The organism is Phormidesmis priestleyi BC1401, from assembly GCF_001650195.1.
Lineage (GTDB): Bacteria > Cyanobacteriota > Cyanobacteriia > Leptolyngbyales > Leptolyngbyaceae > Phormidesmis_A > Phormidesmis_A priestleyi_B.
Window position 1 is genome coordinate 1 of record NZ_LXYR01000017.1, and the last position, 101,476, is coordinate 101,476.

General features: G+C 49.5%; 88 protein-coding genes, 1 tRNA gene and 1 pseudogene. 50 read left to right on the forward strand and 40 right to left on the reverse strand.

Annotated elements, in window-relative coordinates; translation table 11 throughout:
* The 9 genes and pseudogenes from A8707_RS11185 to A8707_RS11225 all read right to left on the reverse strand — a co-directional run.
* Positions 1-136 (reverse strand): annotated as a pseudogene (locus A8707_RS11185) (IS6 family transposase); the annotation flags it as partial.
* A gap of 155 nt (positions 137-291) precedes the next feature.
* On the reverse strand, positions 292-609 hold the full coding sequence (gene rpsJ / locus A8707_RS11190; protein ID WP_068816982.1) for a 30S ribosomal protein S10: 318 nt from the start codon (positions 607-609) through the stop codon (positions 292-294).
* Between the two features lie 115 nt (positions 610-724).
* The gene (tuf, locus tag A8707_RS11195) at positions 725-1,954 is read right to left on the reverse strand and encodes an elongation factor Tu (RefSeq protein ID WP_068816983.1); all 1,230 of its coding nucleotides are present in this window, start codon (positions 1,952-1,954) and stop codon (positions 725-727) included.
* A 22-nt stretch (positions 1,955-1,976) separates the two neighbouring features.
* The gene (fusA, locus tag A8707_RS11200; RefSeq protein ID WP_068816985.1) at positions 1,977-4,067 is read right to left on the reverse strand and encodes an elongation factor G; all 2,091 of its coding nucleotides are present in this window, start codon (positions 4,065-4,067) and stop codon (positions 1,977-1,979) included.
* A gap of 72 nt (positions 4,068-4,139) precedes the next feature.
* Positions 4,140-4,610 carry a 30S ribosomal protein S7 gene (rpsG, locus tag A8707_RS11205; RefSeq protein WP_068816987.1) on the reverse strand — a complete coding sequence of 157 codons (471 nt, stop codon included), beginning with the start codon at positions 4,608-4,610 and terminating at the stop codon, positions 4,140-4,142.
* A gap of 229 nt (positions 4,611-4,839) precedes the next feature.
* Positions 4,840-5,220 carry a 30S ribosomal protein S12 gene (gene rpsL, locus A8707_RS11210; protein ID WP_068816989.1) on the reverse strand — a complete coding sequence of 127 codons (381 nt, stop codon included), beginning with the start codon at positions 5,218-5,220 and terminating at the stop codon, positions 4,840-4,842.
* Positions 5,221-5,364: 144 nt separating this feature from the next.
* Positions 5,365-5,697 (reverse strand): HesB/IscA family protein, encoded by a 333-nt coding sequence (locus tag A8707_RS11215; protein WP_068816991.1) that lies wholly within the window; start codon positions 5,695-5,697, stop codon positions 5,365-5,367.
* A 135-nt stretch (positions 5,698-5,832) separates the two neighbouring features.
* Positions 5,833-6,378, reverse strand: coding sequence for a cupin domain-containing protein (locus A8707_RS11220; protein WP_462686389.1), 546 nt, complete (start codon positions 6,376-6,378; stop codon positions 5,833-5,835).
* Between the two features lie 102 nt (positions 6,379-6,480).
* Positions 6,481-8,316 (reverse strand): phosphodiester glycosidase family protein, encoded by a 1,836-nt coding sequence (locus A8707_RS11225; protein WP_074382498.1) that lies wholly within the window; start codon positions 8,314-8,316, stop codon positions 6,481-6,483.
* A gap of 561 nt (positions 8,317-8,877) precedes the next feature.
* Here A8707_RS11225 and A8707_RS11230 point away from each other — a divergent pair.
* A complete protein-coding gene (locus tag A8707_RS11230) occupies positions 8,878-13,635 on the forward strand; it encodes a glutamate synthase-related protein (protein WP_331711706.1) in 4,758 nt (1,585 codons plus the stop codon).
* A gap of 164 nt (positions 13,636-13,799) precedes the next feature.
* On the opposite strand, the gene A8707_RS11235 is transcribed toward A8707_RS11230, so the two are convergent.
* The gene (locus A8707_RS11235; RefSeq protein WP_068816992.1) at positions 13,800-15,503 is read right to left on the reverse strand and encodes an ABC transporter ATP-binding protein/permease; all 1,704 of its coding nucleotides are present in this window, start codon (positions 15,501-15,503) and stop codon (positions 13,800-13,802) included.
* Between the two features lie 12 nt (positions 15,504-15,515).
* On the reverse strand, positions 15,516-17,444 hold the full coding sequence (locus A8707_RS11240; protein WP_068816993.1) for an APC family permease: 1,929 nt from the start codon (positions 17,442-17,444) through the stop codon (positions 15,516-15,518).
* A gap of 266 nt (positions 17,445-17,710) precedes the next feature.
* Between A8707_RS11240 and A8707_RS11245 the strand changes: the two genes are divergently transcribed.
* The 3 genes from A8707_RS11245 (at position 17,711) to cysW (ending at position 20,708) form a co-directional block, all read left to right on the forward strand.
* Positions 17,711-18,853, forward strand: coding sequence for a sulfate ABC transporter substrate-binding protein (locus A8707_RS11245; protein WP_068816995.1), 1,143 nt, complete (start codon positions 17,711-17,713; stop codon positions 18,851-18,853).
* A gap of 123 nt (positions 18,854-18,976) precedes the next feature.
* Positions 18,977-19,840: a sulfate ABC transporter permease subunit CysT gene (gene cysT / locus A8707_RS11250; RefSeq protein ID WP_068816996.1), complete on the forward strand. Its 864-nt coding sequence runs from the start codon at positions 18,977-18,979 to the stop codon at positions 19,838-19,840.
* Entirely contained in the window at positions 19,833-20,708 is an 876-nt protein-coding gene (cysW, locus tag A8707_RS11255) for a sulfate ABC transporter permease subunit CysW (protein ID WP_082906327.1), read from the forward strand. The genes cysT and cysW overlap by 8 nt, the downstream gene beginning before the upstream one ends.
* A gap of 84 nt (positions 20,709-20,792) precedes the next feature.
* Here the strand turns inward: cysW and A8707_RS11260 are convergent, their stop codons facing one another.
* Positions 20,793-22,043 (reverse strand): vWA domain-containing protein, encoded by a 1,251-nt coding sequence (locus tag A8707_RS11260; RefSeq protein ID WP_068816998.1) that lies wholly within the window; start codon positions 22,041-22,043, stop codon positions 20,793-20,795.
* A gap of 203 nt (positions 22,044-22,246) precedes the next feature.
* On the opposite strand from A8707_RS11260, the gene A8707_RS11265 reads away from it, so the two are divergent.
* From A8707_RS11265 to A8707_RS11285, 5 genes are all read left to right on the forward strand, one after another.
* On the forward strand, positions 22,247-22,966 hold the full coding sequence (locus tag A8707_RS11265) for an ATP-dependent Clp protease proteolytic subunit (RefSeq protein WP_331711707.1): 720 nt from the start codon (positions 22,247-22,249) through the stop codon (positions 22,964-22,966).
* Between the two features lie 9 nt (positions 22,967-22,975).
* Positions 22,976-23,605, forward strand: a complete 630-nt coding sequence (locus A8707_RS11270) for an ATP-dependent Clp protease proteolytic subunit (protein ID WP_068817001.1) — start codon at positions 22,976-22,978, stop codon at positions 23,603-23,605.
* 24 nt (positions 23,606-23,629) lie between these two features.
* A complete protein-coding gene (locus A8707_RS11275) occupies positions 23,630-24,226 on the forward strand; it encodes an ATP-dependent Clp protease proteolytic subunit (protein ID WP_068817003.1) in 597 nt (198 codons plus the stop codon).
* Positions 24,227-24,363: 137 nt separating this feature from the next.
* The gene (locus A8707_RS11280) at positions 24,364-25,035 is read left to right on the forward strand and encodes a J domain-containing protein (protein ID WP_068817005.1); all 672 of its coding nucleotides are present in this window, start codon (positions 24,364-24,366) and stop codon (positions 25,033-25,035) included.
* 252 nt (positions 25,036-25,287) lie between these two features.
* A complete protein-coding gene (locus tag A8707_RS11285) occupies positions 25,288-25,815 on the forward strand; it encodes an ATP-binding protein (protein WP_082906328.1) in 528 nt (175 codons plus the stop codon).
* A gap of 56 nt (positions 25,816-25,871) precedes the next feature.
* Here the strand turns inward: A8707_RS11285 and thrB are convergent, their stop codons facing one another.
* Both thrB and A8707_RS11295 read right to left on the reverse strand, forming a co-directional pair.
* The gene (gene thrB / locus A8707_RS11290; protein ID WP_068817008.1) at positions 25,872-26,798 is read right to left on the reverse strand and encodes a homoserine kinase; all 927 of its coding nucleotides are present in this window, start codon (positions 26,796-26,798) and stop codon (positions 25,872-25,874) included.
* A 199-nt stretch (positions 26,799-26,997) separates the two neighbouring features.
* Positions 26,998-27,402: a hypothetical protein gene (locus A8707_RS11295; RefSeq protein WP_068817010.1), complete on the reverse strand. Its 405-nt coding sequence runs from the start codon at positions 27,400-27,402 to the stop codon at positions 26,998-27,000.
* A gap of 113 nt (positions 27,403-27,515) precedes the next feature.
* Here A8707_RS11295 and A8707_RS11300 point away from each other — a divergent pair, with 113 nt between their 5' ends.
* The 8 genes from A8707_RS11300 (at position 27,516) to A8707_RS11335 (ending at position 38,845) form a co-directional block, all read left to right on the forward strand.
* Positions 27,516-28,721: an aminotransferase class V-fold PLP-dependent enzyme gene (locus A8707_RS11300; protein ID WP_068817012.1), complete on the forward strand. Its 1,206-nt coding sequence runs from the start codon at positions 27,516-27,518 to the stop codon at positions 28,719-28,721.
* A 188-nt stretch (positions 28,722-28,909) separates the two neighbouring features.
* A complete protein-coding gene (locus A8707_RS11305; protein ID WP_068817014.1) occupies positions 28,910-29,095 on the forward strand; it encodes a hypothetical protein in 186 nt (61 codons plus the stop codon).
* A 172-nt stretch (positions 29,096-29,267) separates the two neighbouring features.
* Positions 29,268-30,278 (forward strand): tryptophan--tRNA ligase, encoded by a 1,011-nt coding sequence (gene trpS / locus A8707_RS11310; RefSeq protein WP_068817015.1) that lies wholly within the window; start codon positions 29,268-29,270, stop codon positions 30,276-30,278.
* Positions 30,279-30,413: 135 nt separating this feature from the next.
* On the forward strand, positions 30,414-31,370 hold the full coding sequence (locus A8707_RS11315; protein WP_331711708.1) for a methylenetetrahydrofolate reductase: 957 nt from the start codon (positions 30,414-30,416) through the stop codon (positions 31,368-31,370).
* 72 nt (positions 31,371-31,442) lie between these two features.
* Positions 31,443-32,744, forward strand: coding sequence for an ATP-binding protein (locus A8707_RS11320; protein ID WP_068817016.1), 1,302 nt, complete (start codon positions 31,443-31,445; stop codon positions 32,742-32,744).
* Positions 32,745-32,771: 27 nt separating this feature from the next.
* Positions 32,772-34,700, forward strand: coding sequence for an ATP-binding protein (locus A8707_RS11325; protein WP_068817018.1), 1,929 nt, complete (start codon positions 32,772-32,774; stop codon positions 34,698-34,700).
* A gap of 105 nt (positions 34,701-34,805) precedes the next feature.
* On the forward strand, positions 34,806-38,003 hold the full coding sequence (locus A8707_RS11330; protein WP_068817020.1) for a DEAD/DEAH box helicase: 3,198 nt from the start codon (positions 34,806-34,808) through the stop codon (positions 38,001-38,003).
* 5 nt (positions 38,004-38,008) lie between these two features.
* Positions 38,009-38,845 carry an SWIM zinc finger family protein gene (locus A8707_RS11335; RefSeq protein ID WP_068817022.1) on the forward strand — a complete coding sequence of 279 codons (837 nt, stop codon included), beginning with the start codon at positions 38,009-38,011 and terminating at the stop codon, positions 38,843-38,845.
* On the opposite strand, the gene A8707_RS11340 is transcribed toward A8707_RS11335, so the two are convergent.
* The 3 genes from A8707_RS11340 to A8707_RS11350 all read right to left on the reverse strand — a co-directional run bounded on the left by A8707_RS11340 (position 38,817) and on the right by A8707_RS11350 (position 41,421).
* Positions 38,817-39,326 (reverse strand): protein tyrosine phosphatase family protein, encoded by a 510-nt coding sequence (locus tag A8707_RS11340; RefSeq protein ID WP_197484732.1) that lies wholly within the window; start codon positions 39,324-39,326, stop codon positions 38,817-38,819. The genes A8707_RS11335 and A8707_RS11340 overlap by 29 nt on opposite strands.
* Before the next feature lie 6 nt (positions 39,327-39,332).
* The gene (locus A8707_RS11345; protein ID WP_068817024.1) at positions 39,333-40,061 is read right to left on the reverse strand and encodes a PspA/IM30 family protein; all 729 of its coding nucleotides are present in this window, start codon (positions 40,059-40,061) and stop codon (positions 39,333-39,335) included.
* Between the two features lie 73 nt (positions 40,062-40,134).
* The gene (locus tag A8707_RS11350; protein WP_068817026.1) at positions 40,135-41,421 is read right to left on the reverse strand and encodes a hypothetical protein; all 1,287 of its coding nucleotides are present in this window, start codon (positions 41,419-41,421) and stop codon (positions 40,135-40,137) included.
* A 249-nt stretch (positions 41,422-41,670) separates the two neighbouring features.
* Between A8707_RS11350 and A8707_RS11355 the strand changes: the two genes are divergently transcribed.
* The gene (locus A8707_RS11355) at positions 41,671-42,225 is read left to right on the forward strand and encodes a DciA family protein (protein WP_068817028.1); all 555 of its coding nucleotides are present in this window, start codon (positions 41,671-41,673) and stop codon (positions 42,223-42,225) included.
* A 716-nt stretch (positions 42,226-42,941) separates the two neighbouring features.
* Positions 42,942-43,181 (forward strand): hypothetical protein, encoded by a 240-nt coding sequence (locus tag A8707_RS26830; protein ID WP_231948022.1) that lies wholly within the window; start codon positions 42,942-42,944, stop codon positions 43,179-43,181.
* A gap of 71 nt (positions 43,182-43,252) precedes the next feature.
* Here A8707_RS26830 and menB read toward each other — a convergent pair whose 3' ends face one another.
* From menB to A8707_RS11380, 5 genes are read right to left on the reverse strand one after another with little or no spacing between them, the layout of a single operon-like run.
* Entirely contained in the window at positions 43,253-44,086 is an 834-nt protein-coding gene (gene menB / locus A8707_RS11360) for a 1,4-dihydroxy-2-naphthoyl-CoA synthase (protein ID WP_068817030.1), read from the reverse strand.
* Between the two features lie 12 nt (positions 44,087-44,098).
* On the reverse strand, positions 44,099-45,829 hold the full coding sequence (menD, locus tag A8707_RS11365) for a 2-succinyl-5-enolpyruvyl-6-hydroxy-3-cyclohexene-1-carboxylic-acid synthase (RefSeq protein WP_068817032.1): 1,731 nt from the start codon (positions 45,827-45,829) through the stop codon (positions 44,099-44,101).
* A 9-nt stretch (positions 45,830-45,838) separates the two neighbouring features.
* Positions 45,839-46,621, reverse strand: a complete 783-nt coding sequence (locus A8707_RS11370) for a Uma2 family endonuclease (protein WP_068817034.1) — start codon at positions 46,619-46,621, stop codon at positions 45,839-45,841.
* Positions 46,622-46,661: 40 nt separating this feature from the next.
* Positions 46,662-48,077, reverse strand: coding sequence for an isochorismate synthase (locus A8707_RS11375; protein WP_068817036.1), 1,416 nt, complete (start codon positions 48,075-48,077; stop codon positions 46,662-46,664).
* 22 nt (positions 48,078-48,099) lie between these two features.
* Positions 48,100-49,485: a cytochrome P450 gene (locus A8707_RS11380; RefSeq protein WP_068817037.1), complete on the reverse strand. Its 1,386-nt coding sequence runs from the start codon at positions 49,483-49,485 to the stop codon at positions 48,100-48,102.
* 176 nt (positions 49,486-49,661) lie between these two features.
* Here A8707_RS11380 and menA point away from each other — a divergent pair, with 176 nt between their 5' ends.
* Genes menA through A8707_RS11395 form a run of 3 tightly spaced genes read left to right on the forward strand, consistent with a single transcriptional unit; the run spans position 49,662 to position 52,869 of the window.
* Positions 49,662-50,570: a 2-carboxy-1,4-naphthoquinone phytyltransferase gene (gene menA, locus A8707_RS11385; protein ID WP_068817039.1), complete on the forward strand. Its 909-nt coding sequence runs from the start codon at positions 49,662-49,664 to the stop codon at positions 50,568-50,570.
* 2 nt (positions 50,571-50,572) lie between these two features.
* Entirely contained in the window at positions 50,573-51,481 is a 909-nt protein-coding gene (locus A8707_RS11390) for an o-succinylbenzoate synthase (RefSeq protein ID WP_068817040.1), read from the forward strand.
* A gap of 20 nt (positions 51,482-51,501) precedes the next feature.
* Entirely contained in the window at positions 51,502-52,869 is a 1,368-nt protein-coding gene (locus tag A8707_RS11395) for a 2-succinylbenzoate--CoA ligase (protein ID WP_068817042.1), read from the forward strand.
* Here A8707_RS11395 and A8707_RS11400 read toward each other — a convergent pair.
* Positions 52,823-53,233 carry an alr0857 family protein gene (locus A8707_RS11400; protein ID WP_068817045.1) on the reverse strand — a complete coding sequence of 137 codons (411 nt, stop codon included), beginning with the start codon at positions 53,231-53,233 and terminating at the stop codon, positions 52,823-52,825. The genes A8707_RS11395 and A8707_RS11400 overlap by 47 nt on opposite strands.
* Positions 53,234-53,633: 400 nt before the next feature.
* On the opposite strand from A8707_RS11400, the gene A8707_RS11405 reads away from it, so the two are divergent.
* From A8707_RS11405 to A8707_RS11420, 4 genes are all read left to right on the forward strand, one after another.
* Positions 53,634-53,966: a ribbon-helix-helix domain-containing protein gene (locus tag A8707_RS11405; protein WP_068817048.1), complete on the forward strand. Its 333-nt coding sequence runs from the start codon at positions 53,634-53,636 to the stop codon at positions 53,964-53,966.
* An 87-nt stretch (positions 53,967-54,053) separates the two neighbouring features.
* Positions 54,054-54,135 (forward strand) — tRNA-Leu (locus A8707_RS11410).
* 161 nt (positions 54,136-54,296) lie between these two features.
* Entirely contained in the window at positions 54,297-55,172 is an 876-nt protein-coding gene (locus A8707_RS11415; RefSeq protein WP_068817049.1) for a M48 family metalloprotease, read from the forward strand.
* Positions 55,173-55,259: 87 nt separating this feature from the next.
* Positions 55,260-55,841: a rhomboid family intramembrane serine protease gene (locus A8707_RS11420; RefSeq protein ID WP_068817050.1), complete on the forward strand. Its 582-nt coding sequence runs from the start codon at positions 55,260-55,262 to the stop codon at positions 55,839-55,841.
* A 154-nt stretch (positions 55,842-55,995) separates the two neighbouring features.
* Here the strand turns inward: A8707_RS11420 and trpE are convergent, their stop codons facing one another.
* Together trpE and psaD are read right to left on the reverse strand one after the other, a co-directional pair.
* Entirely contained in the window at positions 55,996-57,531 is a 1,536-nt protein-coding gene (trpE, locus tag A8707_RS11425; protein ID WP_068817052.1) for an anthranilate synthase component I, read from the reverse strand.
* Between the two features lie 129 nt (positions 57,532-57,660).
* Complete coding sequence (gene psaD / locus A8707_RS11430; protein WP_068817053.1) at positions 57,661-58,086, reverse strand: photosystem I reaction center subunit II PsaD; 426 nt, start codon at positions 58,084-58,086, stop codon at positions 57,661-57,663.
* Between the two features lie 106 nt (positions 58,087-58,192).
* Between psaD and sipA the strand changes: the two genes are divergently transcribed.
* Entirely contained in the window at positions 58,193-58,405 is a 213-nt protein-coding gene (sipA, locus tag A8707_RS11435) for a regulatory protein SipA (protein ID WP_068817054.1), read from the forward strand.
* Here the strand turns inward: sipA and A8707_RS11440 are convergent.
* Positions 58,402-59,787 (reverse strand): sensor histidine kinase, encoded by a 1,386-nt coding sequence (locus A8707_RS11440; protein WP_231948023.1) that lies wholly within the window; start codon positions 59,785-59,787, stop codon positions 58,402-58,404. The two genes, sipA and A8707_RS11440, sit on opposite strands and share 4 nt — an antisense overlap.
* Before the next feature lie 145 nt (positions 59,788-59,932).
* Between A8707_RS11440 and A8707_RS11445 the strand changes: the two genes are divergently transcribed.
* The 6 genes from A8707_RS11445 to A8707_RS11470 all read left to right on the forward strand — a co-directional run bounded on the left by A8707_RS11445 (position 59,933) and on the right by A8707_RS11470 (position 66,208).
* Entirely contained in the window at positions 59,933-61,558 is a 1,626-nt protein-coding gene (locus A8707_RS11445) for a cyclic peptide export ABC transporter (protein ID WP_068817057.1), read from the forward strand.
* 97 nt (positions 61,559-61,655) lie between these two features.
* Positions 61,656-62,078 (forward strand): Spy/CpxP family protein refolding chaperone, encoded by a 423-nt coding sequence (locus tag A8707_RS11450; RefSeq protein ID WP_156518494.1) that lies wholly within the window; start codon positions 61,656-61,658, stop codon positions 62,076-62,078.
* Between the two features lie 595 nt (positions 62,079-62,673).
* Complete coding sequence (gene bchL, locus A8707_RS11455; protein ID WP_068817061.1) at positions 62,674-63,534, forward strand: ferredoxin:protochlorophyllide reductase (ATP-dependent) iron-sulfur ATP-binding protein; 861 nt, start codon at positions 62,674-62,676, stop codon at positions 63,532-63,534.
* 88 nt (positions 63,535-63,622) lie between these two features.
* On the forward strand, positions 63,623-64,012 hold the full coding sequence (locus tag A8707_RS11460; protein ID WP_068817063.1) for a DUF5331 domain-containing protein: 390 nt from the start codon (positions 63,623-63,625) through the stop codon (positions 64,010-64,012).
* A 58-nt stretch (positions 64,013-64,070) separates the two neighbouring features.
* Entirely contained in the window at positions 64,071-65,471 is a 1,401-nt protein-coding gene (locus tag A8707_RS11465) for a ferredoxin:protochlorophyllide reductase (ATP-dependent) subunit N (protein ID WP_068817065.1), read from the forward strand.
* A gap of 104 nt (positions 65,472-65,575) precedes the next feature.
* Positions 65,576-66,208: a Vat family streptogramin A O-acetyltransferase gene (locus tag A8707_RS11470; RefSeq protein ID WP_074382500.1), complete on the forward strand. Its 633-nt coding sequence runs from the start codon at positions 65,576-65,578 to the stop codon at positions 66,206-66,208.
* A 152-nt stretch (positions 66,209-66,360) separates the two neighbouring features.
* Here A8707_RS11470 and A8707_RS11475 read toward each other — a convergent pair whose 3' ends face one another.
* Together A8707_RS11475 and A8707_RS11480 are read right to left on the reverse strand one after the other, a co-directional pair.
* Positions 66,361-67,752: a nucleotidyltransferase gene (locus A8707_RS11475; RefSeq protein ID WP_068817069.1), complete on the reverse strand. Its 1,392-nt coding sequence runs from the start codon at positions 67,750-67,752 to the stop codon at positions 66,361-66,363.
* 19 nt (positions 67,753-67,771) lie between these two features.
* A complete protein-coding gene (locus A8707_RS11480; protein WP_068817071.1) occupies positions 67,772-68,101 on the reverse strand; it encodes a type II toxin-antitoxin system PemK/MazF family toxin in 330 nt (109 codons plus the stop codon).
* Positions 68,102-68,947: 846 nt separating this feature from the next.
* Between A8707_RS11480 and A8707_RS11490 the strand changes: the two genes are divergently transcribed.
* From A8707_RS11490 to A8707_RS11505, 4 genes are all read left to right on the forward strand, one after another.
* Positions 68,948-69,319, forward strand: a complete 372-nt coding sequence (locus A8707_RS11490) for a hypothetical protein (RefSeq protein ID WP_156518496.1) — start codon at positions 68,948-68,950, stop codon at positions 69,317-69,319.
* A gap of 210 nt (positions 69,320-69,529) precedes the next feature.
* Positions 69,530-70,078, forward strand: coding sequence for a hypothetical protein (locus A8707_RS11495; RefSeq protein WP_068817077.1), 549 nt, complete (start codon positions 69,530-69,532; stop codon positions 70,076-70,078).
* Positions 70,079-70,157: 79 nt separating this feature from the next.
* A complete protein-coding gene (locus A8707_RS11500) occupies positions 70,158-70,844 on the forward strand; it encodes an N-acetylmannosamine-6-phosphate 2-epimerase (protein WP_068817079.1) in 687 nt (228 codons plus the stop codon).
* 252 nt (positions 70,845-71,096) lie between these two features.
* On the forward strand, positions 71,097-72,929 hold the full coding sequence (locus tag A8707_RS11505; RefSeq protein ID WP_068817080.1) for an ABC transporter ATP-binding protein: 1,833 nt from the start codon (positions 71,097-71,099) through the stop codon (positions 72,927-72,929).
* 7 nt (positions 72,930-72,936) lie between these two features.
* Here the strand turns inward: A8707_RS11505 and A8707_RS11510 are convergent, their stop codons facing one another.
* Positions 72,937-73,422, reverse strand: coding sequence for a gluconokinase (locus A8707_RS11510; RefSeq protein ID WP_197484733.1), 486 nt, complete (start codon positions 73,420-73,422; stop codon positions 72,937-72,939).
* 282 nt (positions 73,423-73,704) lie between these two features.
* On the opposite strand from A8707_RS11510, the gene era reads away from it, so the two are divergent.
* Positions 73,705-74,661 carry a GTPase Era gene (era, locus tag A8707_RS11515; RefSeq protein ID WP_068817082.1) on the forward strand — a complete coding sequence of 319 codons (957 nt, stop codon included), beginning with the start codon at positions 73,705-73,707 and terminating at the stop codon, positions 74,659-74,661.
* 2 nt (positions 74,662-74,663) lie between these two features.
* On the opposite strand, the gene A8707_RS11520 is transcribed toward era, so the two are convergent.
* Together A8707_RS11520 and aroB are read right to left on the reverse strand one after the other, a co-directional pair.
* The gene (locus A8707_RS11520; RefSeq protein WP_231948028.1) at positions 74,664-75,308 is read right to left on the reverse strand and encodes a Uma2 family endonuclease; all 645 of its coding nucleotides are present in this window, start codon (positions 75,306-75,308) and stop codon (positions 74,664-74,666) included.
* 351 nt (positions 75,309-75,659) lie between these two features.
* Complete coding sequence (gene aroB, locus A8707_RS11525; protein WP_068817084.1) at positions 75,660-76,760, reverse strand: 3-dehydroquinate synthase; 1,101 nt, start codon at positions 76,758-76,760, stop codon at positions 75,660-75,662.
* A 133-nt stretch (positions 76,761-76,893) separates the two neighbouring features.
* Here aroB and petL point away from each other — a divergent pair, with 133 nt between their 5' ends.
* Complete coding sequence (gene petL, locus A8707_RS11530; protein ID WP_068817086.1) at positions 76,894-76,989, forward strand: cytochrome b6-f complex subunit PetL; 96 nt, start codon at positions 76,894-76,896, stop codon at positions 76,987-76,989.
* A gap of 249 nt (positions 76,990-77,238) precedes the next feature.
* Here petL and A8707_RS11535 read toward each other — a convergent pair whose 3' ends face one another.
* From A8707_RS11535 to nusB, 3 genes are all read right to left on the reverse strand, one after another.
* Positions 77,239-78,660, reverse strand: coding sequence for a PP2C family protein-serine/threonine phosphatase (locus tag A8707_RS11535; RefSeq protein WP_068817088.1), 1,422 nt, complete (start codon positions 78,658-78,660; stop codon positions 77,239-77,241).
* 589 nt (positions 78,661-79,249) lie between these two features.
* The gene (gene ftsY, locus A8707_RS11540) at positions 79,250-80,848 is read right to left on the reverse strand and encodes a signal recognition particle-docking protein FtsY (RefSeq protein ID WP_068817090.1); all 1,599 of its coding nucleotides are present in this window, start codon (positions 80,846-80,848) and stop codon (positions 79,250-79,252) included.
* Positions 80,849-80,899: 51 nt separating this feature from the next.
* Positions 80,900-81,529 (reverse strand): transcription antitermination factor NusB, encoded by a 630-nt coding sequence (gene nusB / locus A8707_RS11545; protein ID WP_068817092.1) that lies wholly within the window; start codon positions 81,527-81,529, stop codon positions 80,900-80,902.
* A 378-nt stretch (positions 81,530-81,907) separates the two neighbouring features.
* Between nusB and A8707_RS11550 the strand changes: the two genes are divergently transcribed.
* From A8707_RS11550 to A8707_RS11560, 3 genes are all read left to right on the forward strand, one after another.
* Entirely contained in the window at positions 81,908-82,375 is a 468-nt protein-coding gene (locus A8707_RS11550; protein ID WP_068817093.1) for a hypothetical protein, read from the forward strand.
* 236 nt (positions 82,376-82,611) lie between these two features.
* Complete coding sequence (locus A8707_RS11555) at positions 82,612-83,214, forward strand: thylakoid membrane photosystem I accumulation factor (protein WP_068817096.1); 603 nt, start codon at positions 82,612-82,614, stop codon at positions 83,212-83,214.
* Positions 83,215-83,217: 3 nt separating this feature from the next.
* Positions 83,218-83,607, forward strand: a complete 390-nt coding sequence (locus A8707_RS11560; RefSeq protein ID WP_068817098.1) for a RidA family protein — start codon at positions 83,218-83,220, stop codon at positions 83,605-83,607.
* 351 nt (positions 83,608-83,958) lie between these two features.
* On the opposite strand, the gene A8707_RS11565 is transcribed toward A8707_RS11560, so the two are convergent.
* From A8707_RS11565 to A8707_RS28050, 3 genes are all read right to left on the reverse strand, one after another.
* Complete coding sequence (locus A8707_RS11565; RefSeq protein WP_231948024.1) at positions 83,959-84,195, reverse strand: hypothetical protein; 237 nt, start codon at positions 84,193-84,195, stop codon at positions 83,959-83,961.
* A gap of 7 nt (positions 84,196-84,202) precedes the next feature.
* The gene (locus A8707_RS11570; RefSeq protein ID WP_068817101.1) at positions 84,203-84,475 is read right to left on the reverse strand and encodes a BrnT family toxin; all 273 of its coding nucleotides are present in this window, start codon (positions 84,473-84,475) and stop codon (positions 84,203-84,205) included.
* 363 nt (positions 84,476-84,838) lie between these two features.
* A complete protein-coding gene (locus tag A8707_RS28050; protein ID WP_231948025.1) occupies positions 84,839-85,003 on the reverse strand; it encodes a hypothetical protein in 165 nt (54 codons plus the stop codon).
* Between the two features lie 383 nt (positions 85,004-85,386).
* On the opposite strand from A8707_RS28050, the gene A8707_RS29045 reads away from it, so the two are divergent.
* Complete coding sequence (locus A8707_RS29045) at positions 85,387-85,587, forward strand: hypothetical protein (RefSeq protein WP_068817103.1); 201 nt, start codon at positions 85,387-85,389, stop codon at positions 85,585-85,587.
* Between the two features lie 11 nt (positions 85,588-85,598).
* Here A8707_RS29045 and ilvA read toward each other — a convergent pair whose 3' ends face one another.
* Positions 85,599-87,110, reverse strand: a complete 1,512-nt coding sequence (gene ilvA / locus A8707_RS11580) for a threonine ammonia-lyase, biosynthetic (protein WP_068817105.1) — start codon at positions 87,108-87,110, stop codon at positions 85,599-85,601.
* A 158-nt stretch (positions 87,111-87,268) separates the two neighbouring features.
* On the opposite strand from ilvA, the gene A8707_RS11585 reads away from it, so the two are divergent.
* The 3 genes from A8707_RS11585 (at position 87,269) to A8707_RS11595 (ending at position 92,416) form a co-directional block, all read left to right on the forward strand.
* Positions 87,269-88,957, forward strand: a complete 1,689-nt coding sequence (locus A8707_RS11585; protein WP_068817107.1) for an alpha/beta hydrolase — start codon at positions 87,269-87,271, stop codon at positions 88,955-88,957.
* Between the two features lie 9 nt (positions 88,958-88,966).
* Positions 88,967-89,866: a tRNA pseudouridine(55) synthase TruB gene (gene truB, locus A8707_RS11590; RefSeq protein ID WP_068817108.1), complete on the forward strand. Its 900-nt coding sequence runs from the start codon at positions 88,967-88,969 to the stop codon at positions 89,864-89,866.
* Between the two features lie 144 nt (positions 89,867-90,010).
* Complete coding sequence (locus tag A8707_RS11595; RefSeq protein ID WP_068817110.1) at positions 90,011-92,416, forward strand: FG-GAP-like repeat-containing protein; 2,406 nt, start codon at positions 90,011-90,013, stop codon at positions 92,414-92,416.
* Positions 92,417-92,769: 353 nt separating this feature from the next.
* Here A8707_RS11595 and A8707_RS11600 read toward each other — a convergent pair whose 3' ends face one another.
* Entirely contained in the window at positions 92,770-93,084 is a 315-nt protein-coding gene (locus A8707_RS11600; protein WP_068817112.1) for a transposase, read from the reverse strand.
* A 522-nt stretch (positions 93,085-93,606) separates the two neighbouring features.
* Here A8707_RS11600 and A8707_RS11605 point away from each other — a divergent pair.
* From A8707_RS11605 to A8707_RS11610, 3 genes are read left to right on the forward strand one after another with little or no spacing between them, the layout of a single operon-like run.
* Positions 93,607-96,117: a glycogen/starch/alpha-glucan phosphorylase gene (locus A8707_RS11605; RefSeq protein ID WP_082906329.1), complete on the forward strand. Its 2,511-nt coding sequence runs from the start codon at positions 93,607-93,609 to the stop codon at positions 96,115-96,117.
* Between the two features lie 19 nt (positions 96,118-96,136).
* The gene (locus A8707_RS28060) at positions 96,137-96,355 is read left to right on the forward strand and encodes a hypothetical protein (protein WP_156518500.1); all 219 of its coding nucleotides are present in this window, start codon (positions 96,137-96,139) and stop codon (positions 96,353-96,355) included.
* A 36-nt stretch (positions 96,356-96,391) separates the two neighbouring features.
* Positions 96,392-98,371: an FAD-dependent oxidoreductase gene (locus A8707_RS11610; protein ID WP_068817115.1), complete on the forward strand. Its 1,980-nt coding sequence runs from the start codon at positions 96,392-96,394 to the stop codon at positions 98,369-98,371.
* Between the two features lie 328 nt (positions 98,372-98,699).
* Here the strand turns inward: A8707_RS11610 and A8707_RS11615 are convergent, their stop codons facing one another.
* Positions 98,700-99,947 (reverse strand): DEAD/DEAH box helicase, encoded by a 1,248-nt coding sequence (locus A8707_RS11615; protein WP_082906330.1) that lies wholly within the window; start codon positions 99,945-99,947, stop codon positions 98,700-98,702.
* Positions 99,948-100,433: 486 nt separating this feature from the next.
* On the opposite strand from A8707_RS11615, the gene A8707_RS11620 reads away from it, so the two are divergent.
* A complete protein-coding gene (locus tag A8707_RS11620) occupies positions 100,434-101,414 on the forward strand; it encodes a DEAD/DEAH box helicase (protein WP_068817117.1) in 981 nt (326 codons plus the stop codon).
* Positions 101,415-101,476: the final 62 nt, after the last annotated feature.

Here is a 101,476-nt window from a genome sequence, read left to right on the forward strand (position 1 = left end):
CCACCTCAATTCCTCGCTCTGCCATCATTTCTTCCAAATCCCGGTAGCTCAGAGGATAGCGGCAATACCACCGCACATTCAACACGATGATTTCGGGCAAGAAGTGCCGCCATTTGAACAGAGAGTCAGTCGTCATTTAGAGCAAGGCTAGAAAAAATTAAGCTTCCCTACCTTACTATTTTTGCGACACAACCGGAGATGGTTCAAATAAAGTTCATCAACGCAAAATGCAGGGAAACAACTAAATGATCCCTGCATTGAATCCACGCGGATTTGTAGCGTGAAGGGCGCTTACAGCTTCACTTCAATATCAACGCCTGCTGGTAAGTCGAGCTTCATCAAAGCATCAATCGTTTTAGACGAAGGCTGATAGATGTCGATGATGCGGTGATGAGTGCGGGTCTCAAAGTGCTCACGAGAGTCTTTGTCTACGTGAGGTGAGCGCAACAAACAATAGATGCGACGACGAGTTGGGAGAGGAATTGGACCAACTGCTGTAGCGTTCGTGCGATTGGCGGTTTCTACAATCTTCTCGCAAGAGGTGTCTAGAAGACGGCGGTCAAATGCTTTCAGACGAATCCGAATTTTTTGCTGCTGAATCGTTGCCATGGGTAACTCTTTAAGTTGTCTAGGTTCTAAATTAAACGCTTAAGTCAATAAACAGGAGCTATCAGCAGCTTCGCTAGATTGCTGACCGCCGATAGCTTACTACAGTTCGTTGGAACTATTTGAGGATCTTGGCGACGACTCCTGCACCTACCGTTCGACCACCTTCACGGATTGCGAAACGCATTCCCTGCTCAATGGCGATCGGGTTGATCAGCTCAACAGTCATTTTGATGCGATCGCCCGGCATAACCATCTCAGCCTCACTACCATCGTCAGAAGTGAAGTTGCTGATGGTGCCCGTCACGTCGGTTGTCCGCACGTAGAACTGAGGGCGGTAGCCAGGGAAGAAAGGCGTGTGACGACCGCCTTCTTCTTTCTTGAGAATGTACACTTCAGACTCAAACTGAGTGTGAGGCGTAATCGAACCCGGTTTAGCAATGACCATGCCGCGCTCGATGTCTTCTTTCTTGAGACCGCGAAGCAGGATACCAGCGTTGTCTCCCGCTAGCCCTTGATCAAGACTCTTTTTGAACATCTCAATCCCGGTTACGGTCGTCTTTTGGGTGTTTCTGATACCCACAAGCTCGACTTCATCCTGCACCTTGACCGTGCCGCGTTCAATTCGCCCAGTCGCGACCGTACCGCGACCCGTGATCGAGAAGACATCTTCCACTGCCATTAGAAAAGGCTTGTCTACTTCCCGCTCAGGAGTGGGGATGTAAGCGTCAACATGATCCATGAGCTGGTAGATCGCATCGACCCACTCATTTTCACCTCGTTTCGCCTTGGGGTTTGCAGTCATGAATTCCAACGCTTGCAGGGCAGAACCTGCCACGATCGGAACGTCATCACCCGGAAAATCGTAGGAACTGAGAAGCTCACGCACCTCTAGCTCAACGAGTTCTAGAAGTTCTTCATCATCTACCATGTCTTTCTTATTTAAGAAGACCACCAGATGAGGAACGCCCACCTGTTTCGCTAACAAGATGTGCTCGCGAGTTTGGGGCATCGGACCGTCAGCAGCAGACACGACGAGAATACCACCGTCCATCTGAGCGGCACCCGTGATCATATTTTTCACATAGTCAGCGTGACCCGGACAGTCTACGTGAGCGTAGTGACGTTCGGCTGTCTCATATTCAACGTGAGCGGTATTGATCGTAATCCCTCTCGCCTTCTCTTCAGGAGCAGCGTCGATCTCGTCATACTTCTTCCCGGTTGCTTGACCCAATGCCGATAGAGTCATCGTGATTGCAGCCGTCAATGTAGTTTTACCATGGTCAACGTGACCAACAGTGCCGATGTTAACGTGGGGCTTCGTCCGTTCAAACTTTGCGCGTGCCATGTGTTATTGTTCCTCTTTCTGATTATGCGTTCCCTTTGTTCTTAGCAATGATGGTTTCAGCCACGTTACGAGGCACTTCTTCATAATGGCTAAACTCCATTGTAAACGTACCTCGTCCCTGAGTCATAGATCGAATATCGGTGGCATAACCGAACATCTCAGCCAATGGGACTTTGGTTGAAACCTTCGCAATTCCTCGTTCAGCGCCTTGGGATTCAATATGACCTCTGCGAGAGATCAAGTTTCCCATCACGGGACCGAGAAAATCTTCGGGTACTTCAACTTCAACCTTCATGACTGGCTCTAGAAGGACGGGCGAAGCTTTCATGACCCCATCTTTTATCGCCATTGAGCCTGCGATTTTAAATGCCATCTCGTTGGAGTCAACCTCGTGGTAAGACCCATCGATCAGGGTTGCTCTCACATCAATCAGTGGGTAGCCAGCTAAAATGCCAGACTCGCAGGCTTCCTTCATCCCTTGTTCAGCAGGACCGACGTATTCCTTCGGAACAGTACCGCCCACAATCTTGGAGACAAATTCAAATCCAGTCCCTGGCTCACCGGGTTCTACTGTGATCACAACATGACCGTACTGACCTTTACCACCACTTTGACGGACGAACCTTCCTTCAGCCTTGACAGCTTTACGGATGGTCTCACGGTAAGCAACTTGGGGCGCACCCACATTTGCCTCAACCTTGAATTCACGCATCATGCGATCGACCAGGATTTCCAGGTGAAGCTCACCCATCCCGGCAATGATAGTCTGATTCGTCTCTTGGTCGATGTTGACTCGAAAGGTTGGATCTTCCTCCGATAGAGCTTTCAGCGCTTTAGAGAGTTTTTCCATATCCTGCTTAGTCTTAGGCTCAACTGCAACAGAAATCACGGGTTCTGGAATAAACAACGTCTCCAGAATCACAGGTGCATTCTCGTCACAGAGAGTGTCTCCAGTCAATGTATCAGACAAACCAGGAACCGCGCCCAAGTCACCCGCTCGTAGTTCATCCACGTCGATCCGATCGTCCGCTTTCAGGATGATTAAGCGAGAAACCCGCTCTTTCTTACCTTTAGAAGAGTTTAGGACATAGCTCCCTTTCTTAAGCACACCAGAGTAGACGCGAACGAAGGTTAAACGACCGACAAACTTGTCTGACATCACTTTGAATGCTAACGCAGACATCGGCAAGCTATCATCTGCTCTTCGCTCAACCGTGGTGCCATCAGCAAGCAGCCCTTGCACAGGGGGAACGTCAAGCGGAGAGGGAAGATAATCAATTACTGCATCCAACATTAGCTGAACGCCTTTGTTTTTAAAGGCAGACCCGCAGAGCATTGGCACAAAGAACTCTCCATTGACCCCTTCGATCGTGCCTCTGCGAATTGCCTTTCTGACTTCTTCCTCAGTGAGTTCTTCACCCGCGAAATACTTCTCCATGAGTGCATCGCTGGTTTCTGCCACCGATTCGATTAGCTTGGTGCGATACTCGTTTGCCAAATCTTTCACATCGTCGGGGATGTCAGTCTCCTCAATGTCAGTTCCTGCATCGTTGTTGTAAATGTAGGCGCGCATCTTCACAAGATCTACAATTCCTCTGAGCTTGTCCTCAGAGCCGATTGGGATCTGAATCGGAACTGCGTTTGCGCGGAGCCGGTCGCGAACCTGCTCATAGACCTTATAGAAGTTCGCTCCCGTCCGATCCATCTTATTGACAAAGACAATTCGAGGGACATTATAGCGATTTGCCTGCTTCCAGACGGTTTCAGACTGAGGCTGAACTCCCCCCACTGAGCAGAATACCGCGATCACACCGTCCAACACCCGCATGGAACGTTCGACTTCGATCGTGAAGTCTACGTGCCCAGGCGTGTCGATAATGTTGATTTTGTGATCCTTCCAACTGGTACTGATGGCGGCAGCCGTGATAGTGATGCCACGCTCACGCTCCTGCTCCATCCAGTCAGTCGTTGCAGTTCCTTCGTGAACCTCACCGATTTTGTGAACGACACCCGAATAAAACAGAATCCGCTCAGTTGTCGTGGTTTTGCCCGCGTCAATATGGGCTGCAATTCCGACGTTGCGTACTCGTTCGAGCGGGGTTGTACGAACCACAGCTACCTCCTTAGTCTCTGTCGCATAGATGGGTTGAGAAGCGCAATCGCTCCTATTAAGATTTTATGCTTTTTAATAGCGGTAGTGTGCGAAGGCTTTGTTGGCTTCTGCCATCCGGTGGGTTTCCTCACGCTTGCGAATCGCGCTTCCGGTTTCGTTAGCTGCATCCATTAGCTCATTAGCGAGTCTAGCAGACATGGTTCGACCAGGACGCTGACGTGAAAATTGAATCAGCCAACGTAGAGCAAGAGCAATTCCACGATCGGGACGCACTTCCATCGGCACTTGATAGGTAGCACCACCAACCCGACGCGCTTTGACTTCCACTAAAGGCGTTGCATTCCGAACGGCTCGCTCAAAAACTTCAAGGGGTTCGGTCCCTGTCCGTTCTTTGATAGTTTCAAAGGCATCATAAATAATGCGAGAAGCCAAGGATTTTTTGCCACTTCTCATGATTCTTCGCATCATCATGCTGACGAGTCGAGAGTTATGAACGGGGTCGGGCGGAACCAGACGCTTTTTGACGACAACGCGACGAGACATAGTGAGCCTTCTAGAGAGAAATTAGGGATTTACTTTGGTTGTAACCTTTTCAGGGTAACAGAACATGGGTAAAAGTCAGAGCGCGCGAACAACTCCGAGAAAGTGTAGAAAGAACTCTCTGCAAAGCTATTCTCTGGACAATGACTACCAACCGATTAGAGCTAGATGAAGCCGGAAATTAGACAGGAGACTGTAAATCTCAAGCAAAAGCTTAACCATTCATAAAGTCTTATGAAGCTTTCTTAGGACGCTTTGCACCGTACTTAGAGCGTCCCTGCTTGCGGTCTTTCACACCAGCGGTGTCAAGAGTTCCGCGAATAATGTGGTAACGAACACCGGGGAGGTCTTTCACCCGACCGCCACGAATCATCACAACAGAGTGCTCTTGAAGGTTGTGACCAATACCAGGAATGTAAGCCGTAACTTCAAAACCAGATGTTAGCCGAACCCGCGCAACTTTGCGCAAGGCAGAGTTGGGCTTTTTAGGAGTCGTCGTGTAGACTCTCGTGCAGACACCACGACGCTGCGGGCAACTCTTGAGAGCCGGGGATTTGGTCTTCTTTTGCGCTTTACTGCGCTCGTCACGAATGAGTTGCTGGATTGTGGGCATTTTATAGCGTGTGCAGTCTTTTGACTGTTCCAACTTTCAACAGTTATCGAGTATACCAATCTGGCAGTGCCTCTGTCAAACAATTTTTATAATTGCAAGTAGACAAAGAACAGAGGTGTTTGAATCCCTAGGAAATAACCCCATCTATGCCCCTGAGATCGAGAACGAATTCCCGCAGTCGCAGCTTTTGACAGCGTTGGGATTATGAAAGCGAAAGCTTCCTCCCATTAGATCCTCTGAATAGTCTAGCGTCAAACCTTGAAGATGAGACAGACTATTTGCATCGATCGCAACTTGAACGCCGTTGCAGTCACAAATTTGGTCGTCTGGCTGTAATCGTTCGTCAAATTTTGTCAGGTAAGATAGCCCAGAGCAGCCCACAGGTTGAATGCCCAAACGGAAAAAGACCTGTGAGTTTTGTTGTCTTAATTTGAGGCGAAGAATTTCTTCAACCGCCGAGTGACTTAGATGAATCATACGGTCGAGCGTTTAGCACAATTGATGCCGATTGTATCGTGCAACGCCTCGATCAAACACTATTAAGAATTGTGAGACAGCCCGAAAAGCGACTGCCTCACTTAACAACGACGTTAAATTTATGAATTCGCTAAGTTAATTGCTAGAACCCGCACGAGAGTAGTCATCTTGGAAGCGGATGATGTCATCTTCACCCAGATACTCACCGTTTTGGACTTCGATGAGTATGAGAGGAATCACACCAGGGTTTTCTAAGCGATGAGCCGTACATTGAGGAACGTAAGTTGATTGATTGCTGCTGAGTACGAGGTCTTCCTCGCCACAGGTGACTTTAGCCGTTCCTGAAACCACGATCCAATGCTCACTGCGATGGTGGTGCATTTGTAGGCTGAGACGGTGCCCTGGTCTCACCTCAATGCGCTTGATTTTATACCCCTGCCCTTCTTCAAGAGTAGTGAATGAACCCCAAGGGCGAAGTTCGGTCGCTGCGGCTCCTTTGAGCGGAGATGTCGATAGGGTCAATGTTGGAGTTTGCATCATTTCTTGTTGAGCCACCGTTTCCTCTTCTTTATCACACTGAGTTAAGTAATGGTCAGACTGCACGATCGCGGGATTTAGAAGTTCCCACTTCGCACGATTATCTAAAATCTGCAACTTGGAACAACCGATCAAGACTAACAAAGAGTTTTCAACGACACCACTCAGAATGGGGTAACTCAGAAGAATTTCACTAACTCTTCATCGGAGCAATCTGAAGCGTGAGGCAGACTTAAGTTTGCGTTGCTATGGATTTGGCTGGAGAAAAACACCGATGCCATTGTAGACACGGGCAGAACTGCGAGAGGGACGATCGAGAATTTGTCCCCCTAAATAGAGAGTTGTTGAGCTTCCACCGTCTAGGTTTAGAGCGTTAACTGCGCCTAACCGACTCATGATTTGCGCCATTTCTGCCAAGGTTGCCCCCTTCCCGCCGATGCGATTGTGAGCAGTCACCATTAGGATTGTGCCATCGGCGGTTTGCCCGATCGCGCTACGAGCCGCTAGTTCTTGAATAAAAGCAGCACTAAATTGTTCGGCTTTCGCATCTAGAACAATTTGACCGTTTTGAATCAAAAGCGGTCCCGCGCCGACGATATTGGGGTAGAGATTGAGATCAGACGGAGATGTAGTGCTTTCAAGCTGAAGCGATGTGCCGATCGAGAGAGACGTAGCGATCGCAGAGTTGGAACGGATAACCAGCAAATATCCATTAGAAGGAATTGAGAAGAGACTTCCAGGGGCTGCCCCGAACCGTCGCTCTGTCACCAAATTGTTCTGCACAGTGAGTAGAACTTCGTTTTGCGACAGCGTGGCATAAGCTGATCCCCAAGCAGAGGTATAGCGAGCTACACCTGGTTGAGCATAGCCACTATTTAACGCCGTTAGAAGAAGTTGCTGTCCGGTGGATGTCACGATCGTTTCTTGCAGCGTTAAGCGATCGACCCTAACTTCTCCCTGGTCGTTCCAGGCGAACACGCCTCGGTTAAGAATTGGACTAGATAACCACTCGCCATTACGACGAATCGCCCCTAAAGGTAGCTGATTTTTGCGATTGAAGAATCCGCCGTTGATAGCAGCGCTTGCCTGAGACTGTCGAGCCGTTTGAATCAAAGGTGCGATGCTAGGAACGGTGGCTGGGTTAGGAAGAATCGGTCGCAGCCGTAGCCCAGGCTGACGAGGATTTGCCTCCAACCAAACGACCGGAAATTGAGCCGTCCCGGATGTTAGGTAACGTTGTCGCCAGCGTAGCCCTGGTGCCCAGAGAATGTCACGATCGACCAAATAATCGGGTCGAATATCAAGAACAATCCGATTGGGGTTAGACAAGGTTGAAATTCGAGGACGTAAAGCGATCGGGATGCCGATGCGGAGGATGGTTCGATCTGCGATCGTCTCGATTCTAAGGGACTTGATTTGCTTCCCTGGCTTGGCTTTAAAGCTCTGCACCAAGGCTGGATCAGTTCGGGCATCCAGGGTAATGATCAGTTCTTGGCTTTGAGGATCGACCTGATAGGGAGCGGGACGATCGAGGTCAATGATCAGCCGTTCTCCATTCAACTGCTGCCCCTGTCGAATTCCTAGAACTTTTGCAGATGGGGTAGAAATTTGCAGCGTGTTGCCTTGAGACTGAATTTGCCACCCTAGCTGTTGAGCGAGATTTGTGATGTCAAGATAGCGAACAGGAGCCGCTAACCGAGTGGAAAGGGGAAGCGTTGCGGAGGCAAACCAGTCGATCGGTTGGTTCGTCACAGTTGAGGTGTTGAGCAATTGCGCTCCAAATAGCTGCACGAGAGCGGCATCACTCACCCCAATGCGAATCATTCCGGCAGTCTGCCACTGGCTCCAAGGTAGGGTAAAAACGCGACCGTTGAGAGTGATTTGACTGGTCTGCTGACTAGGTGGAGCCTGGGCAACGGGAGTTAGAGGGGCTTCAGTTTTAGGAGGAGTGGCGATCGCTTGAACGCTGATCAGTCCCACGATCGAGGTGACTGAGATTGGAGTGAGAATTTTTATGAAACGATGCCAGCTTGAACGGGAATCTGACGATCGAGACGAGCTAAGAGTTTGAGATTTGACCACAAATTTTTAATGACTTCAAGCAAGTGTCTAAAGGCGATGACTGAGCAAGAGCGAAATTTGTTCGCAGCGTATTTTACTGGTGGTTCTAGAACTTTTGACGTTGGCGATCGAGGTCTATCAAGAAACACTGACTTTACGATTGAGGCGGCTCTGAAAATGCCCCTACTTTGAATAAATCTGAGTAGGATAGATCTATGCAACGCTGGATGCTATGAAGTGTTCCTAGTACTGGTCGCAGACTTGGAGAGATAAAAATCAGCAGTATGAGCAGTTGATAGAGATTGTCAGAGAAGCAAACTTTTTATACTATGCCTTACTCAACGCTTTTTAGAGCAGCACTTAGCCAGGGTTGAGTCTTCACATAGCAGAGCGATCGCCCTGTCCAGATTGCAGGCTTTAAGCGGTAATTTACACAGAAGCTGCGACATCAGCAGAACAGCCGAGTTCTGCTAAGCTTTTGTCTAAATTAAACGACCAGCAGACTTGACTAACAAAAATCTTTACTCGATTGTGTGATCTATGTCGGTTGTGTTTATAGTTTCTTCATAAAGTTTCTAACAGATGACCGATCGGCAGCCGATGCCAAAAGCGGGCAGACATGACCCGATCGCACTACAGTCCGTTTTTCCTAGACCCATTCTCATGTTGGCAATGAATGAAATGAGCGATTCCATGATCAAAGCAAGCGTACGTTTAGACAGTCAGCTCCCTCAAGAGACCGATGCTGGGTATCCAGGGCAACCTTGGCTTGTGGAGGAGCGAGATGCTTGTGGAGTGGGCTTCATTGCCGATCAGCAAGGAAGGGAGAGCCATGATTTGATCGTGAAAGCGCTGTCTGCACTGACCTGCTTAGAGCATCGGGGTGGCTGTAGCGCTGACCAAGACTCTGGAGACGGAGCAGGCTTGATGACGGCGATCCCGTGGGAGATTCTTGGCGAGTGGGCAGATTCTAGTGGGCTTCAATCCCTGCAAACTGCACAGACTGGCGTGGGCATGGTCTTTTTGCCTCAGAATTCTGCTGCTGCCGCTACAGCGCGAAAGATTTCAGAACAGGTTTTAGCGGAAGAAGGGCTGACCGTTTTGGGGTGGCGAGTGGTTCCCGTAAAGCCGAATTTGTTAGGAATTCAGGCGCGAGAGAACCAGCCACAAATCGAGCAGATTTTGGTGCAGTCAGAGCAGCTTCAGGGCGAAGATTTAGAGCGGCGGCTCTATCTGGCTCGCAAACGGATCTTGAGAGCGCTGTCTGAGAATAGCGATCGAGCGCTGGCAGAGTTTTATGTATGTTCATTCTCAAATCGCACGATCGTCTATAAAGGCATGGTGCGATCGGCGGTTCTAGGCGAATTCTATGAAGATCTCAAAAATTCTACCTATAAGAGCACGTTCGCGGTTTATCACCGTCGCTTTAGCACTAACACTTTGCCAAAATGGCCGCTTGCACAGCCAATGCGATTATTGGGGCACAACGGCGAAATCAATACGCTACTCGGCAACGTCAACTGGATGAGAGCGCGAGAAGCAGACATCACTCACGCGAATTGGGGCGATCGCATTTCAGAGCTAACGCCCAGTGTGAATTCGGACAACAGCGACTCGGCAAACTTAGATAACGTCATGGAGCTGTTGGTGCGCTCTGGACGCAGCCCGATGGAAGCGCTAATGATTATGGTGCCAGAGGCGTATAAAAATCAGCCTGATCTGACAGACCACCCAGAAATCGTTGATTTTTACGAGTATTACAGTGGCATTCAAGAGCCTTGGGATGGTCCGGCTTTGCTGGTGTTTAGTGATGGCAAGCGAGTTGGGGCGACGCTCGATCGCAATGGTCTGCGTCCCGCTCGCTATACCATCACGCGCGATGGCTATCTGATCGTGGCATCTGAAGCGGGAGTGGTGGATGTTCCTGAATCTGAGATTCTCGAAAAAGGTCGTCTCGGTCCCGGACAGATGATTGCCTTTGATCTGGAGACTCATGAAGTCTTGAAAAACTGGGAGATAAAGCAGCGCGTCGCCTCGGCTCACCCTTATGGCGAGTGGCTGCGGCAAAATCGTCGTGACCTGCAAACCCAGCCTGCGGCTGAAGCGCCTGTGATGGACGCTCAAGCACTGTTAGGCTATCAGACTGCGTTTGGCTACACTTCTGAAGACGTGGAGATGATCATTCAGGAGATGGCGGCACAGGGCAAAGAGCCGACCTTTTGTATGGGAGATGATATTCCATTAGCGGTGCTGTCAGAAAAGCCTCACCTGCTCTACGACTATTTCAAGCAGCGATTTGCTCAGGTGACGAATCCGGCGATCGACCCCCTGCGGGAAAAGCTGGTAATGTCGCTTACTATGCAGCTTGGAGAGCGAGGAAACCTGCTAGAAGCCAAGCCTGAATATGCAAGAATGCTGAAGCTAGAATCCCCGATTCTAGACGAGGGAGACTTAGACCAGGTGCGGAACTCTGGGTTTGAGGCGGCAGATCTCTCGACGCTATTTGAGATCGCGGCGGGACCTGAAGGACTCAGACGGGCAGTCACTGATCTGTGTCAAAAGGCCATAGAGGCAGTTCGGGCTGGGAAGAAGATTTTGATTTTGAGCGATCGTCTCGATGCGACGGGCAAATTCAGCAATCTCAGCACCGATCACAGCTACATCCCGCCTCTGCTTGCTGTGGGAGCTGTTCATCATCATCTGATCCGTCAGGGATTGCGGATGAAGGCTTCGATCGTCGTCGATACTGCCCAAGCGTGGAGCACTCATCATTTCGCCTGCTTGATTGGCTATGGCGCGAGTGCGGTGTGTCCTTATCTAGCGTTGGAAACCGTTCGTCAGTGGTGGGGCGATTCTAGAACCAAGAGCCTGATGGAGCGGGGCAAGATCAAAGCGGCAAGCTTGGCTGCGGTTCAGGCAAATTTCCGTAGAGCAGTCGAAGATGGGTTGTTGAAGATTCTCTCAAAGATGGGGATTTCGCTATTAGCCAGCTATCAAGGCGCGCAGATTTTTGAAGCGATCGGAATCGGGGCTGACTTGCTCAATCTCGGTTTTTATGGAACGGCTTCTCGGTTAGGCGGCTTGACGGTGACTGAACTCGCACAAGAAGTTCTATCGTTCCACTGCCGCGCTTTTCCTGAACTCGTGGGCAAAAAACTGGAAAACTATGGGTTTGTGCAATACCGTCCGGGTGGCGAGTACCACATGAATAGCCCCGAAATGGCGAAGCACCTGCACAAAGCTGTCGCAACCAAAAGTTTTGACCACTACGAGCTTTATCAAAAACATCTGCAAGGTCGCCCTCTAACTGCACTGCGAGATTTACTCGATTTTAAGAGCGATCGTCCCTCAATTCCGCTTGAGGAGGTTGAAGCGGTCACCGAGATCGTCAAACGATTCTGCACAGGTGGAATGTCGCTCGGTGCGCTCTCACGAGAGGCGCATGAAGTCTTGGCGATCGCTATGAATCGCATCGGTGGTAAATCCAACTCCGGTGAAGGTGGCGAAGATCCCGTCCGATTCAACGTCCTTAAAGATGTCGATGACAAAGGACTTTCTCCTCTGCTGCCTCACTTAAAAGGCTTGCGAAATGGCGATACCGTCAGTTCTGCGATCAAACAAGTTGCCTCTGGTCGATTTGGAGTGACCCCAGAATATTTGATGAGCGCCAAGCAGATTGAAATCAAGATTGCTCAAGGTGCCAAGCCGGGTGAAGGTGGACAGTTACCGGGTCCGAAAGTCAGCCCTTATATTGCGATGCTGCGGCGATCGAAGCCCGGAGTGACGCTGATTTCGCCACCGCCCCATCACGACATTTACTCGATTGAAGATCTGTCACAGCTCATTTTTGATCTGCATCAAATTAACCCAGTGGCGCAAGTCTCGGTGAAATTGGTGGCAGAAGTGGGTATTGGCACGATCGCTGCCGGAGTCGCCAAAGCCAATGCTGACATCATTCAAATCTCCGGTCACGATGGTGGCACGGGGGCATCTCCTCTGAGTTCGATCAAACATGCGGGTAGCCCGTGGGAGTTGGGCTTGACCGAGGTGCATCGTGTGCTGATGGAAAACCAACTGCGCGATCGAGTTCTGCTGCGGGTTGATGGAGGCATCAAGACGGGCTGGGACATCATCATGGCGGCACTGATGGGCGGCGAAGAATATGGATTTGGCTCGATTGCGATGATTGCCGAAGGCTGCATCATGGCGCGAATCTGCCATACCAACAATTGTCCGGTCGGCGTAACAAGCCAAAAAGAAGAACTACGGAAACGCTTTCCGGGCACGCCTGAGCATGTGGTTAACTTCTTCTACTTTATCGCCGAAGAAGTGCGATCGCTCTTAGCTCGTTTGGGATACCACACGCTCAACGAGATTATCGGTCGCTCAGATTTGCTGAAGGTGCGCGAATCGGTACACATCACCAAAACCAAGAGCCTGAATCTGAATTGTTTGACTCAGCTTCCTGACACTCGCCAAAATCGTGACTGGCTAAAGCATGAATCAGTTCACAGCAACGGCGTTGTGCTAGATGATGAACTGCTGAGTGATGCTGACATTCAAGCGGCGATTCAAAATCAGACTCACGCAACCAAAACAATGAAGGTGGTGAACACCGATCGAACGGTGGGTGCTCGACTGTCGGGAGCGATCGCCAAGCGCTATGGCAATACGGGTTTTGGCGGTCACATTACCCTAAACTTCAACGGCAGTGCGGGACAGAGCTTTGGAGCGTTTAACCTTCCGGGGATGACGCTCAATCTAGAAGGTGAGGCGAACGACTATGTAGGTAAAGGGATGCACGGCGGCGACATTGCCATCAAGCCGACTGCGGAGATTACTTACGATCCCGCTGAAAATGTGATTATTGGTAACACCTGTCTCTATGGGGCAACGGGCGGCAACTTGTTCGCTAACGGTCAAGCAGGAGAACGATTTGCCGTTCGCAATTCTCAAGCGCAAGCCGTGGTTGAAGGAGTCGGCGATCACTGCTGCGAATACATGACAGGCGGCACGATCGTCGTTCTCGGTCGATCGGGTCGCAATGTGGGGGCAGGCATGACGGGCGGTTTGGCATACTTCTTAGATGAAGATGGCACCTTTCAGTCGAAGGTCAACCCAGAAATTGTGAAAGTCCAGCGAGTGATCACACCTGCGGGTGAGCAACAGTTAAAAGAGCTGATCGAGGCGCATCGCGATCGTACCAGCAGCCCAAAAGCAACGGTGATTTTAGAAAACTGGTCAGACTATCTACCCAAGTTTTGGCAAGTGGTGCCGCCGTCTGAGAAAGACACGCCGGAAGCCAACCCAGAAGTTAGTAAGGTGTCTGTTTCGGTATAGCTGTAGAGACGTTTGGGTGGAACGTCTCGCCGATTGATTTTGCCATGACTCGTGATCTCTCGCTTACGTTGATTTATGGAGGCGACAGATTACGCGTTTGCCCGATGGCGTGGAGGCGTTCCACCGATACGTCTCTACGGGATTTTGCAATGATTGATGGGTCGCTAACTTTTGGAAACTGACTCCTTTAATTGCCAAGATTTGTCTGGAGACAGGTTCAGTACCCGCGCGTGATAGTTGGCTAAGGACGATTGATGTCCCACACTCAAAAACGTGGTGTCGAGCGTCTGCAACTGCTGATACAGCCGTTCTTCATTATCAGCATCGAGGGCGCTAGTGGCTTCGTCCAAAATGGCGTAGCTCGGTTTGTTGAGAAAAAGCCGCGCAAAGGTGAGTCGCTGTTGTTCGCCCAAGGACAAAAGATCTGCCCAATCGTGCTGAGTGTCAAACCCGCCAAATCGTTTCGCCAGATCTGCCAAGTTCACCCATTCCAGAATGGTTTCTAGCTGATGGTCTTCCACCTCGATCGACCGATTAGGATACACCATTTGTTCGCGCAGCGTCCCCGCCACCATATAAGGGCGCTGAGGCAAAAAGAGAATCTGATCTGATGCCGGACGCACGATTGTCCCCTCGCCAGCAGTCCACAATCCCGCGATCGCTCTCAGCAGCGAACTTTTCCCGCAGCCACTCGCTCCCATGACTAGAAGCCCTTGCCCGATTGGGACTTCTACCGATAAATCCTGGATCAAGATGCGCTGATGGTTGGGCGTTTCCAACGTCAGATGCTCGATCGCCAAGCGGTCAGCTTCTACCGTTTGGATGGTTGAGTCAACCGAGTCGGATTCTGGCGTGACTTCGGTTCGCTCTAAAAATTCAGCAAACGTGGAGAGTCGATCGATTCCGGCTCCAAAGGTGGTCAATGCTTGAAAGCGGGCAACCACAACATTGAGTGAGAAAAACACCCGCACAAAGGCTCCCTGAGCTTCGGTCACTTTGCCGATCTCCATTTCTCCTGCAAAAATGGCAGGAGCCACAACGAGCGCAGGCAAAATAAACGGAATGAATTCGTAGGCATTTGTCAAAACGTTTAAGTTCAATTCCCAGACGAGCAGCCGTTTAACGTTCTCAAAGACTTCTAAAAATCGGTATTTGACCTGATTTGATTCTTGGTCTTCGCCCCGATAGAACGCGATCGCTTCTGCGTTTTCTCGGATTCGCACCAGACTAAATCGAAAGTCGGCTTCTTTTTTAAGCTGTTCAAAGTTGAGCCGCACCAGCGGTTTACCAAACACCAGCGTGGTGACTAGAGTACCGACGAGCGCGTAGAGCACCAAAAAAATCACGAGCGGTTTAGAAATGCCCCACAGCACTCCGCTAAACGCAATCACCGAGAGAATCGACTCTACCAACACCAGCAAAAACGTCAGCGACTCTTGCGTAAAGCTGCGAACATCTTCTGCAATTCGCTGGTCGGGGTTGTCAATGTCGAGATCAGACGCATTGAGGTAATAATAGGCGCGATGGTCAAAATATTGGTCAACAAAGCGAGTCGTTAGCCAGCGTCGCCACTGCAAACTGAGACGATCGCGCAAATATCGATAGCCCGCTAGCAGAGGCGCATAAATCACTAATACTGCGACGAAAATAATCACCGTTTGCCAAAATCGCGGCTCATCTTTTGCAGAAAGCGCTGAAATCAACACGCCTCGCTTATTGTTGAGCACCACACTCAACCCCGTGTAGGCAAGCAAAAACAGCACCACTCCCAGCAGTAGCCCTCTCGCTTGCCACTTTTCTTCACTGACCCAATACGATTTGGCGATCGTCCAAAATTGCCGAAGTACGTTCAAATTCAATCGATCCATAAAGCAATCCTGTTAACCGCCTACATGAATTGTAGGGCGACGATCGGGGTTCTTTTCAGCCAGCCGCAAGACTTCGCGCGTCACTAATGGGATGTCACCCTCGCCAAACAGAATGAACCGCAGCAAATATTGAATCGGATTACCCTCCGCCCAGCCAAAATAGATGTGCGGCAATTGACCTGTCTGATCTCGAAGGTCTAGCAAAATTGCCGCGATCGCGTTCGGAACTGCCGCACTCTTGGTTCGTAAAATTCGATAGCCATCAACCTCAACCCCACAAACTCGCAGGGTGCCACCAAAGTCAGACGCGTCAGACACCTGCACTTCTAAAAACAAAATTGGGTCTGTCGGTGGAATGTGGTTATCTTCACGCACCTCCTTCTCTTTTAGAAAATATTCTCGTTCGTCGCCTGTATTTAATCGATTGGCAATCAGTCGAATAGTATGACAACTCTCTTCGTCAATAAAGCGCCGCGCTGTGTCATCTAACTCGATTTGGTCAACCCGCAACTCGGTCGATCGCCAGACTCTCGAAACCAGCGACGTAAGCACGATCGCGCTGATGAAAAACGCGGCAATCCGAATCCCTTCAGGTCGCTCGATAATATTCACAACCGTTGTGTAGATAAAGACGAGCGTAATCGCGCCAAACATCACGACTCCGCGCCGCGATCGCCGATGTCGCGCCGACAATGTGACCGCAAACGACGCGGAACTGATCAACACTAAAACGCCCGTTGCATACGCGCCTCCTTGAGCCTCAACATTGGCACGAAACAGAATCGTAATCACAAACGCAATGGCGGTGTAAACCAATACCAACGGTCGCGTTGCCCGTGCCCAATTAGGAGCCATGCCATAGCGCGGCAAATAGCGCGGCACAATGTTGAGCAATCCAGCCATCGCCGATGCCCCCGCAAACCACAAAATCGCGATCGTGCTCAGGTCATAAACGGTGCCAAACCCATCCCCCAAATAGAGATGAGCAAGATAAGCAAGCGCCCGTCCACTCGCTTTTCCCCCCGTTTGAAACTCTGCTGTCGGAATTAGCAACGTGGTGACGAGGCTGGTAGTGAGCAGGAAAAAGCTCATGATGAGGGCAGCGATCGTCAGCAGTTTGTGCGTATTTTGAATGCGTCCTCTAGGGCGTTCTTCGGTGTCGCTTGGGTGCCCTTTGACGAGCGGCATCACCACCACTCCTGTCTCAAAGCCGGACAAGCCCAGCGCCAGCCTCGGAAACAGCAGCATCGACACCCCAACCATTGCGAGAGGATTTTGATGTTCAGTAAAGAGAGCCGTCTGCCAACTAGTCAGCACCGAAGGCTGTTGCGAAATTTGATAAAACCCTACACCCACAACGACGAAATTTAGTAGTAGATAAATGCTGACTAGCACAACAGCCAGCCCGATCGCTTCTCGAAATCCTCTCAGAAAGACGGCTCCCAGCAAAGCCACCAGCAGCAGGGTCATCGCGATCTCTTGACCGTCGAGGAAAGCAGGTGTGAGCGGGTTTTCGACAATGTGAGCGGTGGCATCGGCTGCCGATAGCGTCATCGTGATAATAAAGTCAGTTGCCACAAACCCCAGCAGACAAAGGACAAATAGTTTGCCTTGCCACCACGGCAGGAGATGTTCAAGCATTGCGATCGAGCCTTCCCCGTGCGGACTTTTCTCGGCGACTCGGCGATAGATCGGCAATGCGCCAAACAGCGTCAGCAACACCAAGATTAACGTGGCGATCGGAGACAGTGATCCAGCGGCGAGGGCGGCGATCCCCGGTTGATAGCCCAGAGTTGAGAAATAATCGACTCCAGTCAAACACATCACCTGCCACCAGGAATGCTGGGTGTGTCGTCCTCCTTTTTCAGCGCGATCGTCTTTTAATAACCAATGAGCGATGCGTCTGCGATGCTGTTTAGTCGAATGAATGGGTCTAGCCATCAACGCGGCTCCTGTAGGATTGCTATTACTGGTTTAGAAGACAATTGTGTAATCAAATCTTTTAGTTAATAAACAAATAAATTTATTAAGGGCGATCGCGCAACTTCTCTAGGAGGATTGTTACGAATGGATGCTTGGCAAACCCCACATTCCCTATCGAAGATTAGTAATTTCTTCTTGCCTTTTGAACAGTCACTCGCTACGATCTATTAGACAGCAAGTACGATATTCCTACCAACTAACGGTAGATTGCGGGAGAGAGAGTTATGAGGCTACGGCAGCACGCTATCAGTTGGTGGAATCTGAATCAGCAACGTTTGAATCGCCCCTATTCTAAGTCAGTGCAGGGGTTTGTGTCGCTCTTTATTGTAGGCGTGACGTTGAGCGTCGCGATCGCCGCCTGCTCAAACGGTGCTGGAAATAACTCGACGACAGCCACTCCTGGCGGAAGTCCGGTTGCTCAAAACCAAAAAGATATCGAATTGACGCTTGTTGGCTACGCGATTCCCAAGGCTGCCCATGATGCCATTATTCCTAAATTTGTCGAGCAGTGGAAAAAAGATCACGGCGGTCAGACTGTTACCTTTCAGCAAAGCTATGGTGGGTCGGGCACTCAAACCCGCGCCATCATCGACGGCTTAGAGGCGGATGTCGCTCACTTGGCGCTAGCAGGGGACACCAACAAATTGGTCAAAGCTGGGCTGGTGAATGCTGACTGGGATACTAAAGTTCCGAACAACGGCATCGTCGCTAAGACGGTTGCGGCGATCACCACGCGTGAGGGCAATCCTAAAAACATCAAGAGTTTTAACGATCTCGCCAGAGATGATGTCAAGTGGGTGACAGCAAATCCCAAAACCTCTGGGGTAGCTCGATGGAACTTTTTGGCGTTGTGGAATGCGTCGCTCAAATCGGGCGCAAATGAAGCAAAAGCCACAGAGTTTGCCACGAAAGCCTTTAAGAATGTAGCAGTGCTGACCAAAGACGCTCGTGAAGCGACCGATGCCTTTTCTAAGCAAGGTCAAGGCGATGCGTTGATTAACTACGAGAACGAGATTATTTTGGCGAAGAGTAGGGGTGAAAAACTCGAGTACACGGTTCCCGATGTGAATATCTCGATCGACACCCCGGTCTCGATCGTCGATAAGAATGTAGATAAGCATGGCACACGAGAAGTCGCTGAGGCGTTTGTGAAGTTCTTATTTACCCCAGAAGCACAGCAAGAGTTTGTCAAGCTAGGATATCGCCCCATTAATGCTGCTGCCGCGCAGAAAGAAAACACAGATAAATTCCCGGCAGTGAAGACCTTGGCAACCATTAAAGACTACGGTGGCTGGAACGACTTCCAGAAGAAGTTTTTTGATGATGGCGGAGTGTTTGACACGATCGAGTCCTCCGTCAACAAATAGTGCTCCACTTTTTACCTAGCGTGTGAGTCCGATCGCCGATTCTACCGCTCTATGATTCTAGGGATGTTACAAAAAGCGCCCCTAGAATTCTATTAACATAGACTGCTCACTCTAACTATTACGATGGTCTCTTCTCCCCAAGTTGATGAATTTCAGAAGCCACCCGCCCGGAAATCGCTTCTGACTAGACTGGCTCAAATTCCCTGGACGTGGCGAATCACGATCGGCTACCTGAGCGTCATGCTATTTTTGCCGCTTGCCGCGATGTTTCTCAAAGCAAGCACCGAAAGCCCTGCTAATTTTTGGCGCATTGCCACGAGTCCGATCGCTCTGTCAGCGTATGATGTGACGTTTACGACTGCCCTTGCGGCGGCTTTGTTTAACGGTGTATTTGGCACGCTGATCGCCTGGGTTCTGGTGCGCTATGACTTTCCATTAAAGCGGCTGTTTGATGCCTCGGTCGATTTGCCGTTTGCCCTGCCAACGTCGGTCGCTGGATTAACGCTGGCGACTATCTACAGCAATAATGGCTGGATCGGCTCGTTAGTGGCACCGTTTGGAATTAAAATTGCCTTCACTCGGCTGGGGGTTTTTGTCGCGATGACGTTTATCTCGCTGCCGTTTGTGGTGCGAACGGTGCAGCCTGTCTTGATCGAGATGGACAAAGATATTGAGGAAGCTGCTTGGTCTCTGGGTGCCTCAGAATTTCAAACGTTTCGGCGCGTTGTGTTGCCGCCACTGTTTCCATCAATTCTCACAGGTGTTGCGTTGGGGTTCTCTCGTGCAGTCGGAGAGTATGGCTCGACGGTGATTATTGCGTCTAATACACCGTTTAAGGATCTGATCGCGCCTGTGTTAATTTTTCAGCGATTGGAGCAATATGACTATTCAGGAGCCACCGTGATCGGAGTGGTGTTGCTGCTGATCTCACTGGTGATGCTGCTAGGAATTAATCTTTTACAAGCTTGGGGCAAACGATATGGCTGATCTGGGTCCATCTTTCAATGCGTCTGTCCCCAAAACGGGGGCGACTGCTTCCACCAAGCCGCGAAGTTGGGTGCCTGCGATTTTGATTGCGATCGCCGTCCTCTACCTCTCACTCGTCCTCTACATCCCGGCTGCCAATGTGTTTGTACAGGCATTTAGCAAAGGCGTGGGTCCGTTCTTTAAGACACTGACGCGACCTGACTTTCTGTTTGCAGCCCGTCTGACGCTGCTGATGGCAGTGATTGCGGTGCCGTTGAATGTTGTGTTTGGGCTGTGTGCAGCATGGGCGATCGCGCGTCGTCGGTTTCCGGGTCGAGCGTTTGTTTTAAGCATTATTGATTTACCGTTCTCGATTTCGCCTGTCGTCGCTGGCTTGATGATTGTTCTGCTCTATGGGCGGCGCGGCTGGTTTGGCGGCATTCTCGAAGCGGGCAACATCAATATTGTGTTTGCGATTCCGGGCATGGTTTTGGCGACGGTGTTTGTGAGTATGCCGTTTGTTGCCCGTGAGGTGATTCCCGTCTTAGAAGAGGTCGGAGCTGACCAAGAAGAGGCAGCAAAGACATTGGGGGCGAATGAGTGGCAGACGTTTTGGCGCGTCACCCTACCGAGCATTCGCTGGGGTCTGCTGTATGGTGTGATTCTCACCAACGCTAGAGCAATGGGCGAGTTTGGTGCGGTTTCAGTGGTGTCTGGCAACATTGCGGGAAAGACTCAAAGCCTACCGCTATTTGTTGAAGAAACGTATAAGCAGTATGAGACAGAGGCGGCTTATTCGGCGGCAGTATTGTTGGCGTTTTTGGCGGTTGTGACTCTGGTATTGAAGGAAATTTTAGAGCGCAAAACTCGGATTAAAGATTCCAAATAAAAGGGGTTGACTGACAGATTCACCCAATGCTATGGAGACGTTCTGGTAGAACGTCTCACCAATACCGCCATAACCCAGGATGTGTCAAGGCTCGTTTGATTGCAGCGTTGTCTTAGAAACGATGCGAGTTTTCTTACGATCGCTCTCGGATAATTCTTGCCCTGCCTGAATTTGCGTTGCACTATTCTGCAACACGGTTGCCGCTCCTTGATCGCCCATTTGCAGGGCAGTCTTCGCCGCCGTTTGCAGCATCGTCGCCGCCCCTGAGCGATCGCCCTGCTGCAATTTCGCCTCAGCAATTTGCGTCTGTCGATATTTCGCGAGTGCCAAAATTTGGTTTTGCACATCAGGATTTGGCGCAGGCTGAAACGCGCTTAACGCAGACACCTCGATCGGAAACAGTTCAGACAGCAGCCCTTCTTGTCCTAATGCCGGATCGTCATAGCGAATTTGCACCGACGCGATCGTTTGCTTGCCTGCGGGCAATTGACCGACATACAGATTCGCCAACACAACGCGAGACGAATCGACCATCAGATCGCCCAAGCGCACCGTCACCTGATTGCCATCCTGATCGACCGGAAGTTCGATCGTATCGGGTGCGACTTGCGCGATCGGCTTTAATTCTGCCAATCGTGCCCCCGGAGTTAGCGACAAAATCAAGTGAGCATTGGTCAAACTGACTGACTGGATGCGATCGAACAAACGACTAAACTCGCTCGTCGCCTGATCGGGTTGCTCAATAAAAGACAGCGTTCCGCCCCCCGCGTCTGCGATTTTCTCTAAAACGTTCTGATTCCAGGCATCGCCAAACCCGAATGTGTTGAGCGTCAAGTTATAGCCTGTTGCCAATTGAGCCAATTTTAGGCAGCGATCGTTGTCGCCGTGCTCATTCTCACCGTCTGTTAATAAGAACGCTTGCGAAACAGCGTCCTGTTTGCCCTTCGCGAGTTCCTCAATTCCCACCCGTAACCCTTCATCGATCGACGTGCCGCCCGATGCTTCTAGCTGCTGAAGCGGAATTCTTAAATTGCTGAGATCGTCAATCACTTGGTTGGGCACCAACACCTTTGCTTTGTGGTTGAAGGTGACGATCGAGATGCGATCGCCCGGAGACAGCCGCTCTATAATTCGCTGGGCAGCTTGTTTCACGGTGTTCATGGCTCGACCTTCCATTGAGCCACTCTGATCTAAAATCAAACACAAATTTAGCGGCACACTGCGCCCCACACCATCGGGGATCGCCGCGATCGCAATAGACACTTGACGCTGGCTGTTGAGTTGCGCTACGTCAACACCAGCATCACTCAACGCACACTGCAATCCGACTCGCATACCGGGAAGCTCCTACTATCTATTAAGCGGGGAAACAAAACCACGACACTCCACAGCAAACCACAGATCTTTGACATTCGGCGGTTAACTACAGTTCAATCCAGCATTTTCCGCAGCCTCGCTATAAAATTTTTCGGCCGAGTCTCCTGTGATCCCGTCTCCCTCCTTTCTTCTCCTTCATGAGCGGCTAATCCCGCGCTACTATGGATAAAGCGCCACCGTTGAGGCAACATTACGCAATGGAATCACCCATCAAAGCTGTTCAGTCTACCAATTATGGCGATGCCTACTATCGCACGCCTCCTCCTGACTTAGCCTCACTGCTGCTGAAAGAGCGCATCGTTTACCTGGGCGGTCCTCTGCACTCGATCGACGAATATCGCCGAAACCCTGGTCAAGACGTAACTCGGCTGATCATTGCCCAGTTGCTCTACCTCCAGTTTGACGACCCAGAAAAACCCATCTTCTTTTATATCAATTCCACAGGCACCTCCTGGGATGGCGAAACGATCGGGTTTGAAACCGAAGCCTTTGCCGTTTGCGACACGTTGAGCTACATCAAGCCTCCCGTTCACACGATTTGCATCGGTCAGGCAATTGGCGCAGCCGCCATGATTCTATCTGCGGGTGCGAAGGGTTCTCGCGCTAGTTTGCCTCATGCCACGATCGTGCTCAATCAGCCGCGTTCGGGCGCACGGGGTCAGGCAACCGATATTCAGATTCGGGCAAAAGAAGTCTTAGACAACCGCGCCGCTATTTTGGATATCCTCTCGAAGAACACGGGGCAGCCGACCGAGAAGATTGTCAAAGACACCGATCGGACGTTCTATCTGACTCCTCAAGAAGCCAAAGAATATGGACTGATTGACATCGTTCTAGAAAGCACCAAACAACTTCCTGTCCCCGTCCCTGCTTTGACTTGATTAGGATTTATGCAAGTTCCCTATCGCATTCCGGGCAGTCAGCAAGTGCAGTGGGTCGATCTCTATACCCGCATGAGCTTCGAGCGAATTGTCTTTCTCGATGAAGAAATCAACGACAACTTCGCTAACTTCATCGTCGCCCTACTGCTCTCCCTCAATTCTGAAGACTCGACGAAGCCGATCTTCTTATACATCAACTCTCCCGGTGAGCAATCGGCGCAGCGGACTGGGGGAATGGTTGCCAGCATGGCAATCTACGACACAATGCAGTACATCAAATCTCCTGTTCACACCATCTGTCTAGGACAGGCAGGCGGCACTGCTGCGATGCTGCTCTCGTCGGGTGCCAAGGGTTCTCGATTGAGCTTGCCGAGTGCAGAAATCGTGCTGGCTCCGCAATACAACCGAACGAGCGGACAGGCAAGCGATATCGAAATCGATGCTAAGAAAGTCGTCTCCGATCGCGCTATGTTTGTAGAAATTTTGGCAAATAACACGGGGCAAACGCCTGAGAAAATTCTCAAAGATCTCGATCGTCGCTTATATTTCACCCCAACGACCGCTCAGGAATATGGCTTCATCGATCGGGTGCTTGACCCCAAAAATCTGCCAGCCCCTGTTCAATCACGCTTGACTTAAACCCTTTATCCCCCTACTTGTCTTATGCCAATTGGTACTCCCAAAGTTCCTTACCGTCTTCCGGGTAGCTCCTATGAGCAGTGGATTGATATCTATCAACGCCTCAGCCTAGAGCGGATTATTTTTCTGAGTCAAGAAGTTGATGACAACATTGCCAACGCGATCGTTGCCTCAATGTTGTATCTCGACTCTGAAGATCCTGGTAAGCCGATTTCACTCTACATCAACTCGCCGGGTGGCTCCGTCACTGCTGGGATGGCGATTTATGATACGATGCAGCACATCAAATCTGATGTTGTGACGATCTGTGTCGGTCTTGCAGCATCAATGGGTGCGTTTCTCTTAGCCGCCGGGACGAAGGGAAAACGGTTTGCGCTACCTCACGCGCGAATTATGATTCACCAGCCTTTAGGTGGCACTGGGCGCAGCCAAGCGAGTGATATTGCGATCGAGGCAAAAGAGATTCTCCGCATCCGCACTCAGCTAAATCAAATCCTGTCCGATCGCAGTGGACAACCGCTCACCAAGATCGAGAAAGATACTGATCGTGACTACTTCTTGTCTGCTCAAGAGTCGAAAGAGTATGGTCTAATCGACAAAGTGATTGAGTTGGTCAATTAGTGAGTACGCAATGCTCAGATCTTAGAATCCAGAGATGTGACTGCGGTTAGTGTCTGGTCGGCATCCCAATTCTAGGTAAGTTACTCCTTGTTTTAAGTGGCAGAATTTTAAAGCAGTTCTGCCTTTTTCATCCTTAAATGAACACTGCAGACTGCTATCGATTGTTGGGACTGAGAACGGGCGCGTCGTATGAGGAAGTCAAAGCCTCCTACCGTCGTTTGGCGCGTCAACTTCACCCAGATGTCAACCCCGGCAATCAGCAAGCAAAAGAACAATTTATTCGGGTTTCAGAGGCATATCGGTTTTTGCTCAGTGTTGTGAGTCCTTTAGGAATCAGCGATGCGGTAGCTCAGCCTGCACAGAGTCAGCCGCCAGACGTTGCAAAGCCAAAAGTCACCATTACTCGCAAAGAGAATTCTTCCGAGAAGCCGAAGGTTACGGTGATTCGCAAAGAATCCTCCAAAGCAAGCCCAATCAAATCTGACCCCAACCTTTCTTTTGTCGATCAACAGCTCAAGCAAGCCTCTTACGAGCAGCTACAGCAACTACTGCGAGAAAAACGGTTCCCAAGAGCGATCGCCCTAATCGAAGGGTTGGCGCAGCGGTTCCTCAGTGATCCTGAGATTCGTCAATGGCAAGCGATCGTCTATCAAAGCTGGGGGCGGCAACTGATTCACGAAAAGCAGTTTGAGAAAGCACGGCTCTATCTCAAAAAAGCGCTTCGCACTGATCCCCACAATCGATCGCTGTGGAGTGAAGTAGAGCGAGACTTTCACCGTTTGGAGCAGATGATTTATCAACGAAAATAACGTTGAAGGGTAATCACGCATAAGTGAATTCACTGCGCTAGAGGACTTGTTTCTTGAAGAGGGTGTTTTTCTATTGGTGTTTTGGTATAGTTTAACTAATAGATAAATAGTTACTCAGTAGAAACTGATGAAGTTTAACCTTCGTTAGCTTCCTGAGAACGTAAATTAATTTTCCGCTGCACCCGAAGCTTTAAACCATCTGCTTTAGTCCGTAGAGTTCTAGATTTAAACGACCATATAGCCAAATCCTGAATGGCATACAGGTATGTGCTTTTAGAACGCACAGTCCGCCAAAAGTATGCTTATCCACTTGAAAGCTACGGGGTTTTCCGAGTGATTGCTGTCTCACCTCGTTCTACCAGGCATAACTGGAACACAGTTAGCTTTGCATCGACTCTTTACTTGATTCCGATCCTCGATTTGCTTTTAGCAAAAGTTCCTAGCCGATGGAAGGCTGAGATCAGGTTGGGTCTGCAAGAGGCTTTAGTCAATGCCGCCAAACACGGCAACAACTTAGACCCCTGCAAAAAAGTCTTGGTTCACTTTTCGACGGCATCGGATCACTACTGGTGGGTGATTACTGACCAGGGTTCTGGGTTTGAGCCTTGTTGCCACGATGAATCGGTCGATCGTCATCTTCCTTGTGACCAGCATGAATGTGGACGTGGGCTTTACATTCTTCATCAGGTGTTTGACGAAGTTGAGTGGAATAGCCAGGGCACAGAACTGAGGCTCTGCAAACAAGTCAGGACACCAGCGAGATTACCTCTGGTACTTTAGTACCAATCCCTAGTTTTTGTCAATCTCAAAACTGGGAAGGTCCTATTTTACAACTTTCAAGAAGACTGCTCTACGATCGCTCCCTGTAGGTCAATCTGCAATAATTTGACCTGCACCTCGACTCCTTGACCCGTCCAGGCGATGTGCATTGATGCTTTGACCGCTTCCGCACTAGCTGGACTTGCCAACGCTAGAAGAGTTGGACCTGCTCCGCTAATCACTATTCCGTGAGCGCCTGCTGTGAGTGCAGCCGATCGGACTTCTTCATATCCTCGGATTAAAGACTGACGGTAGGGTTGATGAATCCGATCTTGTAGGGCAGCTTTAAGCCAGTTGGCGCGTCCCGTCTCTAATCCACGGAGCAATAAGCCTAAGTGAGAGGCATTAAAAATCGAGTCAGCGCGACTGTATCCGGCTGGCAAAACTCGCCGTGCTTCTGCGGTGGAAAGCTCGAAATTGGGGATCGCTACGATCGGAATAATCGAGTGATCCCAGGGAATATCACAAATCTCCCAGTCGCGATCAATGCCCGATGCAGCAAGGCAACAGCCGCCGACCAGAGCCGGAACCACGTTGTCGGGATGCCCTTCGATCGCGATCGCCAACTGCATAATGTCTTCTTGACTGAGCGGCGATCCCGCTAGCGCATTGGCACCGACCAAGCCCCCGACGATCGCCGTTGCCGAGCTTCCCAATCCTCGCGCCAAGGGCACATTCATTGTGATCTCAATTTGCACCGATGGCGGAGTCTTGTCTAAATGCTCATAGAGCTTGATAAAGGATTGATAGACTAGATTGCTGGCATCAGTGGAAACTCGATCGGCTTCGGCTCCTGTAGCAACAATCTGCACAGATTCTTGACCAGACACCGAAAATCGAAACTGGTTATAAAGCGTAAGTGCGGCACCCAAGCAATCAAAACCAGACCCGATATTCGCAGTCGTCGCCGGGACTTTAACCCTAACTATAGAAGTGAAAGACATTTGCAACCTGAGAGAGTGAATCTGTTTAAAATCGTGAACTAAACAACCTGTGAAACTTGCGATCGTTTTCTGCCCAAGGAGAAGGGAGCTAATAATTCTTGTTCCCTCTCCTTGGGGAGAGGGCTAGGGTGAGGGCGAGAAGTGGCACCTTAATAAATCTACGATCCTTAGAGAAAATGCTCGATCGAGTTTAGTTCGTTTAAGGGGTTGGATTTTTCCGGCGTTCTTCAATATCTTCTAACGTGCGGATGATCAGCCGTTTTGCCTGAAGCTGCCAGCCCAGCTTTTGAACATTGAACGCGATCGCGCCTCCGACGATCGTGGCGATAAAATCGAGAGGTTGGAAGGACGAAATACCAAACAATAAGCCTAACCCAGCGATGCCCCAAAAAGGGAGTGCTACTGTCTGACGCTGCGTTTCAACCAATTTGCGAATGGGATCGGTGGGCATCTCGGCTAGTAGGGTTTCTTTAACTTCCTGCTGCTCTCTGGCGTTGACCGATAAGCCGATCTTTTGCCGCAGTTTTTCGATTTTGCGGGCATCGGTGCTGTATTGAGTTAGCTCATCTTCTGCCATTAAAACCAGCCGTTCACTTTGTCCCATCCGTTTGACCTCAATTCCAGTGATCTCTATTGTTCATCAAAATCTGACCGATTTAAAATCTTATGATCCCCCTTGATTGCGATCAGTAGAATTGAAACTTTAAACCGCAGCTTATGACAGCCACTCAACCATCGATACACCCGGATCATCCACAGACAAATTGGGCGCAATATTGGTCACTTGATCCGACGATCAAGTTTCTCAACCACGGCTCGTTTGGGGCGTGCCCGCTGCCTGTGATGAAGTTGCAGCAAGAACTTCGTCAGCGCATTGAGCGGCAACCTCTGCAATTTTTTGGGCGAGATCTAGAGGAGTTGCTCGATCGAGCGAGAACCGAGCTAGCAGCATTTGTGGGTGCAGATGCGGAGGATCTTGCGTTCGTGCCCAATGCGACAACGGGAATCAACACCGTTTTGCGGTCTCTAAAATTTGATCCTGGAGACGAACTGCTGACGACCAATCAGGAATATAACGCTTGTCGAAATGCGTTGAATTTTGTGGCAGAACGATCGGGCGCGAAAATTGTCGTTGCAGAAGTTCCTTATCCGATCGAGTCCTCTGAGCAAGCGATCGAGCCAATTTTGCAAGCCGTCTCCTCAAAGACTCGACTGGCACTGCTCGATCACATTACAAGTCAAACCGGATTGGTGTTTCCGATCGCGAAGATTATTCACGCGCTGACTCAGCAGAACATCGACACCTTGATTGATGGTGCCCACGCGCCCGGAATGGTGGCGATCGACTTGGCAACGATCGGGGCGACTTACTACACGGGCAACTGTCATAAGTGGCTCTGTGCCCCAAAAGGAGCGGCATTCTTGTATGTGAGACGAGACAAACAGCCTGAGATTCGCCCGTTAACCATCAGTCACGGAGCCAACTCGCCGCGCCGCGATCGCTCTCGATTTCGACTAGAGTTTGACTGGACAGGAACTGACGATCCCACGGCATATTTGTGCGTCCCGGAAGCGATTCGATTTATGGGATCGCGGTTGTCGGGAGGCTGGGCTGAGTTGATGAGTCACAATCACGAGAACGCGATCGCTGCCAGAAATATTCTTTGCGAAATTCTGAAGGTTGCGCCACCTTGCCCCGATGAGATGATCGGCTCTCTGGCAACGGTGCCTCTATCAGACGGTTCTTGTGTTGAGTTGCAGGATGCGCTGCTAGAGAAATTTGGGATTGAAGTCCCGATCGTGCCTTACCCTGCTGCGCCTAAGCGATTAGTCCGCCTCTCTGCCCAGATTTACAACACATTAGATCAATACGAGAAGTTGGGACGGGCGATCGTAGAACTTTCCACCAAAAGATTGAATTAGTCAAAACACCTTCGCAGCAGTCTCCTCAAGATTACAGATCTTTCTTGTGTAGGCGTAATAAAAAAATTCGCAATCTCTATCAAGAGAGTGTTGCTAAGGTTGGGCATCTTAGGTTTTGCAGCCCCTCCGCGAGTGAAATTTTCCTCTGTTTGGGTGTTTGCTTATTCCTGCTACCTGGACACCTCCTCATGCTTTCAAATCTGCTCAAATTCGATTTTCCGCTGTGGCAATATCTCAATCAACCTGTAGGTGAGCTGACTTACCCACTGGTTCTCAACCCGCGTCGCTTCAGTTTTCTCTATCGAATAGAGCTTTTAGAGCGGTGTCTAGAAAAGAGCTTAGAGTCAAAAGAGCGGCGTGATGAACGCTTATAGAAATCACGAGTTCCCTTTTGCTAAAACAAAGCCGACGATCGCTCCGCCACAACAGGAGCGATCGTCTTTTCGTATCCTGAATGCTTTGAGAATCGAGTTCAGAGGGTTAGATTGCAGGTGATAATGGGTAGGCTGAAACCTTTTTCTCGATCGAGACGACCCAAAATCACCTATGACCAGGCAGCGAGTTCTTTCGGGCATTCAAACGACGGGCTATCTTCACCTCGGCAATTATCTAGGAGCCATTCGCAATTGGGTCGAAGGGCAGAGTCACTATGACAATTACTTCTTTCTGGCAGATCTTCATGCGATTACGGTGCCTCATGACCCAAAAACCCTCGCAGCAGATACTTACACGATCGCAGCGCTCTATCTTGCCTGTGGGCTAGACCTGCAACATTCAACTATCTTCGTGCAGTCCCAGGTTCCTGCACACACTGAGTTTGCCTGGTTGTTAAGCTGCATCACACCGCTCAACTGGCTAGAAGACATGATCCAGTTTAAAGAGAAAGCGGTGAAGCAGGGGCAAGAGGTTGGGACCGGATTGCTCACTTACCCGGTGTTGATGGCATCTGATATTTTGCTTTATGAACCCGATAAAGTGCCCGTCGGCGAAGACCAGAAACAGCATTTAGAACTGACTCGCGATTTGGTCGATCGCTTCAACTACAAGTTTGGTACGCCTGAAAAGCCTGTTCTCAAACGTCCCGATCCACTCATTCGGGCAGAGGGAGCGCGGGTAATGAGCCTCACCGATGGCACTCGAAAAATGTCTAAATCAGATCCGTCTGAACTGAGTCGAATCAATTTACTAGACCCGCCAGACGTGATTCAAAACAAGATTAAGCGCTGCAAAACTGATCCGATTCGAGGGCTTGTGTTTGGCGATCCCGATCGTCCAGAGTGCAATAATTTGCTCACGCTCTACATGATTTTGTCGAATCAGACCAAAGAAGCAGTCGCCGCAGAATGTCAGGACATGGGCTGGGGACAGTTTAAACCACTGTTGACTGAAGCGATGATCAGTGCATTGCAGCCAATCCAGGAGAAATATCAAGCCATCATGGATGACCGCAGCTATTTAGAGTCGGTGCTGCGAGACGGGCGTGAAAAAGCCTCGGCGATCGCCAACAAAACCCTCGCTAAAGCAAAGAAAGCAATGGGATATGCTTTGCCTCTTTAGAACGGTAAAAATTCAGACCATTTGCTGATGATAAATCTTAGATTAGTCGAGATACATGAGTGTGTGGCACTGAATTTTAAGCTCCTGTAAACTGCGGGGATCAGCTTCAGATTTCGAGTCACCCACTGATACTTTATGCCTAAAGCTTTACCTCGATCGCCCATGTCCTACCCTTCGCGTCCGCTTCCATCCTTCCGTCTTGCTGCTCAGTCTGGCGAATTTTTAGTTACGGCTGAAGTGACTCCTCCCAAAGGGGGCAACCCGGCTCATATGCTAGAGATGGCGCAACTTCTGAAGGGGCGAGTCCATGCGGTGAATATCACAGATGGCAGTCGGGCAGTGATGCGAATGTGTTCGCTCGTGTCGTCAGCGCTGCTAATGCAGCAAGGAATCGAGCCAATTTGTCAGGTGGCGTGTCGCGATCGCAACAGCATCAGCCTCCAAGCCGATCTGCTCGGTGCCCATGCGCTCGGAATCCGCAACATTTTGGCGCTCACAGGCGACCCCGTAAAAGCAGGCGATCACATTGATGCAAAAGCCGTCTTTGAACTTGAGTCGGTGCGGTTGCTACAACTGATCGCCAAACTCAATCTGGGCACTGATTGGAACGACCAGCCTTTGACCGATGGAGAAACGACCCTATTTATGGGAGCGGCGGTTGACCCTCAATGCGGCAGTTGGTCAGGATTACAGCGTCGATTTGAGCGCAAGGTCGAGGCGGGTGCTCAGTTTTTTCAGAGTCAGTTGATCTCAGACTTCGATCGCTTAGAAAAATTCATGGATCAGCTTGGCTCTCCCGCTGCAAAGCCTATTCTGGCAGGGATTTTTCTACTCAAATCTGCAAAAAATGCCCGATTCATCAATCGCTGTGTGCCTGGAGTCCACATTCCCGATTCCACCATCGATCGCTTAGAACGCGCTGCTGATCCCCTTCAAGAAGGAGTGACGATTGCAGCAGAACAGGTGCAACTCGCTCGTCAACTCTGCCAAGGCGTACACCTGATGGCAGTCAAACGAGAAGATCTGATTCCACAAATTCTCGACCTAGCCGGGATTGCACCCTTAAGTAAGGTGATTCCCGTAACCGTGTGAGTGGCTGATTTTTAGGGTTCGGGCTACGATCGTAAAATATAAATCGTTGCCCTATTCTGAAAAGAACTGCCGATGACCGAAGCCCCCATCACTCACAATCCGTTTATTGTCGGTAGACCTGTTCCACCAGACCATTTTGCGGGGCGCACCTCCGCGATCGAGACCGCGTTTGACCAGATTCTCAGCCGCAGCAATCTTGCTATCTGGGGTGGTCCGGGCATTGGCAGATCGTCTTTTTTAGAGCTACTTGCCTCTCCAAAAGCGTGGCAACTGAGAGGACATGACCCTTCCAGCGCGGTGATCGTCTTGCTGAGTTGCCTGAGCATCACGCCGTTTAGCGCCGTTAAATTCTGGCGCGAAATCATGCTGCTCACCAAAGATGCGTTAGACAAGGAGCCAGACCTTCAGGCAGAAGTTAGTCAATTTTTAGATCAGGGCAACACCACGAAAGATGGACTGCGATCGCTGCTGCGATATTTAGGAAAACAAGACAAGTTTCTCGTGTTGCTGGTCGATGATTATGATGCGGCTCTGCGTCCTCAAGAGGGCTATAGCGACAACGATATTGCCGTCTTCTTGAGCGACTGCCGAAATATTGCATCTCATTCTAAAGAGCGGCAGTTTCTCTCGATGGTCGTGACTTCACTGCGACGACTCAACGAACTCGGACCCAAATTAAAACCCGATGGCTCCCCGTGGTATAATCATTATCTATTTCAGCCGCTCAAGCCGTTTACCGAGACCGAAGTGGCGACGCTGCTGGGCAGTATGCCGATGACTCCTGCCCTGCGAGATGGCATTCGAGAAATTGCGGGCGGAAATCCGGCTCTGCTGCAAAATGCAGGTCATCTGCTCTACCGCGAACTGCGAACGGGTCATGTTCCTAACGCTGAGGCATTTGCTCAAGACTTTCAGCAAGCTACAATTCACTATTTTGAAGACATTTGGAATCTGGCAACCCAAGTTGAGCAAATCCTGATGATGATGCTTGCCCTCTGTGAGTTAAGAGGTCACCTTCTCAAGAAACGCTATGATTTAGGAGACATCGATCTAGTCTTTAGCCAGAAAGAGCGCGAGCTAAACGACCTAGAAGAACGAGGCGTAGTCATATCTCGTGTGCAAGACGGTAAAAAACTGTATCGATTTGCGTCATCCATGATGGAGTGGTGGGTTGTCAAAGAGATTGAAAACAGCACCGAGGAGACGCTTCAAGAACGGCAGAAAGGATTCCTTAATCTAATGAGTCACAAACAAGCAGAGAATGTTACAAAAGCAATTCGCTGGTTGTGGCAGCATAAAGAAGAGGTGCCTCCCGTCCTAGAGTGGTTGGGGAAAGTGTCGGCAGCATTGCCGAAGGGATTGATTCAGGGTTAATCTAACCAAATAGCTGACTATACATTTATGAATTTTCCGATCGCTCGGAGAAATCCTTACATCATTGGTCGCCCGATCACAGAGGCGAATCTATTTTTTGGTCGTGAGAGCCTGTTTCAATTTGTGGCAGACAATCTCCACAAGGGTTCTCAAGTGATTTTGCTGCACGGTCAACGCCGCATTGGCAAGTCGTCAGTTCTGGCGCAGATTCCTAATTTCGTTGACCTAGAGAACTTCACCTTTGTTCCGCTATCTTTAGAAGGAGATAGCCAAAAACCGCTGGGCGAAGTCTTACACGAATTGGCGCGAGATTCCTTAGAACACTTTGGCTTGATTGGCTCGATCGTGCTTCCCTCGATTTCAGAGTTAGAACACGACCCGAAAATCTTTGTCGATCGCTTTCTTTTACAGTTGCGCCACGCGCTCAAGACTCAAAATCTCGTGCTGTTACTTGATGAATTTGACGCGTTTTACAGCCTCAAAGTTGCCGCCGGACACCTCTTTCAATACCTCCAGTCAGAGGTTTATCACCATCCCGATCTCTACATTATTCCAGTCGTCGGGCGACAGCTCAACGACTTACCCGAACTGGTAAGCCTGTTTCGCGAGGCACCTAATCAAGAAGTTGGGCTGCTCGATCGTCGCAGTGCAGAACGGCTGATCACGATGCCTGCCGAGGGTTTGCTGGACTATAGCCAAGACGCGATCAACGCGATTTTAGAACTCTCAGCAGGGCATCCCTACTTTACGCAAGTGGTGTGTTTTGCCGTGTTTTCTCACGCCAGAGAAGAGGATCGCTGGCAGGTGACTCGCGCCGATGTTGAGAGCATTGTCGAAAAAGCGATCGAACTCGGTGAAGGCGGGTTAGCCTGGTTTTGGGACGGATTGCCGATTCCAGAGCGAGTCGTGTTCTCAGCCGCCGCAGAAGTTCCTGAAGCAAAACTCATCTCTGATCAGCTTGCCGATGCCGACCTTCTAAACTTCACTCAAGAAGAACCGTTAGCCTCGCTGCGCGATCGCGGAGTCATTCTCACGCCACCTCTCCACGAGGCAGTCTTCAACCTGGTTGACTGGAAGTTTTTGCAATCGGTGGGGTCAAAATCGCGACCGACCGGAACCACTATTCCTCCTAGAGTTTCGACCTTTAGAGTAACGATCGAGCTAGTGAGACGGTGGCTAGTCAGACGACACGCCCTACAGCACGAAGTTTGGGAATTAGAGCGGCTCACCCCCGAAGTCGATCGGCTGTATCAAGAGATTAGAAGAGCGCGTCCGTTTGGCGTGACCCTCAGCATTATCAGTCGGCTCACTCCGATTTTAGCGGCAAACCCCAACCACTTTGGGGCACTGTTTGAGATGGCAGAGTGCTTGATGGAGATTCGTAACTTTAGTCATGCGGTGAAATATTACGATCGTGCCTATCGGGTTGACCCAGTGAGAGCAAAAGACGGCTTTCTTCAGGCACTGTGGGACTATGGCGACGAACTGCGAGAAGAAGGACATTTAAAGGAAGCTAGAGGGACGCTGGAGCAAGCCCTGGAAATCGTGCCTGATAGTCCAGAAATTCATGAGGTGTTAGAGGAGATTCGCAAAGAAGAAAAATATAGCGACTATCTCCTCCCCCCACCGAGCTTTGTCGTCAGCTCTCGTGAGTTTTTAGCAGAAGAAGTGCCGGAAATTGCTTCGACGAGTGACTTAACTGCTCTAGAAGAAAAGTTTAGCGACGTATGGGAACTGGTCGAAGATAAAGCTCCGTCTGACGTGAAGGATCGTGCTCTAGAGCGATTGGATGAACTCAAAGAAATTTTCACAACTCAAGAACTCAATCTCACCACGATGGCTTACGTGCAGCAATGGTTTATGAAGCACGTTCCTGCACCCCTCAATGAAGCCGTGAGTCACTTTTTAGAAGAAATCATCTCTAAAGTGATCAAGGAAAAAACAAACTCTAAATAATCAATTTGCTCATCAACAGACGATCGGCTCTTTTTATCTTCTTAGAATGGGTTGCATTCACCTGCAAACCGCTATAGATTCAAATCAAGCTTGTGAGAATTAGTGATGAGAATTCTTCACGGAACTTGGATTCCTCAAACTGAGGATGGGTTTATTCAAAACGGCGCATTCTATGTGTGGGTTGAGACAACTGAGATTCATTCGTCAAATCGTGCTGAGATGGTTCATCCTCGTCATCTCGCTGGAGAAGAATTGGTCGCGTTTTTGACGGAAGAATTGGGGATAAAATCGCAGTCTCCGCAGCCGTTAAAAACAAACATTTCACCCAAATATTTTTTGTTGCCCAGTTCTGATAATCAGCCGCTACCGTCGATCGAGCTAGCGCGATATTTAGAAACCGATTTGCCAGAAACGTTTACTTTTCAATATTGGCAAGTTGAGTGTTATCAAACAACGGCGTGGGTGAAAACGGGCGATCGTCCTGAGCGAGTCAATAACGCGATTAAGTTTCTCAATGATCTGCATTTCTTGGCATTGCATCACTTGACAGACGTGCAGTTGGGAGCGGATTTACTGTTTTGGTATTACTACACCCGATCGCTGAAGCAGGTGATTTTGAAAGATCACTATATTCCGGCGTTGCGGTTGCGATCGCTGCCTCCAGAAGAGAAGGCTCCTGCGAAAGGAAACCGCAAATCGGCGGCTTATCAGCAGGCTGTGCCCAAAATTGAAATTCATCCCGCCTGGGAAATCGTTTCTGAGCAATATGAAACTGACCTTCAGCGCTTTGTTGAGTCGATGCCGTCTGCCTGTGTTGCTGGGTTTGCAGCTCCACAAAAAACGCCAGAGTTTTACGACAAAGAGCGGTTGCTGCGGCATTTCTCAGAGTGTTTGTTGACTGAAATTGTGGTCTGCACACCATCGACAACTGCGTTCGACCTCAAAATCACAGATTCTTTAGTCGATAGCTGTCTGCATCGCTGGCGCAAAAAGCGGTCTGACGATTTAGAGGTCTATCAACAGTGGCAGACGTGGCGCGATCGGATTCGTCGCACTCAATCCGCAACTGAGTTCTATCTGTGCTTTCAGCTTCAAGCGCCCGAAAAACCCGAAGAAGCGTGGCAATTAGAATTTCAGATTGCTGCAAAAAACGATCCGTCTTCACGGCTACCGCTGTTGGAGTATTGGCAAACTCGTCCGAAACAAAAGGAAGAATTGCAGAAACAGTTTGGCGAAAATTTTGAACAAAACTTGCTGTTAAATTTAGGCTACGCGGCGCGGATTTATCCCAATCTTTGGGCGGGTTTAGAGACCGATCAGCCGACGGAAATTTTCTTAACATTAAGCGATGCGTTTGACTTTCTCAAAGAGTCAGCCTGGGTGTTAGAAGAGGCAGGCTATAAAGTCGTCGTTCCTGCCTGGTGGACTCCGAAAGGTCGGAAACGTGCCAAAGTTCGACTGACAGCGCAGAGCGGACGCAAACCCTCTGGCAAAAATAAGCGCTATTTTTCATTCGATACTCTCGTTGAATATCAGTATGAGTTAGCGATCGGAGATCAGCCCGTCAGCGAACAGGAATGGCAACAGTTAGTCAACGCTAAAACTCCGCTCGTAAAATTCCGGGGGCAATGGATCGAGCTTGACCAAAACAAAATGCAGCAAATGCTAGAGTTTTGGAAAAATCATCAGCAAGAACATCCAGAAATGTCACTGCTGGATTTCATGAAAATGAGAGCCAACGCTGATGAAAGTATGGAGGTTGACGTTGATCACGATCGACAGCTCTCCGAGATGATGGCAAAGCTGAATGATAAAAGTCAGCTAGAACCTGTATCTGATTTAACCGGATTTCAAGGAACGCTGCGAGAATACCAAAAGCGAGGCGTTTCGTGGCTGCGCTATTTAGAAGAGTTGGGGCTGAGTGGCTGTCTGGCAGATGATATGGGAATGGGAAAATCAGTACAAGTGATCGCTCGATTGGTACAGGAACGAGAACACGCTGATAATCAGACCGTCTTACCGACATTATTGATTGCGCCCACGTCGGTCGTCGGCAACTGGCAAAAAGAAATCGAAAAATTTGCACCGCAGTTACGATCGCTGATTCATCACGGCAGTCAACGCCTCCAAGATACTAAAGAATTCAAATCGATTGTTCAAAATTATGATGTGGTGATCACGTCGTTTACGCTAGTGCGTAAAGATGAAAAGATGCTGTCGAGTGTCGATTGGCAACGCCTAGTCGTCGATGAAGCACAGAATATCAAGAACCCAAAAGCGGCACAGACGAAAGCGATCGCTAAACTCCCAGCACATTATCGTCTCGCGCTCACCGGAACGCCCGTTGAAAACCGATTATTAGATCTCTGGTCAATCTTCAACTTCCTCAACCCTGGCTATTTAGGAAAGGAAGCGCAGTTTCGTAAATCGTTTGAGATTCCGATTCAAAAAAACAGCGATCGAACTCAATCTGCAACCCTTAAAAAGTTGGTCGAGCCCTTTATTCTGCGACGAGTCAAAACCGATCCAGCAATCATTTCAGACTTGCCTGATAAAGTTGAACAGAAACTCTACTGCAATCTGACCAAAGAACAAGCCTCACTCTATGAAGCGATTGTCAAAGATGTCGACCAACAAATCCAAAACACTGAAGGAATTCAGCGCAAAGGATTGATTTTGGCAACGCTGCTGAAACTCAAACAGATTTGCAACCATCCGAGACAATTTCTGCAAGACGATAGCGATTTCACACCGCAGCGATCACACAAGCTCGATCGCTTAACTGAAATGATTAAAGAAGCCATTGATGAAGGAGAAAGTTTGCTGGTGTTTACGCAATTTACAGACATTGGAGACGCACTAGAAAAATATTGTCGACACACGCTTCACACTAACACTTACTATCTGCACGGCGGAACGAATCGCAACAAACGCGAACGGATGATTGCTGAATTTCAAGATCCTGAAACGGAGCCGTCAATCTTTATTTTATCGCTCAAAGCAGGCGGAGTCGGCATCACGCTCACCAAAGCCAATCACGTTTTTCACTTCGATCGCTGGTGGAACCCCGCAGTCGAAGACCAAGCTACCGATCGAGCATTTCGGATTGGGCAAAAAAAGAATGTTTTCGTCCACAAGTTCGTCGCGATCGGGACTCTGGAAGAACGCATCGATCAAATGATTGAAGATAAGAAAAAACTGGCTGGCTCGATCGTCGGATCTGATGAGTCGTGGCTGACCGAGTTAGATAACGACGCATTTAAACAACTGATCGCGCTGAATCGAAGTGCCGTAATGGAGTAACTGCAATGGCTCAGTTTAGTCGAACCTGGTGGGGAAGACGATTTATTGCCGCGCTGGAAGAATTCACCGATCCGGGGCGATTAAGTCGAGGTCGATCGTATGCCAATGGCGGCAGAATCAAAAGTTTTGAGATCAAAGAAGGCGTTGCAACCGCGCAGGTTCGCGGTTCGGTAAATCCTTATTTTGGCGTTTATAAAGAACCGCTCTACACTACAGTGATCGAGATTAAGTCAATCAGTGCAGCAAATTGGTCAGCCGCGATCGCGTATGTGGCATCTAAAGCAGGATTCATCTCTAAACTTCTGCTCAACGAGATGCCCGACAATATTGAAGATGCCTTTTCAACGCTAGGACTGCACCTATTGCCGCACCAACGATCAGACTTCAAAACCCGTTGTTCGTGTCCCGACTCTAGCAACCCCTGTAAACACATTGCAGGAGTCTATTATTTGCTGGCGGCGAAGCTCGATCGTGACCCGTTTTTGCTGTTTGAACTGCGAGGACTTTCAAGAACTGATCTGCACGCCGAATTAGCTAAATCCCCGTTAGGAATGGCGCTTTCTCAAGAGTTGGCGGCTGAACAATCAACGCCTACTCCGGTGGAATCGTACTACACCAAGCTGGATACGATCGCCGCATCTGATGTGAGCCTTAAAGACTTTTGGCAGGGAAGTAAGCGATTGCCTGCGGCGATCCAGCCTGAAACCCAGAATAGCGTCTCTGCCATCGTGATCAAAAAACAGGGCGACTTTCCGGCTTTTTGGCACAAAGACAGTTCGTTCATCGCCACAATGGAAGAGCTATATCAGCGAGTCAAAACCAAAAATCGCGAGATCCTATAGCGTTTGGGTCATCAAATTGAAAGATCGGACTATAGTCGTAAATCGCTCGTTGAATAAATTCTTGCCACGTCTCATTTGGAATCCAAATTTTATGTAAATCTGATTTTGCTTGCTGATCATCCCAGCGATCGTACAAGCGATGATAGAGATACATGAAAACAGAAACCCTCATATTCTTAGCGCAGTGAATAAAAATAGGTATTTCAGTGTTTTCCATCACGATTGGAAAAAATTGGTCGAGGTGTCCAAACGTCGGCTTTGTCCAAGCCACGGGAATATGGGTGTACTGAAGTCCTAGCGATTCCACAATTTCCCTCTCGTGAGGAATCGCATTCGTCGAGTTAGGAGGCGCTAGATTCACAATGACTTGATAGCCCGCTTCTTTGATCGCTGCGAACTGTTCCTCAGTTGGCTGTCCTGCGGTGGCGACGTAATCCGACAACTTCAGAAAGTTGTAAATCGCTTCGATTCCTTCAGCCATAACCAATCAATTGCCGCGAATCTGCGATCGCAACTTCTCCAATTCAGGATCGACTTCTGGCAGTTGAGCAGGACTACCCGCCGTAAGCTGATTTTTCATTGAGGCTAACTCTGCGTCAATGTCATCGGCTTCGCCTAGCGACTCAAATCGTTTCTCTAAATCATCAGTGCCTAGTTCGGCGATCGCTTCTGACTGTGCCTCTAGCTGCAACACTTTTTCTTCCATCCGCTCAAACGCACTCATCGCGCTACCCGTGCCCACATTGCTCAACATTTCATTAAGCTGCTGAGACGCTTTCGCAGACCGAGCGCGAGCAATATAGAGGTCTTTTTTGGTCTTCGCTTCTGAGATTTTGCTCTCCAGCTTCATCATGTTTTGCTTAAGCTGAGTGACGATCGTTCGCTGCTGAGTTAACTGCGCGTCCATCGCGTCTGCCGTCTCTTGATAAGATTTGCGACGGGTCAATGCCTCTCTCGCCAACGGTTCGTCGCCTTTTTGCAGCGCCAATTGAGCGCGACGATACCATTCTTCCGACATTGACTTTGCCTGAGAACACTGCCGCTCTGTGCGTTTTTGCGTCGCGATCGCTTGAGCCACCGCCTGCCGAAGATGAATCAGGTCCTCCTGCATGTCCAGCACAGCCTGCTCCAGAATCTTTTCTGGGTCTTCTGCCTGACCTACCAGGTGGTTAATGTTTGCACGAATCGCTCGCCAAATTCGGTCAAAAAGTCCCATCGCTGATCTCCGGTAATGCGGCTTTCGCTAATTACCCTCAATAGTACCGTACCTTTTCGGCTGCGATTTCCTACTATTTACTGACTTCTGCGGGAATTCCCTGATTTTGTAGCTCCTGAACTTTTGCCTTTGCCTCTGCCTCGCTGCGATAGCTCCCCGATCGCACAAAGCCCCCTTCTGGCGTGTTCACAAACTCAGCGCCCGGATTGCTCTGCTGAATTTTGTCATAAGTTCGATCGCTGTCATAAGGTGTGTCAACATGCCAAGTGCGAGGCTGGGGCGCAGCCGTCGGGGCAGGGGCACGCTCGATCGGTGCCAGAGGTCGAGCGATCGGAACCGTTGGAAGAGATAAAGGGGCAGGGGCACGACGAATCGTCGGCGCTGGCAGGTTGTTCGATCGAGAATAGCTAGGAGTCACTGGAGCCAGGTTTGGTCTGGCGATCGGAGCAGGCTGCACGGGAGCGTTTCTCGAACTGGGATCTACAGGACTTGAGGGCACAGCGGGACTAGCCTGACTCGCGTTAGGTGAAGCACTCGGTGATGGCGAAGCCGATACCTTGGGTGAAGGCTTGCTGTTTTGGGGCAACCCACTGGTGGGGCGAGTCTTCAACGTGTTTAGATTGCCTAACCCCAAATCCACAAATTCTTGAGCGTCGAGCGGGGGCGAGTTAGAAATGTCTCCCTGGGCACCTGGGGCAGACGTTGGAACTGGGCTAGGGATCACTTCTCGACGGGCAAAGATTTGTCCCAACCCGCTCAGACTTGAGGGGTTCATAATCACATAGCCAAACATTGCGCTCGACAGCAGCAGCATCAACATCGACCCGACCCCAAGCGGAGTCAGCAGACTTTCTAAAAAGCCGCGCTCGACTTGGACATGAGCCTCTTCTCTCGCCAAACTTCGCAGCAGTTCTTCAGACGACTCTAAATAGTCATCAGGGGGTGTTGAAGAATCTGCCAGTCTGAGATCGCGCTCAACATCAGGCAATGAGTAAATTAAAGATCCATCTGTCTTTAAATCAGCATGGGGCGGAATCACTGCCAAATCCGAAGACAAATCTGGCTCGATCACAGGCGCATCGCCCCGTAGCGGAATCGACTCCGCCGAGAGAACGGGCGGCACTGACATTGGATTTGCTCGGTCTGTGGCAGAAGCGGTGCTGGCGATCACCATCAAATCAAGGTTAGGAGCCTGCTTTCTCTTTAGCCCATCAACGGGAGGAACGGAATGCCCTGCTTTTTGCCGTCGATAGCGTGCCAACTCTTCATCGAGCCGAGTGTCAAGGCAGCCTAACGCTCGTTGCAGCTTGGGGTGAAGGGGGATGTGAGTGGAAGGCTCGATCGACGGGCTGTGACGCATTTTTTGACTCCTACCGTTTGAAATCGATGATTAGACTGCTTGCCAAAATCCTGAAATTTCTCACAGGCGCTAATCTAGAGAGACGACTTTGAGAATCCGCGCTCTCAGTGTAATTCACACGGCTCAAAGTGAATCACAAACCTCGATCGAGTTTGGCAGTTTTCTCCCCATTTCGCCAAAATTGAGCGGAATCGTCTCAGCCGACCTGAAGAATTTAGTATCGTCCACTCCTTTGACCTGCTGTCTCTTATGTCTTTTCAACGCTTACAGGGAGTTCTAAGCTCTCTAGAAAATCAATATCGACCTCCTGAAGAAACGCAGCTTCAGCAGGTTTTAAGGCACTGGTCTGACGTGGTTGGGGTGGCGATAGCAGCGCAAACTCGCCCTGTAACGGTGCAGCGTGAGGTGTTAAAGGTGGCTACGGCAAATGCAGGATGGGCACAAAATCTAGTGTTTGAGCGACGACGCATTCTAGAAACGCTCAATGCTTTGTTGACAGCCCCATTGTCTGACATCCAGTTTTCAACGACGCAGTGGCATAGCCCAGACAATCGTCGGGCGCTAGACGACGCAGAGCGATCGCAACTCTGGACAAACCATCCCAGCCGCGTCGAAGAGTTCCCAATCCCAAAGGCAAATCCACAAGACACGGCTGATTCTGAAGCGGCGTTCCACTATTGGACGATCGTGATGCAGTCACGCAGTCAACATTTGCCACTCTGCCCTCAGTGTGAGTGCCCAACTCCACTAGGAGAGATTCAGCGTTGGTCATTTTGTGCAGTGTGTGCCGCAAAACAGTGGTAGGAGAAATATTTGTGAATCTTAACCTTGGGAGGAGATTTAGAACAAATCTTAGTGTTTTTCAAATCCTAGCAATTAACTCCCTACTTTTAAGGTTTTGTAAACCGCCTAGATAGTGAATAATATCCTGCCTTGCGATCCAAGATTTTTTAATCTCGAAGCTTACACGGATGTTTGAGAATACTGGGTTCCTTAATATGTCTTAAGCAAGAAGATTGTCCTTGAAGATTAGATTTATTCTCTAGTCTATGAGCCAACTATTTAATCAATCAGGCGTGGGCATCTTTTGATGTTTAGCTTGATCCCTGACCATTTTTAATTGAAATCAAGTCGGTTTCGCTGTGAATTTTGCATAGGACAGGTAACTTTACATAGTTCCTAGCTCGAATCTAAAGACAATATAAATATCTTTCTCACCCTGAAAGTTCTGGAACATTGACCCCATCAAGAATTCGACTTTTTTAAGTCTCTGATCCCCAAAATTTTGAGATTCATAATAGGAACACAGACCTATCTCTTAGCCCTAAATTTGAATTATGACCATAAAGCCGTTGAGATAAATTAAATTTTGCAGCTAGTCTTACCCAAATCTCAGATTTTAGCAATAGCTTTCTTTTCTAAAAGATCGTGACAAATTCTTAACAACACAACTTATTAAAAGCCTAATTATGAAACCTTCTAATTCCTCAGCTTCTGTTTGTCGGCATTGCAGATATTATGTGCCAGAAGGACGACGTGGCGGAGCCTGTGGTCAGCTTAATGATGTCCTTGTTCAGGGGCACTGGAAGGCATGTTCTCTGATGTCGCCCGTGTTTACACCCAACTGGCAGCTTGAACGAATCATGACTCTACAGAGTGAACCGACAGAAAAGCTGTCGGTTTCGATCGCCAAGCATGACGAGCTGCGGCGTGAACCTCAAAGAGAGGGTGCAGTCACGACGCTAGAAAAGACAGCTTAGTCTAGCTTTATGGCTTCTCATAAAACGCACCTTGACTCAGAGGTGCGTTCTTTGTGTGGAGAGAACGATCGCTAAGGCAACCAGGGATATTTGCGAAAATCAGGGCTGCGTTTTTCTAAAAATGCTTGTTTGCCTTCAGATCCTTCCTCAGTCATGTAGTAGAGCAGGGTAGCGTTTCCGGCGAGTTCTTGTAGCCCTGCTTGACCATCGCAGTCGGCGTTGAAAGCAGCTTTGAGGCAGCGAATCGCGATCGGGCTTTTCTCTAAAATTTCGCCTGCCCACTGAACGCCCTCGGCTTCAAGTTGCTCGATCGGCACCACACAATTCACTAAACCCATTTCTAGCGCCTGGTCTGCGGTGTATTGGCGGCAGAGATACCAAATTTCCCGCGCTTTTTTCTGTCCGACAATTCGCGCCATGTAGCTCGCGCCAAATCCACCGTCAAAACTGCCGACTTTGGGTCCGGTTTGCCCAAAAATGGCGTTGTCGGCGGCGATCGTCAAATCACACAGCATATGAAGAACGTGCCCACCACCGATCGCGTATCCGGCAACCAAGGCGATTATGACTTTGGGCATCGATCGGATCAAACGCTGCAAATCGAGAACGTTTAATCGTGGCGTTCCTGCTTCGTCCACATAGCCACCGTGACCCCGCACACTTTGATCGCCCCCCGCACAAAACGCATATTTGCCATCGGTGTGAGGTCCGGCTCCGGTAAGAAAAATTACCCCAATTCGGCTGTCTTCACGAGCGTTGCTAAAGGCATCGTAGAGTTCGACTACGGTTTTGGGACGGAAGGCATTGCGCTTGTGGGGACGGTTGATGGTGATTTTAGCAATGCCGTCCGTTTTGTGATAGAGGATGTCTTCGTAGGGTTTGACGAGATGCCATTCGACGGTCATAAAAACTGGGGATTAAGGACTAATTGATCGGGCAAAGCTGCCTAACTGATTGTGCCGCCATTGAGCATCGGCAGCGCGATCGGTCTGCAATTCTAATACGCGGATGCCCTGATCTGGGAGAGGATTGAGACGATCGACAAGCTGATTCCAAGTGCAAATCTGCTCATACTCTACGCTGTAGGTTTGGCAGAGATGAGCGAAATTGATGTTTTGCGGCGTAGCGAAGAATTCTTCAAACGGGGGATTGAATTGAGCGATCGGCAGCATTCCAAAAATTCCGCCGCCGTTGTTGTTGATCAGCACGATCGTCAGATGTCCGATAAAGTGGTTGCGAAGGAGGAATCCGTTGGTGTCGTGCAGGAGGGCGAGATCTCCTGTCAACATGACACTGCTTTGATGATGGGCGACTCCTAGCGCAGTTGAAAGGGTGCCATCAATGCCGTTTGTGCCGCGATTGAAAAAAGGCTGGACGGCAGAATCTCCGGGCTTCCAGAAAAACTCGACATCTCGCACAGGCATGCTGTTGGAAATAAAGAGCGGCGTTCTGGTGGACAAACACTGGGACAGCAACCAGGCAGCTTTGCCTTCAAAAAGAGTCTCTTCGATCGTCATCGTTTGGTCGATCGCGTGTCTGATTTTTGAGTCGGCGGTTTGCCAAAGTTCTAAATAAGGGCTGGGCGATCGGGCTTCAGCAGACAGATTTTCTGCAAACGATTCGACAGATGTTTGGAGATGGGTCGTCCTGCCGTGAAGCGGATCGAGGTTGCGATCGCTCGGATCGATCACCCATTGTCTCGGTTGAACTTGAGTTAACCACTGCCGCAATTCTCGACTCGTAGGCATTTCTCCGACCCGAATCACGAAATCGGGAGCCAGCTTTTCTACCAGAGTACGGTTTCTTAAAATCAGATCATAGGTCGAAATTAAACAGGGATTGAGACTCGCGTAGTTGCGGAGGGGCGACAATCCTTCTGCTAAAACGGGCATTTGTAGCGATGTTGAGAGATGGGCGATCGCTCGACAATATCGCTCTGGTGATTTGGGTTGGGCACATCCTGCGACGATGATGCCGCGTGAGAACGGAGGTAGCGGAGGACATGAAGACTGAGCAAGCGAAGGAACGATCGGATGAACGTGACCGAAGAAGGTTTCTACATCGAAGTCCGCTTCGAGAGACTGAGACTCGGACTGGGGAATTGGGACAAGCGGATCGCGAAACGGGATGTTGAGATGAACGACTCCGGGACTTAAGCCTAGCGATCGCTGCCAAAATCGGATCAGCGTCTGACGTAAATATGCCAGCATGGGCAGATCGATCGAGGGCAATGCCAACTCTGCGTAAGCTTTGGGATAAGAGCCAAAAAGTTTTTGTTGATCGATCGTTTGTCCGGCGTTGCAGTCTCGCAGTTCGGGAGGACGATCGGCGGTCAGCACCAGTAAAGGAACGCGGCTTTCACTCGCTTCGATAATAGCGGGATAGAAATTTGCGCCAGCCGTGCCAGACGTGCAGATTAACGCCACAGGGTTGTGAGTGCGTCGCGCCAGACCGAGGGCAAAAAACGCTGCCGATCGCTCATCTAAAACCGGAATCGCCTCAATCTTGGGATGTTGAGCAAAGGCGATCGCCAACGGTGCCGATCGAGAGCCAGGACAAATCACAGCCGTGGTCAAGCCGAGACGCTGAAGGGTTTCTGTCAGGACAGATGCCCAGACAGTATTGGTGTTGCGGAAGTCGATCGACATTCGGGAAAATTAAGCTTCTGGATCAATTCCTTGCGCCCGGAGTTGGGCAACAAGACGTTCTGTGCGCTGACGCTCTTGCTCAAGTTGGGATTCAGCTTGCTCAAGCTGATGCTCAGACTGCTCAAGCTGTCGCTGAGTCTGGGCGGCGGTTTCGTGTCCGGTCAAAAGCAAGGTTCCCTGATCGTCCCACCAGCGCAGCCAGGGAAGTTCGAGATTTTGATATTGACCTTGCCAGATGCCTAGCTCGACTCCTAATTGAGAAATGGGGTAGTGTCCGCGATCGTTGGTCGGCACCGGGAGATATTGGTTTTCGACCAGGTGAAAGACTTCGACGCTGGCTTTGCTGACTTCGTAAATGCCATAAAAGGCGGGACGAATCACCTGTTCATACACCCAAAATTTGCCCGTCCAGGGAGTCTTGTCTCGCTCTTGCGATCCGTCACCTGAGACAAACTCTAGTACGATCAGCGGCACGATAAATTCTTGCCACAGCACATAAGAACGGCGAAACTCCCCATTAAGGGTGGGCGGCACATTGGCAACATAAAACCAATCTGGGGCTTCTGCGCCTCGTTCGGGAGGATCAGTCATCCGCCAATAAATGCCGCTATCTTGACCGATGCAATATTGCCCGTCTGAGTGGCGCTGTTGAAGAATTGGCTCGATCGAGTCAGTCAACACAACACTTTGCGGGTGTTCTAGAAAGTTTTTCACAAAAGTGCCGTCTGATTCGGGAAGCTGCGTGTGGTCAGGCAGTTTTGTGTAGGTCGGTAAATCTGCAAAAGAGGTCATAGCACAGCACTCGCGTCTCTCTATTAGTGTAGCCGCTTGGCTAGACCAGTGCGGCTAAAAGCGCCTGTAGCTTGAGTTGAACTTCGGTCAATTCTTTATCGGGATTGGAACCTGCGACGATTCCCGCCCCGGCAAAGAGTCGAGCGTGACAGCCATCGAGCACCGCAGACCGAATGCCGACCGCAAATTCGCCGTTGCCCTGGTGATCGACCCACCCGATCGGAGCCGCATACAGCGATCGCTCAAACTGCTCATAGTGACGAATCTGCTCACAGGCAAGATCTCTAGGCGCACCTGCCACTGCTGGAGTCGGGTGCAGTTTGGCAACTACATCCAGCAAGTGAACGTGAGGGGGAACGGTGGCGCGAATCGGAGTGTGTAAGTGTTGAATATTGGGAAGTTGCAGCAGACGAGCCGCCGATCGCTGTGTCTCTAACCCCAACTCTGCTAAATGGCGAGTGATGAAATCAATTACGACTTGATGTTCGTGGGTTTCTTTTTGACTCGACAGCAGGCGATCGGCGAGTTGAGCATCGTCGATCGGGGTTTTGCCGCGAGGGGCTGACCCTGCTAGCGCATCCGTTTCTAGCTGATGATGATGAATGCTTACTAATCGTTCGGGACTTGCCCCGATAAAAGTCTGTCCGTGACAATTGTTAGTTGAAAAAATATAGCAGTTTGAATAGAGATTGCGTAAATGATTGAGGGATAAAACTAAGTTAAACGGAATGGGCGAAGTCACGTCCAACGCGTGAGCTAAAACGATTTTATGAAAGTGATTATTTTGAATCGATTCTAAAGCAGATGAGACGGATTTCTTAAAGTGATTGGTATGAGAAACATCTTGTTTTTTGAGAAAACTTGGAGGATCGATCGCGAAATCAATGACGTTATACTTCACGGCTCGAATCGCCTGGAACCCTTGCCATATTTGACGAGATGCCTGTTCTGGGTCGAGGGTCTGATCGAGAATGACATTCGCCACGATCGTGCCACGATTCGCCTGACGAGACACCTGCCAACGCGGGAGAAAAACCGACGCAGATGGAAAAGATAGGTTCTCGTGAAGGGGCTGATCAAAGAATGAGAAACTACAGAAAAAATGTGCCCCAGAAAACGGGTTTTCTGAGTCTCCAAATTGAATCACATTCGTTGAAGCATTGCGGATAAATTCTTTTGCTTCAACAAATCGATTTTTGCCCCCAGTTTTAAGCTCGATCGCCGTATCGATCGCCAACATTGCTTCTTGCTGACCGCTTTTCTCAAAATAAAAGTGACCCTGATTAGGGTTAACCAATGTCTGAAGGACTGCCAATAGATCGACGGGTTCTATGTCTAACGAAATGCTGACAATTTGAGGAGATTTACAGCGATTCGCTCTTTTGCAAGTCGATAGGAATTGAGCGATCGCGGTTTGATTTTGAGCACGATCGAGCCGATAAGGGGTAATAGTCATGCGGATATCAATAAAACCATCTCTACGCTGATTCTAATGGCTGAAGGCTTGGAGTCTCGATCGAGCGTTGCCCTGTCACTTCTAACCGAAAATCGTCGGGCGGAACAAACGTGATGCCGCGCCGCACCGGACGCACCGGATGATCGTAGTTAGTTTGAAACGCATAGCTCGATAAAACGGTCGCCAACACGAGCTTCATTTCAAACAGCGAGAGCGCCATGCCGACACAGCTTCGACTGCCGCCGCCAAACGGCAAAAACTCAGATGGCGAGAACTTTTGAGCGATAAAGCGCTCTGGGTTAAACCGCTCTGGCTCTGCGTAAGTGTCGGCTCGATGGTGCGCCAAATAAATGCAGGGCACCAAAATCGCCCCCGGCTCAAATTCATAGCCCTCAATCTGAACGGTTTGTTTGACTCTTCGCGGCTGAGAGATCAGGGCGATCGGATACACGCGCAGGGCTTCTTTGCAAACGGCGGTCAGATAAGGCAACTGAGACAGCGCCGTCGGATCGGGGTTTTCGCCTAAAGTTTGAATCTCGGTGAGCAAGCGATCGAGACAGTCGGGATGGCGATGAATCCAGTAAAATGCCCAGGCTAACCCCGACGCAGTGGTTTCGTGTCCGAGCAGCAATAAGGTCATCAACTGATCGCGCAGTTCGACATCGCTCATCGATTCGCCCTGATCATCGGTGGCGGTCATCAACACTGAAAGGATATCAGTTCGACCCGCTAGAGATTGAGAACGGCGATCGTGAATTTCGTTATAAATCAGCGCGTCAATCTCCTGCTGTTGAGCCAAAAAGCCGCCCCACGGACTCCAGCGCCCCAAGTTTTGCTGAAGCATTGGAAAGAAGAACTGCGTTGAGTAAAGCGGTGACGTAATGGCTTCGAGTAGATGACTCAGCAACTGTTTGAGGCGTTCATACCGCGCTCCGGGCACCATGCCAAACACAACCTGCAAAATTACCTGAAGCGAGATTTCTGACATCTCTTCGCGAATGGTCAGCGATCGCCCGATTTGCCAGTCTGACATCTGTTGTCGAGTCAGGTCACAGATAACGCGCCCCTGACCATAAAGCTGTTCTCGATGCAGCGCAGGCATGAGCAACTGTCGCTGTCGCTGATGGCGGTGTCCTTCTTGCATGATCACCGACTGATCGCCCACTAACGGACGAAAAATGTGAGTCACTTTACCAAACTCAAACGAGTCTGCCAGCGTCGTAAAGATCGCCTGAATCGAGTCAGGATTGCTGAAGAAGACGACAGGTGGAGAATTAACCCCCAACACCCGCAGCGTAAACGTGTCCCCATATTGTTGGGCACAGCGATCGAGGAAGTTAATCGGTTGAGCCACGATCGCAAGGGTTTGCAGCAGCGACGGCAACCGAGATCCAGCAGGCAGTTTCATCAAGGCATTTCTATCGAGCGTCTGTGATCTAGTCTAGAAGCAAAGGATAAGGGATGAGTCCTCCTTGCTTCCGTAGATGTAACGTTTCTATAACACCTCTCCAATGCCTCAACCCAAATGGGAGACTAAGAAATACAGCATGATTCAGTCTTCTGGCAGCTAGAGGAGTTTTGTGGATGACGACCAGGACGATCGAGCGGGCGAGTAAAAAACTCTGGTTTGCCGCCATTAAGCCACCGATGTATAGCGTAGCAATCATGCCGATTTGGGTCGGTTCAGCCGTTGCATTTGCTGAAACCAGTCGGTTTGATACATCAATTTTCTTCACGTTTTTGGTCTCTGCCATTTTGATTTTGGCTTGGGAGAATTTCAGTAATGACGTGTTTGACTCAGAAACTGGGGTCGATGTCAATAAGAAGAATTCTCTCGTGAATATGACGGGCAATAAGTCCCTGATTTTTTGGATCAGTAATCTTTGTCTCGCGGCAGGACTGTTGGGCATCAGCACGATCGCCGCAAGGCAGCAAGATTTCACCGTGATTGGGCTAATTCTGCTGTGCTGTGGCATCGGCTATATCTATCAAGGTCCGCCGTTTCGCCTCAGCTATAAAGGGCTTGGAGAAATCCTCTGCTTTTTTGCGTTTGGTCCATTGGCGTTTGCGGCGACCTATTACAGTCAGACAAAAGCCTGGTCGAATACAAGTTTGGCAGCGTCGATCGTGGTCGGCATTGCCACTAGCCTGATTTTGTTTTGCTCTCACTTCAATCAGGTGAAAGATGATGCCGCGATCGGCAAAAAATCTCCAGTTGTGCGGTTAGGAACGAAGAGATCGGCACAGCTTTTGCCATGGGTCTGCGGCAGTCTCTATGTGCTGACCACTCTTTTTGTGATGCTGCACATTTTCCCGGTTTGGACGTTGATGATCTTCCTGAGTGTGCCCGTCGCCCGAAAGCTTTGCAAATTCATCGGGTCGCAGCATGATCAACCTCACAAACTCACCTTCTGCCGCCTGATTGCGGTCGAACTCCATTTCTGGAGCGGATTGCTTTTAGGGTTAGGGTTCATGTTGGCGCAACTGGTTTAGCAATGCGATTTGAGTATCGTCCTTATCGTCGATCGTTTCGACAGCCGTTGCAGACCAGTCATGGAATCTGGACGGTGCGAGAAGGAATCATTTTGCGTCTCATTGATGATGCTGGATGCGTTGGCTTTGGTGAGATTTCGCCGCTGGCTTGGTTTGGTTCAGAAACGTTTGAGGACGCGATCGAGTTCTGTCAGCAGTTGCCTAATGAGATCGACGGTGAGACGATCGCCACCATTCCGACTCATTTATCAGCGTGTCAATTTGGGTTTGAATCTGCACAAGAAATGTTAGCGACAGAATTCACTCAATCATCTGCATTGACTCACAGCGCTCTTTTGCCAACTGGACACGCTGCCCTGAATGGCTGGAAAGACCTTTGGGAGCAAGGATATCGCACCTTTAAATGGAAGATTGGCGTTGCTGACATTGAGGATGAAATTCAAATCTTCAATCACCTCGTCCAAATACTCCCGGCTGAAGCGTTTTTGAGATTAGATGCCAATGCTGGACTGACGGTCTCACAGGCTGAAAGATGGCTGCAACGCTGCGATTCAATTAGCAACCCGATCCTGGAATTTTTAGAGCAACCGCTTGCAGTCAGCCAATTTGAGCAGATGCAAACACTGAGCCAAATCTACTCAACGCCATTGGCGATCGACGAATCAGTTGCCACTTTAAATCAGTTGCGCGAATGCTATCAACAAGGCTGGCGAGGAATTTTCGTGATCAAACCTGCGATCGTGGGATCTCCGTCGCAATTACGCAAGTTTTGCCAAGAAACCGCGATCGATGCCGTCTTTTCATCGGTGTTTGAAACCGCGATCGGGCAGCAAGCCGGACTGCGATTAGCCGCAGAATTGTCGCTCAAACATCGCGCGGTTGGATATGGCACCTCTCACTGGTTTGATTAAATGGAGGAGGGCGATCGACGATGGCACCTTTGATTCAGCATCGACGACAAGAAAATTGGTTGATCGGTTACAGCAGTCAAGACCTCACCGACTTAGCAGAGCAGCGATATCAGGCACTCAAACGCTATGCAACGCCTCCGACTATTTTGTTAGCCGAACGGAACCCGATCGAGTTTCTTGCGGGATTCATCGCGGCGTGTTCGGCAAACTGCTCGATTTTTTTAGGCAACCCCGATTGGGTCGATGCTGAATGGCAGCAAGTGTTTAAGTTAGTTACGCCAGATTTAATTTGGGGAGACGTTCCAGAGAAAGTTTTACCAGAATCACCTGTCATCCTTCACGCTTCGCCTCTGATTATGATTCCGACTGGCGGCACGTCGGGTCAGATTCGATTTGTGATGCACACCTGGGAGACGTTAACCGCATCTGTGCAAGGGTTTCGACAATATTTTGGAGTCGATCGCGTCCATTCTTTTTGCGTGTTGCCTCTCTATCATGTGAGTGGCTTGATGCAATTTATGCGATCGTTTCTCTCAGACGGGCAATTAGCAATTCTCCCTTGGAAAGCGCTAGAAGCTGGAGAAACACAGTCCATCAATCCCCGCAACTTCTTTCTCTCCCTCGTTCCTACCCAACTTCAGAAACTGTTACCTCAACGTCAAACTGTTTCCTGGCTGTCCCAATTTGAAACGATTTTTTTGGGCGGTGCGCCTGCCTGGTCAGATTTGCTGGATGAAGCCCGATCGTGTCGACTTCCGATCGCGCCTACTTACGGCATGACCGAAACTGCTTCCCAGATTGTCACCCTCAAACCAAAGGATTTTCTAGCCGCAAAAGTCGGCTCTGGTCAAGTCTTGCCCCACGCTCAAATCACCATTACAAGCGAGATAGGCGAACCGTTAGCGATCGGCAAAACCGGAAAAATCACGATTCAATCCGACTCATTGATGTTGGGCTACTATCCCAATTTTTTGCAGCAACCCATTTATCAACCTGATGATTTGGGATTTTTTGACTCGCAGGGCTTTTTGCAAATCGTCGGACGCGACAGCAACAAGATTATTACCGGAGGCGAAAACGTCTTTCCGGCAGAAGTTGAGGCGGCAATTATGGCAACCAAACTCGTCAAAGATGTCTGCGTGTTGGGCATCTGCGATCGTACTTGGGGGCAAGCCATCACTGCCGTCTATGTCCCTCAAAATCCAGACGTTTCTGACCAAACATTAATCGCATCCCTTGAGAAAACTCTCAGCAAAGTCAAGCGTCCCAAATATTGGATCTCACTCGAAAACCTGCCTCGAAATTCTCAAGGGAAAATCAATCAGCCACAGCTCAGGCAAATTATCGCAGCGAAGACTGACACGCCGATGATTCTTGCCAAAGCTTGAACACAATAAATTCCGCCCGTTCGCACAGCGTTCCGGGAAGCGCGTCGCCCAGTTCGGCTAAAAAGATGCCCTCCTCACTGCTCGTAGTTTGCGCGATCCAGGTTCCTCGCAGGCTGACCTCGATCGAGTCTGCATCACATTGACAAAGCGCGATCGTGTCGTTGAGCGATCGCTGCACCACTGCATCCAGCAGGTTCCAAGCCTGCAAATTTGCAGACAGCAAGAAAGTTGCAGTGCCCGGTTCGACAATCAGCCGTTGCCCGACTCGCATTGCCAACACAACCCGCAGCATCACCAGCTCTTCGAGAGAGTGGTTGACCCGCTCGATCGTGATTCCCGTTTCGGTATAGGTAAACTTCAGCATTCCTGGTTGCTCCTCTGTTCCAGGGTTTACAGCGTTTCAAGGGTTTACAAAATGAATCGACAACTAAAAACCTCCGCTTCTAATCAGTGTGAAGCGGAGGCTAGAAAACTACTTGAGCGTTTTCTGACTAGACCGGGACAGGAACGCGCCTGACCCTCCCGCTTCGGAGTGATGGGTGCTGACTACTTGGGATAATCTCTGAGAACGTGCCCACAAACAGCAAAACTACGACTCTGCCCGCCCCGCAGGAGTGGTCGCCGACACGGTACCCCAGCCAGAACGATGTAAATAAGAGCCGTAGAGATTTCATTGCAGAAGATTTAGAGGACTTAACTTGCGGTCTACAGCCAACATACTACACTTGTAATATAAAAGTGTCCAGCTACTTTGGAGGAAGACCATGCACACCTTAACTCGCACCACCACCACCGACATGGAAGTCACCAGCATTCGTCTGGAACGAGAGTTAAAGGAACAGTTAAAATCGCTTTCGGGCAATCAGGGCTATCAGGCATTGATTCGAGATATTCTTTGGAACTATGTTCAGCAAAAATCGGGTGACTATACGCCGACCATCGCTGCGTCTGATTTTCGAGCCACGATCGCTGCAACCGCTCAACAAGAAGAACATTGCGCCCTGACGGGAACGGTGATTCGATCGGGCGACGCAATGATGCTAGGGTTCACCGCCGAAGGAAATCTAATTCCGCTCAGTCTAGGCAGTCTGTCATGAGATGAGCGTTTTGAGTTTTGAATCAATACATCAAATTCAAAACTCAAAACAACTCAAAGCTTTGCTATGATGGTGAAGCAGAAAAACGCGGATGTGGCGGAATTGGTAGACGCGCCAGATTTAGGTTCTGGTTTCGCAAGAAGTGAAGGTTCAAGTCCTTTCATCCGCATAAAGTTAGTCCAAAGGCATTTTGTAAGCTGCCCTTACTCAAGATCGCAAGCTTAATTACAATCAGCCTCTCGCTTGGGGTTAATTTCACTCGTCCGATAGATTTCAAACTGTCACAAATCTGAGAATTTGAGGAGGTAGTAAAAGCCTTCAGAAAAAGCCATGCTGGGGATCAACGAAATTAAAACGGTCGCACTGCTAGGGTTGCTGAGTGGTGTGCTGGTGTTGGGCGGATATTATTTAATCGGCAACGAACAGGGTCTTTATTTGGGGTTGGCGTTTGCTGCCATGACGAGCATCGGCTCCTGGTATTACTCTGATAAAGCCGCCCTCGCCGCCTATGCAGCCCAACCGATCGAGCGAGATGAAGCTCCTGAACTATTCGACATGGTAGCTAAGTTAAGCCAATGCGCAGGTATCCCCATGCCAAAGCTGTTTTTTGTGCCTACCAAGTCGCCCAATGCCTTTGCGACCGGACGCGACCCCGACCATGCGGCGGTTGCGGTTACTCAGGGGATTGTAGACTTGCTGACTCCTGAAGAGTTAGAAGGGGTTTTAGCTCACGAACTGACCCACGTTAAAAATCGCGATACGCTGACTCAGGCGGTTGTAGGCACGATCGCAGGTGCCATTACATTTCTCGGACGAATACTAACGTTTGGAGCGTTGTATGGTCCGGTTTATCGCGACGATCGGCGCGGCACAAATCCGTTTGGTCTACTCTTTCTGATCGTTCTTGCTCCCCTGTCCGCCGCCATCATTCAATTAGCCATTTCTCGAACTCGTGAGTTTTCAGCCGATCAGGGTTCGGCGCAAATCACGCACAATCCGCAGGCGTTAGCGAGTGCGTTGCGAAAATTAGAAGAAGTCGGTCATCAGATTCCAATGAATGGTAATCCGGCAATGTCACCTTTGCTGATCGTTAATCCATTACCTGCCGGAGGGTTGCAGTCTCTGTTTCGCACTCATCCATCCACCGAAGAACGAATTCGTCGTCTGTTAGAAATGGCACAGCAGCAATCTCCGGTAGCTGCTTAAATCATCTGCTCGAATTGGGCAATTTGAATGAATCGAAAAGACTATGCTAGAAAGGAATGAATCTCCCTATTTTGGAGTCGTTTCCTCATGCGCCGCACCGATCCAAACGATCCAAGCTCTATTGCTCGTGAAATTAAAACTCATGTGGTCGTATTGGGTGGAATTGTAGGGCTGCTCTGGCTGATTGAAATTGTTGATGTCTTCCTGGGCGGCAGACTCAATTTTTATGGCATCATTCCTCGCACCAGCATTGGGCTACGGGGGATTTTGTTTGCACCTTTTTTGCACGCCAACTTTGCCCACTTGATTAGCAACACCATCCCGTTTGTGACGCTGGGGTGGTTTGTGATGCTGCGCGAAACGAGTGACTTTTTTCTAGTTTCGACGATCGTCGCCCTCGCGAGTGGCATCGGAGTCTGGATATTTGGCGCTCCGGGGGTGCACCTGGGCGCAAGTGGCGTGATTTTTGGCTACTTTGGCTTTCTGCTGTCACGCGCTTATTTTGAACGCAGTGCTTTAGCGGTTGCCCTATCTCTAGCCGTTGCTCTCCTGTATGGTGGACTGATTTGGGGAGTGTTGCCCTCCCACGTCGGCATCTCCTGGGAGGGGCATCTCTTTGGTTTTGTGGGAGGCATCTTAGCCGCAAAGTGGCTGTCAAAGAGACGCTAAGGAACGTGGATTAAATAAACTGTAGAACTTGCCCTCATCCCCAACCCTTCTCCTTGGGGAGAAGGGAGCTAGAATCCTTGTTCCCTCTCCTTGGGGAGAGGGCTAGGGTGAGGGCGAGAAGTGGCACCTTAATAAATCCACGTTTCTGAGAGGATTACTCGGTTAAACACCGGATGGCTTCTAGTAAGCCTCTCGCTTTATTGAGGGTTTCCTCATACTCCTTTTCGGGTTCAGAATCGGCAACCAATCCGGCTCCGGCTTGAACGCTGACGGTGTGTTTGCCGTTGCCTTGTGATCGTACTACCATCGTGCGAATGGCGATCGCGGTATTCAACTGCCCCTCAAAGTCATAGTAGCCATACGCCCCAGAGTAGACTCCTCGACGACACGATTCTAAGTCATGAATAATTTGCATCGCCCGAATCTTGGGTGCCCCGCTCACCGTTCCAGCCGGAAAGGAGGCTTTTAGCAAGTCCCAAGCGGTTTTGGTGGGGGCAAGTTCGCCGATGACGTTGCTGACGATGTGCATCACATGAGAGTAGCGCTCAATCACCATCAGTTCGTCTACTTTGACGGTGCCGTTGACGCAGACTCGCCCCAGGTCATTGCGTCCGAGATCTACGAGCATGACGTGTTCGGCGACTTCTTTCGGGTCTTGCAGCAGGTCGTGCGCCAAAGCGTCATCTTCTTGAAGCGTTTTGCCCCGACGACGCGTTCCAGCGATCGGGCGCACCGTCGCAATTTTGGGCGCACCTGGCTCCAGCCGTTCTGCCTTGACCATCACCTCTGGGCTAGAGCCGATAATCTGCCAGTCGCCAAAGTTAAAATATGCCATGTAGGGCGACGGATTGATTAGTCGCAGCGATCGATACAACCCAAACGGGTCGCCGCCATACTCTGCCGAGAGGCGTTGAGAAATGACGACTTGAAAAATATCCCCCGCTTTGATGTGGGCTTTTGCCGTTTCAACGTTGGTGCAAAACTCTTCTTTAGTCGTGTTGCTAGTGAGCGACGTGATCTGATCGCGATTCCCCGATTCTGGAGAGTTCCAGGATAACAGGGTGGCTTGCTCAGACAGGGGAGATTGAAGCTTATGGACGAGTTGAGTAACGCGATCGCAGGCTTGCTGATATGCCTCTAGTGGATCGACGTTTGGATCTCGCAGATCGGCGTAAGCAACTGCCCAAATTTTGCGTTTCACCTGGTCAAAGATCAATACCTGATCGACCTGCATCCACAAACCGTCAGGGAGATCCGCCTGAGTTGCCGGATAAATTGGGACGCGCGGCTCAATCCAGTTAATCAATTCATAGCCCCAAAAGCCAAACAGTCCGCCAATTCCTGGCGGTAGCTGAGGCAGCTTGACAGGCTGAAAGGGCGTAATACATTGGGATAATGTCTCAAACGGGTCGCCTTCAAACACTTTCTGAGAGCCGTCTCGATGCGTTTGAGTCGTTTTGTTGCCTCTCGCCTCTAAAATCCAAAGCGGGTCACAGCCCAAAAAGCTATAGCGAGCAAGCGTCTCTCCCCCTTCAACCGACTCTAACAAAAAGCTATAGGGTTGCCCTGCACACACCCGATACCAGGCAGAGACAGGCGTGTCTAAATCGGCAACCCATTCCTGATAGACCGGGATGAAGTTACCCTGCTGAACGAGTTGTGAAAATTGAGAAAAGTCTGGGAAAATCATGTTCTCAATTGTACAAGGAGAGAGAAGGTCAGGAAATCCAAAAATTCAGGAGCCAAACATCAGGCACGAATGACTGAAATTTGACTCCTGAACGATCGTAAAAATTAGACAGAAATCGTAACCCTCAGACTAAGGATCAAAGGCTTTGCGACTGCTGAACTTAATTTTAGCGGCATCTGGGTTAGAGCCAATATTGCGCGGAACGCTATTGACCGCTACCCGACCAGGATTGACCTTTTCGGGGAACACACCATCAGCCGGGTGAAGATATTGAATCTCGCCGTTAGGAAAGACTCGGTAGATCTTGTAGTTGGTGATTTTGAACTTGGCACGAAGCTGTTGACCGCCTAACGCGATCGCCTGTTCCTTGCGAGCAAGATACAGGAGGTTATCGCCTTCGCGCATCTTGGCAGCGCCGCCAGTGGGCATTTCAAACACCTGTTCTTTTGGACTAGTCCAGGTGATTGCGTACTTCTCTTCTACTAAGGCTTTGGTCAACAGTCCACCTGTACTGCCACCAAACAAAGGAGCCTGTCCAGTAAGAGTGTCTGACATAAGTGTCTCGCTCTAAACGTTTTAGGCATCCTATCACCGAGGGTTTACCTCACGAACCGAACTGTTACAGTTGTTCGCAATTGACGACTGCGATTAAGATTGACAGATGCCTAAAGAATTTGCGATCGGTTCCAAAGTCCGCGTGGTTGCACTGCCGCCCTATGTGAAAACGGCTGACCCGATGCCGATGTTGCGCCCTCCCGACGTGATTCACATTGGCGAAGAAGGAATTGTGCTCGATCGTCGTCCCGGTGGCTATTGGGGCGTGCGGTTTGCTAAAGGCTCATTCCTGCTCGATGACGAATATTTAGAGAGTTAAGCAACAGGCAGCAAAATCTCAAACTCTGTGCTGGTTGGCTCCTGGGTACCCGTGCCACAAGCATGAATGCGAGAAAACACCCTGAACTTTCCGCCGTGTCTGGCAGTGATGATGCGATAGCTAGTCGTGAGGCTGGTTTCTTTGGCAAAAGGCTGATCATTCGCAAACGCCTCAATTAGTTGGTGTTGAGTCTCTGATGTGATGCCACCATTGTCAGAGATGCGAATCGAAACCCAACGAGTGTCACTCTCGCGTAATGTACACAGATCCGTTGTAACCGTAATGCGAGGACGAATCTTAGAGGAACGATCGCGCGTTGACTCCGAGCTAAGACGATCGCCGACTGCCTGATTGAGCAACCCATCGATCGAGCGGCTGAGAAGGTTCATAAACACCTGACTCAGTTGCCCAACAAAGCAGGGAACAGGCGGCAGTTGACCGTAGTGTTTAACAATCTCAATCTCGCTGCTCATGCGGCTCTTGAGCAGCAGCAGCACGCCGTTGAGACACTCATTCAAATCGGCGGGTTTGGGATACACTTCGTCGATGTGACAGAAGTTTTGGAGACCGTTGACCAGCTTAGATAAGCGTTCTGCACCCGTTTTGATGCTGTCTAGGGTTTTTGGGAGATCGTCGCGCAGATAGTCAAGCTCGATCGCGTTCTGAATGTGGGCGATTTCAGGAGTCGGCTGCGGTAGAGCTTTTTGGTAAGCAGCCACCAGTGCTAATAGATTTTGACTATAGTCAGACACATGACTGAGGTTGCCCCAGATAAAACTGACTGGATCTAAAATCTCGTGAGCGACTCCATCGACCAAACGCCCCAAGCTTGCCATTTTCTCACTTTGCAGCATTTGCAACTGAAGCCGCTCATATCTCACCTGCGTCTCAATGCCGCGAATCTGCCAGTAAGCGATGTTGAGCGTGTGAACGTCGAGCAGGTGATAACCTGACGAATGTTGAACCACGATCGGGTCTGCCAAACATTCGGGCGATCGTTGCAATGCCTGCTGTGCCGCGCTCAAAATGGATGTGGTGTTTGCCAACATCAGCCAAGATTTGGGCGCATAGCTTGACAAAACCTGCAGCGGCAGACTTAGAAATAACTCCACGCCGTGAGGACGCAGCAAATACTCCAGCAATTGCTGCCGCGAAATCATGCCGACAAACCGCTCTTGCTCGACGAATATCACTCCCGGCAGCAGAGGATGTTGCTCAAACACCCGCGCCATTTCAATTCCTAAGCAGCTCAAATCTGCCTGAAACTGATAGAGAGGCAGCTCTTGCAGGGTAGATTCAAGGGTTAACGCTTGAGTGCTTCCTTCTAAGAGAATGGGCGGCATCAGGCTCAAGTGAGCGTCATTGACGGGTTTGGAAAACACAAAGGCACTTGTCTAGATTGCAATTGTCAGACTTTAGATTGCCCAAATTTGCCCGTGTTTGCTCATAATACAGAGAGGTTTCGGGCTTTAGGTCTCAAAGCTATCCCTGACTCCTGTTTCCTGTTCCCTGTTCCCTGTCCCTCGAATGAAATTACTTTCTTTTCTACTCCAGTCTTCGCGCGGCATGGTGGCGATCGCGATTCTCACAGGGTTTATTAGTGGGGGCAGCAGTGCGGCTCTGATTGCGCTGGCGAGTCGAGCCATTGGAGGGGGTGCGGTAAGCGCGATCGCAGGCATCTTTATCACGCTAGCGGTGGTCTCGTTGGTGACGAGTGTGATCTCGCAGGTGGCGCTGGTGCAGTTGTCGCAGAATGCAGTTTTTAATTTGCGATTGGGGCTAAGTCGGCAAATTCTCTCTTCAGAGTTGAGCCATTTAGAACAGTTGGGTAGCGCTCGCACTCTAGCGACGCTGACTGAGGATGTGAATGCGGTTGCCAGTGCAGTCGCCCTTTTTCCTTATTTGTGTATTGATTTGGCGACGATCGTCGGGTCGTTTGCCTATATCTGCTGGCTCTCGTGGCAAGGATTTGCAATGGTGATGGGACTGTTTGCGTTAGCCGTAATCACCACGCAGTTGCTGCTCAAACGGGGTTATCAATTTCTAAGGCTGGCTCGTGACGATCAAGACCAGTTGTTTAAGCACTTTCGCACCATCACCGACGGCATTAAAGAACTCAAGCTGCACTACGATCGTCGCCAAGCCTTCTTATCCGATGACCTGGAAGCCGCTTCTGCCCGGTATCGTCGCCACAATGTCAGTGCGTTGATTTTGTTTTCGATGGCGAGTAGCTGGGGTCGGCTGATCTTTTTCTTTGCGATCGGGTTTGTGCTGTTTGCGTTGCCTCAAGTGTTGGCTGTCCCGTTGCAGACGCTTTCGGGTTACGTCCTGATTTTCACTTATGCAACGTTGCCCTTAGAGAAACTCGTCGCAAAGTTGCCTGTGCTGAGTCAAGCGAGTGTCTCTCTCGAAAAAATTGACCTATTGGGGTTGTCGCTTCGCAGTCGATCGGAGTCTAGCAGCGTTCCGGCGGCGATCGATCCTCACTGGCAGCGCTTAGAGTTTCGAGACGTTGCCCATCACTATTACAGACCGGGAGAAGAGAGTAATTTTGTTTTAGGTCCGATTAATCTTGCCTTTCGTCCAGGCGAATTGGTGTTTATTGTCGGAGGGAATGGCAGTGGCAAGTCTACGCTGTCGAAGCTGATGACGGGACTTTACATTCCTGATGCGGGTGAAATTTGGTTAGACGGACAGATGATTACATCAGAAAATCGAGAATGGTATCGGCAACACTTTTCTGCGATTTACGCCGATTTCTATTTGTTCGATCGGCTTCTCGGCATCAACAATCCAGATTTGGATTCTCAGGCTCAGGCGTATCTCAAACAACTGCACCTCGATCATAAAGTCACCATTACCAACGGCAGACTTTCGACTACAGAACTTTCTCAAGGACAGCGCAAACGGTTAAGTCTTCTCACCGCCTATTTAGAAGACCGTCCCATTTATTTATTTGACGAATGGGCATCTGATCAAGATCCCGCGTTTCGAGAGCTTTTTTACACTGAGTTTTTGCCGAAACTAAAACACCAGGGAAAAACCATTTTTGTGATTAGTCACGACGATCATTATTTTCACGTTGCCGATCGGATGATCAAACTCGACTATGGTGCGATCGAATATGACAAGTCAGCCCTCGATCGGCAGTAAACTTTGTCAGATTGAATTGAACCTTCTCGATCGAGCCGCTGTCTAATCTTCAAAGCTACTCAGTTGGCTTGTTGACACTCTAGGAATCTCAATCTCCATGAAAAAACTTTCTCTATTACTACCCGGCGCGATCGCGCTATTGCTCTCGGCGGCTCCTGTTTTGGTGGCTCATGCTCAGTCGACACCGACTGCACCGACGAGTCAGAGAATGCAGAAGCAGAATCGACTCAATTTGACCGACGCTCAAAAAGCGAGCCTCAAGACCATTCGCGACAGCACTCGCCAGCAAGTTGAAGGCGTTCTCACCTCTGAGCAGCGAGCAAAACTTCAAGCCGATCGCGGTCAAGGCATGAAGCGGGGTCAAAACTGGAAGTCTCTCAATTTGACCGACGACCAAAAAGCCAGAATCAAGGCGATCAGACAAGCGTCTCGTGCTCAAATGGATGGCGTGTTGACTCCAGAGCAGCGCAGCCAAATGCAGCAATACAAGAGCCAGCGCCGCGCTAAACCCGCTCAATAGCAGACAAACTCTATAAACTCTTTAGGCACCTCGAAAGGTGCCTTTTTTGTTGGGAGAAGTGTCTCACTCGAAAAGTTTCACCATTCTTAATAAAGAAGTTGGTTGGCTCGATCGCTGCTCCTTCTCTCCAACCTAACCACCCAGCAAATCGAGGGTCAATCGCTATCAATCTCTAGAATCCACTGCTTTTAAACAGATTCGATCGAGAATTCAAGCCGATCGAACCCCTTGGTTCAGGAGATTGAACACTAAATACGAGGACTCGCACAGAATTGAAGTTCTATCTTGGTTTGTCTATTGTTCTTATTTTTATAAAAACTGGACTATAAAAGCTTCTAAACACCTTCAATTTCAGTTGATAGCGATTCTGGCTACCTCAACCTGCTTTAGCTACTTATCTCAATTTTTCTCATCGTTTTACTACCCAACTCATTTAAAACACCTCTTCCAATCGTCTGCAACATGGTCAATAATGCAGTCAGAGACGAGAGACATAGGGCTGGCTTCGATCGGAAGTCATAGAAACCAAGGCTGATCGCCTGTTTTAAGCTCCCAACGCTCACCCCTTTTGAGAAAAGATTAGGAGAAACAATTAGTGAAACTTGCAGTTTACGGAAAAGGTGGAATCGGTAAATCGACCACCAGTTGCAACATCTCCGTTGCCCTGGCGCGGCGCGGTAAAAAGGTTCTGCAAATCGGCTGTGACCCCAAGCACGACAGCACATTTACCCTCACGGGCTTCCTGATTCCGACGATTATCGACACGCTGCAAGAAAAAGACTATCACTACGAAGATGTCTGGCCCGAAGACGTGATCTACAAGGGCTATGGTGGTGTTGACTGCGTAGAAGCAGGCGGACCTCCGGCTGGGGCAGGCTGCGGCGGCTATGTCGTGGGCGAAACCGTCAAGCTGCTCAAAGAACTGAATGCCTTCGACGAATATGACGTGATTCTATTCGACGTGTTGGGCGACGTAGTGTGCGGTGGGTTTGCTGCCCCGCTCAACTATGCTGACTATTGCCTAATCGTCACAGACAACGGCTTTGATGCCCTGTTTGCCGCCAATCGGATTGCTGCCTCCGTGCGTGAAAAAGCCCGGACTCACCCGCTCCGTTTAGCAGGTCTGATCGGCAACCGCACCTCTAAGCGCGACTTGATCGATAAATATATCGATACCGTGCCGATGCCTGTGTTAGAAGTGCTGCCTCTGATTGAAGACATCCGCGTCTCTCGTGTCAAAGGCAAAACCCTGTTTGAGATGGCAGAAACAGATCCGTCATTGAACTACGTCTGCGATTACTATCTCAACATTGCAGACCAGATTTTAGCGAATCCCGAAGGAGTTGTGCCCAACGACTCGCCCGATCGTGAGTTGTTCTCGCTGTTGTCTGATTTCTATCTCAACCCGACACCTCCCAAAGCTGAGGGCGAAAAAGTCGATCTGATGATGGTCTAAAGAGAGTTGTGAGTTTCGAGGGTTGAGTGCTGAGTTGTTAGAAGATAGTTTAGAACTCAAAATTCAGCCCTTAACACTCAGGTAACTTGTGAATATTGAGAACCTCCGTCAATCGCTTAAAGACAAGTGGCTAGACTATTATCGAGACAACCGCCCCTGGCTAGCTCGTCTAGCGGTCTGGGTCAACTGCAACGGGCAGAGACGACCCTCTTCGAGCTTTATTTTGGCAACCCTTTCTGTCTTAGAGCCAGAATTGACTGTCATTCTGCCTTTAGTCGTCGATCTCAACAGCAGCCCCGATCGCATCGTAATCGCGTTGGGTCTAAACTTTAACCCCGATCGTGCCCTCGACTCACTTAACAAAATCGATGAAGAGGTCAAACTGCTCCCCGCCGGGTCTAAACCAGTGATTCCTGGCTCTGCCAGCCGCGTCTATGCCAAACGAGACGAAGACTGTGGAGGGTCAGGTCGCAAATAGTCTTGGTCTCACGTTCGATTTCTTCTAATCCTTGATCCCTGAGAGGACTATTCATCCCATGACTCTTGCCGATACTCAACCTCAAGCGCTAAATTTTGAGTGCGAAACGGGCAACTATCATACGTTTTGCCCGATTAGCTGCGTCGCGTGGCTCTACCAAAAAATTGAAGATAGTTTCTTTCTGGTCATTGGCACCAAAACCTGTGGCTATTTTCTGCAAAACGCAATGGGTGTGATGATCTTCGCCGAACCCCGCTATGCAATGGCGGAACTCGAAGAAGGCGATATCTCTGCTCAACTCAACGACTATGAAGAACTGAAGCGGCTGTGTACGCAGATTAAGCGCGATCGCAACCCCAGCGTCATTGTCTGGATTGGCACCTGCACGACCGAGATCATCAAAATGGACTTGGAAGGGCTGGCACCTAAACTAGAAGCCGAATTGGGGATTCCGATCGTCACGGCTCGCGCCAACGGGTTAGACTACGCATTCACTCAGGGCGAAGACACCGTTTTAGCTGCAATGGTGCAGCGTTGCCCCGATAAACCCGTGGGCGAAGTCGAGAAAGAAGAGCGCAACTCAATCTCCAAACTGCTGAACTTTGGACGCAAAAAAGAAGAAGTTGCGGTTACAGAATCCGAATATGCCAAGCACACGCCGCTCGTGCTATTTGGATCTCTGCCCGATCCCGTGGTGACTCAACTAACGCTAGAACTCAAAAAGCAGGGCATCAAAGTGTCGGGTTGGTTGCCTTCAAAGCGCTATACCGAACTGCCTGTGATTGAAGAAGGCTATTTTGTATCGGGCATCAACCCGTTCTTATCGCGAACGGCAACAACGTTAATGCGTCGTCGTAAAACTAAATTGATTGGGGCACCGTTCCCGATCGGACCCGATGGCACCCGCGCTTGGATTGAGAAACTCTGCTCTGCGCTCGGCGTTGAGCCAAAAGGACTCGCCGAACGGGAAGCACAAATTTGGGAAAGCGTCGAAGACTATGTGAAACTGCTGCGCGGCAAGTCAGTCTTCTTTATGGGCGACAACCTGCTCGAAATCTCTCTAGCTCGATTCCTGATTCGCTGCGGCATGACCTGTCCCGAAATCGGCATTCCTTATATGGACAAGCGCTATCAAGCCGCCGAACTAGAACTGTTGTCCAAAACTTGTAGAGAAATGGGCGTGCCGACTCCCACGATCGTCGAGAAGCCCGACAACTACAACCAGATTCAGCGCATCTACGCCCAAGATATTGACCTCGTAATCACGGGGATGGCTCACGCAAATCCTCTAGAAGCACGGGGCATCAATACCAAGTGGTCGGTGGAGTTTACCTTTGCTCAGATTCACGGCTTTACGAATGCTCGTGACGTTTTAGAGTTAGTAACTCGTCCGCTGCGCCGCAACAATTCTCTCAAAGACCTCGGCTGGGGCAAATTGGTGAAAGATGCAAAAGTTTAATTGAGAGGTCATTAATTCTTCAGGGGTGCGGCAACGTGCCCCTTTTTTTGGCACAATCAATGACATTAAAAGAGCTAAAGTATTGCTGAGAACTGGAGGTTACTTTGTACGGAGCCAACCCAGACGATAAGCATCCGATGAAGGGATTTCCACAAATCTGCTTTATAAAAAACACAGTATCAAATCCCAATATCATCATTGGAGATTACACCTATTATGATGATCCTGAAGATTCAGAAGACTTTGAGCGCAATGTCCTCTATCACTTTCCATTTATTGGCGATCGGCTAATTATTGGAAAGTTTTGTGCTTTGGCAAGAGGCGTAACGTTCATCATGAACGGGGCAAATCACAAGTTAGATGGTTTTTCAACTTATCCATTTCAAATCTTCGGCAGTAGCTGGGAAAAAGTGACTCCTCATGCTGGGAAACTTCCTTATAAAGGCGATACAGTCATTGGAAATGATGTATGGATTGGCTACGAAGTGGTGATTATGCCAGGGGTGAAAGTCGGTGACGGAGCCATCATTGCGGCAAAATCTGTGGTGGTCAATGATGTTGCTCCCTATACGATTTTTGGAGGCAATCCAGCTAAGTGTATTCGGCAACGATTTGATGATGAAGTGATTCGATCGTTGCTTCAAGTTGCCTGGTGGAATTGGGATATCGAGAAGATTACGCGCAACCTAGAAAAAATCGTAGCAGCAGATATTGAAGCTCTGATAAGCTGCAAATAGTTGAGCAATGGAGTACAAAAACTCCTTGCAGTACCTCTCAACGTAAGCTAACGCTCCCAATCAGCGGCGACAGAGATGACTGAAACGTAGCGCGAAGAACTTTGCTCGTCCGCTGCATTGGGATTGTTGGGCTACGTTGTAGATACTGCTAATTACCTAATTCTAGTGCGGTTGTCATCTTCAAAACTTAGAGTTGTGTACTCTGCTTCCGAGCATACTGTTATGTCAAGCTGTGAGGCTCGTTCTTCAAACACTTGATGGATGCTCTCTAATGCTGAGGAGATCAATTCTTGACCTGTTTCAATTGGATAAACCAGGATGAGATCGATATCGTTGTAAAGTTCTCGTCTCAAATATGAGCCAAATATATACACTTGAAAACGTGGAGGGACTGAGGCTTTATTAAGCAGAGATTTTGAAAAACTAATACGACTGGATCTTTCAGCTTGTAAGAGATAGTTCAAGAACTCATCGCCATCTTTACGGATGGCACCCATGAACTTACTAATTGTGAATAAACCAATCTTATGAGCGATGCAGAGAGCTTTGGCTTCTCGCGTGTAAGCTCCACTGGGGTTGGAGCAGATGATGACATCAACTGCTGGATCAATCCCCATGATCTGGTCAAATGTATATTCAGTGAAGAAATAAGTGTTTGTCGCAAAGACTCGAAGATTGCGTCCATCCTTCAACTCAACGTCGAACATAGCTATATTGAGCTTTTCCATTCGAGTAATAAAAGAATGGGTTGCCAAAAAATCTTCAATATATTTTGAGATAGTCGCCGTTCTGAATTCAATTTCCTCTTGGTAGTTAATCTCTCTGTTTTCTACAGGCAGACCAAGCCTCTGCTTGATGAAGTCATCAAATTCTCTTGGAAATAGCTTATAGTCATTGACCTTTTTCTCCAGCAGGCAGTTATCTCGAAAAGAATCAGCATGAAGCTTATAACCCATCATTTGTCTATAAACTTCCCACGGATAAGGAAAGTTCCTTTTGTTAGCCTCAATTAGTCCAACAATTCTTTGGTTATTTGGAAGAATTGTGTCAAGGCATCGTCGTCGCCAGATAGTTATTGCATCGCCAGAACCACCCTGTAATACCTTCTTCGAGAAAGGACCGTACTCTTCAAAAATAAATCTGTTCTCGGTCAAAAGCTCATTAACTTGCTCAAGCAGTTCTCTTTCATTATGAATTTGAGGAAAAGCAAAGAGTGAATTTATTTTCGTCTCATGAGCCGTCTCCCACGCCTGCATTCGCTCAACGGAAAATTTATTCTCTAGCTCATCAACAACCTTATGGCATTCCAGGCAAAGCATTATCAAATTGTCTATGCCATCCTTATCAATGTAATCGGCTAATTCATGCTCACTTCGAGGTCCGCTCTTACCATGACCAATAATGTGAGCTACGTTTGCAAGACTGACTACATCATCCTCAACCTCCGCAAAGAGATACTTATTGCAACTCGGATTTTGACAGAAGCCACCACACTGTGCCCAGAGCTTACGAGCAATATTTGTTGCGATGCTTTTGCGGCTCATGTTGGCAATATAGCTCAGATTACAATCCTAACCAGCCTTGCAAAGACTGCTCAAGTTGTTGGGCATCAATATCAATTAACTGACCAAGTACTTTTATTACCAGACTTTCATGCACTGTGTAAATGCCTCTTTTAACCGCAGTAGATACATTCAAGCCTACTCCTGCCCATTCAGATAGAATAAATTCTCCCTTCAGCAATGAACTTGTCTTGCTTGTTAAGGGAGTAATCATAATGTCTTGAGATGGGTGCGATGTACTCACAATAACAGCAGGTCTTACTTTTGAACTCGACAGATCTGAGAAGGGATAGCGTACCAAGATAACATCATGCTTGGAGTAGCTCGGCATATACATCATCCTCGGTGTTATCCCAGGCTGCATCAAGCGATACCTGGCTAGCTCGCGACCAAAACTCATCTTCGTCGTCAGGTAGGAGTGTTACCAACACCCTCACTCCTTCTGACAGTTCTGCTGATTCCAACAGCTCAATTTTGCCCTGTCGAACTGTAGCCCAAAGCGTTCTTAACATATCCACGGTATGAAACTACGCTTCTAATTTTACAGCGTAATTTTGGTTTGTGCGATCGCTTCACTGACACTCTTAAATCAACGCTGTCTTACACAGCTCAACCTCTGACATCAAACGACAGTTTTGGTATACAGCCCTCACAATGTGAAGCAGCCCAACTTCTTTTTAGAGAGAAACTTTCCGCATATCCATCCCAAAACGGGTGGATCGGCAGAACCCTTCCGTCTATCACGCTCAATCGGATGGATCGACGGAAACTTTCTGTATATTACACCGACCCAGATGGATCGGCAGAACCTTTTCACCTATCTCCAGCGACTTACGGGGACTTCTTAAGCATTAGCAAGCACAGGGCTATTGTTGAATGCGCGATCGCACTTCCCCAACTCAAAAATTCAGCCTTCCAAAAAGCAATAAACTCCTGTAGAATACTTCGCAGTGATGGAGTTATGCCCCGGAAATCTGATCGCCAAATCAGACTCCGAGGACTTCCATCCCTAGTTAGCGTTAGTAACTCAGGAGGCGTTCATGATTGTACACCGTCAGCTTTGCTATGGGATCTTGGAAGGCTGGAATCAAGATCCTGCATACGTTTTTTACCCACACGAAATATCTGAGACATCAGTGTTTTTGTCCTCTTTGAATTAATCGAGAGGACAAAAACTATGGGAGTTAGGACGATCGTACCTAGCTCGATTTCGTTTACCGTTGAGTTGCGTTGCTCAACGGAACGGCGTTATCGAGTTAGCGTTACATTGGATTTACAAGAGCGTTATATCTTTATGTCTTCTGGCATTATCCCAAACATTAGTGATGCGATTGAAGACTTTGTTTCACAACTAAGTGAGATAGCGTCTAATCAACTAGCATTCCTTAAATGGGATGGCACGAGTGATTTAACGACTGAATATCAGATCGTTCGAGTGTTGCCGGGATATCAAATTGAGCGTTCTTTAGCGAAGTTCAATATCGTGATCGGCAATGGTTCACTGATTCACCTGGAGGAACTGCACGACAAAATAATCATTCAACTCTAGGACGTTAGGGAGTCGGTGATTAACTGGGTGAAGTTCTTTACCTGGCTGGTTTACGCGGCTCCCTAACATCAACTAAGAAGGTCGATCGCTACTTAGAAATTAAATGTGCCCAGACTTTTTAGGCACGATCGAGCCTAAAGGGGATGACGATCGACAAATAAAAACCATAGAATAGCAGAACACACGTTCTACTCAAGGAAGGAGTTCGTCATGCAAACCATCTCCGAAACTGCCCAACTGCTCACCGCCCTCGCTCAACAAAATCAACTTTTAAGTCAAATTCTCGACCAACTCAAGCAGCCCAAACTTGGACTCGTCGAAACCCCCAGCACTTTGTGGATTTACGCCAACCGCTCTAATAATTGCCCGTGGTACACCATTCGAGACGGAGAAGTGTCACCCGTTCAGCAGTCTGCGCTCACAGGCTATCTCGAAGAACTCAAATTTGAGAAAGTCGAGCGGCGTGGTAAAGAAGTGATCAAACTTCAGGCATTTATCAAGGGCGATCGTCCCTATTGCGTCGAGTCGGGCTATGATTCTCACTTCTCAAAAGGGCTGCTGTCATCGGTCGCGATGTTGACCCCGCAGCAGCTTCGGATGCCGATCACGATCGCGCCTCAACCCGGCAGTGACGAAAGCGTCCTGTTTTGTCGGATGTTTGTCGGATCAGAATTGGTGAGAAGCAGCTACGACGAGCAAACCGACTGGAGAGCGATTAGTCAATCTGCGTTAGGCAACGTCAAGGCAGCAAAAAGCTGATCAGCTTCTCTCAATCAGGATTCGGAGCCAGAGATTCTCTAGCCTGGTATCATGCCTGTGCGGAGAATAGAGTTTTAGCATGACTGATTTTGCTCAAGTAATTCGGAGTTTGCGAGGGCTAGTGGTCTCGTGTCAGGCTCCGGTAGACTCACCATTGCACGAGCCAGCCGTGATCGCAGCAATGGCACAAGCCGCCGTCAATCAAGGAGCCGCCGGAGTCAGAATCGATACGCCACCCCATGTAGCCGCCGCCCGATCGCGCCTCGATAAGCCAATCATTGGGCTATGGAAGCAGCAGATTCCAGGGTTTGACGTTTATATTACGCCGCAGTTTCACCACGCGACGAAGATTGCTCAAGCGGGGGCTGATGTTATCGCGATCGATGCCACGCTGCGTAATCGTCCTGATAAATTAACCGTTGCTGATCTGATTGCACAAATTCACACCGATTTAAACAAGCCTGTGATGGCAGATGTCGATTCGTTGGAGGCAGCGATCGCGGCAGTTGAAGCAGGAGCCGATTGTGTCGGAACAACGCTCTACGGCTATACGGCTGATACTCAACACCTTTCGCCACCAGGGTTTGACCTGCTGACTCAAATGGTGACAACCCTAACCGTTCCGGTGATTTGTGAAGGGGGAATCGCGTCTCCAGACATGGCGCGTCGAGCGATCGAGTTGGGTGCAAGCACCGTCGTCGTCGGCACCGCAATTACGGGCATTGATTTGCAGGTAATCGCTTATCAATCTGCGATCGGTGCTTAAGCTTAACTTTATCCATGCAGATTAAAGTTGGCGTTGCTGAATTAATGTATGAATTTCCAGATTGACCCTCACCCTAGCCCTCTCCCAAAAGGAGAGGGGGCAAGATCTTTAGCTCCCTTTTCCTTGGGGAGAAGGGTTAGCGAGGGCTTTGCCCCACTTCGTGAGGAGGGCAATTTATACTTGCATTCAGCAACGCCTAAAGTCCAGCTAAGTAGGCATCAACGCGCCCAAGCAAAACGCTATCGTTAAAGGATGAATCAGACATCACCGATCAAACGCTCTTTGCGAGGCATTTCTCAGTCTCTCTCGATTTTTCAATATTGCGGACGGGCGATCGCCCTAGTGTGGAGCACCGATCGTCGTCTCACCCTATTTCTGGCACTTTTGACGCTGATTGCAGGGTTATTACCTGCGGTTGTTGCCTATGCGGGGAAACTGATTGTCGATGGCGTGGTCATCGCCTCTCGATCGAAGCTACCGTCTGACCAATGGACTGCTCTAAATTATTTAGCATTAGAAGCCTTCGTTGTCGCAATCTTGGCAGGCAGCAAACAAGGATTAGCGCTGTGTCAATCGCTGTTGCGGGTGCTGTTGGGGCAAAAAGTCAACGTCCTGATTTTAGAAAAAGCATTAACGCTCGACCTGACTCACTTCGAGGATTCTGAGTTTTATGACAAGATGACGCGGGCGAGACGAGAAGCGTCGAGCCGTCCGCTTAGTCTCGTGGGGCGCACCTTTGGACTCGTGCAAGACACCCTCACCCTGATCACCTATGGCGGCTTGCTGATTCATTTTTCAGTGTGGGCGGTGATTGTGTTGATGGTGGCGGCGGTTCCGGCGTTTGTGGCGGAGACGCGCTTTGCAGGCGAGGCATTTCGGCTCTTTCGCTGGCGCACGCCTGAAAGTCGAGAACAAAATTATCTAGAGTTTTTGATCGCCAATGAAGCCCCCGCGATGGAGGTCAAGCTTTATCAGTTAGGACAGACGTTGCTCGATCGCTACACCACGATTTTTAATCGGCTCTACGGCGAAGATCGTAACCTCACTATTCGTCGCGGCACTTGGAGCTATTTGCTCAGTCTAGTCAGCACTGCCGCGTTTTATCTCGCCTATATCTGGATCGTAGTCGAAACCATTGTCGGTGCCATTACTCTAGGTGAGTTGACGATGTATCTCGTTGTGTTTCGTCAGGGACAAAATGCGTTTGCGTCAATTCTCAGTTCGATCGGCGGCATGTATGAAGACAGTCTCTATCTCTCTAATCTCTACGAGTTTCTAGAACAGGAGATTCCCCAGCCTAAAGGATATGCCGATCGCGGCACGATTCCGGGTGATGGCTTGCGCTTTGAGGAAGTCTCCTTTCAATATCCCGGCAACGATAACCTCGCTCTAAATCATGTCTCATTTCATCTCAAACCTGGGGAGAAACTGGCGATCGTCGGCGAAAACGGGTCGGGCAAAACGACGCTGATCAAGCTGCTGACTCGACTCTATACGCCTAATTCTGGACGCATTTTACTCGACGGCTTAGACCTGCAACTGTGGAATTTAGAGGTGTTGCAGCAGCGAATTGGAGTGATTTTTCAGAACTTTATGCAGTATCAGTTCAAAGTGGGTGAAAACGTGGGCGTTGGCGACGTGAACTATTTAGACGATCACGATCGCTGGTTTGAGGCGGCTGAAAAAGGCAACGCGCTGCCGTTTATTGAGCAGATGCCTGAAGGGTTTGAAACTCGCTTAGGTCGCTGGTTTAAGAGCGGTCGAGAATTGTCGGGCGGGCAGTGGCAAAAAATCGCTCTTTCTCGCGCCTTTATGCGAACTAAAGCCGACATTCTCGTCTTAGATGAGCCAACTTCTGCAATGGATGCCGAATCAGAAGTGCAAATCTTCGATCGCTTCCGTGAGATGACCTCTAATCAGATGGCGATTTTGATTTCTCACCGCTTCTCCACCGTCCGCATGGCAGACCGAATTTTGGTGCTGTCAACAGGCACCGTGTTAGAGCAGGGAAGCCACGAAGATCTCGTCAAAGCTGAAGGACGATATGCCCATTTATTTGCCCTTCAAGCTGCCGGATATCAATAGACTTAAACTAGATCTTTAACGCCGATCGGATGGTCTGTACAATCATCTGCGGCGGCTGTTCGATGCCGACAATCAGCGCCTCTAGAGGTTCTTCTAAAGCATCAAATTGGCTTTCTAATAATTGTGCTGGCATGTAGTGATTGGTTCTCTCTTGCAATCGCTTTTGTATTAGCGAATACGATCCTTTGAAATAAACTAGCTTAATGCGATCGTGATCGATGAGAAGTAATTGACGATAGCTATTTTTTAATGCCGAACACGCTAGAATCACATTCCTATTTTCGTGCAGCCAGCGTTTGAGAGCGGTTTGCAAATTGTGTAGCCAAGGGATTCTATCTGCTTCAGTGAGCGGAATTCCGTGTCGCATTTTTTCAACATTTCTCAGTGAGTGAAAATCATCGGCATCTCTAAACTCCCAGTCTAGAGAGTCTGCCAGCAGTTTCCCTACAGTAGTTTTGCCAGAGCCAGAAACGCCCATCACCAGAATGATCATGTCTAAAAGATTAGAGTCGATTCGTCAGGAAATTGATTGAGTTCCTGACCATTGTAAGATGTTGATACGATCGTAGGAGGCAAATAATTGCCCTCGCTCACCGTGAGAATGCTCAGGCATAGAACAGCGTGATCATGCATTATTTTTCATCATCTCTTACACTAAGTAAGCTGTCGGTGACACAGCAGGCTTCTACTCGTCACGCACTAATTTTCAGTCTGACTTGATCGACTTCTGAGGCATTTTTTGAGCAATATCCAAGATCCCATCATTGATTCCACTATGTCGAAAAACGATGACATCACGATCGGGCAAGAAAGCTTTAACACGATTCCCGCGTCACCCGCTGGGTTTAAGTCCGGATTTGTGGGCATCATTGGTCGCCCCAACGTGGGCAAGTCTACGCTGATGAATGATTTGGTGGGGCAGAAGATCGCCATCACATCACCAGTGGCGCAAACGACGCGCAATCGCCTGAGAGGGATTTTGACGACACCAGAGGCGCAGATTATCTTCGTCGATACGCCTGGAATTCACAAACCCCATCATGAGTTGGGCAACGTTCTGGTCAAAAATGCTCAGATTGCGATTCACTCGGTCGATGTGCTGCTGTTTATGGTCGATTGCTCGGTCGAGTTGGGTGGAGGCGATCGCTACATTGCCGACTTGCTCAAAGACATCAAAACCCCTGTGATTTTGGGACTCAACAAAGCTGACCAGCAGTCTGAAGACGATTTATTTTTAGACAACAGCTATCGCGCGATCGCCACCGAACACAACTGGATGGTTGCTAAATTTTCTGCCCTCACCGAAGACGGGTTAGAGTCTCTGCTGCAAAGTTTAATTCAAAATCTAGATCCAGGTCCTTACTACTACCCGCCCGATCTCGTAACCGATCAGCCCGAACGCTTCATCATGGGCGAGTTGATTCGAGAGCAAATTTTGCTGCTGACTCGTGAAGAAGTGCCCCATTCAGTCGCGATCGGCATTGAGCGAGTCCAGGAAGAAGACACGATTACTCGCGTGTGGGCGACGGTGTTTGTCGAGCGTCCGTCTCAAAAGGGGATCATCATCGGCAAAGGCGGCACGATGCTGAGAGAAATTGGCACGGCAGCGCGTCAGCAGATGCAAAAACTGATCGATGGCAAGGTTTATCTAGAATTGTTTGTGAAGGTTCAACCCAAGTGGCGACAGTCTCGCACTCGTCTCGCTGAGTTGGGCTATCGAGTCGAAGAGTAGTGTCATTCTCGAACTGGGGTCACTGACTGCACGCCATCGGGATCGATCCCCATCTCTCGTAACCGATCGGCTAGTCGATCGGCACGTTGGCGTTCTTGGTCAGCACGCTGCCGCTCTTGGTCAACACGTTGGCGTTCCTGATCGGCACGCTGGCGCTCTCGATCTCTCGACTGCATCAGCTCTGTAAAGCTCAAAAATCGCTCTCCGTTGGGACGATAGATTTCCAGGGTGTCAGCCGTGACCTCAAACCGGATTTGCAAGCGAGGACTCACCCAGCCAGACATATTCTCGATTATGTCTAAATAGCTGTCCGATCGCAGCCACCCAATCAATTCGTGATCGTCTGGATCATAGACATAATATTCTTCAACCCCGTACTGGTTATAGAATTTGTACTTTCGAGCGGTTTCTGCCAGTCGATTTCCCGGTGACAAAATCTTAAACACGACTTGGGGCGGAATGGTGTCTTCTCGCCATTGTTGATAAGAGCCACGATCGCCCTTGGGTCGCCCAAATGCCACCATCGCATCGGGTGCTTGCCGAATCGTGTTATTGCCTTCGACGGGATACCACAGCAGGTCGCCTGCCACAAAGACGTGAGGATCGTCTGCAAACAGCGACTCTAAGTTTTCTTTAATCGTGACAATCTAACGAAACTGTTGGGTGTTATCAGCCATTGGTTGCCCGTCGCGTTCCGGGTAAAAAACTTCGGCTTTTGTTTGGGACACCATGACGACAAAGGCTCCAGAAAAACCATTGATTTAACTGAGATCTTGCACCTGAGCTAAAACTCTCTCGTTTCTGGCATTCACCCGCCCGTGATTGAAAATCACGGTCTAACGGTGCGAAGTCCACTAAAGGGACTGAGAGAGGGTTTGAGGTTCAGTCTGTTTCAACGGACTTCGCAAGGCTAGCCCGGAATTCCATTCACGGGCGGGACAGAACCGCAGCGAATAGACGGGTGCAAGATCTGAGTTAACCTTAACAGACTATTTGTATTACATTTTTTGCAGCACGTTCCGAATCATATCGGAGGTCACTTGGTCGGTGGTGATCGCAACTCCGATCGCGGTTGGCAACACAAACCGCACCTTTCCCGACTGGACTTTTTTGTCGCGTTGCAGCGCCGTGAGAATGGCTTCGATGTCCATCCCATCAGGTAGTTGAGTCGGCAAACCCGCTTTTTCGATCAGGGCGAATTGGCGATCGCAGCTTTCCTGATCCCATAGCCCCATCTCGACGGCGATTTGTCCTGCTGCCACCATCCCGATCGCGACCCCTTCCCCGTGATTGATGACGCGATAACCTGTGAGACTTTCGACCGCGTGCCCGATCGTGTGTCCATAGTTGAGAATTTCGCGCAGTCCCGATTCTTTTTCGTCTTTGCTGACGACGTGCGCTTTTGCCTGACACGATCGAGTCAGAATTTCTTGCAGCAATTGATCATCGACGTAGCGTAATTGATCGAGGCGTTTAGCGTGTTCCATCGTCTCAAACAGTTCTGCATCCCAAATAACGCCGTATTTAATCACTTCTGCAAGTCCGGCACGAAACTCTCGCATCGGCAGAGTTTTGAGAACTTGCGGATCGATCAACACGAGTCGCGGTTGATGAAAGGCACCAATTAAGTTTTTGCCTCTGGGATGATTGACTCCGGTTTTGCCCCCGATCGCCGCATCGACCATTGCCAATAGAGTTGTGGGCACCTGAACAACGTTGATGCCTCGGAGCCAAGTTGACGCGGCGAATCCGGTCATGTCGCCAATCACACCACCGCCCAGCGCCACCATCGTGGACGATCGCTCTAGTCGATTGTCTAACGCCGCATCATAGATTTTTTGCACCGTTGCAGGCGTTTTGTAGCGTTCTCCGGCGGGCAGAATGCAGCTTGCAACCTCAAATCCTGCCTGAGTCAGTGACTCGATCGCCCGTTGCCCATACGCCTTAAAAATCATCGGATTTGACACGACGAGGATCTTGTGCGACTTAAGGGTCAGCGTTTCTCCTGTGATCCAGGAGCCGATGTGATCGAGACTGCCCGGAGCGATGGCGATCGCATAAGCGTTTTGGGGCAACGGAACCGAAATAACAGATTGCATGATGTGACGCAGTAAAACCTTACTGGCTATCTTATCTGAATTGGTGAAAGCGCTTGCTGCAGAAGCAACTCTTTCTTTACTGGCTCAATAGTTCCGTATAGTTAAGAGAGGGATTTATTTGGAGTATGCCGTTATGTCCGCAGTAATTGCTTATTTAGCCATTATGGGTGGTGCCTTTGGGTTAGCGCTGGCTTTATTTTTTGGCTTTCGGGCAATCAAGTTGATCTAAAGTTTCGATTATTGAGAATGAGGAAGACTTGATCGTGAGTGAGCGATCGAGCCTTCCTTGCTTGTAATAAATGTTTAATTAGCGCTGCTGAATTCGGGTATGAATTCCTAGATTTGCCCTCACCCTAGCCCTCTCCCAAAAGGAGAGGGAACCAGAGTTTTAGCTCCCTTCTCCTTGGGGAGAAGGGTTGGGGAGGGCTTGCCCCACTTCGTGAGGAGGGCAAATCTATACATCTATTCAGCAGGTCGCTTAACTTTCGCGTGAGAGTCGCATCACAACCAGCGTCATGTCGTCTGCATTGTGCTTATCGACTCCGATAAACTTTTGCACACACTCAAACAGATATTTCAAAATCATCTGCGGATCATCATAATTACGGCACGCCAACCGAAAAGCTTTGGTTAAGTTCTCTTCGTCAAACCGTCGCCCATATTGGTTTGCCGCATCGGTAAACCCATCGGTGTAATAGATAATGGTGTCACCGGGAGATAGCTGCACCTGAGCGTCCTGATATTCCGTTTCGGCATCCAGTCCGATCAGCATTCCGAGAGTGTCTAACCGCTCGATCGTATCGGTGCTCGCCTGCCACAACAAAGGCGGGTTATGAGCTGCATTGCTGTAAGACAGAATGCGAGTTTTAGGATCGTACTCCGAATAGAACAGCGTCACAAATCGATTAGAGTTTTCCAAATCGGCATACATGACTTGATTGAGATGCTGCAAAATGCGAGCCGGAGAGTGTCCGTTTAGGACTTCTGCGCGTAACATTCCTCGCGTCATCGTCATAATCAGACCTGCGGGAACGCCTTTGCCCATGACATCGCCGATCGTCAGACTCCAACGCCCCGACTCATTGTCGCTGTCTGGCTTCCGAATCTGTCCATAGTCTGCCGGAATAAAGTCATAGTAGTCACCGCCGACTCGATTCGCCGTTTTACACAGCGCGGCTAATTCCACTCCTTCGATTTTGGGGCAGTGTCGAGGCAAGAGCCGCAGCTGAATATCGGCACCGATTTCTAACTCTCGATCGAGCCGTTCTTTTTTGCGAAGCTCGACCGTTAGCTCATCGTTCTCGATCGCTACCGCCGTCTGATCTGCCACTAATCGGACTAGCTTTTGCCGAGTCTCTGTCCAACCATAGTCAGGATCACGACTAAACACGTAGAGCCGACCTCGTTCGATGTTTCTGACCAAAATTGCGGTGCCAAAAATCTGAATGTCTGATCCGAGAAAACGGCTGACTTGATGATCAAGCTTGGCGATCGCTTGAGGGGATTTAGTCAACCCTTCGGCAGGAGGCAACCCCGCAAAAGAAGCGGTGATTTGCTTGGTTGCGGCTTCTAAAGCTTTGCGAATCTCTTGCCCCCAGTGATTATCCTGGCAGTGCAAGCGCTCTAATTTGACTTGTCCATTTGGGCGAAACATGATCAGCGCACCGCCATCAGCATCGGTGACGCGACTCACCATGAGAGGAATCAACTCTAGAAACTGATTGAGGTTGTTAAAACTGCGAAGCGCAAATCCTAGTGAACTCAACAGATCTTGAATTTTGTGCTGCTCACGACTCAGCCGTGCCACTAGCTCCTTGAGGGCAAGCACGGGCGTTACGTCTGAGACACTGTTGCGATCGGGTGGCTGAGAGGGCTGTCTAGGAAGGGGCACAGCAGTCATTAGGGCAAATAAGGGATTTCAACATCCGTGCTAGAGAATACAAGCCAAAAACAGAGAAGTTAGCCATGATTAGCCGTGTTGTGCTTTGCCTCAGTTGTGAACATCAATGTTAGCGAATGAGGTGCAAAGCGGGGCATCTATTTTTAAGGGATCATCTTTTAGGGGATCATCGCTCACGACTTAACCTGCTGCAAAATTACAGACGGATCTCCGTAATTTCAAGCAATTGTAGTCGCAGCGGAGCGAGACTGAACATAAAGATGAAATTTAGCGGATTGTGTCTCTCATTAAAAGCGGGGGCAAGCCTTGTTATGGCTATAGCCAACTGGATTAGGACATGGCTCGCAAAATACCTGCCGCTTGCTCAAGCGGCATAAGCTCTTTGTCCTAACCTAACTGGCGATCACGATCGGTCTTAGAGTGCCCCAATTTTCTGACAGATAGAGAAATCTTGACTCGATCGCACTTCGTCAGACCTGCTGCACGAATCTGGACAACCCTCATCCCCAAGGAGAAGGGAGCTAAAACCTCTTGTCCCCTCTCCTTGGGGAGAGGGCTAGGGTGAGGGCGAAGGATTCATGCCAATCTATTAACCACTAATCAGCGCTTCAACAAATTCGTAGCTAGAGAAGGGGCGCAAATCTTCAATGCCTTCTCCTGCCCCAATAAAGCGGATGGGCAACCCCAATTCTTCAACGACTGCTAGGGCAACGCCTCCTTTAGCCGTGCCGTCGAGCTTGGTCAGCACCACCCCACTGAGTTGAGCCGCTTCTGAAAAAACTCGCGCCTGTCTCAGACCGTTTTGTCCCAATGTGGCATCTAAAACGAGCAGAGACTCAACTCTGGCGTTCCCTGCTTTTTTGTCGATGATGCGACGAATTTTGCTGAGTTCATCCATCAGGTTTTTTTTGTTTTGCAGTCGCCCTGCGGTGTCTACGAGCAATAACTCCGTGCCTCGCGCTTGAGCGGCAGCGATGCCATCAAACACGACGGCTGCGGGATCGGTGTTTTGCCCTGGGTTAGAGATTACGTCTACGCCACTGCGCTGTCCCCAAACTTTGACTTGTTCGACAGCGGCAGCGCGAAACGTGTCAGCAGCAGCGATCAAACAGCGATAGCCAGACTTTTGAGCGATATGAGAAAGTTTACCGATCGTCGTCGTTTTCCCTGCCCCGTTCACCCCCGTGATCAGCCAGATATTCAGCATGTCTTTTTCGGGCGCAAACACCGGATTATGAGACTGAAGCGGACTGTCGAGCAGATCGCGCAACAGTTTTTTCAAATAGGCGATCGCTTGTTCTGGGGGCAGCACTTCTTCGCGCAGTTTTGCTTGCAGCGCCGCAATAATTTTGTCAGTCGCGTCTACCCCTGCATCGGCTTGCAGCAGCAGCGACTCGATTTCAGTCACCGCGTCCTGATTGAGTGGACCTTGACCGACGATCGCTTTGAGTTGATTGATCAGCCCTCGACGCGTTTTGTCTAAGCCCTGTCTCAACCGTTTTAGCCAGGTGATTTCTTCGAGGGTGATGTCTTCAGCGCGACGACCTTGAGCCGCCAAAACCTCGGTTGACCACAGAAAGCCTTCATCTAGGGCAAAGGCTGGAGCCTCTTCGGTCTCGATCGAGAGAGTTGGAATGGCGGCAACGGGAGCTTCTTCGATCGCCGTAGCTCGAAGTCGTTCTAAACGGGCTTCTCGATCTGCCTCAGACTGCGCCCAAAATGGCATCGCTGGTTCGGGCACTTCAGCAAGAGGCGCTACTTCAGAGGAAGGTTCAAGAGATTCAGACGGTGCGATCGCCGTTTCTAAATCTGCTTTAACGGTCTCTAACGTCTCCAAAAATTGGTTGATTGACTCAACAGAAATCCCGTTGGGCATCGGCTCAAAAAGATCTTCGTCGATCGGATCAACCAAAGCGTCAGGGACTTCAGAAACGTCTGTCAAAACGACTGGCTGCTCAGAGACTGCAGCGTTAGGAGGCTCGAGCGTTTCGGATGCTTCTGTCGAGGCTTCTTGCTGCTGACGCTTTTTGATGTTCTCATAAGCCGCTTTTGCAAAGCTCAGATAGTTCTCGTCTACGGCAGGCAAATCTGCCGCAGGCGCTGGTTCAGGCTCAGGTTGAACAGGGTCTTCTGCCTTTGATTCTTCAGCCTTTTGATCGAATTTACGATTGAACCAATTGAACGTCATTGCAAGTACCTAAAGCGTCTCTCAATCAATGTAGTTGAAGTTCTCGACCAATCACGAAGGCTTTGCTTTGGCTTTGAGTTGCTCGGTGACTCGCCGCAAAACGCCGTTGATGAACTTATATCCTTCTTCGTCGCTGTAGCGTTTGGCGAGTTCAACGGCTTCATTGATGGCAAATTCGACGCGCAGACCCAGATACATGATTTCGGTGACAGCAATGCGAAGAATGTCTCGATCGACCCGTGCCAACCGATCAAGCTGCCAGCCAACGAGCGCATTGGTCAAAGCTGCATCGACGGCTTCCCGCTCTTCGTGAAAGCGAGTGATGATTTCTAGGGCATACGATCGCACGTCGGGCTGGTTAGCCAACTGAAGAAATTCAGGAATCTCAAAGGTTCTGCCGACTCGATTAATGGCGGTTTCGGTTAAGTCGATCGCTTCTCTCACCATGTCTCTGGCGCTGTCCACATCACTGGCGCGAGTTTCACTGCTCAAAAGTCGGCTGTTGCCGCGTTGCAGCTCGGCGACGGCGGTTTCTAGCGTGTCGCGGGCATCGGTTGACAACGTGCGAATCGCCGCCACAACAATGTCTTGAAGCTTTTGAGTGGTCAATCGCTCCTGTTTAGCAGGTAGCTGGCTGATGCTCAAAAGAGCCAATTCACGGGCAATTCGACGGGCTTGCATGGCGGCTTTAATTGACTAGGTTCGGTCTAGTTATCTTAGCAATTTTAGACCGACGATCGCGGAAGAATTTTGGACTTTGACGCTGGAGCCGCGATCAGGATTAAAATCTCCAGGATTCCAAAACCCAAAAACTCTTGTAGAACACATCGCAGTGATGAAGTTGTGCCCCGAAATCTGATCTAGACCATCAGACTCCGAGGACTTCCATCCCTAGTTACACCAACTAACTCAGGAGACGCTCACGATTGTACACCGTCGGCTTTGCGATGGGATCTTGAAAGGCTGGAATCAAGATCCTGCAACCATTTTTCACCCCTACAGAATGTCTGAGAGATCAGCATTTTTGTCCTCTTTGAACTAATCGAGAGGACAAAAAACATGGGAGTTAGGACTGTGATTCCTAGCTCAATTTTGTTCACGGTTGAGTTGCATTGCTCAACCGAACGACGTTATCGAGTTAGCGTGACGTTAGATTTGCAAGAGAGTTATATCTTTATATCGTCTGGTGTTATTCCAAACATTAGCAATGTGATTGAAGACTTTGTTTCACAACTGAGTGAGATTGCGTCAAATCAACTGGCATTGCTCAAATGGGATAGCACGAGTGATTTAACGACTGAGTATCAAATCGTTCGAGTGTTGTCGGGATATCAAGTTGAACGATCGTTAGTAGACCTCCTGCTTGGAGACAGCCCTCCTCACGAAGTGGGGCAAGCCCTCGCCAACCCTTCTCCCTGGGGAGAAGGGAGCCGGAATCTCTTGTTCCCTCTCCCTAGGGAGAGGGCTAGGGTGAGGGCGAAGTATTCGTGCAGGAGTTCTAGTCAAGTTCAACATTGTCCTGGGTAATGGTTCACTGATTCAAGTGGAGGAATTGCACCACAAAATCACCATTCAACTCTAGGAAGTTGGGCGTTAGGGAGTCGTCGATTACCCCTCCGGGAAACTGCAAAGTTCTCAGTCTCTCGGCTGGTGGTTCACAGTCAAGCGGCTCTCTAACCACGCAAATCGTAAAGTTAAGTTGAGCATCTTCCCATCACAGCCGACAATAGAAATAGCGATGTTTTGAATCTGTCATCCTGCTTATGTCTTTTGTTCGTTCACGCTTTTTTTCTCGGTCTGCTTGGTGGCGTAACGTCTCGGTGCTTATCTTGTCGCTGGTGATGACGATCGCAAGTTTGACCCTTGGCAATCCTGCGCTGGCTGGCTTGACCGACGATCGCTACGATGGCGAAATCTTTGCGCTTTATGCAGGCAATGGCTCGCTGGTGCCTCCAAAAATCAAGCTAAAAGACTCGTTTAACTTACACAAACCTGTTCTGCTGGTGTTTTACAACGATGACAGCAGCGATTGTAAAGCGTTTTCAGCGGTGGTGTCTCAGCTTCAGGCTTTTTACGGTCGAGCGGCTGATTTTATGCCCATCCGCGTAGACTCTTTGCCCGTTAAAGAAACGTTTGACCCGACCGAACCGGGCTATTACTACAAAGGCTATGTGCCGCAGACGGTCGTATTTGACCAGTCTGGTAAAGTCGTGTTTGACGGCAAAGGCAACGTTGCCTACGAGAACGTCGATGATGTGTTTCGCACCGTGTTTGACTTGTTGCCTCGATCGCAGTCTACGGCTCTTAAACGTCGCTCTGTCAATGAAGTCAACACCGAACTCGTTCCTCCCACTGCTCAGAAATAATTTATGACTCGAACCATCATTCAGACTAATGCGGCTCCGGCTCCGGTTGGACCTTATAATCAGGCAATCTTAGCGTCGGGTCAGATGATCTTTGTCGCGGGACAGATTGCCCTCGATCCGGCGACGGGGGCGATCGTGGGTGAAGGCGATGTCGCGGCTCAGACCGAGCGATCGCTGACCAGTCTCAAAGCCATTCTCGAAGCGGCTGGCGCAACGCTGCAAGATGTGGTGAAGACCACGGTTTTTTTGGCAGACATGAATGATTTTTCTGCCATGAATGCAGTTTACGCTCAATATTTTGATGAGGCGACGGCTCCCGCTCGTGCCTGTGTGGAAGTCTCGCGATTGCCCAAAGATGTGCGCGTCGAGATTGACTGCATTGCGGTGATTTGAGAATCAGTGAATGCTAGGCTGCGGTTCAAAACTCCCAATCGCTTCGTTGCGGGGAGTTTGTGCCCCTAAATTCCCCAAATTTGGGGGACTTTGAAGTGTGATTCTTTCAGAGTTGCGCTTCGCGCTAATCGTAGCCCAACTGTCACAACTACGGAAAGAATTGGACTACATCACCATTGAGTAATCTTTTCAAATCCGCATTTCCTCGTCGAGCAATCACAACTTGTATGGAAAAGCGGAGCTTGCGGCAAGGATTTCTGCGAGCGTTTAGGAGGGCACCAGAAAATAGATTTAACGATAACGGCTTAAATCAGCGGCGGCAGATAACCTCGAACTCAGCACCAACAATTTTCAACTGTCCGCTGCATTTGAATTGTTAGCCTGCGCGGTTGGATCAGGAGCTTGATTGTCTCGCATCACTCTAATTAAAAATCGTAACGCCTCATTGACTGCATCAGCATTGGGAAAAATCGCTGCAACATCAGGTTCTAAACGGACAGTTGCTTCACCAAAACTTCTTCTTGCAGAACCTAACCTTCTCACCCGTAGGCTCTTCAAGTCATACTCTGTACATAAATCATCTTCCATTTCTGAATTATCTCTCTTCATAAACCTCTCGCTCAATTCGTGTTACTTCTCTTGCACTGATGATACGAATCGCATCTCCTCTTTCGGTATAAGAAACGATCAATAATCGCCCTTGATTCGACTCTCCAACAATAAGATACCTCTCCTCGTCGTCAGAGTAGTCTGGATCATAGAAGTCAACATAGAGGGGATCATCAAAAATAGTTTTTGCTTCCTCAAATGAAGCTCTATGTTTCGATACATTGCGCGCTGCTTTGCTTTCATTCCATTTAAACCGCATAAAAATTACTGTATCACTGTCTGTTTAGACCGATTTTTAGCCTTATATCGGCTATCTGTAGTCTCGTTTCCGTTTCATCTGTGTCACCGGGAAACCCAATCCCCTTGTGGGTTGAGAGGGATAGGTGCGCTTGCTGATGGGGTTCAACAGCAAGGAAGCAAGCAATAATCTCTGCAAATGACAGGCTGTTTTCTGGTACAATCGAACTTGTGACAAGCCCACTCCTTTAATAAAGGCACGACCTGCAAGGCTACGCACTACAGGGGATACAGTTTCAGAAGCTTCGGCTTTTTGGGAGAGAGGGATGAGCATTAAACGGCTCCTTGCGAAAGAATTAAATACTTCGGGCTGCGGTCAATCAGCCTATTGTGCTCCGACTTCTAGATGGCTAGAGGGACTTGGAAGGGCAAGCCCCATCCCCTTGTGGGTGGGGTTGTTGACTAAAAGAGACTCATCGGTTCTGCTTACGACCTCAAACCCGAAGCGATCGTAGAGCTTTACTGCTGGATTGTTTGCTGAGACGCTCAATGAGATAGATGATTGTCCACAAACCGACGCAAATAAATGTGTGAGTAACTGTCTGCCTAAACTAGAGTATTTAAGCAGAATCTTGTCAGTTCAAAATCCCAAAATCGGTAATTAGGCAGAAAATTATCGGTCTAATATTCCGAATCGAGGTAGTTAGACGGAATGTTTCTGCCTAATGCCTAGCTTAAAGCAAGAGATCCTGCCTCAGCGCGACGAATGCGATCGGGCTAGACCTTCTGTACCCACGAGTAGAAGTTCGATCGCGCCTCTCCTGATCCTTCCGGGGCGAGTTTAATAGTTGTGGAGACAAGAGTTATGAGCAGACATTCTCGATCGAGCTTGTAGCTTCCTTGATAAAACGTGTTGCTTCCTTAGTTGAGCTTATGACTTCCTTAGTTGAGCTTATGGCTTCCTTGATTGAGCTTATGGTTTTCTTAGCTGAGCTTATGGCTTCCTTGATTGAGCTTATGGCTTCCTCAGTTGAGCTTATGGCTTCCTTAGTTGAGCTTATGACTTCCTTGATTGAGCTTATGGTTTTCTCAGTTGAGCTTGTTGACCTGTCAATATGGATCGATTCAAGTTGAAAGCAATTGACTCATCCTAAAAACAGTTTGTAAGCGTTGTTTTGGCTTTCATCCCAATAGCGATAGCCGAGCGTGTCGAGAAAGGCTTGCCAGTCTGCCATCTCGTGAGGTGGAACCTGCATTCCGACCACAATTCGACCATAATCTGCTCCGTGATTGCGATAGTGAAAAAGGCTGATATTCCAATCGGGACTCATGCAGGCGAGAAACTTGATCAGTGCCCCCGGACGCTCAGGAAACTCGAAGCGATAGAGCAATTCATTATGAGCTAATGGCGATCGTCCGCCGACCATGTGTCTAAGATGCAGTTTGGTGAGTTCGTCATCGGTTAAGTCGATCGTGCTAAATCCATTTGCCTCAAAGGTTGCTGCAATTTGGGTCGCATCTGCCCGATTTTGGATTTGAATGCCGACAAAGATATGCGCTTCTTTATCGTCAGCAATTCGATAGTTAAACTCTGTTAAACTGCGTTTGCCAATGCACTCACAAAACTTCTTTAAGCTACCATTTTGTTCAGGAATGGTCACCGCAAAAATCGCTTCTCGACGTTCGCCAAATTCGGCGCGTTCTGCGACAAATCGAAGCCGATCGAAGTTCATATTGGCACCACACGCGATCGCCACGAGCGTCTGTCCTTGAATCTGTTCGCGTTCGACATAGGCTTTTGCGCCTGCGATCGCCAACGCTCCGGCAGGTTCTAGAATCGATCGCGTGTCTTCAAACACATCTTTAATCGCGGCACAAATGTGATCGGTGTCTACTAACAGCACTTCATCGACATATTCTTGACAGAGGCGAAACGTTTCGACTCCGACTTCGCTGACAGCCACGCCATCGGCAAACAAACCGACTCGCGGCAGCTTGATGCGATGTCCGGCTTTTAACGATTGATACATCGCATCGGCATCGACAGGCTCAACGCCAATAATCTTAATTTCAGGACGCAATCGCTTCACGTAAGCGGCAATTCCAGAAATCAATCCGCCACCGCCGATCGCCACAAAAATTGCATGAATCGGCTGTTGATGCTGACGCAAAATCTCCATCGCGATCGTGCCTTGTCCCGCAATCACATCAGGATCATCAAACGGATGGATGAACGTCAATCCTTTCTCAACTTCTAGCAGTCGGGCATAAGCATAAGCATCATCGTAAGTGTCGCCATGCAAAATCACTTCGCCGCCACGGGCTTTCACCGCATCAATCTTCACTTGCGGAGTCGTCATCGGCATCACTACGATCGCAGTCGTTCCAAGTTGACGGGCACCGAGCGCAACACCTTGAGCATGATTTCCGGCAGAAGCAGCAATCACGCCCAGCGCGAGGACATCGGGCGGCAGTTGCGCCATTTTGTTATATGCGCCCCGCAGCTTAAACGAAAACACAGACTGCATATCTTCGCGCTTGAGCAGCACTTTGTTATCAAGCCGCGCCGATAGATTTGGGGCAATCTCTAGAGCCGTCTCGTGAGCGACATCGTAAACACGAGCCGTCAGAATTTTTTCAAGGTAGTTGGGAGACATGGCGCAGACGCAAGATTAGAGAATCATTGTACCTGACCACCTCTGCGGTGTGTCGCAAAATCAAGTTGTGAGCGATCGCCCCGGTGCGTCACAATGAGTTATTACGCTTGACCAAAAATAATATCTGCACTTGCCCTTTAATCAGAGCAAGGTTCTTTATGCACGATCGTCTCCCACTCAACCACTCTAAACCTCGATCGAACTGGATTCAAAAAAGCCTGACGCTGATTGGCTGGAGTCTGATTCCGGCTGCCTTGCTGACTCGCCCCGCGTTGAGTGCCGAGCGGCTCTATCTATCCTACGGCGTGCTGGAGCGATCGATCTCGGTGGCTGCTCTCGAAACCTATGCCAAAACCGGAAAATTAGATAACGATCTGAGCGTCTACGCTCAATATGCCGATGCCCAGCGATTGGCAGCTTTGCAAAAGGCATTAGTAATCAGGGCAGACGTGACCCCGATCGCGGTCTCTCAATTTCTCTACACGCCGCAAGGAGAAATCTTGCTGCGACGCTTGGGGCAGGTGATTCAGCCCGAATCGAGAGACACCGGATTTTATGCAATTCGGGCAGCGCTGATTTTGGCATCCAGCGATCCTCAAGGGTTAACTCCTCTGAATGTGTTTCGCAAATTTCCGACCCGTGGGCTGCGAATCGATTTACAGACTGCCCTGCAAATTGCTGGAGACTTAGAGCAGGTCATCACTCGCACTAATCAAGCTACGACAACCCTCACTCAACTGGCTCAGCTAGAAGCCCTTGCCACCCCAATTACTAGCCCGACTCCTCTCCCCGATCTGGCAAATCGAGGCTCGATTCGCTGGCAAAAAGAAACGATTCGGATGGTCTATCGGACTCGCAGTTTTGTCACCGCATTAGGAAGCGATCGCGTGTTCCCGGTCGATGTCTACCTGCCACAGGTCAGAACGAGTCGCCAAACGCGCAAAATTCCAGTAGTGGTAATTTCTCACGGCTTGGGTTCCGATCGCACCACGTTTCGATATTTGGCAGAACACCTCGCCTCTCACGGGTTTGCAGTCGCCGTGCCCGAACACCCCGGCAGCAATGCTCAACAGTTTCAAGCCTTAATTTCAGGCACCGTCAGCGAGGTCGCAGCACCGAGCGAGTTTGTCGATCGTCCGCTTGATATTAAATATTTGTTGGATGATCTGACGCGACGCGCCCAGTCTGACCCTCGCTACAGTCGCCTTAACTTAGAGCAAGTTGGCGTTTTAGGGCAATCCTTTGGAGGCTACACGGTCTTAGCGCTGGCAGGTGCTGCGATTAATTTTGAGCAACTGCAAAAAGACTGTGGCGTTCAAGCGTTGGATAGCACTCTCAATTTATCGGTGCTGTTGCAGTGTCGGGCAAATGCTCTACCGCGCCTCAGCTACAACTTACAAGATCCGCGGGTTAAAGCGATCATCGCGATTAACCCGGTCGATAGCGCGGTGTTAGGTCAAGCTGGATTTGAGCAAATCTCGATTCCAACCATGTTGGTGGCAGGAAGCGCAGACACCGTTGCCCCAGCGCTCCCCGAACAGATTCAGCCCTTTACCTGGTTAAAGACTCCCGATCGCTATCTCGTGCTAATGGATCGCGGCACTCATTTTTCGACGCTAGAGGAAACCAATGATTCAGTTCCGCTTCCTCCAGAAGTAGCAGGTCCTACGCCCGTGATTGCCCGTCGCTATATGAACGCCCTGAGTTTGGCATTCTTTCAAACCTACATTGCCAATCAGCCCAGCTATCGATCGTATCTCTCGGCTAGCTATGCTCAACGAATCAGCCAAGACCCGCTGCGGCTGAGTTTGGTGCGATCGCTGAGTGCAGACCAACTGAAAAAATAAAGGTGCCGGGTGAATAACGGGTTTTTGAATCTCAACAAATCGGTAGGATTTACGTCTCATGATTGCGTCGCCAAAGTGCGGCGATTGTTGAATCTCAAGCGAGTCGGGCACGCCGGAACCCTCGATCCCGCAGCGACGGGAGTGTTGCCGATCGCGCTAGGTCGGGCAACGCGGCTGCTGCAATATTTGCCGCAAGATAAGGCATATCACGCAACGATTCGGTTTGGGTTGACGACGGCGACCGATGACTTAGAGGGCAATGTGCTGTCAAGTCAGCCTGTGCCGTGGCTCACTTTAGAGGCTGTAACGGCGAAACTCCCTTTATTTGAGGGCAAGATTCAGCAGGTGCCGCCTAACTATAGTGCCATTCAGGTGCAGGGAAAACGGCTGTATGATTTAGCGCGATCGGGTGAATCTATCGAGGTTCCCTCGCGGTCTGTAGAAATCTATTCATTAGAGGTTTTAGATTGGCGATCAAGCGAGTTTCCAGAATTAGAGTTGGCGATCGACTGCGGCTCCGGGACTTATATTCGCTCGATCGCTCGTGATTTGGGAGCGATGTTGGCGACGGGAGGCACGTTAGCCAAGCTGATTCGCACCGATAGCAGTGGATTTACGATCGGGGATAGCCTGACGCTCGATGAATTTGCTCTGCAACTGCAAGACGATCTCTTTTTGCCGATCGCGCCTGATGTCGCGTTATCTCACTTGCCGATCATCACCCTGCCCGAAGAACCCGCAAAACGCTGGCGATGGGGGCAAAAAGTAGTAGCGAATGACACGCTAGCAGATGGTACGATCGTCCGAATTTATCACGAAGACGGTCGCTTTCTGGGTATCGCTCAAGTGCTTAAAGCCGACACAAACAGACTTCTGGTTCCTCAAATGGTGTTTGAGCCAATTTCTTAAAGGATTCATCTAAGTATTGCTCTCAGTACAACTTCGGTATATACGGAGTAATCTTTGTTATATAAAGTTTTGATAAATACATAGATCTTCATAGTCTAAAAGGAACCCTTAGCCAAGAACTCAGATTCTTGTAGAGGCAACCTTGTGGCATACGACACTTTGGAGACAGCTAAAGACGTTAGCCTGTCTTCTAGCGCGCAGACGTTTACAAACTCAATTAGCCGCGTTGATTCAACCGACTATTACCGATTTCAGTTCAAGAGTTATAGCAGTCTCAGTGCAGTTCTCAATCACTTAAATGGAGATGTCAACCTTGAGCTAATTCAAGACCGCGATCGTAACGGAGTGGTTAGCAGCAGCGAAGTCCTTTCTGCCTCCAATAATAGCGGCGCGATCGATGAACTCATCAACACAACTCTTGCTCCTGGAACTTACTATCTCCGGGTTTCTACAAGTCAAGACAGCGATCGCTACAGCCTTGATTTGTCTGCTACGAGTGATCTCAAAACCGATTTAGTTTGGCGAAATTATGCCACTGGCGAAAACGCATCTTGGCAGATGAAAGATAACGCCATCGCCTCGGCTGTTTTTCTCACCAAAGTAACTGATCCAAATTGGAAGCTAGAGACTACCGCAGACTTCAATCACGATGGACAGCCTGATCTTTTTTGGCGAAATTACACTACTGGCGAAAACGCGGTTTGGCAGATGAAGGGCAACGCCATTGATTCAGTAGTCTATTTCACCAAAGTAACTGACCCGAACTGGAAACTAGCAGGGGTTGCAGACTTCAATAATGACGGACAGGCTGATTTAATTTGGCGAAATTATGCCACTGGCGAGAATGCAGTTTGGCAGATGAACGGCAACGCCATCCAGTCGGCAGTCTATCTCACTAAAGTGCCTGACCTGAACTGGAAACTAGCAGGGGTTGCAGACTTCAATAATGACGGACAGGCTGATTTAATTTGGCGAAATTATGCCACTGGCGAGAATGCAGTCTGGCAAATGAAAGGTAACGCGATCGATTCGGCAGTCTGGCTTCTCAAAATCCCCGATCCCAATTGGCAACTCGTCTCAATTTCCAAGCAATTTGATCAATCTCTCACCAATGACGCGGTTGGAAACACGATCGCCAACGCTACTGCGATCACTAATCCCGTGGTGAACTATGGCGCAGCGTCTGGCAGCCCCTCGATCGATGCTCTTTGGAACGCAAACCACGCCTACTGGAATACGAGTGCGAATGGAGGAGTGATTCCCTATAGTTTCTACACAAATGGGTCAGGTGCTTACACGGGGAATGAGACCGTCTCAGAAGTCAGCAGCCTGATCAAGAATAATGTGCGATCGATTTTGTCTTCGATCGAGTCTTACATCAACGTCCGGTTTGTCGAAGTAGCAGATACCGCTACGAGTTGTGGGGTCATTCGCTATCTATACTCTGATGGCAGGTCAAGTGCAAACAGTGCTGCCTACAGTTTTTATGCCTATGGCTACTACCCAGGCGATGGCATTGGCAGTGATGTTCACCTCAACCCCAACCAAGCCGCAAGTTTTGAAGAGGGAGCCGGAAGCTACGGCTATACGGCACTTCTGCACGAAACGCTGCACACGCTAGGCTTAAAACACTCCGGAAATTACAACGTGGGAGGAGGCACGACAGAGGGACCTTATCTATCACCTGGCGACGATAATCTCACAAACACCGTGATGACCTATAACAATGGGACGAGTGACACAAAATACACCGGAAGTAAATCAGTCACGCTTATGCCTTACGACATTCGAGCACTACAATATCTCTATGGCGCTAGAGATAACAATGCGAATTCTACGACTTACACGTTTAAAACTGTCTATGGCTATGCTGTAGGGAATCAGTTTTTTGGCAGCACAACCACTGAGTTGAAACAAAGCATTTGGGACGCTGGTGGAGTAGATACCTTAGACTTTTCTGGGTTGTCGACTGCGTCAAACTATCGATTTGATCTTAACCCAGGCGGCATTTTAACCACTCAATCGTCTTATAACGGGTCAACTTATTATGACTATAGCCAAGATAGTCAGCCGACAGACGGAATTCCACAGGGTCCGCAATATGCCACCTCTAACTTTGGCACCACGATCGCTTACGGCACCGTGATTGAGAATCTGATCAATTCACCCGGAAATGATGACATCATCGCCAACGCTGCCAGCAATATCTTTAAGGGCTATACATTTGGCACGTTCACAGGGAACGACGTGATTGAGTCTGGCAGTGCTGCCGATGTGGTAGAGCTTGCAGGATATACCTTGTCAAATTTGACCACCGCCGTGAGTGGCAGCAATTTAACGATCGGGCTAGGTTCCTCTGGCTCTATCCAACTGCAAAACTACTATGGTGCAAATGGCTCCCTGAAGTTTTTAGTGGGTGGTGCTTACTACACTTACAGTTCGGGCGGTTGGCAAGCGGCGGCTCCGGTGGCGATCGCGCCTCCTAATGCCTCAGATGCGATCGTTACAGGCGGACTCACCTCAACCGTTGCCTCGACTTCTAGAATGTAGCCGCTTTCACAGGCTCCAGCCGCTTGTATGTGTCCTTTGTGCTCTGGCAAGACTGCCTTCAATCAACTGGGGAAATTGAGTTTAGCCTTAACTGAGATCTTGCACCTGAACTAAAACTCTCTCGTTTCTGGCATTCACCCGCCCGTGATTGAAAATCACGGTCTAACGGTGCAAAGTCCACTCAAGGGACTGAGAGAGGGTTTATTGGGCATCGCCTGCTTGAAAGCATCTTTGGCTACGCTCGGCTGGAACCAACCATTTGTAGGATTCCTTCGCTTCAATCGGCAGTTTTTGGCAACGTCTTTCCTGTTTATCCCCATGCCTGATGGCTCTAGTCCACAGTTGCACATGGCTCAGCCCAGTGGAAACCCATCTTGAGCATCCAAAACGAGCGTGGGATGAATGAAAAATCCTAAATCTCGATTATTTCCGACGACCCCGACTCCTTCCTCTTTCAACCGACCCCGATGCGCATCCAAGTTGATTCCACTCGTGTCGCTAATGGCTAGGACAGGTCTCCCCGATCCTTGTTCTTGGCAATGGTCTGCCAAACTTCTCACTAATTCCGGTACGCTCACCTGCTCATTCTCCAAGTAGCGGTAGTAAGCTATTTGCTCTGACCGATTACGGCTAATTTGCTGGATGACGATGGTCTGATGGTTTTGCATAGACTCATATAATGCTGCCCCTTTTTTACCAGTCTAGGATCTCCAAAGGCTTTTCTCCCGACTTGTTTTGCGTGAATCAAGATGGGATTGCTTATTTTTTCATGTTGTCGTTTAGTCACAAACCCGGTCTAGCTGGACTTGTGTGTACACGGTAGCCCCAAGGAGAGGGAACAAGAGGTTCTAGCTCCCTTCTCCCCAGGGAGAGCAGGGCTGATTAGTTGTCACCAGATAAAATTCACAAGCTTGAGTCTTCGTTCAGCATCAGAATGATGCCTTAACGCAAGATAAAGGGTACAGATTTTCTTTCTCGACCTTAAATTAGCCCTGCCAGGGAGAGGGCGAAGGATTCGTGCAGGAGGTCTAATCAAACGATCGCCTTTCTGCTATTTTGCTTAACTTCTCCCAAGTTTAGTTAAGATCATAGTTTAGTGTAATATTGGCTACTTCTTCTGGGCAATCGCCAGTTGTAGGGTGCCCAATGCGAATAAAATTAGCCAATTTGTAGGGAACAGCAAACAGCCTATGTCTGGTAAGAACGATCGCACAGGAATGACCCTGGAAAACCTCAAGCAAGCCCTGAAAGACAACCTCTACTACATTCAGGGCAGAGATGAGCAGTTTGCTACGCTCAATGACTACTACATGGCGTTGGCTTACAGCGTGCGCGATCGCCTGACCGATCGCCGCATTAAAACCGCACAAACTTATTTTAAGAAAGATACCAAAATTGTCTATTATCTCTCTGCCGAGTTTCTAGTTGGGCGACTTTCATCTCACAACTTAATTAACCTGGGCATTTACGATCAGATGAAAGAAGCCGCCAAAGAGATGGGGCTAAACTTGGACGACCTGCTAGAGCGGGAGGAAGAACCTGGCTTAGGCAATGGTGGACTCGGACGACTCGCCGCCTGTTTCCTCGACTCGCTGGCGACCCTGGAAATCCCCGCGATGGGATATGGAATTCGCTACCAATTTGGCATTTTTGACCAACTGATTGTCGATGGCTGGCAGCGCGAGCGTCCCGATAACTGGCTACGCTATGGCAACCCCTGGGAGATCGCCCGCAACGATTACACCGTCGAGATCAAGCTGGGCGGTCATACTGAGGCAGTCACCGACGCTCAGGGCGGCTACCGAGTCCAGTGGGTTCCGCAAGCGACGGTCTATGGTGTGCCCTACGACACGCCTATACCGGGATATCGTAACAACACCGTCAATACCCTGCGCCTCTGGAGTGCCAAAGCCAGTGAAGACTTTAACTTCCAGGTGTTTGACGCGGGCGAATATACGCAAGCAGTTTCCGAAAAAACCTTCTCAGAAAACATCTCGAAAGTTCTCTATCCCAACGACAATACGCCTCAAGGAAAAGAACTGCGGCTTCAGCAGCAATATTTCTTTGTGTCCTGTTCGCTGCAAGACATTATTCGATCTTATCTCCGCAACCACGATAATTTCGATGTGTTCCCAGAAAAAGTGGCGATTCAGTTAAATGACACCCACCCCTCGATCGGGGTTGCTGAACTGATGCGACTGCTGATCGACGAACACGCTCTCACTTGGGATAAAGCGTGGGACATCACCCGCCATACGTTTGCCTACACCAATCACACGCTGCTGATCGAGGCGTTAGAGCGCTGGTCAGTCGGCTTGTTTGGACGGCTGCTGCCCCGACATCTAGAGATTATTTACGAAATTAACTTCCGCTTTTTAGATGAGATTCGGCAGAAGTTTCCGGGCGATCGGGCACGACTTGAGCGGATGTCGCTGATTCAGGAAGGCGATGACAAGCACATTCGCATGGCGCATCTGGCATTTGTGGGCAGTCACACCACAAACGGCGTGGCGGCACTGCACACCGAGTTGCTTAAGCATGACGTGATGCGCGACTTCTTTGAGATGTATCCAGAGAAGTTTCAAAACAAGACAAATGGCGTAACTCCGCGTCGCTGGCTGTTGATGAGCAATCCCAAACTCTCGGCTCTGATTACGAGCAAGATTGGCGATCGCTGGGTCAAAGATCTATCAGAACTGAGAAAGCTAGAAGCCTTTGTAGATGACGTTGAATTCCAAAAAACATGGCGTGAGATCAAGCAACACAACAAGCGCGTTCTTGCAGATTATATCCAAAGCAACAACGATCTCGAAATCGATCCCGATTCACTGTTTGATGTGCAGGTTAAACGCATCCACGAATATAAGCGGCAATTGCTGAACGCACTGCACGTTATCGCTCTCTATAATCGGATCAAACAGCACGGCGCTAACTCTACTGATGTTCCCAGAACCTTTATCTTTGGCGGCAAAGCGGCTCCTGGCTACTTTATGGCAAAGCTGGTGATCAAGCTGATCAACTCGATCGCAGAAGTCGTCAACAATGATCCCGATGTTAAAGGGTTGCTGAAGGTCGCATTTTTGGGCAACTTCTCGGTCTCGCTGGGGCAGATTACCTATCCGGCTGCTGACCTATCTGAGCAGATTTCAACGGCTGGCAAAGAAGCCTCTGGCACCGGAAACATGAAATTTGCTCTGAGTGGGGCACTGACGATCGGAACCCTAGACGGTGCCAACGTCGAGATTCGTGAAGAAGTAGGCGAAGAAAACTTCTTCCTGTTTGGGTTAGATGCTCAAGAAGTGATGGCGATGAAGACTCAGGGCTATGATCCTTTGGCGTACTACCGCAACAATCCCGAACTCAAAACCGTGATCGATCAGATTGCGTCTGGGTTCTTCTCGCCCAAAGAACCGGGTTTGTTTAAGTCGATCGTAGACTCACTCTTATATAAAGATGAGTATATGCTGCTGGCAGACTACCAGTTTTATGCCGATTGTCAAGAGAAGGTGAGTCTGGCATATCAAGATCAAACTCACTGGACGCGGATGTCGATTTTGAATGTGGCGCGGATGGGCAAGTTCTCGTCCGACTACACGATCAGCGAGTATTGCAAGAGCATCTGGCACGTCCAGCCCGTGCCTGTTTCTCTTGATGAATGTGAGCTACCAACGGTGGAGCTAAAGCCGAGTTTGGTTGACTAGGCAGCGTTTAGGACGCTAAATGAGTGCCCGTTTTGTAAGGAGATATCCTTGTGGAACGGGCACTTTTTTGAGGGATTGCTGCGACGTTTCTGGGGATCATACTGATTCGGTTTTTGGATGCGATCGCTCGATCGGTCATGGCAAAAGCGGCGAGACGTTTCACCGAAACGTCTCTACAGCATCGGGTGAATCCATCATCATCTACAACCGTCGAATGATGGGTGACGGCTTGACCTAACTCGCTCTACAATTCCAGTTCACTCAGTTTGCTGCTATGAAATTTTACGTTCGTTTGGCTTTAGGACTGTCTCTTCTTCCGGCAGTGGTTGCCCGTATGCCCCACGCTGAGGCGCGATCGGTCGATCAAGATGTTGCCTGCGATGTGCTGGTGGTCGGGGGTGGATTGGCGGGCGTGGCGACTGCTTATGAGGCTCTAAAATCGGGTCATACGGTCTGCCTGACCGAGATTACTGATTGGCTAGGCGGACAGGTTTCGTCTCAGGGCACGTCGGCGCTCGATGAGAAAAAAACGCAGCGATCGCAGCTCTATTTTCCGCAGGGCTATACCGAGTTTCGACAGCGACTCGTCGATCGCTACAAAGATCAAAAATCGCCGGGAAATTGTTGGGTGAGTCTGGTCTGTTTTTTACCCAGAGACGGGCACGAAACTTTGCAAACGATGTTGCGCGAAGCCGAAAAGCAGGGACACGGCAAACTGCGATTTTTCCCCAACACGGTGGTGAAAGATTTGCAAGTGGGCACCTTGGGCACAGGGCAACAGATTCAATCTGTTCGCAGTATTCAGCATCGTTCTGCATCGGGTGCGCCGCCTCTAAATAGTGAGCCGTTGTCTCAAACGATTGCAGACACCTACAGCGAAGACGATTCGGCTCGATTCAAAAAGGCGATCGTGCGCTTTGTGCCGCCGCCCTCTGGAAAGTGGTACGTCGTCGAAGCCACCGAGACCGGAGAGCTATTAGCTTTAGCCGATCTGCCCTATCGTCTCGGCGTAGATGGACGGTCTTATACTAATCCGTCTTCGTCTAGTGCTAGTGGCGATCCTTACTGCGCGCAAGCGTTTACTTATACCTTCGCAATGGAGGCAACGGCAACGCCTCAAGCCGCTGAACCGCCTACGTTTTATCCACAATATGCTAAGTCCTACAGTTTTAACTCTGATCAGTATGCCAAGGCTCCAGAATTAGTCTTTACCTATCGACGAATTTTGAGCACTCAATCTAGCGCGGGGTCGAAAACGATCGCGCCTGGTGATATCTCAATGCAGAATTGGAACTGGGGCAATGATTATGCTCCCGGCACGTCGGCAGATAACTATCTCTACACGCGGCAGCAGCTTGCCTCAACGGGGCAGCTTACGCCCGGAGGGTGGCAAGGAGGGCTGCGAGTCAGCAGTCTGCAAGGCGGCGAAGAACAAGCGTTGGGCTATTTCTACTGGTTTGTGGCTGGCACGAGCGATGCAAAACTGGCGACTAAGAAACCGTTTCCCAATGTACGATTTCTCAAAGGATTTGATTCACCAATGGGCACGGCTCATGGGCTGTCAAAATATCCCTATATTCGCGAGTCAAGGCGGCTGATCGGACGATATGCTTACGGCTACCCAAATGGATTTGCGATCGACGAAATCTCAGCCTCTCGAAAAGACTTTCGCGATACTCCTTACTATCAAAATCTCCCTGAAGACACCTACCGAAATTTAGCCACAGCGCTGGCGGGGTTACGCACGATCGACGTGATTCGCGGCAAGATTTCTCCACAAGAATTGCAGTGGCGATCGCGGGCGCACATCTACCCTGACAGTGTGGGCATCGGTCACTATAATCTCGATTTTCACCCCTGCATGGTTGAGTCGCCGTCCGAAAAACCAGGCAATCAAGAACGCCCCGGAGAGCGACAGGGAGCCGATGAAACCTACCCGTTTCAGATTCCGTTACGGGCAATGATTCCGCCGAAAATCGATAACTTATTGGTGACGGGCAAAAGCATTGCAGTGGATCATATTAGCGCCTCGGCATATCGAGTTCACTCGATCGAGTGGTCAGCCGGAGCCGCTGCCGGAACCACTGCATCGTTTGCGCTAGAAACGGGAACGATGCCGTATCAGTTAATCGAAAATCTGCCCAGAGCGAATGCTGATTTGGAGCGGTTGCAAAAACGCTTAAATGCGAATGGCAATCCGACGGCGTTTCCAAACACGTCGATTTTGAATCTTGATTGGAAGGATTGGAGGTAATGGGAGATTGTGGGTTGTTGCAAAAACGGTGAGACGTTCCACCAGAACGTCTCTACGGCATTGGGTGAATCTGCTATCGCTGCATTCATTGATCTAGGAATCTGGCTTGCAGTCCACAAAACTGAGGGCTTCCGAGTCGAGGAATCTGGCGCTAGCTCCGCTCCACGAAGTGTTTGCCATCTCCAAAACAGCCTCTACGGGATATTCAATCTCAGCATCATGGTCTAGATACGCGTTCCGAACGCGTTCCGATAACGCTTTCAGAATGGTTTGTGCTGTCGCGGGATCTAAGTGTTGGATCGGCTGCGACTACTGCACAGTTAATCCCTCAGCGTTGTCGCGGTCTGCCGGAAGACGATCGCCCAGGAGTGACGGTTGCTTTAGGCTGCTGCGATCGCGGCGATCGACGCTGAATCGGCTCAGGTTTGGCGTTGGGATCAGGCTCAAAACCAGCGATCTCTTCTTGAGGCAGCGATCGCTTCATTTGCTTTTCGATGTCTGCGAGCAGCTTGTATTCGTCGACACACACTAGAGATAGCGCGGCTCCGGCGGTTCCGGCTCGACCTGTGCGCCCAATGCGGTGCACATAGTCTTCGGGCACGTCGGGGAGGTCAAAGTTGACGACCTGCGGCAGTTCACTGATATCAATGCCACGGGCAGCAATATCGGTTGCGACTAGCACCTGCACTTTGCCGTCCTTAAATTTTGCCAGGGTTTGAGTTCGCACCATTTGGCTTTTGTTGCCGTGAATCGCCAGGGCTGTGATGCCTCCCTGGGTGAGTTGTTTGCACAAGCGATCTGCACCGTGCTTCGTGCGCGTAAATACCAACACCTGAAACCAATTGTGTTGTTTGATCAGGTGAGTTAATAGTTCGGACTTACGATCGCGGGCAACTCGATAGACTTTTTGGTCGATTAGCTCGGTGGTCGCTTTGGGCGGTGCCACCTCGATCAGCACGGGGTTGTTGAGAATCGTTTGAGCCAGTGACTTGATCTCATTGGAGAAAGTCGCGGAGAACAGCAGATTTTGTCGTCGCTGGGGCAGCTTGGTAATAATGCGGCGAATGTCGCGAATGAAACCCATATCGAGCATTCGATCGGCTTCATCTAGCACGAGGATCTCGATGTGTGACAAATCGACGGTGCGCTGCTGCAAGTGGTCAAGCAGCCGTCCGGGGGTGGCGACGAGAATATCGACTCGGCTTTTGAGTCGGCGAATTTGGGGGTTGATGTTGACTCCGCCAAAGATCGCCATTGAGGTGAGATTGAGGTGTTTGCCATACTCGCGCACGCTTTCTTCGACCTGGGCGGCGAGTTCGCGGGTAGGGGTAAGGATCAGCGATCGGATCGGGGGATGGCTGGGCAAGTCTGAAATGCGTTTTTCAGAGAGCCGTTGCAGAAGAGGAAGTGTAAAGCCTGCTGTTTTGCCTGTGCCTGTTTGAGCACCTGCTAATAAGTCGCTGCCGCGCAGAATGGCGGGGATTGCCTGCATCTGAATCGGAGTCGGCTCAGTATAGCCGCGTGCAGTGACCGCACGAACGATTTCGTCAGACAGACCAAGGGTGGAAAAAGACATGAGACTCCAGAGATAACATCGGTCTGTTGCCGTGAGCGGCACCAGTCTTGGCAGACAGATATGGGTTGAAGGGTTGACGCGATGTTCGGTTCTGAAGACTGGAAGCGAATGCCGACTTAACTATTCTATAGCAATTGTGGGTCGGAGGGAGTGCGCCAAAGTTGGGGATGACTGCGATCGAGGAGTTGAGTCACTTGACGTTCTATCAACAGGTTGAAAGTAGGTCAGCGAACCGCCCGATCGAAGGTGCTATAAAACTCACTCATTCTCTGTGCCGATACTAAAGTAAAAGGTCAGATTTTTAATGAGGTTGGGCATGACATCGCAATCTGGAATTCGAGGTAATCACAGCCGAGGAACGGTCGGAGACTTTTTGCAAGCCAAGATTCGGTCGGGTTCTAAACTCTCGATCGTGTCGCTTATTCCACGATCTATGCATTTGAGGCGCTGAAAGATCAACTGACGACGATCGACGAACTGCAATTTTTGTTTGGTGAACCGCGTTTTGTGCGATCGCTTGATCCCCAACGAGTCGATAAGAAGTCGTTCAAAATCGAAGATGAAGGATTGTCGTTGAGCAATCGGCTTCAGCAAAAGCGGGTGGCGCGAGAGTGTGCGGATTTGAGTCGTGATTCGGGACGAGTTGGCGATATTAATCTGGAGACGTTTAACTGGGGTGCTTATGATTTGGTGGTGATTGATGAGTCGCATAATTTTCGCAACAACACTAAAGGGCGACGCGACGAAGACGGGAATGTGATTCGGCAGAGTCGCTACGATCGCTTGATGCAGGAGATCATTCAGGGTGGCGTGAGAACGAAGGTTTTGCTGTTGTCGGCAACTCCGGTGAACAACGATTTGAAGGATCTGCGAAATCAGCTTTATTTGTTGACGGAGGGGCAAGATGGGACGTTTCAGGGGTCGATCGGGATTCGGAGTTTGCAAGAGACGCTCAAAGTCGCGCAACGGACGTTTACGAATTGGGCAAAAGTTTCGGGAGAGCGCAAAACGAGTGAGCTGTTGGCGAAACTGAGTTCTTCGTTTTTCAAGCTGCTGGATGAATTAACGATCGCTCGATCGCGCAAACATATTCAGACCTATTACAAAGATACGATCGAGCAGTTGGGGGGATTTCCTGAACGGCAAAAGTCAATCTCTGTCTATGTCGAAGAGATTGATTTGAGAGGGAGATTTCTGTCGTTTGACAAAATTAATGACGAAATTTCTGACTATCAGCTATCGCTGTTTAATCTGTTTAAGTATGTTTTAGGACCTCATCGAGAACGCTATGAAGATCAGTCTTTGTTTAGGCAGAGCGATCGTGAATTTTATCTGATTGCGATGATGAGAGTAAACTTTCTCAAGCGATTAGAAAGCTCAGTGAAATCATTTGCAATCACAATGGAGAACACGATCGCTAAATTTGAGATACCTCCTAAGAAACACACTCCGGAGCAGTGGATTTAGGAACAAGGTCAAACCCCAGAGTTAGCGCCTTTTTCTTCAGGTTTTTAACGATCCGTTCTTGA

What these genes read in the sequence shown, in the direction of transcription:
- A8707_RS11345 (WP_068817024.1), bottom strand. Translation starts at nt 40,061, where the DNA reads ATGGGACTTTTTGACCGAATTTGGCGAGCGATTCGTGCAAACATTAAC.
- A8707_RS11355 (WP_068817028.1), top strand. Translation starts at nt 41,671, where the DNA reads ATGTCTTTTCAACGCTTACAGGGAGTTCTAAGCTCTCTAGAAAATCAA.
- A8707_RS11260 (WP_068816998.1), bottom strand. Translation starts at nt 22,043, where the DNA reads ATGCGAGTCGGATTGCAGTGTGCGTTGAGTGATGCTGGTGTTGACGTA.
- sipA (WP_068817054.1), top strand. Translation starts at nt 58,193, where the DNA reads ATGCCTAAAGAATTTGCGATCGGTTCCAAAGTCCGCGTGGTTGCACTG.
- trpS (WP_068817015.1), top strand. Translation starts at nt 29,268, where the DNA reads ATGACCAGGCAGCGAGTTCTTTCGGGCATTCAAACGACGGGCTATCTT.
- A8707_RS11295 (WP_068817010.1), bottom strand. Translation starts at nt 27,402, where the DNA reads ATGGGACAAAGTGAACGGCTGGTTTTAATGGCAGAAGATGAGCTAACT.
- A8707_RS29045 (WP_068817103.1), top strand. Translation starts at nt 85,387, where the DNA reads ATGACTTCCTTAGTTGAGCTTATGGCTTCCTTGATTGAGCTTATGGTT.
- trpE (WP_068817052.1), bottom strand. Translation starts at nt 57,531, where the DNA reads ATGATTTTCCCAGACTTTTCTCAATTTTCACAACTCGTTCAGCAGGGT.
- A8707_RS11235 (WP_068816992.1), bottom strand. Translation starts at nt 15,503, where the DNA reads ATGGATCGATTGAATTTGAACGTACTTCGGCAATTTTGGACGATCGCC.
- A8707_RS11320 (WP_068817016.1), top strand. Translation starts at nt 31,443, where the DNA reads ATGACCGAAGCCCCCATCACTCACAATCCGTTTATTGTCGGTAGACCT.
- A8707_RS11495 (WP_068817077.1), top strand. Translation starts at nt 69,530, where the DNA reads ATGCAAACCATCTCCGAAACTGCCCAACTGCTCACCGCCCTCGCTCAA.
- A8707_RS11395 (WP_068817042.1), top strand. Translation starts at nt 51,502, where the DNA reads ATGGCACCTTTGATTCAGCATCGACGACAAGAAAATTGGTTGATCGGT.
- A8707_RS11305 (WP_068817014.1), top strand. Translation starts at nt 28,910, where the DNA reads ATGCTTTCAAATCTGCTCAAATTCGATTTTCCGCTGTGGCAATATCTC.
- A8707_RS11350 (WP_068817026.1), bottom strand. Translation starts at nt 41,421, where the DNA reads ATGCGTCACAGCCCGTCGATCGAGCCTTCCACTCACATCCCCCTTCAC.
- A8707_RS11380 (WP_068817037.1), bottom strand. Translation starts at nt 49,485, where the DNA reads ATGAAACTGCCTGCTGGATCTCGGTTGCCGTCGCTGCTGCAAACCCTT.
- nusB (WP_068817092.1), bottom strand. Translation starts at nt 81,529, where the DNA reads ATGCAAGCCCGTCGAATTGCCCGTGAATTGGCTCTTTTGAGCATCAGC.
- A8707_RS11325 (WP_068817018.1), top strand. Translation starts at nt 32,772, where the DNA reads ATGAATTTTCCGATCGCTCGGAGAAATCCTTACATCATTGGTCGCCCG.
- A8707_RS28060 (WP_156518500.1), top strand. Translation starts at nt 96,137, where the DNA reads ATGAGTGCCCGTTTTGTAAGGAGATATCCTTGTGGAACGGGCACTTTT.
- A8707_RS11370 (WP_068817034.1), bottom strand. Translation starts at nt 46,621, where the DNA reads ATGACCTCTTTTGCAGATTTACCGACCTACACAAAACTGCCTGACCAC.
- A8707_RS11390 (WP_068817040.1), top strand. Translation starts at nt 50,573, where the DNA reads ATGCGATTTGAGTATCGTCCTTATCGTCGATCGTTTCGACAGCCGTTG.
- A8707_RS11215 (WP_068816991.1), bottom strand. Translation starts at nt 5,697, where the DNA reads ATGATTCATCTAAGTCACTCGGCGGTTGAAGAAATTCTTCGCCTCAAA.
- A8707_RS11555 (WP_068817096.1), top strand. Translation starts at nt 82,612, where the DNA reads ATGTCTTTTGTTCGTTCACGCTTTTTTTCTCGGTCTGCTTGGTGGCGT.
- A8707_RS11510 (WP_197484733.1), bottom strand. Translation starts at nt 73,422, where the DNA reads ATGATCATTCTGGTGATGGGCGTTTCTGGCTCTGGCAAAACTACTGTA.
- A8707_RS11445 (WP_068817057.1), top strand. Translation starts at nt 59,933, where the DNA reads ATGAAATTACTTTCTTTTCTACTCCAGTCTTCGCGCGGCATGGTGGCG.
- era (WP_068817082.1), top strand. Translation starts at nt 73,705, where the DNA reads ATGTCGAAAAACGATGACATCACGATCGGGCAAGAAAGCTTTAACACG.
- A8707_RS11315 (WP_331711708.1), top strand. Translation starts at nt 30,414, where the DNA reads ATGCCTAAAGCTTTACCTCGATCGCCCATGTCCTACCCTTCGCGTCCG.
- A8707_RS11330 (WP_068817020.1), top strand. Translation starts at nt 34,806, where the DNA reads ATGAGAATTCTTCACGGAACTTGGATTCCTCAAACTGAGGATGGGTTT.
- A8707_RS11490 (WP_156518496.1), top strand. Translation starts at nt 68,948, where the DNA reads ATGGGAGTTAGGACGATCGTACCTAGCTCGATTTCGTTTACCGTTGAG.
- ilvA (WP_068817105.1), bottom strand. Translation starts at nt 87,110, where the DNA reads ATGTCTCCCAACTACCTTGAAAAAATTCTGACGGCTCGTGTTTACGAT.
- A8707_RS11275 (WP_068817003.1), top strand. Translation starts at nt 23,630, where the DNA reads ATGCCAATTGGTACTCCCAAAGTTCCTTACCGTCTTCCGGGTAGCTCC.
- A8707_RS11570 (WP_068817101.1), bottom strand. Translation starts at nt 84,475, where the DNA reads ATGCGGTTTAAATGGAATGAAAGCAAAGCAGCGCGCAATGTATCGAAA.
- A8707_RS11585 (WP_068817107.1), top strand. Translation starts at nt 87,269, where the DNA reads ATGCACGATCGTCTCCCACTCAACCACTCTAAACCTCGATCGAACTGG.
- A8707_RS11245 (WP_068816995.1), top strand. Translation starts at nt 17,711, where the DNA reads ATGAGGCTACGGCAGCACGCTATCAGTTGGTGGAATCTGAATCAGCAA.
- A8707_RS11480 (WP_068817071.1), bottom strand. Translation starts at nt 68,101, where the DNA reads ATGCCGAGCTACTCCAAGCATGATGTTATCTTGGTACGCTATCCCTTC.
- A8707_RS11240 (WP_068816993.1), bottom strand. Translation starts at nt 17,444, where the DNA reads ATGGCTAGACCCATTCATTCGACTAAACAGCATCGCAGACGCATCGCT.
- A8707_RS11405 (WP_068817048.1), top strand. Translation starts at nt 53,634, where the DNA reads ATGCACACCTTAACTCGCACCACCACCACCGACATGGAAGTCACCAGC.
- aroB (WP_068817084.1), bottom strand. Translation starts at nt 76,760, where the DNA reads ATGCAATCTGTTATTTCGGTTCCGTTGCCCCAAAACGCTTATGCGATC.
- ftsY (WP_068817090.1), bottom strand. Translation starts at nt 80,848, where the DNA reads ATGACGTTCAATTGGTTCAATCGTAAATTCGATCAAAAGGCTGAAGAA.
- A8707_RS11280 (WP_068817005.1), top strand. Translation starts at nt 24,364, where the DNA reads ATGAACACTGCAGACTGCTATCGATTGTTGGGACTGAGAACGGGCGCG.
- A8707_RS11500 (WP_068817079.1), top strand. Translation starts at nt 70,158, where the DNA reads ATGACTGATTTTGCTCAAGTAATTCGGAGTTTGCGAGGGCTAGTGGTC.
- A8707_RS11615 (WP_082906330.1), bottom strand. Translation starts at nt 99,947, where the DNA reads ATGTCTTTTTCCACCCTTGGTCTGTCTGACGAAATCGTTCGTGCGGTC.
- A8707_RS11420 (WP_068817050.1), top strand. Translation starts at nt 55,260, where the DNA reads ATGCGCCGCACCGATCCAAACGATCCAAGCTCTATTGCTCGTGAAATT.
- rpsG (WP_068816987.1), bottom strand. Translation starts at nt 4,610, where the DNA reads ATGTCTCGTCGCGTTGTCGTCAAAAAGCGTCTGGTTCCGCCCGACCCC.
- A8707_RS11565 (WP_231948024.1), bottom strand. Translation starts at nt 84,195, where the DNA reads ATGGAAGATGATTTATGTACAGAGTATGACTTGAAGAGCCTACGGGTG.
- A8707_RS11340 (WP_197484732.1), bottom strand. Translation starts at nt 39,326, where the DNA reads ATGGCTGAAGGAATCGAAGCGATTTACAACTTTCTGAAGTTGTCGGAT.
- A8707_RS11605 (WP_082906329.1), top strand. Translation starts at nt 93,607, where the DNA reads ATGTCTGGTAAGAACGATCGCACAGGAATGACCCTGGAAAACCTCAAG.
- A8707_RS11450 (WP_156518494.1), top strand. Translation starts at nt 61,656, where the DNA reads ATGAAAAAACTTTCTCTATTACTACCCGGCGCGATCGCGCTATTGCTC.
- psaD (WP_068817053.1), bottom strand. Translation starts at nt 58,086, where the DNA reads ATGTCAGACACTCTTACTGGACAGGCTCCTTTGTTTGGTGGCAGTACA.
- menB (WP_068817030.1), bottom strand. Translation starts at nt 44,086, where the DNA reads ATGACCGTCGAATGGCATCTCGTCAAACCCTACGAAGACATCCTCTAT.
- menD (WP_068817032.1), bottom strand. Translation starts at nt 45,829, where the DNA reads ATGTCGATCGACTTCCGCAACACCAATACTGTCTGGGCATCTGTCCTG.
- A8707_RS11415 (WP_068817049.1), top strand. Translation starts at nt 54,297, where the DNA reads ATGCTGGGGATCAACGAAATTAAAACGGTCGCACTGCTAGGGTTGCTG.
- A8707_RS11285 (WP_082906328.1), top strand. Translation starts at nt 25,288, where the DNA reads ATGGCATACAGGTATGTGCTTTTAGAACGCACAGTCCGCCAAAAGTAT.
- cysT (WP_068816996.1), top strand. Translation starts at nt 18,977, where the DNA reads ATGGTCTCTTCTCCCCAAGTTGATGAATTTCAGAAGCCACCCGCCCGG.
- menA (WP_068817039.1), top strand. Translation starts at nt 49,662, where the DNA reads ATGACGACCAGGACGATCGAGCGGGCGAGTAAAAAACTCTGGTTTGCC.
- A8707_RS11550 (WP_068817093.1), top strand. Translation starts at nt 81,908, where the DNA reads ATGGGAGTTAGGACTGTGATTCCTAGCTCAATTTTGTTCACGGTTGAG.
- A8707_RS11375 (WP_068817036.1), bottom strand. Translation starts at nt 48,077, where the DNA reads ATGACTATTACCCCTTATCGGCTCGATCGTGCTCAAAATCAAACCGCG.
- tuf (WP_068816983.1), bottom strand. Translation starts at nt 1,954, where the DNA reads ATGGCACGCGCAAAGTTTGAACGGACGAAGCCCCACGTTAACATCGGC.
- A8707_RS11400 (WP_068817045.1), bottom strand. Translation starts at nt 53,233, where the DNA reads ATGCTGAAGTTTACCTATACCGAAACGGGAATCACGATCGAGCGGGTC.
- A8707_RS11610 (WP_068817115.1), top strand. Translation starts at nt 96,392, where the DNA reads ATGAAATTTTACGTTCGTTTGGCTTTAGGACTGTCTCTTCTTCCGGCA.
- A8707_RS11270 (WP_068817001.1), top strand. Translation starts at nt 22,976, where the DNA reads ATGCAAGTTCCCTATCGCATTCCGGGCAGTCAGCAAGTGCAGTGGGTC.
- A8707_RS11300 (WP_068817012.1), top strand. Translation starts at nt 27,516, where the DNA reads ATGACAGCCACTCAACCATCGATACACCCGGATCATCCACAGACAAAT.
- rpsJ (WP_068816982.1), bottom strand. Translation starts at nt 609, where the DNA reads ATGGCAACGATTCAGCAGCAAAAAATTCGGATTCGTCTGAAAGCATTT.
- thrB (WP_068817008.1), bottom strand. Translation starts at nt 26,798, where the DNA reads ATGTCTTTCACTTCTATAGTTAGGGTTAAAGTCCCGGCGACGACTGCG.
- A8707_RS11265 (WP_331711707.1), top strand. Translation starts at nt 22,247, where the DNA reads ATGGATAAAGCGCCACCGTTGAGGCAACATTACGCAATGGAATCACCC.
- A8707_RS11505 (WP_068817080.1), top strand. Translation starts at nt 71,097, where the DNA reads ATGAATCAGACATCACCGATCAAACGCTCTTTGCGAGGCATTTCTCAG.
- A8707_RS11475 (WP_068817069.1), bottom strand. Translation starts at nt 67,752, where the DNA reads ATGAGCCGCAAAAGCATCGCAACAAATATTGCTCGTAAGCTCTGGGCA.
- A8707_RS11465 (WP_068817065.1), top strand. Translation starts at nt 64,071, where the DNA reads ATGACTCTTGCCGATACTCAACCTCAAGCGCTAAATTTTGAGTGCGAA.
- A8707_RS11230 (WP_331711706.1), top strand. Translation starts at nt 8,878, where the DNA reads ATGACCGATCGGCAGCCGATGCCAAAAGCGGGCAGACATGACCCGATC.
- A8707_RS11600 (WP_068817112.1), bottom strand. Translation starts at nt 93,084, where the DNA reads ATGCAAAACCATCAGACCATCGTCATCCAGCAAATTAGCCGTAATCGG.
- A8707_RS11335 (WP_068817022.1), top strand. Translation starts at nt 38,009, where the DNA reads ATGGCTCAGTTTAGTCGAACCTGGTGGGGAAGACGATTTATTGCCGCG.
- petL (WP_068817086.1), top strand. Translation starts at nt 76,894, where the DNA reads ATGTCCGCAGTAATTGCTTATTTAGCCATTATGGGTGGTGCCTTTGGG.
- A8707_RS11535 (WP_068817088.1), bottom strand. Translation starts at nt 78,660, where the DNA reads ATGACTGCTGTGCCCCTTCCTAGACAGCCCTCTCAGCCACCCGATCGC.
- rpsL (WP_068816989.1), bottom strand. Translation starts at nt 5,220, where the DNA reads ATGCCCACAATCCAGCAACTCATTCGTGACGAGCGCAGTAAAGCGCAA.
- A8707_RS11560 (WP_068817098.1), top strand. Translation starts at nt 83,218, where the DNA reads ATGACTCGAACCATCATTCAGACTAATGCGGCTCCGGCTCCGGTTGGA.
- cysW (WP_082906327.1), top strand. Translation starts at nt 19,833, where the DNA reads ATGGCTGATCTGGGTCCATCTTTCAATGCGTCTGTCCCCAAAACGGGG.